Annotated in this window: 93 protein-coding genes, 3 tRNA genes and 2 pseudogenes (1 of these 98 running past the window's edge); 63 read left to right on the forward strand and 35 right to left on the reverse strand. The window is 58.5% G+C overall.

Annotated elements, in window-relative coordinates; all coding sequences use genetic code 11:
- Nucleotides 1–159: 159 nt before the first annotated feature.
- Both RGM3321_RS10845 and RGM3321_RS10850 read right to left on the reverse strand, forming a co-directional pair.
- Nucleotides 160–1428, reverse strand: a complete 1269-nt coding sequence (locus RGM3321_RS10845; RefSeq protein WP_244393134.1) for an integrase arm-type DNA-binding domain-containing protein — start codon at nucleotides 1426–1428, stop codon at nucleotides 160–162.
- 153 nt (nucleotides 1429–1581) lie between these two features.
- Entirely contained in the window at nucleotides 1582–2496 is a 915-nt protein-coding gene (locus RGM3321_RS10850) for a LysR family transcriptional regulator (RefSeq protein ID WP_002553328.1), read from the reverse strand.
- 309 nt (nucleotides 2497–2805) lie between these two features.
- Between RGM3321_RS10850 and RGM3321_RS10855 the strand changes: the two genes are divergently transcribed.
- Nucleotides 2806–3828 carry a zinc-dependent alcohol dehydrogenase family protein gene (locus RGM3321_RS10855; protein WP_244393042.1) on the forward strand — a complete coding sequence of 341 codons (1023 nt, stop codon included), beginning with the start codon at nucleotides 2806–2808 and terminating at the stop codon, nucleotides 3826–3828.
- A 51-nt stretch (nucleotides 3829–3879) separates the two neighbouring features.
- On the opposite strand, the gene RGM3321_RS10860 is transcribed toward RGM3321_RS10855, so the two are convergent.
- A complete protein-coding gene (locus RGM3321_RS10860) occupies nucleotides 3880–11691 on the reverse strand; it encodes a Tc toxin subunit A (protein ID WP_244393043.1) in 7812 nt (2603 codons plus the stop codon).
- A 660-nt stretch (nucleotides 11692–12351) separates the two neighbouring features.
- On the opposite strand from RGM3321_RS10860, the gene RGM3321_RS10865 reads away from it, so the two are divergent.
- The 4 genes from RGM3321_RS10865 to pgm all read left to right on the forward strand — a co-directional run bounded on the left by RGM3321_RS10865 (nucleotide 12352) and on the right by pgm (nucleotide 19548).
- On the forward strand, nucleotides 12352–13854 hold the full coding sequence (locus tag RGM3321_RS10865; RefSeq protein ID WP_244393044.1) for a hypothetical protein: 1503 nt from the start codon (nucleotides 12352–12354) through the stop codon (nucleotides 13852–13854).
- A 92-nt stretch (nucleotides 13855–13946) separates the two neighbouring features.
- A complete protein-coding gene (locus tag RGM3321_RS10870) occupies nucleotides 13947–15353 on the forward strand; it encodes a PLP-dependent aminotransferase family protein (RefSeq protein WP_244393045.1) in 1407 nt (468 codons plus the stop codon).
- Nucleotides 15354–15458: 105 nt separating this feature from the next.
- Nucleotides 15459–17786, forward strand: a complete 2328-nt coding sequence (locus tag RGM3321_RS10875; RefSeq protein WP_244393046.1) for an ATP-dependent DNA helicase — start codon at nucleotides 15459–15461, stop codon at nucleotides 17784–17786.
- A gap of 115 nt (nucleotides 17787–17901) precedes the next feature.
- Nucleotides 17902–19548, forward strand: a complete 1647-nt coding sequence (gene pgm, locus RGM3321_RS10880; protein WP_244393047.1) for a phosphoglucomutase (alpha-D-glucose-1,6-bisphosphate-dependent) — start codon at nucleotides 17902–17904, stop codon at nucleotides 19546–19548.
- A 74-nt stretch (nucleotides 19549–19622) separates the two neighbouring features.
- On the opposite strand, the gene RGM3321_RS10885 is transcribed toward pgm, so the two are convergent.
- Nucleotides 19623–19898, reverse strand: a complete 276-nt coding sequence (locus RGM3321_RS10885; protein ID WP_002553334.1) for a peptidylprolyl isomerase — start codon at nucleotides 19896–19898, stop codon at nucleotides 19623–19625.
- 123 nt (nucleotides 19899–20021) lie between these two features.
- Between RGM3321_RS10885 and RGM3321_RS10890 the strand changes: the two genes are divergently transcribed.
- The gene (locus RGM3321_RS10890; RefSeq protein WP_244393048.1) at nucleotides 20022–21191 is read left to right on the forward strand and encodes a PilT/PilU family type 4a pilus ATPase; all 1170 of its coding nucleotides are present in this window, start codon (nucleotides 20022–20024) and stop codon (nucleotides 21189–21191) included.
- Nucleotides 21192–21241: 50 nt separating this feature from the next.
- On the opposite strand, the gene RGM3321_RS10895 is transcribed toward RGM3321_RS10890, so the two are convergent.
- The 7 genes from RGM3321_RS10895 to RGM3321_RS10925 form a co-directional block, all read right to left on the reverse strand.
- Nucleotides 21242–22819 (reverse strand): ABC transporter ATP-binding protein, encoded by a 1578-nt coding sequence (locus RGM3321_RS10895; protein WP_244393135.1) that lies wholly within the window; start codon nucleotides 22817–22819, stop codon nucleotides 21242–21244.
- A gap of 1 nt (nucleotide 22820) precedes the next feature.
- The gene (locus tag RGM3321_RS10900) at nucleotides 22821–23843 is read right to left on the reverse strand and encodes an ABC transporter permease (RefSeq protein WP_244393136.1); all 1023 of its coding nucleotides are present in this window, start codon (nucleotides 23841–23843) and stop codon (nucleotides 22821–22823) included.
- Nucleotides 23843–24907, reverse strand: a complete 1065-nt coding sequence (locus tag RGM3321_RS10905; protein ID WP_244393049.1) for a microcin C ABC transporter permease YejB — start codon at nucleotides 24905–24907, stop codon at nucleotides 23843–23845. The genes RGM3321_RS10900 and RGM3321_RS10905 overlap by 1 nt, the downstream gene beginning before the upstream one ends.
- Nucleotides 24908–26776, reverse strand: a complete 1869-nt coding sequence (locus RGM3321_RS10910) for an extracellular solute-binding protein (RefSeq protein ID WP_244393050.1) — start codon at nucleotides 26774–26776, stop codon at nucleotides 24908–24910.
- Between the two features lie 212 nt (nucleotides 26777–26988).
- Nucleotides 26989–27270 (reverse strand): peptidylprolyl isomerase, encoded by a 282-nt coding sequence (locus RGM3321_RS10915; protein WP_003417019.1) that lies wholly within the window; start codon nucleotides 27268–27270, stop codon nucleotides 26989–26991.
- Between the two features lie 80 nt (nucleotides 27271–27350).
- On the reverse strand, nucleotides 27351–28433 hold the full coding sequence (locus tag RGM3321_RS10920) for a 3-deoxy-7-phosphoheptulonate synthase (RefSeq protein ID WP_244393051.1): 1083 nt from the start codon (nucleotides 28431–28433) through the stop codon (nucleotides 27351–27353).
- A 704-nt stretch (nucleotides 28434–29137) separates the two neighbouring features.
- Nucleotides 29138–29374 (reverse strand): DNA-binding protein, encoded by a 237-nt coding sequence (locus tag RGM3321_RS10925; protein WP_244393052.1) that lies wholly within the window; start codon nucleotides 29372–29374, stop codon nucleotides 29138–29140.
- 81 nt (nucleotides 29375–29455) lie between these two features.
- On the opposite strand from RGM3321_RS10925, the gene RGM3321_RS10930 reads away from it, so the two are divergent.
- The 5 genes from RGM3321_RS10930 (at nucleotide 29456) to RGM3321_RS10950 (ending at nucleotide 33181) form a co-directional block, all read left to right on the forward strand.
- Nucleotides 29456–29797, forward strand: coding sequence for a transcriptional regulator (locus tag RGM3321_RS10930; protein ID WP_347880970.1), 342 nt, complete (start codon nucleotides 29456–29458; stop codon nucleotides 29795–29797).
- Between the two features lie 178 nt (nucleotides 29798–29975).
- Complete coding sequence (gene uvrY, locus RGM3321_RS10935; RefSeq protein WP_002553344.1) at nucleotides 29976–30620, forward strand: UvrY/SirA/GacA family response regulator transcription factor; 645 nt, start codon at nucleotides 29976–29978, stop codon at nucleotides 30618–30620.
- Between the two features lie 2 nt (nucleotides 30621–30622).
- Nucleotides 30623–32446: an excinuclease ABC subunit UvrC gene (uvrC, locus tag RGM3321_RS10940; RefSeq protein ID WP_244393054.1), complete on the forward strand. Its 1824-nt coding sequence runs from the start codon at nucleotides 30623–30625 to the stop codon at nucleotides 32444–32446.
- A 32-nt stretch (nucleotides 32447–32478) separates the two neighbouring features.
- Nucleotides 32479–33039, forward strand: a complete 561-nt coding sequence (pgsA, locus tag RGM3321_RS10945; protein ID WP_002553346.1) for a CDP-diacylglycerol--glycerol-3-phosphate 3-phosphatidyltransferase — start codon at nucleotides 32479–32481, stop codon at nucleotides 33037–33039.
- A gap of 66 nt (nucleotides 33040–33105) precedes the next feature.
- Nucleotides 33106–33181, forward strand: a tRNA-Gly gene (locus RGM3321_RS10950).
- A gap of 210 nt (nucleotides 33182–33391) precedes the next feature.
- On the opposite strand, the pseudogene RGM3321_RS10955 reads toward RGM3321_RS10950, so the two are convergent.
- A pseudogene (locus tag RGM3321_RS10955) lies at nucleotides 33392–33850 on the reverse strand (LysE family translocator); the annotation flags it as partial.
- A 133-nt stretch (nucleotides 33851–33983) separates the two neighbouring features.
- On the opposite strand from RGM3321_RS10955, the gene RGM3321_RS10960 reads away from it, so the two are divergent.
- Entirely contained in the window at nucleotides 33984–34436 is a 453-nt protein-coding gene (locus RGM3321_RS10960) for an Lrp/AsnC family transcriptional regulator (protein WP_122339680.1), read from the forward strand.
- A gap of 92 nt (nucleotides 34437–34528) precedes the next feature.
- On the opposite strand, the gene RGM3321_RS10965 is transcribed toward RGM3321_RS10960, so the two are convergent.
- The gene (locus RGM3321_RS10965) at nucleotides 34529–35437 is read right to left on the reverse strand and encodes a LysR family transcriptional regulator (protein ID WP_244393055.1); all 909 of its coding nucleotides are present in this window, start codon (nucleotides 35435–35437) and stop codon (nucleotides 34529–34531) included.
- Between the two features lie 86 nt (nucleotides 35438–35523).
- On the opposite strand from RGM3321_RS10965, the gene RGM3321_RS10970 reads away from it, so the two are divergent.
- Nucleotides 35524–36036 (forward strand): hypothetical protein, encoded by a 513-nt coding sequence (locus RGM3321_RS10970; RefSeq protein WP_055008582.1) that lies wholly within the window; start codon nucleotides 35524–35526, stop codon nucleotides 36034–36036.
- Between the two features lie 178 nt (nucleotides 36037–36214).
- Nucleotides 36215–36781: a nucleotidyltransferase family protein gene (locus tag RGM3321_RS10975; RefSeq protein ID WP_244393056.1), complete on the forward strand. Its 567-nt coding sequence runs from the start codon at nucleotides 36215–36217 to the stop codon at nucleotides 36779–36781.
- A 145-nt stretch (nucleotides 36782–36926) separates the two neighbouring features.
- On the opposite strand, the gene RGM3321_RS10980 is transcribed toward RGM3321_RS10975, so the two are convergent.
- The 4 genes from RGM3321_RS10980 to RGM3321_RS28390 form a co-directional block, all read right to left on the reverse strand.
- Nucleotides 36927–37856: a sugar ABC transporter substrate-binding protein gene (locus RGM3321_RS10980; protein ID WP_244393057.1), complete on the reverse strand. Its 930-nt coding sequence runs from the start codon at nucleotides 37854–37856 to the stop codon at nucleotides 36927–36929.
- 92 nt (nucleotides 37857–37948) lie between these two features.
- The gene (locus tag RGM3321_RS10985) at nucleotides 37949–38737 is read right to left on the reverse strand and encodes a TIM barrel protein (RefSeq protein WP_244393058.1); all 789 of its coding nucleotides are present in this window, start codon (nucleotides 38735–38737) and stop codon (nucleotides 37949–37951) included.
- Nucleotides 38734–39756: a Gfo/Idh/MocA family oxidoreductase gene (locus RGM3321_RS10990; RefSeq protein ID WP_244393059.1), complete on the reverse strand. Its 1023-nt coding sequence runs from the start codon at nucleotides 39754–39756 to the stop codon at nucleotides 38734–38736. The genes RGM3321_RS10985 and RGM3321_RS10990 overlap by 4 nt, the downstream gene beginning before the upstream one ends.
- On the reverse strand, nucleotides 39753–39887 hold the full coding sequence (locus RGM3321_RS28390; protein WP_279613977.1) for a hypothetical protein: 135 nt from the start codon (nucleotides 39885–39887) through the stop codon (nucleotides 39753–39755). The genes RGM3321_RS10990 and RGM3321_RS28390 overlap by 4 nt, the downstream gene beginning before the upstream one ends.
- A gap of 63 nt (nucleotides 39888–39950) precedes the next feature.
- On the opposite strand from RGM3321_RS28390, the gene RGM3321_RS10995 reads away from it, so the two are divergent.
- Nucleotides 39951–41945 (forward strand): sigma 54-interacting transcriptional regulator, encoded by a 1995-nt coding sequence (locus tag RGM3321_RS10995; RefSeq protein ID WP_244393060.1) that lies wholly within the window; start codon nucleotides 39951–39953, stop codon nucleotides 41943–41945.
- Between the two features lie 5 nt (nucleotides 41946–41950).
- Here RGM3321_RS10995 and RGM3321_RS11000 read toward each other — a convergent pair.
- A pseudogene (locus RGM3321_RS11000) lies at nucleotides 41951–43077 on the reverse strand (LacI family DNA-binding transcriptional regulator).
- 86 nt (nucleotides 43078–43163) lie between these two features.
- Here RGM3321_RS11000 and RGM3321_RS11005 point away from each other — a divergent pair.
- From RGM3321_RS11005 to RGM3321_RS11055, 11 genes are all read left to right on the forward strand, one after another.
- Nucleotides 43164–44252 carry a fatty acid desaturase family protein gene (locus RGM3321_RS11005; protein ID WP_244393061.1) on the forward strand — a complete coding sequence of 363 codons (1089 nt, stop codon included), beginning with the start codon at nucleotides 43164–43166 and terminating at the stop codon, nucleotides 44250–44252.
- Between the two features lie 35 nt (nucleotides 44253–44287).
- A complete protein-coding gene (locus RGM3321_RS11010; protein ID WP_244393062.1) occupies nucleotides 44288–44608 on the forward strand; it encodes a MocE family 2Fe-2S type ferredoxin in 321 nt (106 codons plus the stop codon).
- An 18-nt stretch (nucleotides 44609–44626) separates the two neighbouring features.
- Entirely contained in the window at nucleotides 44627–45859 is a 1233-nt protein-coding gene (locus tag RGM3321_RS11015; protein WP_244393063.1) for an FAD-dependent oxidoreductase, read from the forward strand.
- A gap of 1 nt (nucleotide 45860) precedes the next feature.
- Entirely contained in the window at nucleotides 45861–46709 is an 849-nt protein-coding gene (locus RGM3321_RS11020) for a sugar phosphate isomerase/epimerase (protein ID WP_244393064.1), read from the forward strand.
- A gap of 472 nt (nucleotides 46710–47181) precedes the next feature.
- Nucleotides 47182–47850, forward strand: coding sequence for a DUF3313 domain-containing protein (locus RGM3321_RS11025; RefSeq protein ID WP_244393065.1), 669 nt, complete (start codon nucleotides 47182–47184; stop codon nucleotides 47848–47850).
- Between the two features lie 564 nt (nucleotides 47851–48414).
- Complete coding sequence (locus RGM3321_RS11030; RefSeq protein ID WP_244393066.1) at nucleotides 48415–50865, forward strand: TonB-dependent receptor; 2451 nt, start codon at nucleotides 48415–48417, stop codon at nucleotides 50863–50865.
- A 41-nt stretch (nucleotides 50866–50906) separates the two neighbouring features.
- Nucleotides 50907–51881, forward strand: a complete 975-nt coding sequence (locus tag RGM3321_RS11035) for an amino acid ABC transporter permease (RefSeq protein WP_244393067.1) — start codon at nucleotides 50907–50909, stop codon at nucleotides 51879–51881.
- Nucleotides 51874–52659: an amino acid ABC transporter ATP-binding protein gene (locus tag RGM3321_RS11040; protein WP_244393068.1), complete on the forward strand. Its 786-nt coding sequence runs from the start codon at nucleotides 51874–51876 to the stop codon at nucleotides 52657–52659. Before RGM3321_RS11035 ends, RGM3321_RS11040 begins: the two co-directional genes overlap by 8 nt.
- A gap of 28 nt (nucleotides 52660–52687) precedes the next feature.
- Entirely contained in the window at nucleotides 52688–53617 is a 930-nt protein-coding gene (locus tag RGM3321_RS11045; protein ID WP_244393069.1) for an ABC transporter substrate-binding protein, read from the forward strand.
- Nucleotides 53618–53639: 22 nt separating this feature from the next.
- Nucleotides 53640–55223, forward strand: a complete 1584-nt coding sequence (locus tag RGM3321_RS11050; RefSeq protein WP_244393070.1) for an FAD-dependent oxidoreductase — start codon at nucleotides 53640–53642, stop codon at nucleotides 55221–55223.
- A gap of 40 nt (nucleotides 55224–55263) precedes the next feature.
- A complete protein-coding gene (locus RGM3321_RS11055; RefSeq protein WP_244393071.1) occupies nucleotides 55264–55698 on the forward strand; it encodes a RidA family protein in 435 nt (144 codons plus the stop codon).
- A gap of 22 nt (nucleotides 55699–55720) precedes the next feature.
- Here RGM3321_RS11055 and RGM3321_RS11060 read toward each other — a convergent pair whose 3' ends face one another.
- From RGM3321_RS11060 to xylA, 4 genes are all read right to left on the reverse strand, one after another.
- Complete coding sequence (locus RGM3321_RS11060) at nucleotides 55721–56857, reverse strand: sugar ABC transporter permease (RefSeq protein ID WP_244393072.1); 1137 nt, start codon at nucleotides 56855–56857, stop codon at nucleotides 55721–55723.
- The gene (gene xylG, locus RGM3321_RS11065; RefSeq protein WP_244393073.1) at nucleotides 56858–58414 is read right to left on the reverse strand and encodes a D-xylose ABC transporter ATP-binding protein; all 1557 of its coding nucleotides are present in this window, start codon (nucleotides 58412–58414) and stop codon (nucleotides 56858–56860) included. It abuts the gene before it with no gap.
- Nucleotides 58415–58507: 93 nt separating this feature from the next.
- A complete protein-coding gene (xylF, locus tag RGM3321_RS11070) occupies nucleotides 58508–59509 on the reverse strand; it encodes a D-xylose ABC transporter substrate-binding protein (RefSeq protein ID WP_244393074.1) in 1002 nt (333 codons plus the stop codon).
- A gap of 139 nt (nucleotides 59510–59648) precedes the next feature.
- Nucleotides 59649–60965 carry a xylose isomerase gene (gene xylA / locus RGM3321_RS11075; RefSeq protein WP_244393075.1) on the reverse strand — a complete coding sequence of 439 codons (1317 nt, stop codon included), beginning with the start codon at nucleotides 60963–60965 and terminating at the stop codon, nucleotides 59649–59651.
- 168 nt (nucleotides 60966–61133) lie between these two features.
- On the opposite strand from xylA, the gene RGM3321_RS11080 reads away from it, so the two are divergent.
- On the forward strand, nucleotides 61134–62333 hold the full coding sequence (locus RGM3321_RS11080; RefSeq protein ID WP_057401213.1) for a XylR family transcriptional regulator: 1200 nt from the start codon (nucleotides 61134–61136) through the stop codon (nucleotides 62331–62333).
- Nucleotides 62334–62337: 4 nt separating this feature from the next.
- On the opposite strand, the gene RGM3321_RS11085 is transcribed toward RGM3321_RS11080, so the two are convergent.
- Nucleotides 62338–63105: a C1 family peptidase gene (locus RGM3321_RS11085; RefSeq protein ID WP_244393076.1), complete on the reverse strand. Its 768-nt coding sequence runs from the start codon at nucleotides 63103–63105 to the stop codon at nucleotides 62338–62340.
- Between the two features lie 401 nt (nucleotides 63106–63506).
- Here RGM3321_RS11085 and RGM3321_RS11090 point away from each other — a divergent pair, with 401 nt between their 5' ends.
- On the forward strand, nucleotides 63507–63959 hold the full coding sequence (locus tag RGM3321_RS11090; protein WP_244393077.1) for a DUF3237 family protein: 453 nt from the start codon (nucleotides 63507–63509) through the stop codon (nucleotides 63957–63959).
- 314 nt (nucleotides 63960–64273) lie between these two features.
- On the opposite strand, the gene RGM3321_RS11095 is transcribed toward RGM3321_RS11090, so the two are convergent.
- A complete protein-coding gene (locus RGM3321_RS11095) occupies nucleotides 64274–64702 on the reverse strand; it encodes a VirK family protein (protein WP_058402348.1) in 429 nt (142 codons plus the stop codon).
- A 209-nt stretch (nucleotides 64703–64911) separates the two neighbouring features.
- Between RGM3321_RS11095 and RGM3321_RS11100 the strand changes: the two genes are divergently transcribed.
- From RGM3321_RS11100 to RGM3321_RS11120, 5 genes are all read left to right on the forward strand, one after another.
- Complete coding sequence (locus tag RGM3321_RS11100) at nucleotides 64912–66540, forward strand: methyl-accepting chemotaxis protein (RefSeq protein ID WP_244393078.1); 1629 nt, start codon at nucleotides 64912–64914, stop codon at nucleotides 66538–66540.
- Between the two features lie 216 nt (nucleotides 66541–66756).
- A complete protein-coding gene (locus tag RGM3321_RS11105; RefSeq protein ID WP_244393079.1) occupies nucleotides 66757–67761 on the forward strand; it encodes a sugar ABC transporter substrate-binding protein in 1005 nt (334 codons plus the stop codon).
- Nucleotides 67762–67776: 15 nt separating this feature from the next.
- Nucleotides 67777–69348, forward strand: a complete 1572-nt coding sequence (locus RGM3321_RS11110) for a sugar ABC transporter ATP-binding protein (protein WP_244393080.1) — start codon at nucleotides 67777–67779, stop codon at nucleotides 69346–69348.
- Nucleotides 69335–70339, forward strand: a complete 1005-nt coding sequence (locus tag RGM3321_RS11115; RefSeq protein WP_244393081.1) for an ABC transporter permease — start codon at nucleotides 69335–69337, stop codon at nucleotides 70337–70339. The genes RGM3321_RS11110 and RGM3321_RS11115 overlap by 14 nt, the downstream gene beginning before the upstream one ends.
- Nucleotides 70336–71322: an ABC transporter permease gene (locus RGM3321_RS11120; protein ID WP_244393082.1), complete on the forward strand. Its 987-nt coding sequence runs from the start codon at nucleotides 70336–70338 to the stop codon at nucleotides 71320–71322. Before RGM3321_RS11115 ends, RGM3321_RS11120 begins: the two co-directional genes overlap by 4 nt.
- A gap of 9 nt (nucleotides 71323–71331) precedes the next feature.
- Here the strand turns inward: RGM3321_RS11120 and RGM3321_RS11125 are convergent, their stop codons facing one another.
- A complete protein-coding gene (locus tag RGM3321_RS11125; RefSeq protein ID WP_244393083.1) occupies nucleotides 71332–72570 on the reverse strand; it encodes an acyl-CoA dehydrogenase family protein in 1239 nt (412 codons plus the stop codon).
- 280 nt (nucleotides 72571–72850) lie between these two features.
- Here RGM3321_RS11125 and RGM3321_RS11130 point away from each other — a divergent pair, with 280 nt between their 5' ends.
- The 9 genes from RGM3321_RS11130 to RGM3321_RS11170 all read left to right on the forward strand — a co-directional run bounded on the left by RGM3321_RS11130 (nucleotide 72851) and on the right by RGM3321_RS11170 (nucleotide 82150).
- Nucleotides 72851–73951: an AMP-binding protein gene (locus RGM3321_RS11130; RefSeq protein ID WP_244393084.1), complete on the forward strand. Its 1101-nt coding sequence runs from the start codon at nucleotides 72851–72853 to the stop codon at nucleotides 73949–73951.
- A 5-nt stretch (nucleotides 73952–73956) separates the two neighbouring features.
- Nucleotides 73957–74751, forward strand: coding sequence for an ABC transporter ATP-binding protein (locus RGM3321_RS11135; RefSeq protein ID WP_244393137.1), 795 nt, complete (start codon nucleotides 73957–73959; stop codon nucleotides 74749–74751).
- 3 nt (nucleotides 74752–74754) lie between these two features.
- Nucleotides 74755–75636 carry a branched-chain amino acid ABC transporter permease gene (locus RGM3321_RS11140; RefSeq protein WP_244393085.1) on the forward strand — a complete coding sequence of 294 codons (882 nt, stop codon included), beginning with the start codon at nucleotides 74755–74757 and terminating at the stop codon, nucleotides 75634–75636.
- A 21-nt stretch (nucleotides 75637–75657) separates the two neighbouring features.
- Nucleotides 75658–76725 carry a branched-chain amino acid ABC transporter permease gene (locus RGM3321_RS11145; protein WP_244393086.1) on the forward strand — a complete coding sequence of 356 codons (1068 nt, stop codon included), beginning with the start codon at nucleotides 75658–75660 and terminating at the stop codon, nucleotides 76723–76725.
- 46 nt (nucleotides 76726–76771) lie between these two features.
- Entirely contained in the window at nucleotides 76772–78103 is a 1332-nt protein-coding gene (locus tag RGM3321_RS11150; RefSeq protein ID WP_244393087.1) for an ABC transporter substrate-binding protein, read from the forward strand.
- 5 nt (nucleotides 78104–78108) lie between these two features.
- Nucleotides 78109–78888, forward strand: coding sequence for an ABC transporter ATP-binding protein (locus tag RGM3321_RS11155; protein WP_244393088.1), 780 nt, complete (start codon nucleotides 78109–78111; stop codon nucleotides 78886–78888).
- Between the two features lie 186 nt (nucleotides 78889–79074).
- Complete coding sequence (locus tag RGM3321_RS11160; RefSeq protein ID WP_244393089.1) at nucleotides 79075–80289, forward strand: SfnB family sulfur acquisition oxidoreductase; 1215 nt, start codon at nucleotides 79075–79077, stop codon at nucleotides 80287–80289.
- 15 nt (nucleotides 80290–80304) lie between these two features.
- Nucleotides 80305–80745: an acyl-CoA dehydrogenase gene (locus tag RGM3321_RS11165; protein WP_244393090.1), complete on the forward strand. Its 441-nt coding sequence runs from the start codon at nucleotides 80305–80307 to the stop codon at nucleotides 80743–80745.
- A 4-nt stretch (nucleotides 80746–80749) separates the two neighbouring features.
- On the forward strand, nucleotides 80750–82150 hold the full coding sequence (locus RGM3321_RS11170) for an LLM class flavin-dependent oxidoreductase (RefSeq protein ID WP_244393091.1): 1401 nt from the start codon (nucleotides 80750–80752) through the stop codon (nucleotides 82148–82150).
- Between the two features lie 207 nt (nucleotides 82151–82357).
- Here the strand turns inward: RGM3321_RS11170 and RGM3321_RS11175 are convergent, their stop codons facing one another.
- Both RGM3321_RS11175 and baeS read right to left on the reverse strand, forming a co-directional pair.
- Nucleotides 82358–83041 carry a response regulator gene (locus RGM3321_RS11175; protein ID WP_244393092.1) on the reverse strand — a complete coding sequence of 228 codons (684 nt, stop codon included), beginning with the start codon at nucleotides 83039–83041 and terminating at the stop codon, nucleotides 82358–82360.
- Nucleotides 83038–84429, reverse strand: coding sequence for a sensor histidine kinase efflux regulator BaeS (baeS, locus tag RGM3321_RS11180; protein WP_244393093.1), 1392 nt, complete (start codon nucleotides 84427–84429; stop codon nucleotides 83038–83040). Before baeS ends, RGM3321_RS11175 begins: the two co-directional genes overlap by 4 nt.
- Nucleotides 84430–84573: 144 nt before the next feature.
- Between baeS and RGM3321_RS11185 the strand changes: the two genes are divergently transcribed.
- From RGM3321_RS11185 to RGM3321_RS11205, 5 genes are all read left to right on the forward strand, one after another.
- Complete coding sequence (locus RGM3321_RS11185) at nucleotides 84574–85776, forward strand: efflux RND transporter periplasmic adaptor subunit (protein ID WP_244393094.1); 1203 nt, start codon at nucleotides 84574–84576, stop codon at nucleotides 85774–85776.
- A gap of 2 nt (nucleotides 85777–85778) precedes the next feature.
- Entirely contained in the window at nucleotides 85779–88925 is a 3147-nt protein-coding gene (locus RGM3321_RS11190) for an efflux RND transporter permease subunit (RefSeq protein WP_244393095.1), read from the forward strand.
- Nucleotides 88925–90334, forward strand: coding sequence for an efflux transporter outer membrane subunit (locus RGM3321_RS11195; protein WP_244393138.1), 1410 nt, complete (start codon nucleotides 88925–88927; stop codon nucleotides 90332–90334). The genes RGM3321_RS11190 and RGM3321_RS11195 overlap by 1 nt, the downstream gene beginning before the upstream one ends.
- 114 nt (nucleotides 90335–90448) lie before the next feature.
- Complete coding sequence (locus RGM3321_RS11200) at nucleotides 90449–92188, forward strand: tannase/feruloyl esterase family alpha/beta hydrolase (protein ID WP_244393096.1); 1740 nt, start codon at nucleotides 90449–90451, stop codon at nucleotides 92186–92188.
- Between the two features lie 198 nt (nucleotides 92189–92386).
- A tRNA-Cys gene (locus tag RGM3321_RS11205) sits at nucleotides 92387–92460 on the forward strand.
- 82 nt (nucleotides 92461–92542) lie between these two features.
- On the opposite strand, the gene RGM3321_RS11210 is transcribed toward RGM3321_RS11205, so the two are convergent.
- A complete protein-coding gene (locus RGM3321_RS11210; protein WP_244393097.1) occupies nucleotides 92543–92926 on the reverse strand; it encodes a YceK/YidQ family lipoprotein in 384 nt (127 codons plus the stop codon).
- A 176-nt stretch (nucleotides 92927–93102) separates the two neighbouring features.
- On the opposite strand from RGM3321_RS11210, the gene RGM3321_RS11215 reads away from it, so the two are divergent.
- The 4 genes from RGM3321_RS11215 (at nucleotide 93103) to RGM3321_RS11230 (ending at nucleotide 96181) form a co-directional block, all read left to right on the forward strand.
- Nucleotides 93103–93741: an isochorismatase family cysteine hydrolase gene (locus RGM3321_RS11215; RefSeq protein WP_244393098.1), complete on the forward strand. Its 639-nt coding sequence runs from the start codon at nucleotides 93103–93105 to the stop codon at nucleotides 93739–93741.
- Between the two features lie 227 nt (nucleotides 93742–93968).
- Entirely contained in the window at nucleotides 93969–94982 is a 1014-nt protein-coding gene (locus RGM3321_RS11220) for a 2-oxoglutarate and iron-dependent oxygenase domain-containing protein (protein ID WP_244393099.1), read from the forward strand.
- 1 nt (nucleotide 94983) lies between these two features.
- The gene (locus RGM3321_RS11225) at nucleotides 94984–95370 is read left to right on the forward strand and encodes a VOC family protein (RefSeq protein WP_244393100.1); all 387 of its coding nucleotides are present in this window, start codon (nucleotides 94984–94986) and stop codon (nucleotides 95368–95370) included.
- A gap of 172 nt (nucleotides 95371–95542) precedes the next feature.
- Nucleotides 95543–96181 carry a lytic polysaccharide monooxygenase auxiliary activity family 9 protein gene (locus RGM3321_RS11230; RefSeq protein WP_244393101.1) on the forward strand — a complete coding sequence of 213 codons (639 nt, stop codon included), beginning with the start codon at nucleotides 95543–95545 and terminating at the stop codon, nucleotides 96179–96181.
- Nucleotides 96182–96392: 211 nt separating this feature from the next.
- Here RGM3321_RS11230 and RGM3321_RS11235 read toward each other — a convergent pair.
- The 6 genes from RGM3321_RS11235 to RGM3321_RS11260 all read right to left on the reverse strand — a co-directional run bounded on the left by RGM3321_RS11235 (nucleotide 96393) and on the right by RGM3321_RS11260 (nucleotide 101525).
- Nucleotides 96393–96478: transfer RNA gene (locus RGM3321_RS11235), tRNA-Leu, on the reverse strand.
- Between the two features lie 166 nt (nucleotides 96479–96644).
- Complete coding sequence (locus RGM3321_RS11240) at nucleotides 96645–97715, reverse strand: DNA topoisomerase IB (protein ID WP_244393102.1); 1071 nt, start codon at nucleotides 97713–97715, stop codon at nucleotides 96645–96647.
- Between the two features lie 88 nt (nucleotides 97716–97803).
- Nucleotides 97804–98892 (reverse strand): molybdenum ABC transporter ATP-binding protein, encoded by a 1089-nt coding sequence (gene modC, locus RGM3321_RS11245; protein WP_244393103.1) that lies wholly within the window; start codon nucleotides 98890–98892, stop codon nucleotides 97804–97806.
- Nucleotides 98893–98895: 3 nt separating this feature from the next.
- A complete protein-coding gene (modB, locus tag RGM3321_RS11250) occupies nucleotides 98896–99576 on the reverse strand; it encodes a molybdate ABC transporter permease subunit (RefSeq protein ID WP_244393104.1) in 681 nt (226 codons plus the stop codon).
- Nucleotides 99577–100344 (reverse strand): molybdate ABC transporter substrate-binding protein, encoded by a 768-nt coding sequence (gene modA, locus RGM3321_RS11255; protein WP_244393105.1) that lies wholly within the window; start codon nucleotides 100342–100344, stop codon nucleotides 99577–99579.
- A 101-nt stretch (nucleotides 100345–100445) separates the two neighbouring features.
- Entirely contained in the window at nucleotides 100446–101525 is a 1080-nt protein-coding gene (locus RGM3321_RS11260; protein WP_244393106.1) for a nitronate monooxygenase family protein, read from the reverse strand.
- A gap of 142 nt (nucleotides 101526–101667) precedes the next feature.
- On the opposite strand from RGM3321_RS11260, the gene RGM3321_RS11265 reads away from it, so the two are divergent.
- Entirely contained in the window at nucleotides 101668–102303 is a 636-nt protein-coding gene (locus RGM3321_RS11265; RefSeq protein WP_057453035.1) for a TetR/AcrR family transcriptional regulator, read from the forward strand.
- Nucleotides 102304–102353: 50 nt separating this feature from the next.
- Nucleotides 102354–103337: an MDR family oxidoreductase gene (locus tag RGM3321_RS11270; protein WP_244393107.1), complete on the forward strand. Its 984-nt coding sequence runs from the start codon at nucleotides 102354–102356 to the stop codon at nucleotides 103335–103337.
- A 4-nt stretch (nucleotides 103338–103341) separates the two neighbouring features.
- Here the strand turns inward: RGM3321_RS11270 and RGM3321_RS11275 are convergent, their stop codons facing one another.
- Complete coding sequence (locus tag RGM3321_RS11275) at nucleotides 103342–103815, reverse strand: antitoxin Xre-like helix-turn-helix domain-containing protein (protein WP_244393108.1); 474 nt, start codon at nucleotides 103813–103815, stop codon at nucleotides 103342–103344.
- Between the two features lie 234 nt (nucleotides 103816–104049).
- Between RGM3321_RS11275 and RGM3321_RS11280 the strand changes: the two genes are divergently transcribed.
- The 10 genes from RGM3321_RS11280 to RGM3321_RS11325 all read left to right on the forward strand — a co-directional run.
- Nucleotides 104050–105015: a tyrosine-type recombinase/integrase gene (locus RGM3321_RS11280; protein WP_244393109.1), complete on the forward strand. Its 966-nt coding sequence runs from the start codon at nucleotides 104050–104052 to the stop codon at nucleotides 105013–105015.
- A gap of 334 nt (nucleotides 105016–105349) precedes the next feature.
- Nucleotides 105350–105742 (forward strand): cupin domain-containing protein, encoded by a 393-nt coding sequence (locus RGM3321_RS11285; protein ID WP_244393110.1) that lies wholly within the window; start codon nucleotides 105350–105352, stop codon nucleotides 105740–105742.
- The gene (locus RGM3321_RS11290) at nucleotides 105735–107234 is read left to right on the forward strand and encodes a methionine--tRNA ligase (protein ID WP_244393111.1); all 1500 of its coding nucleotides are present in this window, start codon (nucleotides 105735–105737) and stop codon (nucleotides 107232–107234) included. Before RGM3321_RS11285 ends, RGM3321_RS11290 begins: the two co-directional genes overlap by 8 nt.
- Nucleotides 107235–107247: 13 nt before the next feature.
- Entirely contained in the window at nucleotides 107248–108387 is a 1140-nt protein-coding gene (locus tag RGM3321_RS11295; RefSeq protein WP_244393112.1) for an FAD-dependent oxidoreductase, read from the forward strand.
- Nucleotides 108384–109361, forward strand: coding sequence for an ABC transporter substrate-binding protein (locus tag RGM3321_RS11300; RefSeq protein ID WP_244393113.1), 978 nt, complete (start codon nucleotides 108384–108386; stop codon nucleotides 109359–109361). The genes RGM3321_RS11295 and RGM3321_RS11300 overlap by 4 nt, the downstream gene beginning before the upstream one ends.
- Before the next feature lie 54 nt (nucleotides 109362–109415).
- Entirely contained in the window at nucleotides 109416–110735 is a 1320-nt protein-coding gene (locus RGM3321_RS11305) for a SidA/IucD/PvdA family monooxygenase (RefSeq protein ID WP_244393114.1), read from the forward strand.
- 5 nt (nucleotides 110736–110740) lie between these two features.
- Nucleotides 110741–112798, forward strand: coding sequence for a 2,3-diaminopropionate biosynthesis protein SbnB (gene sbnB / locus RGM3321_RS11310; RefSeq protein ID WP_244393115.1), 2058 nt, complete (start codon nucleotides 110741–110743; stop codon nucleotides 112796–112798).
- Nucleotides 112798–114546 (forward strand): FAD/NAD(P)-binding domain-containing protein, encoded by a 1749-nt coding sequence (locus RGM3321_RS11315; protein ID WP_244393116.1) that lies wholly within the window; start codon nucleotides 112798–112800, stop codon nucleotides 114544–114546. The genes sbnB and RGM3321_RS11315 overlap by 1 nt, the downstream gene beginning before the upstream one ends.
- A 15-nt stretch (nucleotides 114547–114561) precedes the next feature.
- Nucleotides 114562–115206: a LysE family transporter gene (locus RGM3321_RS11320; protein WP_024638643.1), complete on the forward strand. Its 645-nt coding sequence runs from the start codon at nucleotides 114562–114564 to the stop codon at nucleotides 115204–115206.
- Between the two features lie 24 nt (nucleotides 115207–115230).
- Nucleotides 115231–115343, forward strand: the 5' portion of a protein-coding gene (locus RGM3321_RS11325) for an iron-containing alcohol dehydrogenase (protein ID WP_244393117.1). It continues 1042 nt past the right edge of the window; the window shows 113 of its 1155 coding nt (coding positions 1–113); it begins with the start codon at nucleotides 115231–115233; its stop codon lies beyond the right edge, outside the window.

Consider the following 115343-nt stretch of genomic DNA (forward strand, 5'->3'; position numbering starts at 1 on the left):
AGGCCAGAGAAAAAAGACCGGAACGATGGACGGGAGAAACACGCAACTGGAACCCGATAGGGACGGTGTATCTGAATCCTGAAAGGGAGCTGACTGTGGTGGTAAAGGTCGCGTAGCACGCGGTGGACGCGACAACTACCTTGAGAAACGCCGGTATCGTCAATCTGTGGTTATTTGCGCAGCTTTTTGCCGCAACTGATCTAAATAGTCAGCCCATTGTTGAGCCGCTTCTCGGCGTTGAACCAGCAGTTGTGCGCGCGCGTATACAGCCCCTAGCGCCCCCGGCATCCGGTGGGATAACGACAGTTCGAGCACAATGGGATCGATGCCCAAGTGCTCCTGGGCAATGGTCCTGTAGGAGGCGCGAAAGCCGTGGGCAGTGATGTCGTAATCTGGCCAGATATGCTGAAAGGACTTGAGCATGGAGGTCGGGTTTATGGGACGTCCCGGATAGACCGGCGAGACGAACCCCCAGCCTTTGCCTTCTTCATCCACCACGCGGGTTTTATGTAGCTCGAGTAACAGAACCAAGGCTTGCGCAGGCAACGGCACGATGTGTTTGCTCTTGTCCAGATGCTTCGTCTTGCTCACCGCATAACGCCAATCGGCGCCCATCAAGTCGACATCTTCCCAGCGCATCTGCACCAGTTCGCCTGGACGGACCGGCAACATGACCAACAGGCGCATTGCGTCGGCAACGCTGCCGTTGTTGCAGTCATCCAGACGTAGAAGAAACCTGCCTAGGTCAGCTGGCCTTTCTATCGCCGGGTTGCTGGTGACGACATGGCGGATCTTCAATTCCTCAATGTTGCTGAGCGCTACGTTGCTTTCAACCCAGCCGCGCTCTTCAGCAAACCCCAGGACGGCACGGATAATGGTGCGCACGCGTCGGGCCATGGCCATTGTGCGCTGGCGGCGCAGCTCGGTAATGATCGTGGTGATGTGTTCCAGATTGATCTCGGTGACCGGTTTTTTACCAATGGCAGGCAAGATGTGGTTGTTCAGCGCTCCGCTAAACCCTGAGATGGATTTAGTCACCAGTTCGGCAGACTTAAATGCCAACCATTGCTTGGCCACATACTCGAAGGTGCGCTCTTCGTTGAGCAACTGTGCCTCGATCTTGGCGGTCTTGGCCCTGAGAGGGGCGATGTGGTTAGCCACGTCGCGGCGCGCGCCGCGGGCAATGTCGCGCGCTTCTTTCAAGCCGATTTCGGGGTAAGCGCCGATGGAGAAGCGGTTTTCCTTGCGCTGTAGACGATACTTCAAGCGCCAGAATCTGGAGGGGGATTTGCCGACCTTGCTCGACGCCCTTACCTCTAAGTAGAGGCCAGGGACTTCGCCATCGGCGTGTTTGCCGGGTTCGGTCAGTGAGCGGATCAAGGCATCGCTGAGTTTTCGTTCGAAAACAGCCGCATTATCTGGGGGCATCGGTGGGGGCATCCTTTCTAAGGCACCGAAATTTGCCCCCAATTATGCCCCCATGAGTCGTGGAATTCATTGGATTTAGACAGGCGGCAGTGGACTTAAATTAACGATAAGCACTTGTTATAAAACAGTTTAATGGAATTTAGGGAAATTCCATTACAGGCTATCGGGGTCCCCAAAAAACATCTGAATCCGCGACCTCAACCAACGCTCTCCCGGGTCATTATCCTGCGCGCCGCGCCAGGCCATGTGCAGTTCGAACGTGCGGGTTTCAATCGGCAGGTCTTCAGACCGAACGCCGCCAGCCGCCGTCAGCACTTGAGCCGCATAGTCGGGCACGGTGGCGATGATGTCGGTGCCGGTCAGCAGTGTCGCTAGGCCATTGAACTGTGGTACTGCGAGGACGACGTGGCGTTTGCGGTCGATTTTTTCCAAGTGCTCGTCAATGAACCCGCTCAGGTCGCCGGCGAAGGAGACCAGTGCGTGGGGGCGGGCGCAGAAGTCATCGAGGCTCAAGGGGCCTGGTATCGAGTCGGCCCGCAACAATTGCGGCTTGCTCCTGCGCAATACCTTGCGTTTGGCGTTGGCAGGCAGGTCCTGGGTGTAGCTGACGCCGACCGAGATTTCACCCGAGGCCAGCAATGGCGGCATGAGGATGTAATTGACCCGTCTGACCACCAGCACAATCCCCGGAGCTTCAGAGCGCAGGCGTTTGAGCAGGGTGGGCAGCAAGGCAAACTCGACGTCGTCCGATAAACCGATGCGGAACACCGAGGTGCTGGTGGCCGGGTCGAACTCTGAAGCACGGCTGACCGCTGTCGAGATGGAGTCGAGTGCCGGGGAAAGCAGGCCGAATATTTCTGTGGCGCGGGCGGTGGGCTCCATGCTCCGTCCGGTACGCACGAACAGTGGGTCGTCGAACAAGCCGCGCAGGCGAGAAAGCGCGGCGCTGATGGCTGGCTGGCCCAGAAACAACTTTTCCGCCGCACGCGTAACGCTGCGCTCATGCATCAGGGTTTCGAAAACGATGAGCAGATTGAGGTCGACGCGACGCAGGTCGTTACGATTCATGCGGAATATCTCGGGCCATTTGTCGGTTGGGACGTGAGCAGGGTGCGATAGTACGAGCAAATGCGGATCTGGCGCAGGGAAAATTAATGGCAAGGCCACGGAATGTCCACATGGCTTGCAATGTCTCGTCGACATGCGAACAATGGCGGCCATTACGCATCGTGGCTTCCAGACGCTTTCTGGCTGCGACATGCAGCTCACAGGACACAATCGATGACAGGCATGTCGACTATCAATAGCCACCGATAGTGTTCCCGGCAATGCCCGGATAAAGTTTGTGGCATCAAGGTTTACCAGGCGAGGTTCTAAATGTCCCGCACGATCCGTTTTCACCAGTTTGGCCCGGCCGAGGTGCTCAAGCTCGAAGAGCATCCTGTCGCGTCGCCTGTCACCGGCGAGGTGCAGGTGCGCGTCCAGGCCATCGGTGTCAGCTGGTACGACGTTCTCTGGCGACAAAATCTCGCGTCTACCCAGGCCCGGCTGCCTGCTGGCCTGGGCTATGAGATGGCTGGCGTGGTGACTGCGCTGGGCGATGGGGTCGACGATTTGCAAGTCGGCGACAAGGTCGCCAGCTTTCCGGCAGCCGATGCCAACCAGCACCCGGTCTATGGCGAAACCATCGTATTGCCGCGTCGGGCATTGACTCGCTACCCGGATGTGCTTTCGCCGGTCGAGGCCAGCGTGCATTACACACCGTATCTGGTGGCGTACTTTGCCTATGTTGACCTGGCGCGTATCAAGTTCGGGCAAACCGTGCTGGTCACCGACGCCAGCCACTGTTCCGGTCCTGCGTTCGTGCAGTTGGGCAAGGCGCTGGGTGCCCGGGTGATCGCCGCGACCAAAACCGAAGATGCCCGTGAGTATTTACAGTCTCTGGGTGCCGACAAGGTGGTGGTCACCGAAGAGCAGGACTTGCTGATGGCGATCAACAAATACACTGACAATCGCGGTGTCGATGCAGTTTTCGATGGCCTCGGTGGCCCGCAGATGTCGATCATGGGTGATGTGCTCGCGCCACGCGGCAGCCTGGTGCTGTATGGCCTGCAAGGCGGTAATCATACGCCGTTCCCGGCCTGCGCTGCGTTCCAGAAAAACATTCAGTTCTACGTGCACTGCCTGGGTAATTTCACCGGCAAGCCTGAGCTGGGTATTACTCAGGATGAGGCTGCACTGCAACGCGCCTTGCAGCAGATCAATCAAATGACCGCCGACAAGGTACTTGCGCCGTTGCAGACGCGCAGCTTCCCGTTCGAGCAGGTGGTGCAGGCGCACCGTTACATGGATGTCTGCCCGATTGGCGGGCGGGCGGTGCTGGAAGTCGAATCGGTCTGATATTATTTTTGCTGTAATAAAAAAGCCCTCCGTTCTGGAGGGCTTTTGCATTCAGGAGTTTGGCGTTTCCTGCTCCTTCAATAATTGCTTGATGGATGACGCGAACTGACTGCCACCCTCTGCGGCGGTGTAGACGATGTGCAGTTGAATGTCGGTAACTGCAGCTTTGTTGTCTTTTCCTATGAGTTGTTTCACAACTTCTGCATCTGGAAATTCCAGCGTCCAGTTCGATATCGCGCCTGTCCCTTCAAAAGGCAAATAGCGCCCATCGTCGAACATCAGCTCGCACAGCCAGTCTTCGTTGCCTATGCCCCGGCCATCGTCCGACAGGCTGGAAGACAGCGCGATTTGCTGCTGCGCGCGCAGGTTGGTCTTGAGGTACGGGTTGTACTTGCGTGTTCCGTACAAAAGCCTGGCGGCTTCGATATCCGCTCTGACCAGCGTGGTGCTGCCAGTCTGGGTGAGCACAGCACACATGTTCTGCAAGCCTTCCGGATCACTGGGTTGCAGCTTGAATGACACCGATACATGCTTGAGTTGGCGCAGATAGTGCCCGGGGTAATTACGATCAAAGTCAGCTGCTTTCAAAGAGAACATGAGCGGCTTGGTGCTCAGTTCCTGCAAAGCTTTAAGCCACTTGCTGTCTTCAATGATCTTCATTTGGGATTTGAGCGAAATGGTTTTGCGAATGTTCATCCGCCGTTCGGAACCCTGCAGGTAGGCAGCCTCCATTTCCAGCACATCCAGTTGTAACGACTCTCCGGCCAGCATGCCACGGAAGTCGTCATTCCAGCCGTTGGTACGAATGAACTGCGGACGTTCGTAGTCACCCATTTCGTAGCGCCAGGCACCCTCGAGGGCAAGGCACATTGAAAGTACCGCATCGTAGGCCGGAGCGTAGATGGCAGACATCCGTGCGACCAGCCAGTTGTAGGTAGGAAGGATGGTAAAACCGTTAGTCATGGAAACATAGGCCTCCTGCAATGCGACACGCTGAGCCTTGGCTTCTTCAACGCTGATTTTTGCTGCCTTGATAAGGATGTCCTGCTCGACAATCTGATGCTCAATGGTCTCTTGTTCATATTGAGCCAGATCGATTTCAAGGTTCCATTCCCGCGATCTGCGCTCGTATTCGGCTTCTGTGCTCAACCTGGCTGATAGATCGGCAAGTGACTGGCCCATGATATGAGCGACAGCAATGCTGGCACGTACTGGGGCAGAGTAAGAGTGCCCACCATTTGCAAGACCGAAGATGGTAGGCAGCGCGCCAAGTGCTCCTGCAACGACTTCGGGTACTGAGGCAGCGGATTGGATAGTTGACGAGAGGGTCTTGTACGTCATGGCAGCAGATTCAAGTGTGGTCCGGTCTTCGTTGAACTGACTCAAATAAAAGGAATGTCTTCGTTGTGCCGATTGGGTACTGGTGATCAGTGTCTGCCTGGCTGCCAGTGCAGCGTTCAGTGCTTCTGTCTGGAGCGTGACAGTGAAATCGGCGAGCTTGATCTGTTGCTCTTGCAATTGTACCGCCAGCGCCAGGTTTCCTTGGCGTTCCATAAGCAGTATGGCGTGACGACCCATTTCAATCAGCCTGTTGATAGCCTGCTGTACTTGAAACAGCTGTGCACGAAAGCGATAAGGCGGTATCAGGGCGGTGTCGCTGTTAAAGGTGGTGTGCAACCCGCTGCTTTTGCCTGACGTCTGTGCGAATGAATCCTCAGTTGCATAGAGAGGCAGCGTGGGCATGATTTTGCCGTCAAGTGTCAAGCCGTGACGGAGGTTGAACAGGCGCTGATCGACCGTCTTGCGCAGATCGGTTAGCCGAGCGTTGAGCTGTTTACGGAACGCACCTTCGGTGACGTCTTTGAGTGGCTGTGCCGTCCAGTTGTCCACTCCCGACGTTTGGATAATCGGTCCGATCAATTTGAGTGCTTGTTGATAGCTGAGCCAGGCCTGGGTGAGGCTGTCTCGCGTCAGTTGTCGATAATAGTGATCGCCCTCGCGCTGCCAATGCTCTACCAAAAAAAGGAACACGGCCTGCCGATAATGACGGGACGAGGTGAAGGCCCGTGTCGCCGGGTCGACAGAGTCGTCAAGTTGCGACGTGCCTGTGCTGATGTCGGCAAGCGGACGAGTGCTCCATAGTGCTGGCTGGCCTTGTTCGCCCTGTCCGATACGGTACGGGTCAAAGAGGTGTTCAGTACACCAGCTCAACGCCTCCTGAAACTGTTTCTCCTCGCTGAGGCGCGAGGCAACCAGAAACGGCAGATGCAGGAACAATTCGCGGAAGTAGCGCCCGTTAGCACCATGAAAATCCACAGGTACCGTATTTTCTGTTTTGATGGCAGGCTCCAAAAGCATCTGGGTATCCCATGCCAGCACGCGATCGACCGACTGCGTGGCCCGGCTGACCAGTTGCTTGCCGAACAGAGTGTTGAGCCGGATGGCGCTGAAAGGGAGGTCTTGCATACCAGTGAGTTGCAGGTAAAGGGCTTGTTGCGGGGTGCGGGTGATTTTGCAGTCCCATTGAGTGGACGTTCGCGACGAAACTATTTTGACTTCATGGAGTTGATTTACTTTCCAGTGGTCCACCCCCACCAACGCTACCTGGTAAGTGCCAGGTGAAATTCCATCAAGGTCGGCTTCTATAACAGCGTTTCCATCGGCGACTACATTTTTTTTGGCCAGTTCTGCGAATGTGTTGTCAGCAGCCGCTCTGGTAAGAATTTTTAGCTCTATGGATGCAAAGGCGGCATTATCCTGACGGGCAGACAATGCACTTTCGGGAAGCGGGATTTGCTGCAAGAAGTTAAAAGTAATATGTAAAGCGTTGTTCGGCGATCTCTTTACGTAGGTTAGTAACTTGCTTTGCGTTTCCTTGATAGAGGTGAATACAACCTGGTGCGCTGTGGTGATGAGTTGCCGTTTATTGTTTGGTGATTTGATGGCTGTGAAATATAATTGTATGGTTAGTTCGTCGCTTGCTGGTCGGGTATTAAGTTTTAAGGTTTTCAGGTGTTTAATCAAGTATTCGGGCGTAATTATTGTGCTTTGTTGTATGAAGAACTCGGAGATGGATGAGGCAAGGATTCGGTCTGCTAGGTCAGTTGAACTGTTTGTTAATAGGGTGAGTAATAATTCTAAAAGTCGCTTGCGCTGTTCTGCAGTAGGTGTCGCTATGCCAATAGCGTCAAGTAGGATGGTGATATAATTTTCCAGTCCGTTTGTGTTATTTAGGTCTTGTATGAGGGTGGTGTCGTTTGGTATTGTATATTTTATTGGGTCTAATGTGATCAAGTCTTTTGAGGGGGTGGGATTTTTTACTGCGGTTGAATCTATATTCGCTTGTAAAGCAAAAGCACTTTCAGGGAGCTGAAGATCAAGCGTGGAGATCTGGCTGGACAGAATGTTACCTACATACACGTGCTGAATTCTGCAAGGGTCTTTATACTCTGCATAAAATGCAGGAAGCAGTTTGCTTTCCTTGTCCTCTTCATTTTTGTGCTCTTCGCCTATCGCTTGCTCATCGATCAACAACAAGTCGCGAGCCTGGACAAAAAAATCTTTGCTTTTCGTCCCTAACGTATTTTTCTTTTCCTCTTTTATAGGGTTTTCTTTATCAGCTTTGTCTTCTGTCACTGCGTCATAAAGCAATGCGATTAACCAAGGATCATTCTCCCGCGCGCCGTGCTTGTCAACAATTGCGATCAAGCCTGGTAGGTAGCTGTCATCCTTCAGGTAGGGGTTGTCCTTGTCTGCCAGTCGCTTGCCATTTTCCGTGCCGTCAAGGCACATCAATTGGTTAGCCGGGCTCCATAAACCGTCGATCTGCTTGTAGCAGTAAAGAACAGTGATCTTTCTGAACTTTGTAGGTGTTTGCTTCGTTTCGTCCGCGCTGGGTATCGGCGTGGTCGAACGTTCCACCCATATCACGTAAGGACGGCCGGCAATAATAATCGGGCGAATCACGTCCAGCGTTTGCCCGTCTTTTGTGGATGTCTGGACAATCTGCCCACTGAGAGGCAAGCCGATTTTCTCCCATTCGCTCCAGGCCAACGGGCTGAGTTGCCCCTCGTTATCGCGCTGGCTGATGTCCAGAGAGCGCCAGTAGTACTCAGTCGGTTCGACGTTGGTCTTGCCAATGAAATGGTAGGTATCGCTTACCGGGTCAAAGCCGTCGAGGTAGCCGCTCACTACTTGCAGGTTGCTGACTTGCTCGAACTTGCCGATGTAGTTGGCTACCGCCAGTTGAACCATCTCGTTAGTCAGTTTGCCCTGATTCAGTTCATTTTCCAGCTCCACGAATGGCTGGCTCTTGCCGGGCCGCAAGGCTGGCTGGATGAGGTTTTCCGGGTGGTTGACCTGTTGATGCCAGTTCCGCCAGCGTGTGTACTGATTGCAGTAGCGACGCCATTCATTGTCTGCTTCTGCAACGATATTACGTGCCGATGCGTCATAGCCCGGTTCCAGATGCGCAAAAAACCGGTTCAGGTAGTGCTGCACACTAGCCGTCGCATGCGCTACCCGGCTGGTCATGACCGCACTGGAGACCTGTACGTCAGTCAGCAGCAGGTTGGACAGATCGTCGGCATCGGCAGCAGAGGAAAACCGGTAGTCAGGCGTATTGGGCAAATTGATCAGAAGGTAGCCAACCAGTGCATCTCGCCACGCTTCGTTGAGCTGAATATTGATATCGTGCTGCTCGGTCTCGTCACAACTTGCGAACAACAGTGTGGCCAGTGACTGAACCTGTCCATAGGATGATTTTGCATCCAGTGCAGTCAATGCGATAAGCGACTGGCATGACAGCCCTGTCTTCTGGCAAAGCAACTGTAAGCGCAGGACCTGATCGACATCGGCGACATTGTAAGCTCTCTTCTGAATCGGTTTGGCTTCGGCTACTTTTTTGGGTGCCGGGTCCAGCAGCCCGTTTAAAGGGTCCCCGGTTCTCGTGCGGTCGGTAAAACCGAGAATCTGACCGCTAAATTTTGAGAGTACGCCACTTTTCTTCAGGTACTCGGCTCTTTCCTTGTTTTGCGAATAGACTTCAGTAAACTCATCCGGACTAACGATCAGCGGCCCAGGGTTATCGCTTAAAAATTTTTGAAACGACATGAATATCGGCTTTATCCCTGCATGCACATTGTTGATGTCTAGGGTCCAATAATAGTTTTGTGCAACGTATGAGACTCCTCCACTCCCGTTGACGGTGTCTCTGGAACTCTTGTCCAGGCTGGCGAGGTAGTCAGCAAATGTCTTGCGATCTGGTTTGACGATAAGTTTGGCCGTCTCTGGCGCAGGCTTTGGCTCGGGCAGGTATGTAGTCCCTACGGCACACAGTGTCTCTTCGGCATTCCAGCCAATCAACTTCGCCAGTCGTGTTGCCGCTTCAAATCCGGTTGACTCGTCTTCATCGCTGTTGATGACCTGCAGGTAATCCAGAACATCGGACTCCTGATAACCAGTCTCCTGAGCACGTTTGACCCAATTGCCATAGCATGCAAGCTGATAGCACAGGTCAAGGCTTGATCCGGACTCATCCAGGGCCATTCGCTCAGGGAATTCCAGTAACAGCTCTAGCCCGGCGGGGCTGAGGTTGAAGCGCATGATCAGTTCGGCATGCCGCTTCAGTTCTGACCACATGACGAATGCACTTTTGCTGAAAGTGCTCTGGTTGCCGGTTGCAAGCGCTTGATTGTTTATCTCATTGAGCAAGGTGGAAGTATTGATGTCCAGCCAGCGCAGCAGTAGCAATATGTGTTGTTCACTCAATATTGATCGACCCGGCTGGTTGCTATTGCCTGACAGCGCCGCCCCCAATGACTTGATCACATCTTCCTGAGCCATCAGCGCTCCATTGATCTGTGCGGCAAAGGCTTCACCGGTTTTGAGATAAACGTCTACGTCCAGTGCATCACTCTGCGCCAACATGCCCGTCAGACAGATTGAAACCTGAGCATTGATCGCCGTCTGGCGGTCCTGGCCCTGCAGTACGGGGATCGCCTTGACCCAGCCGTCGGCGTCAATCAGCGGGTTGAAAATCTGCAGCCAGGTGTTCTTGTCATCCTTGAGCGCAACCTGCTGCGCGGCGGCCAGCGCTGCAAGTCTTGCTTCGCCAAGCGATGACTTGTCCAGCCGACCTGCGGATTCCTTGGTTAACTCCAACCAGTCGGCCGGAGCGGGGAGCGTTTTCGCCTCGATATCCGGCGTGGGCGTCAGCAACAAAGCCAGTAGGTCCAGACCGATGTTTTGCTGCCTCGCCCACTGAGTGAGGTTCACCGCAGCCATGATTACGTCGAGGATGTCCGGCTGATCGTCTTTATCAAGAAGCATCGGTGCGCCAGCCAGCTGCTTGAGAAGGTCGTCGTTGCCGGTGAACAGCAGCCACATCAGACCGGCCCCGGCCTGTGGCGATAGCCTCAACAGGCGCGGCAGGTAAACCTGACGGTATAACGCAGAAAACAAGGCCAGTGATCGTTTGGGCAGTTTTGCCGGGGCGCCTTTTGCGGCGGGTTGCTGGAATCGCTGTGTAGTTGCAACGAAATCTCTGGCGGTCTGTTCGTCGATCTTTAGTGCGTAGCACATCTGCGCCAGCGTGATCTGGCCCGCGTCGGTGTCCAGATCGAACTCAGCGTCATCGAATACCAGTCGAGTCTGATCGCTGTCGTTACCGTTGGCAGCCTGCGCACCCAATACGGTATCCAGAACGGGCAATGCCTGACCCACCGAATAGGCCGGCAACGCGCCAAGCATGGCGGCAAACTGCCATGCGCTGAGCTTGAATTCACGATGCAGGTAACGGAACACGCTGATTGCTCGCAGCGTGTTGGCGGTAAAGTGAAAGTCTTTGGTTTGACCTTCTGCCCGTAATGCGGACATGACTAGCGTATCGACATCAGCGAACGGCAGGCCGAGGAAGTGCTGCAAGTGAATGAACTTGTGCAGGCGGTCGAAATGGCTGGCGCTGACGTTGGTCAGTTGCTGGCCTGACGAGCCGTCAGCGGGCACTGTAATGGCGATTGCCGGGCTGCTGGCGTTGTTGATAAACGAGGCACCGCAAACCTGACTGGCCGCAACCTCTGTTTGCGATGCGGTCGGGAGGTGTTGGGAACGTTTTACCGTGGTGCTGAAGCCGGTCTGCCTTCCATCGTCCGTGCTTTTGAGGGCAAGCAGGTCATAAAGTTCTTGTTCGCTCAGCCCGGTCTGGTGGCGAAACAGGGCTGCATCGCTGATCGCCACCAAGGCCTCGGTTGCGCTACCGGCCACGCCGTAGGCAGTCTTGAAAAAATCGGTTTTTGTAGCAGTCTCATTGTCCAGCAGCAGTGTATGCAGTGCTGGATCAAGACCGCTGCCCGAGAGCATGGCCGCACGCAGGTCTTTCTGGCGAAAGTTCTGGTAGCAGAAGTTGGGATAATCATAAGACGCAAGCTTGTGCACATCGAACAGCGTGGTGTTTTTCTGCTCGAGTACCGCCCGGACCTTCTGGAAAGCCAGATGGAATGGCAGTGTTGCATGACTGCCCGATGCGGCGATGGCTTCTGGCAATGGTGTGCTGCCAGCCAGTATTTTCGCGGGATGGGCAAGTATTTCTATTACCAGTTTCAGCGCTGACACTATCTGACAGGTGCTGTCCTCGTCGAGCAGCAGATCGCCCAGTGCAGGGCGCCGCACACCGAGCTTGATAGCCTTGCTGTCGGCCATGATTTCCAGCTTGACGGCTCGTTGATACAGGTCGCTCAGGTAGGCGAGAGGCCCGTCGTTGGAGTCCAGCGCGCCCGAGGAGGAGGTGTGCGCAAGGTTTTCCGGAAACAGACTGGCGTAGGTCGGAGATGAACTTTTTTCGAGTGAAGCGGATGGCAGGGCCATGGTGGTACGTCCTGGTTGGGTCTGAAAACTCCTTGTGCGTCTTTAATGCAGAGCGCATTGATCAAGCTTAGGACAAAGTGGGTCGATGTCGGTGAGTGTCGCTTAGAACCTTTGGCGATGATCGAGACGTTTGAATGCCGGTGGTGTGATGTTTCATCTCGACGATGCCGCGCCGGGCACCGTGCTCTTTATCGCATCATTGGAAATACCGGTTCAATAAGGCTGGGCATAGGTAAGCATGTCGCTGTGGGCGACATGAGTATTAAAGTTTAATCACTCTGTCAGAATACGCACGGTGCCACTGGAGTTTCCTACAGGGCAGAGTAAAAGCATCATTGTATGTCGATACACTCTTGCTCGCCGCGAGCTTCCTGTAGCGCGATCGGGCGTGGAGTATAATTGGAAAAATAATAAGTCCTTGGCTGCTTGAATGAGTGAGGCGTTTAAACGCGTTGTCTAATACGGTCGCCTTATATAAACATTCTGCGTTGTTTTCAAAAGAAAACTGTCTATTGTAATTGTTTTGAAGATATTGATAATGCGTCGGTAATTACCACTCAGGGAATGAGTCATGCTCGACTATAAACTTGGTTGTCAGCTTGATGTTCAATGTTCTGCCTGCACCGTGTCGCGTCTTGAGCGACAGGCAGGTGACACACAATGAGCTCTATCCACGAACAGGCAATGAATTACGTCTATCAGCAAGTATTGCAACGTTTGCTGGGGTATTTCACCCGTGCGGAGCGCACGGCGTTGCAGCTGTTGATTCAGCGATTGATTGTCGCGGCTGGCGGGATCGAGCGGATTTCCGGTTTCAAGGTGCTGGTTGCGTTTGGTGGAGGCAAGGACAGTGCCTACACGCTGGCATTTTTGCGCGCCGCCCAGTTGAGCATTGCCTGTCGATCACCCGGGACGTTCAATTTGCGGGTCGCCAACCGACGCCACGCGGGCATGACACCCGCAGTGATGGATAACATCAACCGCACCTATTCAGCATTGTTTCTGTATGACGACCCACGCGTCGAAATGCTGGTAATCGACAGTCAGTACACTCAGGCCTTTGAGCCGGATTTGCCTTTCTCCAGCGCAGGGCGCGAGCAAAATCGCCTGGACATGCTGCTTGGCGGACACCTGTCCGCAGGTGACGCCCGGACCACGTTTTGCAATACCTGCTATTTGGGGTTGGCAGAATTTCTGGGGCGCGCGTTGAGCTGGGGTAACGGTGTCGATGCTGTGGTCAGCGGCGATTCACGCAGAGAGCAGCGGCAGTACGCGACGTGGATCATGCGCCTGGCCCAGCGTACCGGGCAGTACACCGGGAGTTGGGGCAGCCAGACGCTGACCGGCGTACTCAAGGTCATCGATACGATAGGCCAGGCCTACTACCACGAGCTGTACGGAGACGGCGAAGACAGCCCACGGGCCAATCGATCCATAGCGGTCCCTGAAAAATCCAACGCGCCAGCCTTTATCACCATCGCCGATCTGGTCAGTTGCAAAGCGGATGAGCACTGGAACCTGCTGACCGAATTCCTTGATTTTCGCTTCGATGATCTGTCGTTCGGCTTTAGTGAGTCCGATTGCGCCAATCCTTTGCTGATGGCCCATATGCGGGGCCTGACTGCGCAGTACCTGCAAGAGCGCAATTATGCCGACGGGATAGCCGAATACCTTGAACTGGCAACATCGCTGATGCGCAGAAAGCAGATGCCGACGCGATTGATCGATCAGGCGCTCAGCGCTTATGCCGGGCGGGCGCGAATCGAGACGCGTCGCGAGCTGGCTTCAGGCTTCGCTCAGGAGGGGTTTGGCCTGAACGAGACTCAACTGGTCTGCATGCTGTTCTCGCCATTCGTCAATCAGGGCGATGGTCTGGAATCATTTCTGCGTCGCTGCCATCCCGGCATGCTGGTGGCATTGCCGGATCTGCACAAGGCGCTGTCAGGCTCGACGGCCCCGGATCAAGTGATGCAGTGGTTGGTGGACATCAGTGGTCTGAACCTCAAATCGCTGCAAAACCTCTACGGCAAACAACGGGTGAACTTCGATGACCCGCATTCGATAATCGCCAGAATTCGCGCTGCCGACCCAGACAAACGGCGGATCATGACCGTTGACCCGGCGACCGGTCAGGCAGTGGTCGAGATGCTTTCAGGGCGCTGAACCGGTTTCGGATCATGGCTGCTGTCGGGCAACCGGCATCAGTCATTTCGCGACTTTCTGAAGCCTGGTCTGGCTGAGCGGCGGATACCTGGATGAAAAACAACATGGATTTCGCTTACCAGGCGGTTTACCGCTATCTGGTGCGGCTGGTTGACCAGCAACAAGGCGAACTGGCGCTGAAGATGCCATCACTGCGACAGCTGGCGCAACGATTGAGCGTATCGATATCCACGGTGCAAAGTGCCTATTCGCTACTGGAAAAGGAAGGGCGCGTCTATTCGCTTCCCAAGTCCGGCTATTACTCGGCACCGTGCAGCGGGAACAGGGAAGGGCGAGCATGCCCTGACAGTGATGGCGATCTGCTGCACATACTGTGCGATAACGCCCGTCGCCCGGGCATGTCGCTGTTGGGTTGCGATGAGCCGACTCTTCTGCACACACAGGAAAGTCCGCTGCCGGCAATGGAGCAAGAACTGGTTCGCCGTTATCCGCGCCTGCGGGAGCCAGGTTTTCAACCGTTCGGCGAGCCAGAGCTACGCAACGCGCTGGCAGCCCGCTATACCCGCGACGCTGAACACTGCTGGCACGCTGACAATGTCTATGTCGCCCCGGACCTGCATGGGGCGTTCAAGGCTGTTATCGAAACGCTGGGGCTGCGCGGTGCTGTGGTACTGGTGGAATCGCCTTGCGCCTGGGCGTTGCTGCGCTTGCTGCAATCTTTCGACATCCGCGTTATCGAGCTGCCACTGGACGAGACCGGCAGCCTTGATCCTGCTCGACTCGATAGCCTGTTGCGCGACAATGATATCGGACTTGTCGTGTTGCCTTCGTTGATGAACCCGGTGCGAGGCAGCCTGCGCCCGCCGGGTAACAGCGAGGCCGTTGCGCAAGCGTTAAACCGCCACCAGGTCTGGGTGCTGGAAAATGACAGTCATGCGGGTGTGCAATTTGCTCACGAGCAGGCCCCTCTGCGGCAATGGGTTGACCCACAACGACTGGTGATTATCGGCGCATTTGACAAGAGCCTTGGGCCTGAAGCTCCTTATGGCTACCTGCTGTGCAAAACCCTTGAGCTGCGCTGGCAGCAGTATTTCTGGCTGCGAGCATTCGAACTGCCGCCGATTCGTCAGCGGGCTATTGGCAGGCTGTGCAGCAGTGGGCGTCTGGATAGACAACTGATGGAGTTGCGAGAAACCCTGGCCAGACGCATGCAGTCGATGACACAACAACTGGATGAACAGACGGGCGGAACGTTGCGTTATCAGATTCCCGAGGGCGGCTGTGGCGTCTGGGCCGAGAGCGTACACCCCGTGGACATGCGCCAGGTCTTCGACAGGCTGCTGGCCCAGCGCATCGTCATTACTCCCGGCGAACTGTTTAGCCTGCAAAACCGTTACGGGCAGCATTTGTGGGTCAGTTACGCCATCGACTGGAGCCAGGATCCGGCCGCGCGCCTGGGCGCGCTGGGAGAAGCGTTAACGCAGGCGCGTCTGCCCTAGACACTTACATCGCAGGCCGTCGATCCATTTATGTTTGCCAGACGTGATTCAAGGTTGTTAACTGGACGCCTGTCCAGTATTCACAACCTACGGCTTCCCAGCGCAGTGACCCCGATCGCCCCTGTAAAACCCGACTCCGAGCCAGCCCTCATCAGCGACTCGCCTGCACGTTATGTCGTGGCTGTGCGCGCACTGTGCGAGTTCACCGCCAAGGTCGGCGATCTTGACCTGCGCTTCACACCATCACCAACGGCTCAGGAAGGGATTGCCGGACACCGCACGGTCGCGTCGCGTCGTGGTGCCGACTACCAGGCCGAGCTCTCATTGAGTGGTGACTATCGCGAGCTCACGGTAAGGGGCAGGGCAGACGGGTACGACGCCGGTCGCAATCAGTTGGAAGAAGTGAAGACCTATCGCGGCGAGCTGGATGCGATGCCTGCCAACCACCGTCAATTGCACTGGGCACAGGTGAAGGTCTACGGCTGGCTACTTTGCCAGCGTCTGCAACTGGAGCAAGTGACGCTGGCACTGGTGTATTTCAACATTGTCAGCGAGCAGGAAACCCTGATTCGCGAGTCATTCAGTGCAACGACGCTGCAACAGTTCTTCGAGCAACAGTGCACGATATTCCTCGGCTGGGCGCAGCAGCAAATGGCGCATACGCAGGCGCTGCACAAGATGCTGGGCAGCCTGAAGTTCCCTCACGCGTCCTTTCGTACCGGGCAACGGGTGCTGGCCGAATCAGTGTACAAGGCGGTGAGCACCGGCTGTTGTCTGATGGCTCAGGCACCCACGGGCATCGGCAAGACGGTGGGCACGCTGTTTCCATTGCTCAAGGCGGCTCCTGGTCAGCAGCTCGACAAGATTTTCTTTCTCACCGCCAAGACTCCCGGGCGTCGGTTGGCGCTGGATGCGCTTGAGGTCATCAATCACAGTGCGCCGGAGCTAAAGCTGCGGGTGCTGGAATTGGTGGCGCGGGACAAGGCCTGCGAGCATCTGGACAAGGCTTGCAACGGTGATTCCTGTCCACTGGCCAATGGCTTTTACGATCGTCTGCCAGCGGCGCGCGCCGCTGCACTTGAGTCGCCCTGGCTGAATCAGGCTGGCGTGCGTGAGGCCGCGTTACGGCATCAGGTCTGTCCGTATTACCTCAGCCAGGAACTGGCACGCTGGGCCGATGTGGTGATCGCTGACTACAACTATTACTTCGACCTCAGTGCGCTGTTGTTCGGCCTCGCTCAGCTCAATCAGTGGCGCGTGGCGGTGCTGGTCGACGAAGCGCACAACATGGTCGAGCGGGCCCGGCAGATGTACAGCGCCAGTCTGGATCAGAGCCAGTTGAAAGCCTTGATCCAGACGTCGCCCGAACCCGTGAAAAAAGCCTTGCAGCGCCTGGACCGGCAATGGAATGCGCTGCACAAGGTACAGCCCGCTGCCTATCAGGCGTATTCGGCGGCACCGGAAAAATTCATCGGCAGCCTGAACCAGTGCATCTCCACCATCGGTGATCATTTCAACGAGCACCCGCAGGCAGTGGACGGCGCGTTGCAGGGGTTCTATCTGGAAGCCATCGGCTTTGCGCGCATTGCCGAGCTGTTCGACGAGCATTTCATATTCGACATCATCCGGCGCGAGGCGGGCGGCAAGCGCATTGTGTCGCGCCTCAGCTTGCGCAACGTGGTTCCGGCGCGCTTCATCCGTCCGCGCCTGACCGCCGCGCGCAGCACCGTGCTGTTTTCCGCTACGCTCAACCCGCGGCATTACTATGCGGACCTGCTCGGGCTGCCGGTCAACACAGCGTGGATCGATGTGGAATCACCGTTTAATCACGACCAACTCGACGTGCGGATTGTCAGCCGTATTTCCACCCGTTTCACTCATCGTCAGGCCTCGCTGGCACCGATTGTCGAGCTGATGGCCGAGCAGTTCGAAGCGCGGCCGGGTAACTACCTGGCGTTTTTCAGCAGTTTTGATTACCTGCAACAAGTGGCTGAACTGATGGCACAGACTCATCCGCACATCACCCTCTGGCAGCAGGCACGGGGCATGGGCGAGAGTGAGCGCCATGCTTTTCTCGACCGCTTTACCCTGAGCAGTCGGGGCATCGGTTTTGCCGTACTGGGCGGTGCCTTTGGTGAGGGCATCGACTTGCCGGGCGCACGGTTGATCGGCGCGTTCATCGCCACGCTGGGGTTGCCGCAGCTCAACCCGGTCAACGAGCAGTTCAAGCAGCGCATGGCCGCATTGTTCGGTGCTGGCTACGACTACACCTATCTTTACCCCGGCGTGCAGAAGGTGGTGCAGGCAGCGGGGCGGGTGATCCGTAGCCAGAGTGATCGTGGCGTGGTGATGCTGATCGACGATCGTTTTGCCGAGCACAAGGTCAAGCAGCTGTTTCCGGCGTGGTGGCGGCCTGAAACGTCAACGGCCTAGGGATCGATACTCAAGCAGCGCTGTCGAACTGCCAGTAAACTGCCGCATCGATGACGTTTTTACCTGCAGCAAGTCTTTATTTTTTCTCTGTATTTCATTTCTCCGTGGAGGTTGTATGAGTCTCAGTCCTTTCGCCGGCAAGCTGGCACCTGCGCAGTTACTGGTCGATATTCCGAGACTGGTCACGGCTTACTACACCGGTCAGCCTGATGCATCGGTGCCTACTCAACGCGTTGCGTTTGGCACTTCCGGACACCGTGGCACGTCGTTTGACCTGGGTTTCAACGAGTGGCACGTGCTGGCTATCAGCCAGGCGATCTGCCTGTACCGTAAGGCAAATGGCATCGACGGCCCGTTGTTTCTGGGGGCTGATACCCATGCGTTGTCCACCCCAGCCGCTGCCTCTGCTCTTGAAGTGCTGGCCGCCAACGGCGTTGAAGTGATGATCTCGCAAGGCGACGAATACACGCCAACCCCTGCGGTGTCTCACGCCATCATCTGTTACAACCGTGGCCGTACTTCGGGGCTGGCTGATGGCATCGTCATTACGCCGTCGCACAACCCGCCGCAAAGCGGTGGCTTCAAGTACAACCCGCCCAATGGCGGCCCGGCTGACAGTGATATCACCAAGTGGATCGAGAACAAGGCTAACGAACTGCTGGCCGAGAAAGTCACTGGCGTTTCACGCATCAGCCATGAAAAAGCACTGCGTGCCGACACCACTCACCGCCATGACTACATCAACACTTACGTAGCCGACCTGAAAAACGTCATTGATCTGGACGCTATTCGCGATTCGGGCCTGCGTCTCGGTGTCGACCCGCTGGGCGGGGCCGGAGTGAACTACTGGTCGGCGATTGGCGAGCATTACGGCCTGAATCTGGATGTGGTCAATAAATTTGTTGACCCTACGTTCCGTTTCATGACCGTTGACTGGGACGGCCAGATTCGTATGGACCCGTCTTCCAGCCATGCCATGCAGAGCCTGATCGGTCTCAAGGACCGTTATCAGGTCGCATTTGCCTGTGACCCGGACCACGACCGCCACGGCATCGTGACTCCGAGCGGTGGCCTGATGACGCCTAACAGCTACCTGGCGGTGTCCATCGACTACCTGTTTCAGAACCGTCCTGAGTGGCGCGCCGATGCGGCAGTCGGCAAGACGGTGGTCAGCAGCGGCATGATTGATCGTGTGGCTGCGCGCCTGGGCCGACGCCTGTACGAAGTGCCGGTCGGCTTCAAGTATTTCGCGCAGGGCCTGTTCGAGGGTTCGCTGGGCTTTGGCGGTGAGGAAAGCGCTGGCGCCTCGTTCCTGCGCCGCGATGGTACGGTCTGGACAACTGACAAGGACGGTCTGATTCCGGCCTTGCTGGCTGCGGAAATGACTGCCCGTACCGGTCGTGACCCAAGCGAAACTTACAAGGCCATGACCGACGAACTGGGCGAGCCGTTCTCGACTCGCGTCGACGCCAAGGCCAACCCGCAGCAGAAGGCGCTGCTGAGCAAGCTGTCGCCAGAGCAGGTGACTTCCACCGAACTGGCGGGTGAGCCGATTCAGAAGGTGCTCAGCAACGCACCGGGTAATGATCAGGCGTTCGGTGGCGTGAAAGTCATGACCGAAAACGGCTGGTTTGCGGCACGCCCTTCAGGCACCGAGGACATCTACAAGATCTACGCCGAGAGTTTTGTCAGCGAAGATCACCTCAAGCGCCTGGTAGCAGAAGCTCAAGTGCTGGTGGACGGGGCGATTTCGCCGAAGTAATCACTGCTCTGGTCAACGTCCGAAAAACCTCGAACCTAACCCGGTTCGGGGTTTTTCAGCTTTTGACCTGTGGCTCAGTCGCGATAGAAGACCTGCACCAGGTGATAACCGAATTTGCTTTTGATCGGGCCGTGCACCACGCGTAGCGGCTTCTTGAAGATCACCTGATCGATGGCACCGACCATTTGCCCTGGCCGGACTTCGCCCAGATCGCCGCCACGTTTGCCGGACGGGCAGCTAGAATGCTTTTTAGCCAGCACGTCAAACGCCTCACCCTTGGCAATGCGCAGCTTGAGCTGTTCGGCCTCTTCGGCGGTCTTCACCAGAATATGGCGGGCTTGGGCTTTCATGTCGCAATATCACCTGCTGCAAAAGGCTGCCATTATGCCTGCACTTGCTGATCGACGCCCGCGCGTTACGCGTGCCGTCATGACGGTCGTCGTTCTTTTACTTCATTTTGTACGGTATTGATTATGGATTTTCCGGCGCTGTTGAAGATTCTGGCCAGTCAGGACGGATCGGACCTGTATCTTTCCACCGGAGCGCCTCCGTGCGCCAAGTTCAACGGTGTGCTAAAGCCGCTGGGCAGTGAAACCCTCAAGCCGGGCGAGGTGGCGGTGATTGCCCAGGGGCTGATGGACGAGGAGCAGAAGCTCGAATTCCTGCGCGAACTGGAGATGAACCTCGCCGTTTCGCTGGCGGGCATCGGCCGGTTCCGGATCAACATCTTCATGCAGCGTAATGAGGTGTCCATCGTCGCGCGGAATATCAAACTGGATATTCCGCGTTTCGAGGACCTGTTCCTGCCGCCCGTACTGCTCGACGTAATCATGGAAAAGCACGGGCTGGTATTGTTCGTCGGTGCCACGGGCTCGGGCAAATCGACCTCGTTGGCAGCGCTGATCGATTACCGCAACCGCAACGCCAGCGGCCATATCATCACCATTGAAGACCCGGTGGAATTCATCCATCGGCACAAGAAGTCCATCGTCAACCAGCGTGAAGTGGGGGTCGATACCCGCAGTTTCCGCGCGGCACTGAAGAACACGTTGCGTCAGGCTCCGGATGTGATTCTGATCGGCGAGATTCGTGACCGCGAGACCATGGAGCATGCTCTGGCGTTTGCCGACACCGGCCACTTGGCGATCTCCACCCTGCATGCCAACAACGCCAACCAGGCGCTGGACCGGATCATCAACTTCTTCCCGGAAGAGCGTCGTGCGCAGTTGCTGCATGACCTGGGCAACAACCTCAAGGCGTTCGTGTCCCAGCGATTGGTCAGAACCCCGGACGGCAAACGCCGCGCAGCGGTGGAAGTGATGATGGGCACGCCGACCATTCGCGACCTGATTCAGCGCAACGAACTGACCGAGCTCAAGGGCATCATGGAGAAATCCGGCAGCCTCGGTATGCAGACCTTCGACACGGCGTTGTTCAATCTGGCAGTCGAAGGGGCGATCAGCGAGGAGGAGGCGCTGAAGAATGCTGACTCGCAGAACAACGTACGTCTGCGCCTCAAGCTGCACAGTGAAGGCGGCGCCGGGACTCTGACCACTCCGCCGCCAGCCCCGACCGGCAGCAGCACGGCGAGCATCGCCGAGTGGGGGCTGGTCGATGACGACGCGCCGGGGCCGCAGGCGTAAATCGGTGACGCTCCTGCGCCCTCCGGGCAGAAGCTTCATTATGGGCCAGATCAGTCAGGATGCGCCGCCGCCAGCAATTCCTGTGTGTAGGGGTGCTGCGGTGAGTCGAACACATCGTGGCTGGCGCCGCGCTCGACAACCTTGCCGTCCTTTACCACGATGACATCATGGGCGAGGGCCTTGACCACCGCCAGGTCATGACTGATGAACAGGTACGTCAGGCCGTGCTTTTCCTGAAGCTCGCGCAGCAGTGCGACGATTTGTTTCTGCACGGTGCGGTCCAGCGCCGAGGTAGGCTCGTCGAGCAGAATCAGCGCGGGTTTCAGCACCAGCGCCCGCGCAATGGCGATACGCTGACGTTGACCGCCGGAAAACTCATGGGGGTAGCGATGCCGGCTCTGCGGGTCGATGCCGACTTCTTCCAGTGCCCGAATGACCTCTGCATCGCATTTCGCCGGGTTGTACTGGCTGTGTACCTCCAGTCCTTCACTGATGATCTGCGCCACTGACATGCGCGGGCTGAGGCTGCCGTAAGGGTCCTGAAAGACTACTTGCATCTCTTTACGCCACGGGCGCATCTGTTTCCGACTCAGGCCGTCCAGCGCCTGTCCGCGAAAGCGGATACTGCCGCGTGATTCCAGCAGACGCAGGATCGCCTGGCCAAGAGTCGACTTGCCGGAACCCGACTCACCAACGATACCGAGGGTCTTGCCGCGCTCGATCCTCAGGCTGATGTCATCCACCGCCTTGAGGTACTCCTTGTGCCGCCGCAGAATGCCGCCGGTCAGGGAGAACCAGACTTTCAGGTTGTCGACCTGCAGAACCGTTTCCCGCGTGTCGCGTGGCAGTGGCTCGCCCGCAGGTTCGGCGTCGAGCAGCAGACGGCTGTAAGGATGCTGTGGCGATTTGAACAGCGACTTGCAATCGGACTGCTCGACGATCTCGCCAGCACGCATCACGCAGACGCGCTGCGCCACACTATGAACCAGATTGAGATCATGACTGATCAACAGCAGCGACATGTCCAGGCGCTGCTGCAGCTCCTTGAGCAGCACGAGGATCTTGCGTTGCACGGTGACGTCCAGCGCAGTGGTTGGTTCGTCGGCAATCAGCAGTTCCGGTTCGCACGCCAGCGCCATGGCAATCATCACCCGCTGGCGTTGGCCTCCGGACAGTTCGTGCGGGTAGGCTTTCAGGCGTTTTTCCGGTTGCTGAATACCGACCAGTTCCAGCAGTTCGACAATGCGCTTCTGCGCGTCACGGCCACTGATGCCGCGATGCAGCAGTAACGTCTCGCCTATCTGCCGGGCCACGCTGTGCAGCGGGTTCAGCGAGGTCATCGGTTCCTGGAAAATCATGGCAATGCGGTTGCCACGCAGCTCGCGCAGGGTGCGCTGGTCAGCACCCACCAACTGTTGACTCCGGTAGGTGATGCTGCCAGTGGTCAGCGTGCCGTTGCACGGCAGCAGTTGCAGGATCGAGTGGGCAGTGACTGACTTGCCGGAGCCCGATTCACCCACCAATGCCAGGCATTCACCGCGGCGCACATCCAGGCTTAGGTTGCTGACGACCTTTTGCCCGCTGAACGCAACGCTCAGGTCGCGAATTTCGATCAGGTTTTCCGGCATATCAGGACCTCGGGTCAAAGGCATCACGCAGCGCCTCGCCTATGAATACCAACAGCGTCAGGATCAACGCGAGGGCAAAGAACGCTGTCAGGCCCAGCCAGGGCGCTTGCAGGTTCTGCTTGCCCTGAGCGATCAGCTCGCCCAGTGACGCGCTGCCCGCTGGCATGCCGAAACCCAGGAAATCCAGCGCGGTCAGGGTCGAAATGGCACCGGTAAGGATGAACGGCAGATAGCTCAGCGTCGCAGTCATCGCGTTGGGCAGGATGTGACGCATGATTATCTTCCGGTCCCCCAGGCCCAGTGCACGCGCTGCCTTGACGTACTCCAGGTTGCGCCCACGTAGGAACTCGGCGCGCACGACGTCGACCAGCGTCAGCCAGGAGAACAGCGCCATGATACCCAGCAGCCACCAGAAATCGGGTTCAACGAAGCCTGACAGGATGATCAGCAGGTACAGCACCGGCAAGCCGGACCAGACCTCCAGCAGACGCTGGCCGAACAAGTCTACCCAGCCGCCGTAATAGCCTTGCAACGCGCCAGCGGTGATGCCAATCAGCGCGCTGATGAAGGTCAGGACCAGCGCAAACAGGATCGACACCCGAGCGCCGAAAATGACCCGCGCCAGCACATCGCGCGCCTGATCATCGGTGCCGAGCCAGTTGTTCGCTGAGGGCGGGCTGGGGGCCGGGGTAGTCAATTCATAGTTGGGCGTGTCGTCGCTGAACGGGACTGGCGGAAACAGCATCCAGCCGTCGCCGTTGGTGATCAACTGGCGCACGTAGTCACTGCGGTAATCCGGCTGGAAGGGCAGTTCGCCGCCAAATTGTTGCTCGGTGTAGCGCTTGAACACCGGAAAGTAGAGCGAGTGCTGGTAACTGACCATCAGTGGTTTGTCATTGGCGATCAGCTCGCCACCCAGAGTCAGGCCAAACAGCGCGCAGAACAGCCAAAGCGACCACCAGCCCCGGCGATTGCTGCGAAAGCGCTCCAGGCGGCGACGGGCCAGCGGCGAGAGGCTACGCATCATGCATTCCTCGCGCTGAAGTCTATTCGGGGGTCAACCAGCGTGTAGCAGACATCGCCAATCAGTTTTATCAGCAGGCCGAAAACGGTAAAGATGAACAGCGAGCCGAACACCACTGGATAATCTCGCGAAACGGCCGCTTCATAGCTCATGCGGCCCAGGCCATCCAGCGAGAAGATCACTTCGATCAGCAGCGAACCGGCAAAGAACACGCTGATGAACGCCTGCGGAATACCCGACACGACCAGCAACATGGCATTGCGGAACACATGGCCATAGAGCACGCGCCGCTCGCTCATGCCCTTGGCGCGCGCGGTAGTCACATACTGACGGGTTATTTCGTTGAGAAAGGAATGTTTGGTCAGCAGGGTAAGTGTGGCAAAACCGCCAATCACCAGCGCTGAAACAGGCAGCACCAAATGCCAGAAATAGTCAGAGATCTTGCCGACGGTGGTCAGTTGCTCGAAGTTGTCCGAGACCAGCCCGCGCACCGGAAACCAGTTCAGCGACGTGCCACCGCAGAACACCACCACCAGCAGCATGGCGAACAGGAAGGCTGGCGTGGCGTAACCGATGATGATCGCGGTGCTGCTCCAGATATCGAACTGACTGCCATGTTTGACCGCTTTGCGAATACCCAGCGGGATGGATACCAGGTACGTCAGCAACGTTGCCCAGAGGCCCAATGATATGGAGACCGGCATTTTTTGCAGAATAAGGTCGGTCACCGTAGCACCGCGAAAGAAGCTGTTGCCGAAATCCAGTCGTGCGTAACTCTTCAGCATCAGCCAGAGCCGCTCATGCAAGGGTTTGTCGAAACCATATTGACGTTCGATCTGCTTGATCAAAACCGGGTCCAGTCCTCGAGACGCTCGAGAGTGTCCGGCACCGGCCGACTCGGTCGCACCCGCGCCCACGGTCGCACCGCCAATTCCCTGCAAGCGTGCAATGGCCTGTTCGACAGGGCCGCCCGGCGCGGCCTGCACGATGAAAAAGTTGACCAGCAAAATACACAGCAGGGTAGGGATGATCAGCAGCAGGCGACGAAAAATATAGCCGAGCATTCAGTGCATCTCCGAAACAATGGCTGAAGCACCGCGTTTTTCAGCGAACTGCTCGTTGGTCAATGGCGTCGGGCTGATTTCCCACCATGTTTCGATGGCTTCATTGTTGCTGGCCTGGATTTTCGGAATGCCGAAACGGTTCCACCAGACGGTGGAGGAGCCGGGCGGGTAATAATTGGGAATCCAGTAGTAATTCCATTGCAGTACCCGATCCAGGCAATGTGCATAGTCGGTCATGGTCTGCTTGCTGTCGGCCTTGAGCAGCCCGGAGATCAGGGTATCGACGGCGGGGTCCTGAAGTGCCATGTAATTGCTGGAGCCTGGGTCCATCGCTACTTTCGAGCCAAAGCTGTTGTACAACTCGGCCCCGGGCGAGGTAGAAACCGGGTAGCCGGTGACCATCATGTCGTAATCGCGGGCCATTACCCGGTTGAGGTATTGCGCGGAATCGATGCGACGAATGTCAAAATGAATGCCGATCTGCGCCAGCGTGCGCTTGTAGGGCAGCAGCATCCGCTCGAAACCGTTCTGTGCGTTGAGAAACGTAAAGCTGAAGGGTTCGCCCTGTGCATTAACCAGTTGGTCGCCCTGCGGCGTCCAGCCAGCCTCTTTCATCAGCGCCAGTGCGTGCAGTTGCTTGTCGCGAATGAAGCCTGTGCCATCGGTTTTTGGCGCCTTGAACACGCTGTCGAACACCTGGTCAGGGACCCTGCCACGCAGCGGCTCAAGGATTTTCAGTTCGGCGGGAGTCGGCAGCTCGCTGGCAGCCAGCTCCGAGTTGGAGAAGAAGCTGTCCTGGCGAATGTACATGTTGCGCATCATCTGCCGATTGGTCCATTCAAAGTCCCAGAGCAACGACAGCGCCTGCCGCACGCGGCGGTCCTGGAACATCGGTCGGCTCAGGTTGAATACGAAGCCCTGTGAGCTTTGCACCGCACCCTTGGCCAGTTGGGCCTTCTGCAAGCGACCGTCATTGATTGCCGGGCCGTCATAGCGGATTGCGTAGCCAGTCGCGGAAAACTCGCGATTGTAATCGTAGGCGCCGCCTTTGAGTACGGTGCGTGCTACATCGATGTCGCCGAAGTACTCGATACTGAACCTGTCGAAGTTATACAGGCCTTTGCTGACCGGCAGGTCCTTGCCCCACCAGCCTGGATCGCGTTGAAACGTGATGGTGCGCCCCGGGTCGACATGGCTGATCGTGTAAGGCCCGCTGCCCGGAGGAACTTCAAACCCCGCGCCACTGGCGAAGTCTCGGGATTTCCACCAGTGCTCGGGGAAGACCGGCAGTGAAGCGAGATCGAGGGGCAGGGTGCGACTGTCGCTGTGCTTGAAGTCGAAACGGATCTGCAAAGGGGATTCGACTTCCAGGCCTTTGACCGCCTCAAACTCGGTCCGGTATTGCATGTTGCCTTGGGTCATCAGCAGTTCGTAGGTGTATTTAACGTCGTTGGCGGTAATCGGTGTGCCGTCCGCGAAACGTGCCTTGGGGTTCAGGTAAAAGCGCAAGGAAAGGCCGTCCGCACCACGCTCCATTTTCTCGGCGACAAGGCCGTAGACCGTATAAGGCTCATCCATAGAGCGTATGGCCAGAGGGGCATAGAGCAGACCATTGATCTGCGAAACCCCCATGCCCTTGTCGGTAAACGGCATCAAGTGATCGAACTGGCCTATTTCAATGGCCGAGCGGCGCATGCTGCCGCCTTTGGGCGCGTCCGGGTTCACGTAATCGAAGTGCTTGAAGTCGGCTGGATAGCGTGGAGCTTCGCCGTAAACGGTCAGGGCGTGTTGCGGGGCTGCGGACAGCGATTGGGTTGCGCCAACGAAGGTCAGCGTCAAGGCGAGCAACGATGAAAAAACAAAACGCATGACTCGAATCCTGACTGACGTTCGCAAGCGAATGTCAGGGTTAAAGGCGACTGACTGTAAAAGTATGGCAGCGCTCATGCACCTGCGTCGCGGTATCTTCTACAGACAAATGGTCGCTTCGCCAAGCCGCTGCGAGCAGGCAACGGTATTAACGGCCACCTGCAAAAACGGCCCATCCGAAGATGAGCCGTCTGGTACTCAGCGCAGCAGGATCAGTCCTGGCGGCTGGTCACTTCCAGCAGGTGGTAACCGAACTGAGTCTTTACCGGACCCTGAACGGTGTTCACTGGTGCACTGAACACGACGGTGTCGAATTCCTTGACCATCTGGCCTGGACCGAACGAACCCAGATCACCGCCCTGACGGCTGGATGGGCAGCTGGAATTGGCCTTGGCGATTTCAGCGAAATCAGCGCCGCCTTCAATCTGTGCCTTGAGTTCGTTGCACTTGTCTTCGCTCGAAACAAGGATGTGGCGGGCAGTGGCTTTAGCCATGGGGAACAATCTCCTGTGAAAAAAAGAAATAGCGTACCGGATTCAGTACGGTATTTCCCGACAAAGTTCCTTCGTCATATTTATCTGTAGCGCAGGCGGTCAACCGCGCTACGCAACAGACGTTCGGTGTCTTCCCAGCCAAGGCAGCCGTCGGTGACCGACACGCCGTACTGCAGCGTTTCGCCCAGCGGCTGACAGCCATCGAACAAATGGCTCTCGATCATCATGCCGATCAGTGAAGCGTTACCGGACAGGCGCTGTTCCAGAACATCGTTAAAGACGTGGGGCTGGCGTGACGGGTCCTTGCCACTGTTGGCGTGGCTGCAATCGACCATGATTCGCGATGCAATGCTGTTTTTGGTCAGGCTGGCCTGCACCCGAGCAACACTCTGGCCATCGTAATTGGGGCCGCTGTGGCCGCCGCGCAGCACAATGTGAGTGTCCGGATTGCCTTGGGTCTGGATGATTGCCGGATGACCGTGACCGTCCATGCCGAAGTGACGATGCGGATGCGCCGCTGAACGCATTGCATCGCTGGCCACCGCGACGCCGCCGTCAGTGCCATTCTTGAAGCCGACTGCCATGGGCAGACCGCTGGCCATTTCCCGATGGATCTGCGACTCGGTGGTGCGCGCACCAATCGCGACCCAACTGAGCAGATCATCGAAATAGCCCGCGGCCATGGGTTGCAGTATCTCGGTGGCGATCGGCAGGCCCATGCCCAGCATGTCACGCATCAATTGTCGCGACAGCGCCAGGCCTTCAGCCATATCGTCACTGCCGTCCAGGTGGGGATCGTACGCCAGGCCTTTCCAGCCCCCAGTTGTGCGCGGTTTTTCGACGTAGGCGCGCATGACCAGCAGCATCTGGTCGCTGACTTGCGCCGCAAGGCCTGCCAGCCGCTCGGCATATTCACGAGCAGATTGCGGATCATGGATCGAGCAGGGGCCCACGATAACGAGCAGTCGCGAGTCTTCACCTTCAAGGATGGCGCGTACGGCGCGGCGATGGGCAGCAACCTGTTCGGTCAGCGCTGCATTCAGTGGCAGGCGCATTTTCAGTTCAAGCGTGCCGGGCAGGCGTTTCGAGGCGGGGCTGTTGTCTGCCAGAGCAACTGCATGGCTGGACAGGTCGGACGGTTTTACGGCAACGGACGAATTCATATTCTGGCTTCCTGGGCTGGCGGGGCAGTCCCGCGCAGACCTACTGGGGTGTTCGACAAAGGGCCGTATTGGCCGGGCGTTTGTGGTTGCCACCTGGCAGTGACCGAACGGAGGCGGCAGGCTGTCCCGAACGGAGATGGCTAAATCGCCAGGCGAAATCGATGTCGTTGCGGTAATAAGTGGCGTAGTTCATGTCGTAGTCCTCAATGTGCAGCGTGATATTTATGAAGGGTTGAAAATACCTGGCCCTGAAAAACAAAACCCCCGGTCGGGAAGCCGACCGGGGGTAGAGAATTCTCTGGTTGGCGTCCCCTTGAAGTGGGCGCCGGATGAGTATCAGGCGCGCCAGTGGCTAAACCAATACCCATAATAAGAGTTGAGCTGAACAGGAGCATTCACCGAGGCAACCCGCACAGCCACAGCGCATGCACGGCAGGAAATGCCGACAGCCGCTTGAAGCAGTGATGAAGTGGATTGCAGCATGGTGGGTCTCCGTTGATTGCTCCGAAGCTTACTTCAGGAGCGGCGGCGCATTCAATTGGAAAATTCAATCACCAGGATTATCAATGGCTACGAGCATTGACGTGCTGGTCCAGAGGGCGAGGGATAACTAACCGCTCAACGGCTGATGACAGTTACCTGGCGGCAGGCTATGGTGCGGCCAGGCTTCTACATATTGCGCCTGCAGTCTCCGGCAGGATCAGCTACTCTTCACTCATTACTTCTTCCTGCGGGGTTTGCATGTTCGGGATGGTCCCGATTTTCATGCCCAGCAATACGGCTACCTTATGCGCTTCACCGCGCCTGCCTTTCTTGCGGCCTGCCAGCACCTGGTAAGTTGTCGCCGGATCAATACTGTTTTCCCGAGCGAATTCCTGAACAGACTTTCCCTGTTGTTCGAGCCAGGCCTTGGCTTGTGCGACGGTGCGTATTCCGGGCATAGTTCAAAACCGTTCAAATCTATTCAATTTCCCGGGATTCTAACATTCGTTAGGATAGTTTTAACAGGATCATGGATTCAAATGAGTGGAATCGGTTGTCGGCTGAGAAAAGAACGAGAGCGTCTGAGCATGTCTCAGCGCACCTTCGGTGAAATAGGGGGGGTTGAGGCTAACGCCCAGGGAAAGTATGAAAATGGTGATCGCGCGCCCAAGGCCGATTACCTCGCCGCGGTGGCGGCCAAAGGCGTGGATGTGCTCTATGTGCTGACGGGAGCGCGCACGCCGGTGCCGATTGACAACCTCAGTGTGATCGAAAAAAAGATTCTGGGTAATTACCGGGTGTTGACCAAGGATGATCAGGATGCGATCAGGCGTTTGACGACCACCATCGCTGAGCTTTCCGCTCCTGAAAAGCTTCCTTAGGGTAAGCATTGCGAGGCGGACATGCAGCCTGCTTTTCTGCGGCCTGCGGTTTTTTTCCGTGGTTCTCGAAGCACCCACCGTCAAGTTGTCGAGAGTCTGAGTTCGCAGTGCTAGGTCTGACTCATTGTTTTTGTTATGGTGATTGGCATTCGTTATGACCGTTGCGCGAGGTGTCTGCTTGATTAAGGTGCTAGTTGTCGATGACCATGATCTTGTCCGGACAGGCATCACACGCATGCTGGCCGACATAGACGGTCTGCAGGTTGTCGGGCAGGCCGATTCCGGCGAGGAATCACTGAAGAAGGCGCGCGAGCTCAAGCCTGACGTTGTACTCATGGACGTCAAGATGCCAGGCATCGGCGGTCTGGAGGCGACGCGCAAGATGCTGCGTAGCCACCCTGATATCAAGGTCGTCGCAGTCACTGTCTGTGAAGAAGACCCGTTTCCGACCCGTTTGCTGCAGGCAGGTGCTGCCGGGTACATGACCAAGGGTGCGGGGCTTGCCGAAATGGTCCAGGCTATTCGTCTGGTGTTTGCCGGTCAGCGTTACATCAGCCCGCAGATTGCCCAGCAGCTGGCCTTGAAGTCGTTTCAGCCGCAGGTCAACAATTCGCCGTTCGATCTGCTTTCCGAGCGTGAAATCCAGATCGCCCTGATGATTGTCGGCTGCCAGAAAGTCCAGACCATCTCGGACAAGCTGTGCCTGTCACCGAAAACCGTCAATACCTACCGATACCGTATCTTTGAAAAGCTATCGATCAGCAGTGATGTTGAACTGGCTTTGCTCGCTGTACGTCACGGCATGGTTGATGCCAGCGCCTGAACATGACCCAGACATTCGATTCAAGTGCATTTCTCGCGACCTGTAGCGGTCGCCCCGGCGTTTACCGTATGTTCGACGCCGACGCCACTCTGCTTTACGTCGGCAAGGCCAAGAACCTCAAGAAGCGTCTTGCCAGTTACTTTCGCAAGACCGGGCACGCGCCCAAGACCGGAGCGCTGGTCGCGCGCATTGCCCAGATTGAAACCACGATCACGGGCAATGAAACCGAAGCGTTGTTGCTGGAGCAGACACTCATCAAGGAGTGGCGGCCGCCTTACAACATTCTGCTGCGTGACGATAAGTCCTATCCCTATGTGTTTCTGTCCGATGGTAACTACCCGCGCCTGAGTATTCATCGAGGTGCCAAAAAGGCCAAGGGGCGCTATTTCGGCCCTTACCCGAGCGCAGGTGCGATTCGCGAAAGCCTCAGCCTGCTGCAGAAGACCTTCCAGGTACGGCAATGCGAAGACAGTTATTTCAGGAATCGCAACCGGCCCTGCCTGCAATACCAGATCAAGCGCTGCAAAGGGCCATGCGTCGGTCTGGTCGAGCCTGAGGTGTACGCCGAAGACGTGCGTCACTCGGTCATGTTTCTTGAAGGACGCAGCAACGCCCTGAGCGATGAGCTGAACGCGTCCATGGAGAAGGCCGCGATGGCGCTGGATTTCGAGCGTGCGGCCGAGTTGCGTGATCAGGTGGCATTGTTGCGTCGTGTCCAGGACCAGCAAAGCATGGACGGCGGCACCGGCGATGTCGATGTGGTTGCGGCGTTCGTCAACCCTGGCGGCGCCTGTGTGCACCTGATCAGCGTGCGTGGCGGACGGGTGCTGGGCAGCAAGAATTTTTTCCCGCAGGTGGGCATAGAAGAGGAGGTCGGCGAAGTGATGTCGGCTTTCCTGGCTCAGTATTTTCTCGGTGGCATCGATCGTGAGCTGCCCGGCGAAGTCATCGTCAATGTCATCAACGAAGATTTCCCGGCGCTGGTCGACGCCATCGAAGAACTTCGCGGCGTCGAGATGGTTATCAGTCATCGCGTGCGCGGCACCCGGGCGCGCTGGCAGCAAATGGCCGTCACCAATGCCGAGCAGGCGCTGGCGGCGCGTCTGGCCAACCGTCAGCATGTGGCTTCGCGGTTCGAAGCGCTGGCCAAGGTGCTGGGGCTCGAAGATCCGCCAATGCGCCTCGAATGCTACGACATCAGCCACTCCAGTGGTGAGGCGACCGTAGCGTCCTGTGTGGTATTCGGCCCCGAAGGCCCGATCAAGTCCGATTACCGGCGTTTCAATATCGAAGGCGTAACGGCGGGCGACGACTATGCCGCCATGCATCAGGCCTTGACCCGACGTTACAGCCGCATCAAGGCCGGGGAGGGCAAGCTGCCTGACGTGCTGCTGGTGGACGGCGGCAAGGGCCAGATGTCCATGGCCTGTGATGTGCTCAATGAATTGCAGGTGCCTGATCTGATTCTGCTCGGTGTCGCCAAGGGCACCACGCGCAAGGCGGGCTTTGAAACCCTTTACCTGAACGACGCGGCACATGAATTCACGCTGCCCGGCGATTCTCCGGCGTTGCACCTTATCCAGCAGATTCGCGACGAGGCCCACCGCTTCGCAATCACTGGTCACCGCGCGCGGCGCGGCAAGACCCGGCGCACCTCGACCCTTGAGGGCGTTGCAGGCGTCGGGCCGACCCGGCGTCGTGACCTGCTCAAACATTTCGGCGGATTACAGGAATTGTCCCGTGCCAGCATCGATGAAATCGCAAAAGCACCCGGAATCAGTAAAAAGCTGGCAGAGTCGATTTATGCAAACCTGCACAGCGAGTAGAATGCCCGCTCACCTCGTAGCCAGTTGTGCCGATGAATATCCCTAATCTGATCACCGTACTACGCGTTTTATTGATTCCGATCTTCATTTTGCTGTTCTACATGCCTTATCACTGGAGCTACATGGCCGCCAGTGCAGTCTTTGCGTTCGCTGCGGCGACCGACTGGCTCGACGGGTATCTGGCCCGCCGTCTTGAACAAAGTACGCCATTTGGCGCCTTTCTCGACCCGGTAGCAGACAAACTGATGGTGGCCGTTGCACTGGTGCTGCTGGTTCAGGCGCATGCCAATCTGTGGCTGACGCTGCCCGCAGCGGTGATCATCGGTCGCGAAATCGTCATTTCTGCACTACGCGAATGGATGGCGGAAATCGGCGCGCGTGCGCAGGTTGCCGTTTCCAATATGGGCAAATGGAAAACGGCGGCGCAAATGCTCGCGCTGGTCATTCTGCTGGGCAACCCGCCTGCGATCACGATCTGGGTGATTCTCGGCTACGCATTGCTGCTCGTTGCAGCGGGGCTGACCCTGTGGTCGATGGTGCAATACCTCAGAGCCGCGTGGCCGCACCTCAAGACTACGGCAGAAAAAAAATAAGTTTTTGAATCAAGGGCTTGACGCAGCTTTCTGAAACGCTAGAATAGCGCCCGTCATCAAGACAATGCGGGAATAGCTCAGTTGGTAGAGCACGACCTTGCCAAGGTCGGGGTCGCGAGTTCGAGTCTCGTTTCCCGCTCCAGTATTCAGAAAAAAGCCACTCAGATGAGTGGTTTTTTTTTGCCTGAAATATGTGTCTGTACTCCTGTTGGCAGGCTATTTTGGCAGATTGATACCTCTCACGAAGAACCGTATCCGACCAGCATTGGCCGTTGGAGGATGAACTGAACGGGCAGAATTCGTGGCAGCAACGGGCTACGTTCAAAGGTACGCCACATCCCGCCCAAGGGGATCAGCCTCCCATCTGTTCGATCAGCAGCACCAGCGCGATGATGATCATCGCAGCCCCCGAGAAACGCCTGACCCATTGGGCGGCGTCAGGGCGCGCTCCAAGAATGACTTGCGAACCAAGTCCCACCAGCAGGTAAACCAGGCCGCAACTGACAGTGTGCACGAGTCCGAGTGCAATCATCTGTATCGGCACCGGCCAGGGAGCGGTAGCGTCGGCGAATTGAGGCAAGAGCGCCAGAAACAGCAGGAACACTTTCGGATTCATCCCGCTCACGCATAGCCCTTTGAACGCCCAGTTTTTCCATGAGCCTGGTTCCCGGGTCTCATCGGCATTGGCCGTGGCTGGACGGGTGAGCATGTTAGCGCCCAGCCAAAGCAGATAACCTGCCCCAGCCACCGTAAGGGTTGGCAAGAATACAGGGTGGTTGGCGACCAGCGTGCCAACTCCACCGGCAACAATTGATCAAATGCGCCCATGCATCGTTTTAACTGGAGCGTGGCAATAAATGCCATGAGGAAGAATAGTAAAAAATTGTTAGAACTTACTTTCAAATATATCCTTCAGGACATCTGGAGTTGGGAGAATCGTTTGCATGGACAGGATTGATCGAAAGATTCTTGCGCAGTTGCAAAATGATGGTCGGCTGTCGGTCACCGAATTGGCTGAGCGTGTGGGTCTGAGCCTTTCTCCATGCCATCGGCGAGTCCGGGCATTGGAGGAATCAGGCGTATTATTGGGCTATCGTGCCCAGCTTGATCCCGCAGCCCTCGGCCTGAACTTTTCCGCCATGGTGTTTGCAACGCTTCGCGAGGGCGACCGGCAAGCGGTCGAAGCTTTCGAAACGGCGCTTGTCGAAATACCGCAAGTGGTCGATGCCCAGCGTCTTTTTGGCGAGCCCGACTACCTGTTGCACGTGATCACGCAGGATCTGCCGGCCTTCCAGAGGCTTTACGATGAATGCCTTTCGACGTTACCCAATGTGCAACGGTTGACCTCGACTCTTGTCATGAAACGGGTCGTTCAGGACAGGCCACTTCCCTTGTGATGCAAGGCCGCATGTTAAAGTCCGAAGTGATCGCTGATGGCCGCATCTGCCTGCCATTACGGTCCCACCTCGTCGACGACATTCGTTTGCTTTCAGTCGAGTGCCCGAATGGTTTCAACCATGAGCGAGCGCACCCAGCGGTGCCCTGCATCACTATGCGTTCGTTCATGCCAGACCAGGGTTTTCCTGAAGCCTGGAATTTCAACAGGCGGCTCCAGTGACCGCAGCCCGACTTGGTGTACCGCTAATCGACGCGGGACGACAGCAATAAGGTCGCTGCACATCAGAATCTCAGGGAGTACCAGAAAGCTGGCGACCGACACCGTGACTCGCCGTGATCGCCCAAGTTTTTCCAGTGCCTCGTCCGTAACCCCGTGAAAACCGCCCCCGGCTGGTGAGACCAATACGTGGTCCAAAGCGCAGAATTGATCCAGTGAAAGCTCGCTATTCATGGCATCTGGATGTTCAGAGCGCATGACGCACACGTAGCTTTCATCAAAGAGGGCTATCGCATGCAGTCCTGGGGTGACTGCTTCAGGGGTCACCAACGCGAGATCGATTTCACCCAAGTCCAGCTGATTCTGAAGTTTTTGATGATCGACGGGTTGCACGCTGACCCGAATATTTGGCGCTTGTACCCTTAAAGCGCTCAGAAAGGGTACGGCTGCGGCGCGCAGCGCATAATCGGTCGAAGCAATTCTGATCGTCATGCTCGCTGTCAGCGGATCAAAGTTCTGCGGTTGAAGCATGCCTTCAATATTGGCCAGCAATTGCTTGACCGGCATTGCAAGTTGCTCGGCGCGTAACGTCGGCACAATACCCCGCTGGGCTCGTACGAAAAGTGGATCGTCGAAGCTTTCTCGAAGTCTGTTAAGCATGCCGCTCACAGCAGGCTGGGTGAGCGAGAGGCGATTCGCGGCGCGCGTCACACTACGTTCGTCAAGTAATGCATCCAGTGCTTTGAGCAGGTTGAGATCGAGCGCTCTGATATCAGGATTCATGATGCTCTGAATAAAATAGTACGATTGGTCTTATTTCTAATCTACACCCATCATGGCATCAATTCATCAACCGAGTGCTGTATGTCATGAACGAGATCATTTGGCCCGAAGGCTACCTTCCAGGATTTACCGAGAACTTTGTCTCTAATGAAATCATCATCGCGGGTTTGAGTGCCGCGCAGATCTGGCCGCTGCTCAGCCAGGCGCACAAGTGGCCCTCTTACTACGCCAATTCGGCAAACGTTCAGTTTCATGATCACACCGGGCCCGATCTGCGAGACGGTGCGTATTTCTACTTCGAAACATTCGGTTTCCCGGTCGAGGCCCAATGCAATGAGTACGTGCCTCCAACCCCGACTTCCCCGGGCCGGATGGCATGGCATGGGTGGGCGGGTGAGGGGGACACGCGGCTGGATGTTCACCACGCCTGGCTGATTGAAGATCTTTGCGGCGGACGCGTGCGAATCCTCACGCAGGAAACACAAAAAGGTAAGCCTGCCGAGGATCTGGCCAAGGCGAAACCCAACCCGATGATCAACGGTCATCAGGACTGGCTGGACGGCCTGGTGAGCGCAGCACGCTTATCCTCTCAGGTATAGGACCTGTTTCTGATGGCTGGTAAGAAATGGAGCACGCTGTTTATACGTGTCCATTTACGTACTGATAGCAACGACTGGGCCTAAGCTGGAGTGTAAAAAACGCTGTTCTTGGCAGAGCTTTACAAGGCTGTGGTGTACTGTCGGTCGTCAGGACTGGATTGATTCCAAAAGGATGAAGATGACGTTGACTACCGAGAAGTTGGCCAGGATAGCAATGGCCAATCCATTAAACGCGGAAATCATCTCACGCTTGCCTTCACTCGGCTTGGATCAATGCCCGCTCACTGCTGGCTGCCTGTTCCAGGCCGTCTGGAATCGTCAGTTTCAACTGCCGTCAGCCTGGGGTGTGAAGGATTACGACGTTTTTTACTTCGACAATGATCTGTCCTGGGAAGCCGAGAATGAGGTCATCGGCTCGATTCAGCGTCTTTTCCAGGACCTCGAAGTGAACATTGAGATCAAAAACCAGGCTCGCGTTCACCTGTGGTACAGCCAGCGTTTTGGCGGGGATTATCCCCAGCTTCAGTCGGCTAAAGACGGGGTTGATCGCTACCTGATTGCCGGTACCTGCATTGGTCTGGATGTTGAAACCGGCGAAATTTATGCTCCCAATGGCTTGGACGACATCGGGCAAGGGCTACTTCGTATCAATCCAAAGAATCCCAAGCCAGATCTGTTTGATCAGAAGGCGAAAAGTTATCAAGCGCGCTGGCCTTGGCTAAGGATCGTAGGTCCCCAACGTTGAGTCGGAGCGCTTGGAGTATGCCGATGGAGGGGATTTATTGGGATGAGAACCGATTGTCGTCTACCCCCCCCCCAGGGCTGCAAAAGGTCTAACCGGTTGGCGCGAGCTTTCCTTGGTCATTAAAGTCCCGCGCCGTGCGCTCGACTCACTGTTTATAGTGCTGCTCGAACACGGCAACTTGTGCGGGTGTAATGAGTTGAAAGGGCACCCAGACTTCAGCGTCCACGGGTTCGCCTTTGATCATTTTTATCGCCGATTGCAGCGCTATGGTTGCCTGGGCCTTTGGGTCCTGAAACACCGAGGCTGCGAGCATTCCACGCTTGATTGCCGCCAGCCCGTCTGGCAAACCGTCAATCCCCACAATCGCCACGTCCCCCTTTGCCTTGCCAGCCTGCTGCAGTGCCATGGCTGCGCCGATAGCCATCTCGTCGTTGTTGGCCACGATGGCATCGAAGGACCTGCCCGCCAGCAACCAGTTACTGGTCAGGTCCATGCCTTTATTGCGCTGCCATTCGGCCGATTGCTGTTCGACGATGCTTATTCCGGGATAGTCCTTGAGCACCTGTTTGACTCCTTCGCTGCGGTCGTGCGTGGCGTTTTGTGCCAGGTCGCCCATGATGAGCGCAATAGTGCCTTTGCCTCCCATCTTTTCTGCCAGATAGCGCATCTGCAGTTGCCCTGCCTCAATATCGTTGGAGGCTACTGTCGTAACGCCTTTGGGCAACACGCGCTCATCCGGGTGACGGTTGACGTAGACCAGTGGCATCTTCGCTTCTACTGCGGCGCGGGTCATATTCGCCGTGGCCGCGGTGTCTACCGGCAAGACGATGACTGCATCCACTTTCTGGCTCAGAAAACCCTGGACCTGATTGATCTGGCGGACCACATCGCCTTGAGCGTCTTCGAACTTGAGCTGGACGTTCTCTTTTCTGGCAGCGTCTTCCAGGCCGCTGCGCACATAGGTCATGAAGTTATCGTCAACCCTGGCGATCGTGACGCCAATGCGATAGCTGGCGGTAGCCCATTGGCTGGAGGCCAGTAACAGCGTGGCGATAAGCAGTTTGCAAAGGGGCATGACAGGTTTCCTTTTGTTGTTATGAGTGGACGCTATTCAGATAAGCCGCGCAAATCCAGCGCTTCTCAAGAACGAGTGCGCCAAATGCATTTTCAATCCAGCGTGAATGCCTTTTTGAAGCGTTCGAGCGCCGCTTCACTGTCGCCGCTGGCCCAGCCCTCAAGCCCTACGACGCCGGTGTAGCCCATGTCAAACAGGGCTTTGGCGATCGCCGGGTAATGAATTTCACCCGTACCAGGCTCCTGGCGGCCGGGGACATCCGCGACCTGAATTTCTCCGATGGCGCTGCCGGACCGCTGGATGAGTTCGATCAGGTTTCCTTCACCGATCTGCGCGTGGTACAGGTCCAGGTTCATCTTCAGGTGCGGACTGCCCACGGCTTCTATCAGCGCCAGTGTGTCTTCGGCGCGGGCGAACGGCGTGCCGGGGTGATCCACGTGGGTGTTCAGGTTCTCCAGCAAGAACACCCGGCCAGCTTCCTCGCCAAGGCGGGCGAGTTTTTCCAGCGTTTTGCAGGCGCTCAACCACATACGTCCAGTGACGCAGGCCACAGGCTTGACCGGCAAACCCTTGTCGTCCAGGCCCGTGCCATGCAGGTTCAGGCTCGGGCAATCGAGACGGGCCGCAACCGCCAGTGATTCGCGAGCGCTGTCGAGCAGGTGCCCGATTGCGTCGGTATCGGTCAGGTTGCCATGGGTGTAGCCGGTCATGGAGGTGAAATCAGCACCTGTGGCCGCCAGGGCTCCTATGTCCTTGTTGGTCCAGCCCCATATCTCGGCGCTGAAGCCCAGTGCATGGATACGCCTGACACGCTCTGTAAACGGCAAATCCAGAAACACCATCTCGGCACTGACCGCTAATGTGAACGGTATGAAACTCATGCGCCGACTCCTCGCGACACCATCACCGGCGTGCCTTGTTGGAACGATTCGATGCAGGCGCGGGCGATGGCCAGTGCCGCTCGTGCATCTTCGCCGCTGGCCATGGGTTTCGCCCCGCTACGCAGGCACTCGACAAAATGATTGAGTTCAGCAATGTAGGCATCTCGCAGCAGATCGGTGTCCAGTCGCCGGGTGTCGGTTTGTATGCCGTCGGCCAGATAGCGGATCAGGTCAGAGTCATTGACATTGCCCATGGTCAGCATGCCGGCGCTGCCGAAGACCTCTCCCCGGACATCGTAACCGTAGACTGCTTGAAAACTGGCTTCGGCGGTAGCAATGGCACCGTTGTCGAAACGGATCACCACCACTGCGGTGTCCAGAAATCCAGTGTGCTTGTGGTCCGGGGCAATCAGCGCATCGGCTATGACGAACACGCTGACTGCCTCGGCCCCAGGATTCAGGTAACGCAGGGTATCGAAGTCGTGAATCAGGGTTTCGAGAAAGATCACCCATTGCGGTGAGGCAGACGGGTTGTTCAACGCAGGGTCGCGCGTTATCGAGCGCAGCAGTTGCGGTGTACCTATGCGTCCCTCGACCACGTTCAGATGGGCTGTGCGAAAGCTTCTGGCGAAGCGCCGGTTGAAACCGACCTGCAAGGGCACGCGCGCATCGGCGGCGGCAGCGATGGCGCGGTCGGCTTCTTCCAGCGTAGTCGCCATGGGTTTTTCGCAAAAGATTCCCTTGCCGGCACGGGCCGCGCCGATGACCAGTTCCGCATGGCTGCGCGCGGGAGCTGCAATCAGTACGCCGTCTATGTCGGGATCATCCAGCAATTGCCGAGGGTCGTTGTACACCCGATCTATCCCCAGTTCTGCGGCCAGACGTGAGGCCTGGCCGGGGGTTGGGTCAGCAATGGCCGCAAGGCAGGCACCGGGAATGTGATGGGCGGCCGTCTGAGCGTGGAAACTGCCCATACGGCCTGCGCCGATCAGACCCAGGCGGATGATTTTTTTGCTCATGAATAACCCCTTTTTAATTGTTGTTCGATTATTGCCCAGCCGTCAGGTGCTGGGCACAGGAGTAGAGCAAGGCCTGTGCCATAAAATAAATTATTGATATATAAGGTATTTTTTAAAAATTCATGATCCATGAGTGTTCATTTAAATGACATGTCTATACTGACATGTTGAAAATGTGAACACGGATAACCGTTATGTCCCTGCATTCGATGACCTTCAACGTGCAAGACCTCGACTACCTCGCAGCGCTGGGGACTGCGGCGCTGAACAATGGCCCTGTACCCGAACTGGAACAGGCCTGGCGAGCGCGTCTGGATGGGCTTGTCGAGCGTCCCGCGACGGTCAGGAAGGTCATATGGGATTCGTGGAGCCGCAGCATCGCAGGAGGTGTCGACTCTGCAGACAGCGAATACCGGTTCGTCGACCCTCAGACGCTCGCGGCGACCCTGGCGGCCAATCGGGTGTTGATTGCCGCAGCCGCTCAGGTCATGCATGGCTTGCTCGCCTATAACCCGAGAGGCCATATCAACCTCACCGACGCGGAGGGCACCACTCTGTATTTCTGCGGACTGGATCTGACACCGGTAGGCACCCGCTTGCTGGAAGCGGTGCAGGGCACTAATTGCACAGGGTTGGCGCTGGCTGAGGATTCTCTGATGTATGTGCTGGCTGAAGAAAATTTCGGCACAAGCCTGCGTCAGCGACGGATGCATTGTGCAGCAGCACCCATTCGCAATGCTCAAGGTCAGACCCTGGCGATGCTGACCCTGACCGCTGAGCCTGGCTGGTTCCATTTTCACACCCTGGGCACTGTTCAGGCGGCAGCCGAGGCCGTCTCACGGCAAATGGCGTTACAGACGTTGCTGGAAGAACAGCAAACCGTGCTTGAAGTGCTCAACGAAGGCTTGGTGGTGCTGGACGAACGAGGCTGTATCAAGGCGCTCAATCGCTATGCCCGGCAGCTTTTTCGAGTCGGGCTGGACTTGCTGGGCAGCCCGTTCCAGCGCTTGGGGCACAGCGAATTGAACGAACAGATTCTGACGCGCATTGGCGAGGGGCTGCGGGACCTGGACTGCACGTTCGAACTGCATGATTTCAGCCAGTTGTCCTGTCTGGTTTCGGTATGTCCGTTGGAGCAAGGCGGGCGTGTGGTGTCGTTGCGAGAGAACCGTCGTATTCGGGAAATCACTCGGCGGATTGTCGGCACTCAGGCCCGCTATACGTTCGAGACCATTCAGGGCTGTTCCCGGGCCATTGAAGATGCATTGCACCTGGGGCGGATCGCCAGTCGCAGCGACTCCACCACGTTGATCCTGGGTGAGAGCGGCACTGGCAAGGAGTTGTTCGCCCAGGCAATCCACAATGCCAGTGACCGCAGGGGCGGACCTTTTGTGGCCGTCAATTGCGGCGCGATCCCCAGAGATCTGGTGCAAAGCGAGTTGTTCGGCCATGTCGAGGGCGCATTCACGGGGTCGGCTCGAGGTGGCTCCGCGGGCAAGTTCGAGCTGGCCGATGGCGGCACTATCTTTCTCGATGAGATAGGCGACATGTCATTCGATGCTCAGGTCAGCCTGTTGCGGGTATTGCAGGAGGGGGAGGTGACACGCGTCGGGGCGAAAAACTCGCGGCAGGTGGATGTGCGCATCATTGCAGCCACTCACCGTAATCTGAGTCAGGCGGTGGCCGAGGGTGCCTTCCGCGAAGACCTGTATTACCGGCTCAACGTGCTCAACCTCACCGTGCCTCCGCTGCGTATGCGTCGTGAAGATATTACGCTGCTGGCCCAGCATTTTCTTGATCGTTGTGCCCGGTCATTGCGCAAGCCAGTGCAGGGGGTTTCCGCGCAGGCGCTGGAATTGCTGGCTGCCTATGGCTGGCCGGGCAATGTACGAGAGCTGGAAAACACCATTGAACGTGCGACCAACCTGGCCATGGGCGAGCTAATCCAGCCAGGCGATTTACCCCTTGAAATCAGACAGCGTACCGGCCCCGTTGCAGCCACCCGGTTGCCAGCGCCCTTGGCGGCTCAGGACCTTGGCACCCACGAAATGCACGCGATCATTGCAGCGCTCGAAAACACACGAGGCAACATCCGCCTTGCTGCCCGACAGCTGAACGTCTCCCGGGGCGGGCTGTACAACAAGATGAGTCGGTTTGGTTTGAGCGCCGGGGATTTTCGAGGGCTCTGACCCGGTCAGACGGTGGCATTCTCCGAGGTCACGATGTGTAACGGGACATGTACCCGATGCCTGATCGGATCGAATATGTCCGTGGTCTGCAGCTCGATCAGCAGGTCCATCAGTGCCTCGGCAATCTGACGTGGCTGGGAATCGATTACTGCATCAACCAGCCCCCGCGCGAGTGCAAGGCGCGACAGTTCGGTGGACTCCTGCACGATGCAGCACAGTGGCGGACGCCTGGGCAATTGCGACAGCGCGTTGATGATTCCATCGCCACCGCCGCCCACCACGCACAGCCCGCGCAGCTCGTCATGGCGGGCCAGCAGGTCGAGGCTCGCCTCTTCGGTGATGTCACAGTTGTCGAGGTTGATCAACGGCTCCAGTGGCCGTAAACCCGGTGCATGTTCGGCCAGGTAACTTTGCAGTCCCTCGACCCGTGCCTGATGGCCAAGAAAACGATGGCCACCGAGCAAGATGCCGATACTGCCTTCGCGTGCGCCGCAGGTGCGGGCCAGCAGCCATCCCATGGTGCGTCCGACCTGATAATTGTTCTGGCCAACATAGGGCTCATCGGCCTTCTCATGAATGTCTGAAAGCAGCGCTATCACCGGTACACCGGCCTGACGAATCTGCTCAAGGGCAGCGTTGATCAGCGGGTGGGCGAAGCTGACGACTGCGAGGCCGTCGCATTGCACCGCCAGATGCTCGAGCTGGGTAACGATAGCGCCTGGGCTGCGATCAAAAACATAGTCGAACTGGCAGGTCAGATTGGCGGCGACACGGCGCTGCGCAGCCTCGGCGATAGCGTGAGCGAGGTTGGCGTAGAACGCTTGGGCGGTGCCCAGCAGCAGTATGCCGAATCGGTAGGTGGGGCGTCGCTCCTGAATGCGTTGTCCAATCAGACGCGCTGCGAAGTAACCCACCGCCTCTGCGGCCTTGAGCACTTGCTCCGCAGTGGCGGGGTTGACCGGGGCGCGGGCGTTCAGGACGCGATCGACAGTGGCGACACTCAAGCCCGCCTGCGCGGCAACGGTCGCGATGGTGGGGCGCTTGTTGTTATTCATGGTGAGCCCTTGGTGCGTCTTGATAGAAAACTATCAAGCCCCGCAGATACTGGATGATAGCTTGATAGGGAATGTATTCAAGGCCTTGAGAGGGGGGAGTACGCTCTCTATATTTTCTGACGCAAGGTTCCTGAAAACCCCACACTTGCGGAGAACAATAACAATGCCTCAATACAATACAGCCTGTCAGCGCGACTATCGCCTGACCGGCCCCGAAGCTGCGCGCGCAGCGGAAAAAGGCCTCGTATCTGCCGATTGGTACCAGTCGCCCATCCCTCGCCAACGCATGAAACAACTGATGCAGCGCCGTGACGCTCCTGCATTGCTCGACACTGCTATCTGGCTGCTGGCGCTGCTGGTGACCGGTTTTAGCGGCTACTGGTTCTGGGGCTCCTGGGCCTGTGTGCCGTTTTTTCTGGCCTACGGTGTGCTCTATGCCACGGCATCCAACCCGCGCTGGCATGAGACCGGCCACGGCACCGCCTTCAAAACCCGATGGATGAATGACGGGTTGTATCAGGTGGCCAGCTTTATGTGCATGTTCGAGCCCCATGTGTGGCGCTGGAGCCATGCGCGGCACCACACCGACACTATCGTGGTTGGCCGTGATCCGGAGATCGTCGAGCCACGGCCACCTAGTCTGGTGATGATGCTCTTGAGCCTTTTTCAGATTCCCTTGTTGATCAAAACACTCGGTGGTGTATGTCGGCATGCTGTCGGCCACATGAGCGAGCAGGAAAAGGATTTCATTCCGGTAGCCGAATGGCCCAAGGTGTTTCTTGCCGCGCGTATCTGGATCGTGATTTATGCCGGAGTCGTTGGCGCTGCACTTTATCTGCAGAGCTGGCTGCCCCTGATGTACGTGGGCTTACCTACGCTATACGGCGGCTGGCTGTCTTATCTGTTCGGCCTTACCCAGCACGTAGGACTGGCAGAAGACGTGCTCGACCATCGCAGCAACTGCCGCACCATCTATATGAACCGGGTATTGCGCTTTCTGTACATGAACATGAACTACCACCTTGAACACCATATGTATCCAATGGTGCCCTACCATGCGCTGGCGCAACTGCATGAAGAGATTCGCCACGACTGCCCGCCGCCGTACGCCAATATGAGTGAAGCGTTCAAGGAGATTATTCCAACTCTGCTCAGGCAACGTCGCGACCCGAGCTATTTCATCAAGCGTCCTGTGGCAAATTGTTCAGCACCCGCCACTGCACACCCACAGGCTGAAGCCACACTCGGCTGACACCTTCCGATTGTTCCCGAACGAGAGAGAGCGCCATGAACAATCCATGGATTGATGTATGCGCCGTGGGCGACATACAGGAAGAAGACGTCATTCGCTTCGACCACGGCCCGCACACCTATGCCGTTTACCGTTCCGCCGACAACGAGTTTTTCGCTACGGCGGGCCTGTGCACCCATGAAAGGATTCACCTGGCCGACGGTCTGGTGACGGACCACGTCATCGAATGCCCCAAGCATAACGGTCGCTTCGACTATCGCAACGGCAAAGCCCTCGGGGCACCTGTCTGCGTCAATCTGAAGACCTTTGCCGTCCGCATAGAGGGCGGCCGGGTTTTGCTTGCGGTCAGTGAATGAATGCCAGGAGTACATGCCATGAATGCTCCACTTGTTATCGTTGGCGCGGGCCATGCCGGTGGCCGTGCGGCGCTGACCTTGCGCGAACAGGGTTACGACGGCCGGCTGATACTGATCGGCGACGAGCCGCACCTTCCATATGAGCGGCCGCCGTTGTCCAAGGGCGTGCTGCAGGGGACTGTGGAACTGAGCGGTTGCAGCCTGTGCGAGGAATCCGGACTTGCCGGGCTTGGCATCGAACATCTGGCGTGCAATCCGGTAATGCGTCTGGAGCCACAGCATCATCGTCTGCAGCTGGCTAACGGCGAGCGTTTGCCTTATGACAGATTATTGTTGGCGACCGGAGGCAGGGCGCGTCGCTTGTCACAGATACCCGGGCACCTGAGCAATGTTTTCTACCTGCGCACTCACGATGAGGCGTTGGCGCTGCGTGGTGCTTTGATCCACGGTGCACGGCTGGTGATCATCGGTGCCGGGTTTATCGGCCTTGAAGTTGCAGCAACGGCGGTGGCCCTGGGTTGCCAGGTGACGTTGCTGGAAGCCGGACCTCGATTGGCCGGGCGGGTCCTGCCTGAGGAGGTATCCCGGGACCTTCTGGCGTTGCATCGGCAGCACGGCGTCGATGTGCGGCTGAATGTGGTGCTCGAAGGCGTGCAAGGCAGTCAGCGAGCCGAGTCGGTGCAGTTGGTCGACGGTCAGAGAGTGCCTTGCGACGTGCTGGTGGTCGGAATTGGCATGCAGCCTAACAGTGAGCTTGCAGCAGCGGCCGGCCTCGAAGTTGGGCAGGGGATACGTGTTGACACTATGCTGCGCACCAGCGCCCCGGACATCTTTGCCGCCGGGGATGTGTGTGAGTTTCGGTTATACCCTGACGGGGCCTACCAGCGTCAGGAAACCTGGCATAACGCCGAAGCACAGGGGCGCCACGCCGCGTTGAATCTACTGGGGCACGAGCTTGCATTCGAGGGCGTTCCCGGCTTCTGGTCTGATCAGTATGACCAGAGCGTGCAGACCGTTGGCGTCATTGCACACACCCCGCCTTCAGCCAGCCGCAGCCTGGCGTGCGGTGGGCGACTGCTGTTCTACCTTGATGCGGATCGGCGCCTGCGAGGTGCCTGTGGCCTGGCACTGGGCAATAGTGTTGCCAGGGATATAAAGCTGTGTGAACGATTGATCGCTGCCAACACTCCGCTAAGCCTTGCAGCGCTCAACGATCCCGACTGCTCGCTTAAACAAATGCTGAGGTCATGACATGGCTCGGTTTCTGGTATTTCAGTCGCTGTGGGCCATGCAGGATCATCGCGGCCAATGTGATCTTTCCATCGAAGCGCAGCTGGACAGGATCGCCGCCGCCGGCTTCGACGGGATCACCGACCATTACTCGCAGGCACCCGCTGTCGCCTACCTGCATGCTGCGGCAAAGGCGCGCGGTTTGCAGATTGAAGGGCAGTTGTTTCCGCAGACGGTGGACGATCTTGCCAGAGCGCTCGACATCGCTTGCCGCTACGGTTGCCATCACCTCACCCTGCAGGCGGATGTGCGGCCGCGTAAGCTGGCTCAGGCGATGACTCTGGTCGAGGGCTGGCAGCGTCTCGCCGAGCAGGTGGATTTTCCGATTCTGCTGGAAACCCATCGATACCGCCTCACCAGTGATCTGTTGTTTACCCTCGATCTGCTGGCACAGATGCCTGATCTCAAGCTGTTGGCCGACTTGTCTCATTACGTGGTGGGGCGTGAGTTGCCAGAGTCCGCTGTAGCCGAAGACGACGAGCAGATTCACAATATCCTGCGCCACAGTTGGGGGTTTCACGGCCGCGTAGCCAATGGCGAGCACGTTCAGGTGCCTCTGGGCTTTGCCCGGCATCGACCCTGGCTTGAGCGGTTTTTGGGCTGGTGGCGTTATGGAATCGAGGATTGGCTGGCCCGCCCTCATAAACCGGCAAGCCTGTCTTTCACTTGCGAATTGGGCCCACCCCCTTATGCAATAACAGGACGTGACGGACGCGATATTTCAGATCGCTGGAGCGAAGCACTGTGGCTCAAAGTACTGATTCGCGAGGTCTGGAATGATTGCCTGGAGAAGCATGAACATCGTGCATGACCCGTTCCAGAGCTTGAACATGCGTCCTCACAGCCTTTTACTTCCTTTATTCAGGCCCGTCACTTGTCTGCTGATGAAGCAATGCACACGATTCGCGTCGCTGGCAGTTACCTCACCGCGTATCACTGCCAGAAGCTGACTACCCAAACCCTTCAAAAGTATACCGGTGTGTACATTTTAGGTTGACGAGCAGTCGACATCGGTCTAAAACTACACACGCCGGTACAGTTCTGATTGCTGAATGCACTGCAGACAAATGCACAGAGCTGTTCGGCAGCGCCTTTCAGAGCAGTCTGATGGTGAACCATTGAATGCCGTGCAATGCGGTATGGCCGGGTGTGCATAGCCCGCACCAGGAAAAAGAGAACGCCTCAATACAAACAATGCTGCTCAAGCGCGCTGCCTGTAAGCGTGCCTGATGGATGGTGAACGTTTGAAATGTCAATGACCGGATCGAGTGGGAGAATTCTACATGCGTGACGTTAAGCAGATGAAGTGGGCCGGGCTTTTGTTACTGGGTTTTCTGGTCACGGGGTGTGCCAGTCACGACCCGTCGCCTTATTCAGGCATTGAGTCCTCGCTTGAAATGCGCCCCAACGAGCAGGACAGCACAGGACGCATACCGTTTAAATACACTGCCGCACCCAACTGGAACAAATACGATCAGATCATGCTTGAACCCGTGGTGATTTACTCGGGGACGGATGCTCAGTTTTCAGGTCTGGAGCGCACAGACAGAATAACCCTGGCCAACGATATGACGGTCAAGTTCTCAGAGGCGCTAGGCAGGCACTTTCGATTCACGGCGACGCCCGGGCGTGGGACCTTGAGGATTCGTCTCACACTGACAGGGGCCGAAACCACGGTAGCCGGGCTGTCTACGTTTTCCAGATTCGACATCGGCATGGGCTCCTACAACCTGGTTCAGGCTGCCCGCGACCGTAAGGGTACGTTTACCGGGTCTGTCAGTTACGCCGTCGAGATCTACGATGCGTCCACCTCGCAACTGCTGGAGTCCTATGTCACCCGGCAGTATCCAAAGGTCTATGACATCAGCTCGACCTTCGGACGTCTATCGGCGGCGCAGGCAGGTATCTCAAGAGGGGCGGATGAGCTGGTTGACGTGCTGCTTTCCAGATAGATCATTGTCGGGCTTAAGACCTGTTGACCGGGGCTTCCGGTCAGCAGAACATGCGACGATTAAAAATTATATTTATGAATGATAATAAATATAAAGATCAGAAATAATAATATTAGCTTATGACCAAATAGAATTATATTTTCAAAATTGATTCCGTTATGTTTGGTTTCAACAGCCTACCCCTTACCTCGGATGGTACCAGTCTTGATCGAGATTCTGTGTCTCGTGCCGCCAGCCGCGTAGCATGACAGGGGCCATGTAGCACTGAGCCCCAAAGCAGAATCGTTGGAAGGGAATTCGACGTATGTTGCCTGTTCAAATTTGCCATTGGATTCATCTCTCTCGCTCTGTCGTTGACAGGCGTGTCGCAATACCTCCGCGCTCGACCGTTTTCCACCCCATGCCCTGTCCTCGCCGCTGAGTGCCGGACCCGGTCCGCAGATATCTCTGCGCGTCGGTAATCACTTTTAAAACGTGCAGGCCACGCTGTCCCCCCGACCGCCGGGATGCACGACTTCGCGATCTGGATGGGTGGCTGGCATGACGGCCATTTCTGGAGTGGATATGAAACAAGCCTTACAACGTGTCCGTATCTCGGCTGCTGTGCTGGGCTACTGCCCTTTGACGTTGGCGATAGGGGGCGTGTTGCTGTCAGGGACGATAAAGGCCGAGGAAAAAACAGCCGGGGATGACCCGCGTACCTTGTCCACCGTGGTAGTCACCGGTAATCGTGGTGCGGAGCAACGTACCGTGACCAGCAGCCCGGTGCCGATCGATGTGGTCAGTGCCAAACAATTACAGAGCACTGGCAAGCCCGGCCTGATGGAGGCGTTGAGCGCAGTGATTCCATCGCTGAGCCTGCCGGAAAAGACTGGCTGGGACGCCAGCGGTATCGCCCGTGCGCCCAACCTGCGTGGCCTCAGTGCCGCCGAAGTGCTGGTGCTGGTCAACGGCAAGCGCCGGCATACCAGTGCCACCCTGAACATCAACGGCATCAACACCGGGGCTGCTCCGGCTGACCTGGACTTGATCCCCATAAGTGCCATTGACCATGTTGAAGTGCTGCGTGATGGTGCAGCGGCCCAATACGGCTCCGATGCCATCGCCGGGGTCATCAACGTCATTCTCAAGGCCGACATCAACGGCACGTCGGTGACCAATGCCGGGCTTGGTTATGACGGCAAGAAGCAGACCGTGCAGCAGAGCCTCAACAAGGGTTTCGAGATCGGCGACGGGGGCATAGTGCAACTGGCGCTGGACGCCCGCAGCCAGAACGACGACAACAAGGCCAGCGCCAACGGTTACAGTTATGAGCAGGCCTACGACCTGGCAGGTAAGTCCACGTATGGCGGCTACGGCACGCCGAAGACCAATCTCCTGACCCTGGGTTACAACGCCGAACTGCCGATTCACGACAGCTTCAGTCTGTATTCCTTCACCACGTACTCACGGCGCAAGGCTGAGCAGGGGCAGAATTTTCGCCTGCCGACCATCACCAATACCATCACCACCGGACCTAATGGTTATCCGGCGGGGTACACGCCGACCTGGTACATCGACGAAGACGATTTTCAGGCTGCGTTCGGTGGCAAAGGCACGCTTGGTGAGTGGGCCTGGGATCTGTCCGGCACCTACGGACGCAACGAGGCAGAGCAGGGCACCACGCACAATCAGAACCCGTCACTTGGTGAGGCCACGCCTAACAGCTTCACTTCCGGCACGTGGATATCCACTGAGCTGACCACCAACCTGGACTTCAAGCGCAGCTTCGATATAGGCCTGCAAAAGCCTCTCGATCTGTCCTACGGGTTCGAACACCGGCGCGACACGTATGAGGTGCAGGCCGGTGACTACGAGTCCTATGCCAACGGCGGTTACTGCGTTGCGCCAGGCAACTGTGCATCGTCTGGAGCCCAGGTCACCAATGGCATTTCGCCGGACGAAGAAAGCAGCGCCTCACGCAACAGTGTCGCCAGTTATGTTGACGTGGGTTTCAACCCTGTGCCGGACTGGTATGTCGGCAGCGCATTGCGCTATGAACATTACAATCAAGGTGTGGGCGCAACCCGCAGCGGCAAGCTGACTACACGTTACGACTTCACCCCGCAGTTCGCTGTTCGCGCCACCGTCAGCAATGGCTTTCGTGCGCCATCCCTGGCCAACAGTCTGTTCAGTGCACGTTCGACCACTTACGGCGTGGTGGACGGCGTGTATCAGTCGATCAATTACGGCGTATTGCCAACCGGCTCGGGTGCCGCCAGAGCATTGGGTGCCGAGGACCTCAAGCCGGAGCGCTCCACCAACTTCAGCCTCGGTTTCACCCTGACGCCTACCGATCAGCTGACCCTGACCGCCGACGCCTACGTGATCAATCTGCGTGACCGCATCACCCTGACCGGCACCCTGCTGGGTGATGAAGTCACTCAGGTGCTGCTCAACAATGGTATCGATTCGACGTCGGGCGGCCAGTACTTCATCAACGGTGCCGACACCCGCACCAAGGGTCTGGATCTGGTCAGCAACTACAGCCAGGACCTTGGGCAGTACGGGGCGGTGAAGTGGACGGCGGCGTTCAACTGGAACCAGACAAAGATCCTCAGCTACAAGGAATCCACCTCGATCCTCGGTACTTCCTATGAGCTGATGGACCGCGAGGCCCGCAATCTGATTACCGGCGTACAGCCGCGTACCAAACTGATTCTGGGTGGCGACTGGAGCATCGAGGGCTTCAACCTGAACCTGGTGCTGACCCATTACGGTTCCTACAAAGAGGTCAATTCCTCCGCCAATCGCGATCTGGACCGGGTGTACAGCGCCAAGTGGATCACCGATCTGGACCTCGGCTACAACCTCAGCAAAAACCTCAACGTTGCCATTGGCGCAAAGAACCTGTTCGACATCTATCCAAAAAAACAGGGGGTTCCCAGCAGCACCATGGTCAGCAGTTACGGTACCTATTCGCCCTACGGTTTTACCGGCGGTTACTACTACACCCGACTGACTTACGCCTTTTAAGGCCAGCACCTGAAAACCCCTATTGAGTACGAGGAACAACCATGCCCACTGTCGCCAAACCCTATGACTTCATCGACGAGCCCAGCCGTTACCCGCTGCGCCAGAGCCGGGTCGCACAACCACCGATCAAGGCGTTGCGGGTAGTACCCGCCCGGCATCCCGGTCGCTGGGTGGGGTCGATATTCGCTGTACTGGTGCTGGTAGCCATCGTGCATTCGCTGGCGACCAATCCGCGCTGGGAATGGGGCGTGTTCGGGCAATGGTTCTTTTCGCCGTCAGTGCTGCGCGGCCTGGCTCAGACGTTGCTGCTGACACTGCTCAGCACCGTGTTCAGCATTATTCTCGGCACGGCGCTGGCGCTGGCACGCCTGTCGGGCTCACCGCTGCTGGCGGCGCTGGCCTGGGGCTACATCTGGTTTTTTCGCTCGATGCCGGCGCTGCTGGTGTTGATCATTCTCTATAACTTCGCCTACCTGTACGACCACATCGTACTGGGCGTGCCGTTTACCGATCTGGTCTTCGCCGAATGGTCGACGGTCGACGTGCTCAGTCAATTCACAGTGGCAGTCCTGGGCTTGAGCCTGATGCAGGCGGCTTATACCGCAGAAATCATTCGTGGCGGGCTGATCGGAGTCGACGCTGGCCAGCATGAAGCCGCCGCAGCTCTGGGCTTGCCGGCTTCGCGTCGGGTTTTCCGCATCATCCTGCCCCAGGCATTGCGCTCGATCCTGCCTTCGGGCTTTAACGAAATCATCGGTTTGGTCAAAGGCACTTCCATTGTTTACGTGCTGGCCTTGCCAGAGCTGTTCTACACCGTGCAGGTCATCTACAACCGTACCCAGGCGGTGATTCCGCTGCTGATTGTTGCCACCGTCTGGTACCTGATCATCACCACGCTGTTGACCAGCGCGCAGTACTACGTCGAGCGACACTTTGCTCGCGGTACGGCGCGTGTTTTGCCGCCTACGCCCTTGCAGCGAGTGCGCGGCTGGTTGAAGGAGAAGCATCATGAGTGAAGTCTCTGCACCCGTGCGCGCAGGGCGCATTCAGATTCAAGGCGTGGGCAAACGCTTCGGTAGCCAGCAGGTGCTCAAGGACATTGACCTGAGCATTGAGCCGGGCAAGGTCACGGTGATTCTCGGGCCTTCCGGCTCGGGTAAATCCACGCTGTTGCGCACCATCAACCACCTGGAAAAGATCGATAGCGGTTACATCACCATCGACGGCGACTACGTTGGTTATCGGCGCAAGGGTGATCTGCTCTATGAGCTCAAGGAGCGCGAAATCCTCAAGCGGCGCATCGAGGTCGGCTTCGTATTCCAGAATTTCAACCTGTTCCCGCACCTGACCGCCTGGGAAAACATTGCCGAAGCGCCGTTGGCCCATAAACGCTGGAGCAAGGCCGAGGCACAGGCAAGGGCAGGTGAGTTGCTGGCCAGGGTCGGTCTGGCGGACAAGGTAGACGCTTACCCACGCCAGCTTTCCGGTGGTCAGCAGCAGCGGGTCGCCATTGCCCGGGCGCTGGCGCTGGACCCCAAGGTTTTGCTGTTCGATGAACCCACCTCGGCCCTCGATCCCGAACTGGTCGGTGAGGTGCTGGACGTCATCAAGAGGCTCACTCGTCTGGGTGTCACGCTGGTGGTAGTGACCCACGAGATCGGCTTTGCCCGGGAAGTGGCGGACCATGTGGTGTTTCTCTGTGATGGCCAATTGATTGAGCAAGGGCCGCCGGAACAGGTGTTCCACAACCCGCGACATCCTCGCACCGCTGCCTTCCTAGGCAAGGTGCTGTGAATTTTCCGTTTTCAAGGAGCAATTACTGATGTTAGTGAACACTGCCCGTATGGCCCTGCTGACGATTGCCGTCGGCGTGGCGCAAAGTGCTTTTGCTTCGACTGCGCAATCGATCGACCTTAGGCTCGACCGACAACGCATCCATGTACCGCGCAATGAGGCTGCCATCGCGCAGATCCCAGCGGGCTTCAAATTTGCCCAGCCGGGCAAGTTTACCGTGGCGGTTTCCGGTGTGGCCGGGCCGCCTTTGGCGCTGCTGGCCAATGACGACAAGACCACCATCGGCAGTGAGGCCGATACCGCGCAACTGGTGGCGGACAGCCTGGGTCTGCAATTGAACGTGGTGCAGACCAGTTGGGAGGACTGGCCGCTGGGCGTCAGTTCGGGAAAATACGACGCAGTGATCAGTAACGTCACCGTGACCGAAGCGCGCAAGAAGCGCTTTGATTTCGCCACCTACCGCCAGGATGTCCTGGGCTTCTACGTCAAGGCCAACAGCAAGATCAGCGAGATAAAACAGGCGTCGGACATTGCCGGGCTGAAGGTCATCGTCGGCTCCGGCACCAATCAGGAAAAGGTCCTGCTGGCGTGGAACGAGGTCAACGAAAAGGCTGGTATCAAGCCTGCGCTGTTGCAGTATTTCGATGACCAGGCGGCTGCGCAGCTTGCCATTCAGTCGGGGCGCAGTGATGCGCTGTTCGGACCCAATTCGGTGTATGCCTACTCGGCCGCCATCACCCGAGGTATCAAGCGGGTCGGCACGGTCAACGGTGGTTGGCCACTGCAGGCTGATATCGCCGTGACCACGCGCAAGGACAACGGTTTGGTCAAACCGATTCATACCGCCCTTGAAGGCGCGATTGCCAGCGGGCAGTACGAGCAAGTGTTGCAGCGCTGGGGCCTCGATGTAGAGCGCGTCGACAAGTCGCTGATCAACCCGCCTGGCTTGCCGGATTGAAGCCCTCAAGGGAGCAAATGACATGGGACTGACACGACGTGAAGCGCTTTCCAGCATTGCTGCGGTAGGTGGCGAAAAAGCCGTCAAGGATGCGCTTGCGGTACTGGGGCTGGGGCCTTCATCACACCGACGGCCACAACGTCTGAAACTCGGAAACGGGCTGGGGCAGGGCATTCGCGTACTGGTGCTGGGAGCCGGAATCGCCGGGCTGGTGACTGCGTTGGAATTGACACGAGCAGGGTTCAGCGTGCAACTGCTGGAGGCCCGTGATCGAGTGGGCGGCCGTAACTGGACGTTGCGCAGCGGCGATCAGGTGGACTACAAGGACGGTCGCACGCAGACCGTGGGCTTTGATCACGGGCTGTATTTCAATGCCGGGCCAGCGCGGATTCCCAGCCAGCACCGCACGTTGCTCGACTATTGCAGCGAGCTGGGGGTGCCGCTTGAAGTACTGGTCAACAGTAGCCATGGCGCTCAGGTCCGCCCGGACCTGCAACAGCCCGCATTCACTGTCGGCCAGGCTATCAACGACGCCCGCGGCCACCTCTCGGGGCTACTGGCCACGGCGGTGCAGCGCGATGCTCTGGACGATGTATTGAGTGGCGAAGAGCGTCAGCGCCTGTTGGCTTTTTTGCAGGTGTATGGCGACCTCTCGCAGGAACTGGCTTATGAGGGCAGCCTGCGTTCCGGACATCAGGAATCGCTCTCGCATCCGGGGGCATTGCCGAGCAGTGCGCAGCCGGTGGGGCTGGAGCGCCTGCTGCATCCCGAGCTGTGGGGCGCGCTGCTGCACACTGAGTTTCCCGAGTTCTCGGCGACCATGTTTCAGCCGGTCGGCGGTATGGACCGCATCACCAACGCCTTTTACCAGCGCCTCACTGAACAGGTGCAACTGGGCGCGCAGGTGCGCCAGATTCGTCAACTGGAAGACGGTGTGGCGGTCACCTATCACGACAGACACAGTGGCCGTGAACAGGTAGTACGCGCCGATTACCTGGTCTCGACCCTGCCGTTGCCGTTGCTGGCCAGGCTGGATACCGACTTCAGCAATCCGGTCAAGGCTGCTTTGCTGAGCACCCGTAACGATCAGGCGACCAAGGTGGCGTGGCAATCTCCGCGCTTCTGGGAAACCGATTACCGCACTTATGGCGGTCTTTCGTGGATCGACCACCCGGCGAGGCTGCTGTGGTATCCGAGTAATGACCTCAATACCCGCAATGGCCTGCTTATCGCCGGTTACGTGACCGGGGAGGGTGCCGACGTGTTCGGCGCGAAACCTTTCGAGGCGCAATACGCTGCCTCCAGAGAGGCGGTCGAACTGCTGCATCCCGGTTACTCGCATCACTTGCGTAACCCGTTGGCCGTGTCCTGGGAGCAGATTCCGTACAGCGAAGGCCCGTGGCTGCAACGCGAACATTTCCCGGCCGACGCCAGCGCCTTGTTGGATGAACCTCATGGCCGGGTTTACTTCGCTGGCGACGGGCTGGTGCAGAGCGGCGTGGGTATCTGGCAGGAGTCGGCCGCCAACTCGGCGCGCCATGTGGTCGGGCAACTGGCCGAGCGGGTTATCCAGCAACGACAGACGGCGGCCCTTGCGGCGTCGTGAGCCTTTATTGCAGCATCAACATCCATTGGGGAGAGACACCATGAGCGACAGCATTCAACGCACAAGCGTCGGCGATTTTCCAATATCGCAAACCGTGACTGTGCCTGCCTCGGCCAGCCTGGTGTTCATCAGCGGCACTTTGCCTGACCTTGCCGACCCACACGCTCCGGCAGGTACGCCTGCCGCGTATGGCAACACTGAAGTGCAGAGCGTTTCGGTGTTCAACAAACTGCGCAGGATCCTCCGGCAACAGGATCTTGATTTGGGCGATATCGTGCAGTTACGAGTGTTTCTGGTGGGTGCCGAGGAGACCGGCGGCAAACTTGATTTTGCGGGCCTGCAGGCCGGCTACACGCAGTTTTTCGGCACCCCCGAGCAACCCTTGAAACCTGCGCGCACCGCTTTGCAGGTGGTGGCGCTGCCATTGCCCGGTGCGCTGATCGAGGTCGAAGCCATCGCGGCCAGACCCGCTTGATTCAATGCCGCCAGTTGCTCGACTATCGACGTGCGGCCCGGGTACTGACGTCCACCCACACCGCCAGCACCAGGATGCCGCCCTTGACGATCATCTGCCAGTAACTGTCGACGTCGAGCATGGACATGCCGTTATCGAGACTGGTGATGACCAGCGCACCAAGCAGGGCACCGTAGACCGTGCCCGAGCCGCCGCGCATGGACGTGCCGCCGATGAAGCATGCGGCAATGGCGTCCAGTTCGCCCATGTTGCCGGCCGAGGGCGAGCCTGCGGCCAGGCGTGCGGTATTGACCAGCCCGGCGAAGGCACACATGACGCCCATGATGCCGAAGATCCATAGTTTTACGGCCTGCACGTTGATGCCGGATAACCGAGTGGCTTCCATATTGCTGCCCACCGCATAGACGCGCCGTCCGAAAACCGTCTGGCTGGTGACATAACTGAATACACCGAGCAGGACTAGTAACAGCAATACCGGAACGGGGATTCCGTCGTAGCTGTTGAGCACATAGACAAACCCGCCCAACACAGCGCCGATCAATACCACGCGTAACACATCACGGATCATCGAGTGTGCCGCCAGCCCGTGCAGGGCTCTGTTGCGCCGTTGTTTCCAGGTCAGAAACAACGTCAGCGCCAGCAACAGTACGCCAAGCCCTGTGCCGGCAGAATGCGGTAAATATCCTTGGCCAACGTAGACCAGCGAAGGCGATACCGGGGCGATGGTCGTACCACCGGTGATCCCCAGCAGAATGCCGCGAAAGGCCAACATACCGCCCAGCCCGACAATAAAGGAGGGAATGCGCAGGTAGGCCGTCATGTAGCCGTTGGCCAGGCCAATCATCAGCCCGCATAGCGCAACCACGCTCAGGTTTGCCAGCAGCGGCACGTGGTAGACCACATCGAGAATCGCCGCCAGGCCACCGAGCAGGCCCAACAATGAACCCACCGACAGGTCGATCTCGCCACTTATGATGACCAGCACCATGCCACACGCCAGAATGCCGGTAATGGACATCTGCCGCAGCAGGTTGGAAAGGTTGCGCGGGGTCAGAAACCCGCCGTCGGTTTGCCAACTGAAGAACAGCCAGATAACCGCGATGGCAATCACCAGCGCAAGCATTTTGTAACGGGTGAAGAACTGTTTGACCTGGTTCATCTATGCGGTCTTCCGGGCATTATTGTCAGCGGCATCGGCGTGGCTGAGCGCAGCGGCGAGTACCTGTTCCTGAGTCAGTTCATGGTTGATGAAGTCGCCGCGCAGCTGGCCTTCGCCAATCACCAGCACACGGTCGGAGACTCCCAGCACTTCGGCCAGCTCCGAAGACACCATGATGATCGACACACCTTCGGCCGCCAGCGCGCCCATCAGCTTGTAGATCTCGTACTTGGCACCCACATCGACGCCGCGGGTCGGTTCGTCGAGGATCAGCACGCGCGGTCGGGTCAAGAGCATTTTCGCCAGTACGGCTTTCTGCTGGTTGCCACCGGACAGGCTGGTGATCGGCAGGAACGGGCTGGCGGTCTTGAGGTGCATGCGCGAGATTTCCCGGTCGATGCTGCCCAGCTCGGCTTCGGCGTCGATGCGGGTCATTTTCGAGTAGGTGTCGAGGACCGCGAGGGTGATGTTCTGACCAACGCCCAGGTCCGGAATAATGCCCTGACGTTTGCGGTCTTCGGGAACCATGCACAAGCCCGCGCGGATTGATTTGAGCGGCGTGCGCGTGTCGACAGGTTGGCCGTCCAGCCACACTTCACCGGTATATCGGCCCGGGTAGGCACCGAACAGCGCGGACACCAGTTCGGTGCGACCTGCGCCAACCAGCCCGGCAATGCCGAGAATTTCCCCGCGCTTGAGAGCAAACGAAATGCCGTCGACCCGTTTGCGTCCGGGGTTATCGACGTCGTAACAGGTAATATTTCGCGCCTCGAAAATCACCTCGCCGATCTCGTGGGGTTCGGTGGGGTAAAGGTTGCTCATTTCGCGACCGACCATCTGGGTGATGATCTTCGGAATGTCCATGTCCGACATGGCGGTGGTGGCGATGTGCTTGCCATCGCGGATCACCGAAATGGTGTCGCACACGGCCGCCACTTCATCGAGTTTGTGCGAAATGTACACGCACGCAACGCCCTTGGCTTTCAGGTCACGAATGATGTCCAGCAGCACCTCGATTTCCGAGCGGGTCAGGGCCGAGGACGGCTCGTCGAGGATCAACAGACGAGCTTTCTTATTCAGTGCCTTGGCGATTTCCACCAGTTGCTGATAACCGCCGCCGTACTGGGAAACCGGCAGTGCCACGTTCATGTCTGGCACTTTGAGCTCACGCATCAACACTTCGGCGCGATGGATCATGGCCGGGTAGTTCATGCGCCCACCGGGGAGCGTCAGTTCATGACCCATGAAGATGTTTTCGGCCACCGACAGGTCAGGCACCAGCGTGAGCTCCTGATGAATGATGACGATCCCGGCTGCTTCCGTTTCGCTGATGGACTGCGCCTTGAGCGGCTGGCCGTCCCAAAGGATCTCGCCGTCCCAGGTGCCGTAGGGGTAGACCGCCGACAGCACCTTCATCAGCGTGGACTTGCCCGCGCCGTTTTCGCCGCACAGGCCGACGCACTCACCGGGCCGGACCTTTATGTCAATGCCGTTCAGGGCTTTGACGCCGTCAAAGGTTTTGACGATGCCGTTCATTTGCAACAGGTAGTCGGACATGGCACAGGCTCACACGGGGATTCATGGGCGTGCCTGAGCCTGCGCAACCATACTGCACAGGCTCAGGCTTTCTATCGACTGATTATCGATAGCTCACTGGCCGCCCATCTGCGCCCTGGTGTAGAACCCGTCTTTCTCCAGCAGGTCGATGTTGTCCTTGGTCAACGGTGTCGGGGTCAGCAGGATGGTGTCGACTTTCTTGCTGCCATTGTCGTACTGCGAGGTAAAAGCAGGCTTCTCGTTGCGCACCAATTGCACCGACAGTTTGGCGGCTTCGCTGGCAATCAGTTTCAGCGGTTTGTAGACGGTCATGGTCTGGGTGCCATCAATGACCCGCTTGACCGCCGCCAGGTCTGCATCCTGCCCCGAGATAGGCACTTTGCCGGCGAGTTTCTGTGCGGCCAGCGCCTGAATCGCGCCCCCGGCGGTGGCATCGTTGGACGCGACGATGCCATCGATCTTGTTGTTATTTCGGGTCAGGGCATTTTCAACAATGCTCAGGGCTTCAGTGGGGTTCCATTCCTTCACCCACTGTTGGCCGACGATTTTGATATCGCCCTTGTCGATGGCTGGCTGCAGCACTTTCATCTGACCTTCGCGCAGAATCTTGGCGTTATTGTCAGTGGGGGCGCCGCCCAGCAAAAAGTAGTTGCCCTTGGGCGCTGCTTTCAGCACGCCGCCGGCCTGCATTTCGCCGACCTTTTCGTTATCGAAGGAGATGTAAGCGTCGATGTCGGCGTTGAGGATCAGCCGGTCATAAGACACCACTTTGATTCCGGCCTTCTTGGCTTCGGCAACGGCGTTGGTCAGCACGGTGGCGTTGAATGGCACGATGACAATCACGTCGACGCCGCGAGAGATGAGGTTTTCGATCTGCGAAATCTGTTTCTGCTCGTTGGCATCCGCCGACTGTACGTAGACCTTGGCGTCCAGTTTCTCCGCTGCCGCAACGAAGTAATCACGGTCGCGTGACCAGCGTTCCAGACGCAGGTCATCAATGGAAAAACCGATTTTCGGGTGGGTGGAGTCGGCCATGACCGGCAGGGACAGCAAGGCCAGAGCGCTGGCAAGCAGCGTGCGTTTCAAGGTGTTCATAGGGTGCGTCCTTTTATTGTTGTTCGAAAGACACTTCATGATGTGCAGGGTAATGCCGGTGCAACTGTAGAACGTTGTCGGACGCCGCGGGCACAGATTTGTCGCGAGAATGTCACTGCGGCGTCCGTAATGCCTTGCTTCAGGAGTAGATAAAGCGGTTGACCACACCTTCCAGCAATTCCTGCCGACCGCTGACGGCTTGTGGGTTGAGATCGTTGTCGAATGCATGGTTTGCAAGCGACTCAAGGCTGAATTCACCCGCCAGCAACGACTTTCCGAAAGGCTGCTGCCAGCCTGCGTAGCGCTGGTCCTTGAACTGCTGAAGCTTATCGTTCTCCACCATCGCCACTGCGCGCTTCAGCGCCAGGGCGAGCACATCCATGGCGGCGACGTGGCCGTGAAACAGGTCGACTTCGTCGAGGCTCTGACGACGGACCTTGGAATCGAAATTGTAGCCGCCATTGGTGAAACCACCGGCCTTGAGAATCTCGTAGGTGGCGAGGGTCATCTCCTCGACGCTGTTGGGGAACTGGTCAGTGTCCCAGCCGTTCTGCGGGTCGCCGCGGTTGGCATCGATGCTGCCGAAGATCCCCAGCGAGACTGCTGTGGCGATTTCGTGGTGGAAGCTGTGCCCGGCCAGGGTCGCGTGGTTGGCTTCAATGTTGACCTTGATCTCTTTTTCCAGGCCGTACTGCTGCAGAAAACCGAACACCGTGGCGCTGTCGTAATCGTACTGATGCTTGGTGGGCTCCTGTGGCTTGGGCTCGATCAGCAAATCGCCTTTGAAGCCGATCGTGTGTTTGTGCTCGACCACCATGCGCATGAAGCGGCCCAACTGCTCGCGCTCCTGCTTGAGGTCTGTATTGAGCAGGGTTTCGTAGCCTTCACGACCGCCCCACAGTACGTAGTTGGCCCCTTTGAGTCGCTGGGTGGCGTTCATGGCGCTGAACACCTGAGTCGCGGCGTAGGCAAATACTTCAGGGTCCGGATTGCTGGCGGCCCCTGCGGCAAAGCGCGGGTTGCTGAAACAGTTAGCGGTGCCCCACAGCAGCTTGATGCCGGTTTGCTCCTGATGACGTTCCAGATGATCAATCATCTGCGCGAAGTTGTTGCGATACTCCTTGAGCGAGCTGCCTTCCGGTGCCACGTCGGTGTCATGGAAGCTGTAGTAGTCGATGCCGAGTTTGGAGAAAAACTCGAAAGCTGCTTCAGCCTTGCCGATAGCCAGCTCCAGCGGGTCGCCGGAACCTTGCCATGGACGCTTGAAGGTACCGACACCAAACATGTCGGCGCCCGGCCAGACGAACGTGTGCCAGTAACAGGCCGCCATGCGCAAATGCTCGCGCATGGGTTTGCCGAGAATCAGTTTGTCGGCATCGTAGTGACGAAAGGCAAGGGGCGAGTCGCTGTCAGGGCCTTCATAGCGAACCTTGTCGACGGCGGGGAAGTACGGCATCTGCGTTTTCCTTATTGTTCTTGGCGATGCCTCGATACTAGCAACGGCCTTGGGCCTGCTGATTATGAAAATCGTCAACGCGTAGTGCGATTTTGAGTATTGAGATTCGCGCGTCACGCGCCTAGTCTGTGTCGAACGGCGTCGTGCTGCTCCATCGGCATAAAAATAATGAAAACCGTACCCCCCGTTCACCGCATTGCACTGTTGTTCAACGGCAGCAAGATCTATGACCGCGGCATCATCAGCGGCATTGGCAACTACCTCAGCAGTACTCGGGTGTCCTGGGATCTGTTCCTGGAGGAAGACTTTCTCTGTCGCCTGAAAGGCATCGAGCGTTGGCAGGGTGACGGGATCATTGCCGACTTCGACGACCCGCTGATTGGTGAGGCATTGGCCGGCATCAGGCTGCCGGTGGTGGCGGTAGGCGGTTCCTATCAGGATGAGCGCGCCTACCCGAAGGGCATCCCCTATGTCGCGACCGACAACCACGCCTTGATCAAGGCCGCCTACGAGCATTTGATAGTGGCCGGGCTCACACGCTTTGCCTGCTTCAGTCTGCCTGAGGCTCAGGCCAATCGCTGGGCGCAGGAGCGCGAGCAGGCCTTTCGCCGACTGCTGCAACGCGACGGCCTGCACGCCGAGGTCTATCGCGGACTGGGTACCAGTGCACCGCTCTGGGACAGCGCTGTAGAACAGCAGATCGCCTGGCTGCAAAGCCTGCCCAAGCCGATCGGCATCATCGCGGTGACCGACGCCCGCGCCCGTCAGTTGCTACAGGCCTGCCTGACTGCCGGAATTGCAGTGCCCGAACAAGTGGCGCTGATCGGCATCGACAACGATCCGTTGACCAGAACCCTCACGCGGGTGCCGTTGAGCTCGGTGGTTCAAGGCACCGACACAATGGGCCGAACCGCCGCGCGCCTGCTGCACCAGATGCTGCACGGTATGCCGTCTTCGGGCACCCACATTCTGATACCGCCGGATGCTGTCAACGTACAGGCTTCGAGCCTGCATCAACCGTTGGGGGACCCCTATGTGATGCAGGCGTTGCTGTTCATCCGGCAGTACGCGTGCCAGGGTATCAAGACCGCGCAGGTAGCGGCTTATGTAGGCGTTTCGCGCTCGTCGCTGGAAGCGCACTTTCGCAGGGTGCGGGGCTGCAGCGTGCATGACGAGATCCTGCGTTTCAAACTGGCCGCTGCCGCACACGGGCTGCAAAACACTGACTGCGCAATTGCCGACATCGCCCGCGATTGTGGTTTCCGGTCGGCGCAATACCTGCACACGGTATTTCGCCGGGAATTTGGATGCACGCCGCGAGAGTACCTGCAGGGTGTCAATGCGGCAGTGCAATGCCCCGTTGCCTGACAAGTCAGGCAGCCACGACTCTTATCGTCCAGAAGTCGGTGGACAGATTTTCATCCAGCAGATAGCTGTAGGGCAGGGTGAAGTAGCCTTCCATGCCCCAGCCAGTGCCCCATGAGTTGCGCAAGATGAAATGCTGATGGGCATCGTTGTAACCCACCGCCAACACGCAGTGCCCTCCGAGCATTTTTTCGTGAGGGCCCGGCATCGGGGCATGCCCGGTCTGTGCGACTTTCTTGCTCTCAAAGCTCTCGTAGACGGAAAAACCAATGACAAACGGATAACCTGCCGCCAGGCAGCCTTTCATCTGGTTGAGGTTTTGCGCAACTTTCTGGTAGGACACCGCTTTGTATTTTCTAGCGTCCTTGTAGCAGGCAGCCGGAGGTTTGATAGCGAACTTTTCAATATCATAAGGCCACTCTTTTTCAGGGCAATCACCTTGCTCCGCTACACTTTTAATTCCGTGGCGGATCATCGCGCCGCTGTCCGAATCGACGGTATGCTCAATGACTCGTTCGTTGTAGTAGGTAAACAACCGCGAGGGCTCGAATGCTGGCGTCAGCTTTTGCTTCATGCGATCAAATTGAATCGCTCCGGCAATACCGTTCGCGGTACAACTGCCCAGTTGGCCCTGGTCGTATACGGGCGGGCAATGGTGGCGCAGATCAACCATGTGTGGAAGCGCCGCCAGCGCCGTTGTCGGCGCCGCATAAAGATGATCGCGATGATCAGGCAGATCGCGAATCCATCCATACTGTTTTACGGTATAGGTCATTTCGTATCTCCTTGTAAGACACTGTCAGAAAAGTTGACAACGCTCATGTAAACAGGTTTTTGGCAGGCGCGGATTAAACTTCTTTTAGTCAATAGTGAGCTATGAGTTGGCCAGGCGGGCTCATTTGGCCAGTACTGTTAGTTGAGTAACGGGCCATATTAACCAGTCTGTTAAATGGGCGTGCGGAATAGAATTACCGCCTTTTTTGCGCTTGATACGAGCCAAAGCGCTTTATCGAAAGTGGCAAAACGATACTGCTTTATACAAGCTTATCCTAAGCCCATAAGCGTACCGGGCGGTACATTTAAATTGACAGCATGCGATGTACGGGCTAAAAGATACACCTCGGTACAGTTATGGGCGAAGCGCAAATCGCCACATGCAAGATGAGGGGTAGAGGGATGGAGACGATGCAACTGCATGAAATAATGACTGCTCACCTGCGTATCGATACGCCGCAAGCGCTCTGCAATCCTCAGCGGGGGAAGCGCAGCAGCGGTGAGGTACTGGGAGGCGAATTCAACGGCGATCGATTGCAGGGGCAGGTTCTTCCGGGAGGCAGCCTTTTTCTCGTGCCTCAGGATGACAACCTTGCACGATTCAGCCTGTACTACACCTTGCTGACTGACGACGGAATAAAGATAGATGTCGTCGGAGAAGGGCTCGTGGCCTTCGATGAAGCGGACCGCGCGCCATTCGCCGAATCGCGTTGTCGGTGCACGTGCAGCAAGCAGTTCAGCGTTCCTTCCGGCGCTCATGATTACTTGCAGAGAAACCTGTACGTCGGCAGAGTAAATATAAAAGCCGGGGATGATAGCATGCGTGTCAGTATTTATCAGGTTAACGAGATATGAAGATCCGTCAAAGGAACGGGTGGATGTGAAAGCAAGTCTCACGCGTATAAGCCTTGCCGTTTAAACTTGGTGGGTCAGCGTTATGAAATTTAATTATTTTTGCTGGTTATGTATATGACCAGAGACGGGTCAGCCTGACATTGCGGCTTGCGTGCCGGTTGGGTTCAACCATTCTCACGTTATCAGTCGGGTTTGAAGTACTCGACATGTTGTATATCAACAAGCAGTTCGAGCGTTACTTTCAAGGGCGTGAGGACGGCCTGTCGCCCACGCCGGATATCTGTCTGGTTCATTTGGTTGTGGCGTGACCGTTACTAGCTGGCAAAAAAGCTCAGCCCTTTGCCGATCGCGCATTCATAACTCACCGGATTGCCGACCTGCTGATAGCCGGGAACACTCAGTGTCGTCATGCTGAACACGGCACTGCCATTGGAGCGTATCTGGTAGCGAATGAACTGCTCGATGGGCTTGTTATCGCGATCCAGGGTGAAGTGGCTGTCCGAGAACGCGAGGGTGCCGTCGGGGGTGATGCGGTAGGCATCGATGCGTTTGCCGCCTTTGGTTTTGGACGGCTCTGCACCCGCGACCGAGGACTTGCATTGCCCCAGGTCAATCGCCACAGCGACCGACTCTCCGGTATTCAACGCCTGGATGATAGCGGGGTAGCTGACCAGCGCGTCGCCTGCGTGAGCTGCACCTGGCAGTGCAAGGGCAAGTAATGCGGCGGCGTAATAATGTTTCATGGCAACTCCAGTAAGTCAGTCTGAAGGTTGAGAAGACCTGTCGTCTCGTGATTATCGAGCGTCGCGAAACCTACCATAAGGTTTCCTTGAAGTGGGCCCTGAATAGCAGTGGCACGGCTCTGACTCAAGGTTCTTCATCCTTTTTCCCGATCTGCCGATAGAGATGACGGTGCTAATTTTATTCGTCAGCCACGGGAAGGGGATTGAACATGCTGAGACAGCTGAAAATAGCCGCGCGGACCTCCGCCTGCTTTGCGTTGATGGTCGTGCTTGTCGTAGGGCTTGGCATTTTCAGCCTTCAGCAATTGCATAGCATTCGCGAGCAGTCGCTTGAAATCGAAAATGACTCCCTTCCCGGAATTGCGCTGGGTGACGATATCGCGCTTGCCTTCGAGAAAACCCGCACCACCGTGGCGAAAATGCTGTCCACGCGTGATGTTGCGCAAGTTGCGCAGGCCCACACAGAGTTCCTCGACAAGAAAGCCCGCTTTCAAAAAGCCATCGAGGCCTACAGCCCGGTTATTACCGAGGATGACGAGCGCGCGCTCATCAATGGGCTGACAAGTGCCTATCAGGGGTATACCGAACGCGCCGAGCAGGTTTACAAACTCATCAATGAAAACCAGGCAGAGGCCGCGCGGCAGATGGTCTGGGGCGAGATGAGGGTCATGGCGGAAAGTATCGAAGCATCACTGGGCAAGCTGGAAAAGATCAACGATGACTCTGAAGCCGAGTCCAGTGCCGCCGCCTCGTCGGTTTACGACAATGCTCTTATCGTCACTCAGGTAGTCATGCTGGTGACGGTGCTGCTTACCGTGCTGCTTGCCTGGCGTCTGACGAAAAGTCTGGCAGTACCGATCAGTCAGGCACTTTTGACCTCGGAAACCATTGCCGCGGGGGATCTGCGTCCTACCCGTGTCGACCGTGATGGCGTTGATGAAGCGGCCTTGTTGCTGCAATCGATGGAACGCATGCGTGGCAATCTGAGCCAGACCCTGACCCAGGTCGGCGATGCCGCACACCAGCTTGCCTCGGCCACAGAGCAAATGAGTGCGCTGATGGTCAACAGCAACGCCGACCTTGTGGTGCAGAACAGCGAGATAGAAATGGCCGCGACCGCCGTTACCGAGATGAGCCAGGCGGTCGACGAAGTGGCGCGAAATGCTGTGACCACCTCGGAAGAATCCAGAGCCTCGTCGGTGTCTGCCCGCCAGGGTCAGGACGAACTCAATCAGACCGTCAAATCAATCCTCGAACTGACCCACAATGTCGGCACCGCGTCGGTAGAGGCACAAGCGCTGGCAACCCGCACGCTGGATATCACCAAGGTGCTGGATGTTATTCGCGCAGTCTCCGAGCAAACCAACCTGCTGGCGCTCAATGCTGCCATTGAGGCGGCACGGGCGGGCGATGCCGGGCGGGGTTTTGCCGTGGTTGCGGACGAGGTGCGCGCGCTGGCTCATCGCACCAGTGAGTCCACCCGCGAGATCGAAACCATGATCGGGCACATCCAGCAGGGCACCAAGAGCACGCTGGTGGCGCTTGAAGTCAGTACCGAACAGGCCCAACGCACCAAACAGCAGGCTGAGTCGGCCAACGCCGTGCTGGCCAGTATCGCCAGTTCGGTCATGGTTATCGATGAGCGAAATACGGTGATCGCCAGCGCTTCTGAGGAGCAGGCGCTGGTCGCGCGCGAAGTGGATCGCAACCTGGTTCGAATCCGAGACTTGTCGGCGCAGTCGGCAGTGCGCACCGGTCAGACCGGCAGTGCCAGCCAGTCGCTGGCCGAACTGGCGAGTGATCTGACCACCACCCTGAGGCAGTTCAAGCTTAGCTGAGCAGTCAAGCATGAACGTGCTGTTGCCCGGACAACAGCGAATCGACAATGTGTTCGCCGTCTTGGGCCTGAAGCGTCGGCTATCAGCGTAAACGCAATTTGGCGCAATAGCCTGAAAGCCAGGCTCTGCGCCGTTGCCAGCGCAACCGCAGGGCTTTGGGCATGACCTGTGCACTGCTGATCAGGATTGTTTTCCTGAGCCAGCGGAGCCACCCGAATGCCTGATGCCGTCCCGATTTACCAGCCAACCCGCCTGCATGCATTAGGGCGCGCCCTGGCGCTGACCCTGTTGGCCACCAGCCTTGTCGCGACGGCACATGCCGATGACAGCGATGTACCTTCGCTGGCGGGCAAACGCATCGCTATCAGCATGACCGGCACCAGTCACTACTTCGATATCAAGGCGTTTCAGGCGCAGGTGGATGAGGTCAAGCGCCTGGGCGGCACGCCTATAACGCTTGATGCAGGTCGCAACGACAAGAACCTGGTCAATCAACTGCAGACCGTGGTCACGCAAAAGCCCGACGCGGTGATTCAGACCCTGGGCACCCTTAGCGTTATCGACCCTTGGCTCAAGCGCATCAGCAAGGCGGGGATTCCACTGTTCACCATCGATGCACCTTCGCAATACAGCCTCAACAACACCACCTCGGACAACATTGCCACCGGCAAGGCACTGGCCGGGCAACTGATCAAAGACGCGGGTGGCAAGGGCAACGTGCTGGTGTTCAACGGCTTTTATGGTGTGCCGGTGTGCGCCATTCGTTACGACCAGCTCAAGCTGGCGATCAAGGATCATCCGGAACTGAAAATCATCGAGCCGGAGTTGCGCGACGTCATTCCCAACACGGTTCAGGACGCTTACTCGCAAGTCTCGGCACTGCTTAACAAGTACCCCAAAGGCAGTGTTTCGGCGATCTGGGCGGCCTGGGACATTCCCCAGCTTGGCGCCAGCAAGGCGCTGATCGACGCCGGAAGAACTGAAATCAAGACCTATGGCGTTGACGGCACGCCGGAAGTACTTGAGCTGATGCGCCGTGAGGACTCACCGATTGGTGCCGTGGTTGCGCAGCAGCCAGCGCTGATCGGCAAGACCGCAGTGCAGAACGTCGCTCGCTATCTGGCCGGGCAACGCGACCTGCCCAAAGAGACTCAGGTGCCGACCTTGCTGACCACGGCCGCCAACCTGCCGCAAGTGCAGGAGCTCAGGGGTGATAACTGACGCAGGAGATCGACCATGAGAGCAGCGATTGCAGACGTTACGACGGCGCAGGCGGCCTTGCACTTGAAGGGCATCAGTAAGCGCTTTGGTGCCACTCAGGCACTGGATGGGGTCAACCTGCGGGTCGAGGCCGGAACCATTCATGGGCTGGTTGGCGAAAACGGCGCAGGCAAGTCAACCCTGATCAAGGTGCTCGCCGGTATTCATCGCGCCGATGCGGGCAGCTTGAGCATTCATGGCCAGCAGTTCGACAGCTTTACTCCGCGCCAGATTGAATCCGCGGGCGTGCATTTCATTCATCAGGAGCGCTTGCTGCCGGGCAGCTTCAGCGTCGGTGAGGCACTGTTTTTCGGGCAGGAAATCAAACGCGGTCTGTTTGTCGACCGGGGTGCTCAGGAGCGCGAAGCGGCCCGGTTGCTGGATGATTATTTTGCCATGCGCCTGCCGAGCGGGGCGCTGGTACGCGATCTGGACAGCGCACAACGACAGATATTGCAGATCACTCGCGCACTGTTGGCCAAACCGCGGGTGCTGGTGTTCGACGAGCCGAGTGTGTCACTGGTCAAGCAGGAGGTTGACCGGTTGCTGGCAATTGTCCGGCGTTTGCGCGATGACGGGCTGACCATTGTGTACATCTCTCACTACTTGCAGGAAATCGAGTCGTTATGTGATCAGGTCACCGTGCTGCGCAATGGACGCGACGTGGCGGTGGTTGATCCCGCGCATGTCGGCACCGCGCAGATCGCCCGGCTGATGGTCAATCGTGACGTGGGTGAGCAATATTTCCAGGCGCAGACGCAGCCCGGCCCGCCAGTGCTTCAGTTGAACGGGCTGGGAGCAGGGCGCTTTTACGACGGCATTGACCTGAGCGTACGAAGTGGCGAAGTAGTGGGCCTGACCGGGTTGGTCGGCTCGGGTGCCAAGGAACTGCTCAAGAGCCTGTTCGGGCTGCTCAAGCCGGATCGCGGCGATGTGCTGTTGAATGGTCAGCCGTTGCGCCTGAAATCCCCACGGGATGCGGTGCGCAACGGTATCGCACTGGTCCCCGAAGAGCGCCGCACGCATGGCGTGGCACCAGCGCTTTCGGTGCTGGAGAATATTACCCTGGCCAGCCTCGGGCGCTTCAGCCGCTGGGGGTTGCTCGACGGTGCTGCGCAGGCAAGGGAAAGCCAGCGCCTGATCGGTGAACTGGCGATCAAGACCTCAGGCCATGATGCGGCGGTTCAATTGCTCAGTGGTGGCAACCAGCAAAAGGTCGCCCTGGCCAAGTGGCTGAGTCGGCACTCGACGTTGTACCTGCTGGATGAGCCCAGTGTGGGGGTCGACATTGGTGCCAAGGTGGAAATCTACCGGCTGATTGCCCGGCTTGCCGAAGGCGGCGCAGCAGTGTTGGTGCTGTCGTCGGACCTGCCGGAACTGATCGGCATCACCCAGCGCATTGTGGTGCTGCACAGGGGGCGTATTGCGGGCGAATTCGATTCGTCGAGCACCGACAGTGATCAGTTGCTGGCCTGTGCCACCGGGGCCAGTGAAGGCCGTCATGATGGCAAAAACACCCTTCAGGAGACTCGCCATGTCCTCGCTTGAAACGTCAGTCATTCAGGCCGGCGATCCATCGCAACGCTGGCTGGTGCGGCTGGCACAGCGCGGTTCGTTACTGGTATTTCTGGCGATACTGCTGGGCTTTGCGGTCAGCGCGCCCAACTTTCTCAGCATCGGCAACATCAGCAACGTGTTCGCCCAGTCAGCCGTGCTGGGCATATTGGCGCTGGGCCTGACATGTGTGGTCATCGGCGGGGGCTCTAACGTTGTCAGCGGCGGGCTGGACCTGTCGCTGGCCGCCAATCTCGGTCTATGCGCAGCCGTTTACAGCAGCCTGAACAACGCCGGTTTAGAGGCTTGGCAGGCGATTGGTTTGACGCTTGGCTGTGGTCTGCTGGTTGGCGCGCTCAATGGTCTGGCAGTGGTTTTTTTACGTTTGCCGCCGTTGCTGGCGACGCTTGCGAGCATGAATTTGATTGCAGGTCTGGAGCTCGTGCTGACCCAGAACACCGTGCTGGCTACCGATTCCGCGCTGCTGGACAGTCTGGCTTCCGGCGTCTGGCTGGGCATTCCGGCGCTGGCGTGGGTGTTGCTGAGTGTCGCAGCGCTGTTGTGGCTGCTGATTCAGCACAGCGCGTTTGGCCTGCGCCTGTACGCCATTGGTGAGTACCCGCAAGCGGCAACTGCTGCCGGGCTGAATCTGCAGGGCTATGTGTTCGCCAGCTACCTGATTGCCGGTGGCTGCGCCGCCATTGCGGCGTTCTGTTCTGCCGCATTTTTCAGTGGCAGCACCACCGGTTCCGGCGACATGCTGCTGTCGGTGGTGGCAATTGCCTTTCTCGGCGTGGTGTTCTCGCGGCGTCTGACCGCCAACATTCCCGGCACCTTGCTGGCGACGTTGCTGCTGGGTTTTCTGATCAATGGCTTTCAATTGCTGAACATTTCCAATTTCTGGGTCAATGGCGTTCAAGGCGTGCTGATCCTGCTGGTGGTGGCATTTTCCGGGGCGCTGGGCCGCCGGGAGGGTGAACAATGAATACGCTGACCCTGAACACTTCTTCAACGCTGGTGAAAGTCCTGCCGCGCCTGTTGCCTGCGGTCCTGCCGCTGTTGGTGCTGCTCATCCTGCTGTTTTTCGCCATCAATGCACCGGGGTTTCTGAGCTGGGGCAACCTGTCGAGCCTGGTGCTGAACAATTTTGTGTTGCTGGCCATTGTAGCTGTGGGCATGACCTGGGCAGTTGCTGCTGGTGGCATCGATCTGTCGGTGGGAACGGCGCTGGACTTTGCCAGCCTCGGCTTTGTCGTCACGCTTAATGGCGGCCACGGTCTGGGCGCGGCCATCGCGATGGCGTTGCTGGCAGGCGGCGCGGCGGGCGCGTTCAATGCGACGCTGATCGCCGGGCTGCGTATTTCGCCGTTCCTGGCGACGCTGGGTACATTGTTTATCGGCACCAGCGTGCAGCAGCTGTTATCCGACGGTGGTCAACCGATCTACATCGCTCAGGGCGCGTTGCCGGGCATCAGCGGTGTACTGATTCTGGGCGTGCCGTTGCCACTGGTGGTGGTCGGGGTACTGGCAGGGTTTTACGGACTGGTGCTGGCGCGCGGGCGTCTGGGCCGGGAAATGCTTGCGCTGGGGACGCAGCCGCAGCTGGCGTATTACTCGGGGCTTTCTACCCGGCGCATTGCCGTACAGGTGTTTGTCGCCAGCGCTCTGGCCTGCGCGGTCGCCGGTATCCTGCTCAGCTCCACGGTCAACGCCTATGTGCCGATGTCAGGCAATGCCTACCTGATCAATGCCATTGGTGCGGTGTTCATTGGCACGACGCTGAGTCGTCAGGGGCGTGCCAACATTGTCGGGACGTTATTGGGCGTGCTGTTCATCAATGTCATCGCCAATGGTTTGTTGTTGATCGGCTGGAACTTCTATTGGCAGCAGGTAGCGACCGGGGTGTTGATCTTTCTGGTGCTGGCGTTCAGCTTTGCCAGTCGCCACCTGCTGCGTAACGCGGCGTAACCTTACCCCTCAGGCTTTGCCGGTACCGCTGCCGATCTGCCAGACAAAAGGCGGCTCGGTACCGTTGATGCGCCAGTCACCGACAATGCGCGCCTTGTAGATCAGCGGATTGTGCGATGCCACTGTGCGTGCATTACGCCAATGGCGATCCAGCGCCTTGTTGACGCTGACGCCTGAAGCGCCCAGTGCATTGAACAGTTCGGTGGCAGAGCGCAGCACCAGTTCCGACACAATGACCTGCGCCTTGGCTGTCTCGATTTCCGCGGCTATGTTGGCGTCTTTTTCCTGCTGTGGATTATTGCCGAAGCGTGCCACATAAGCGCGTTGCAAAGGCTCGGCAGAACGCAGGGTGGCCGCCTCGGCGGCGTAGACCTGGGCGGAGATCTGCCCGACCACTTGCTGCACCTGTGAGTCCTGGCTGACGCTGCCCGCGTTGCCGTGGCTGAAGATGCGCTTGCGGTCGCGCACTTCCTGCGCGATGTCGCGTTCCACAGCTCGGCCAATACCTGCCAGCACCGCCAGCAGCACCAACTGATAGAACGCCGTCTGGTACTTGAAACGCTGCTCGAACGGAATGACATGTGTGGCAGGCAGCGGCACATTGTCGTAAACCGAGGTGCCGCTGCCGGTGGTGCGCTGGCCAAACCCGTCCCAGTCGTCACTGTGACGCACGCCTGCGTGCCTGGCATCGACCACCGCAATCACATCGGTTCCAGTGTCGGCGCGCTGGGCGTAGACGTCGATCCAGTCGGCGAAAATGCTGCCGGTGCTGTAAAACTTGGTGCCGTTGAGCACGAAGCCATCGCCCTGAGGGCTGACTTTGGTTATCACATCGCCGATTTTCACTGCACCGACCTCGGTCCAGCCATTGCCGACCAGATCCCCGGCCACGAAGCGTGCAAACCATGTGTCACGGTCGGTGCCGGGTGGTGCATTCAAGCGGTCTTCGACAAAGGCGAAATGCGCTCGCAAGGCTTGCGGAATGTTCGAGTCGGCTTCAGCCAGTTCTATCAGCAGTTGAAAAAGCTGGCTAACCGAAGCACCCGCACCGCCGTATTGGACGGGCACCCGCACAGCGCCGAAACCGGCCTTCTTCAGCCAGGCAATCGGTTCATAGGGCAGGGCGCGGACTTTTTCGCGTTCGACATTGCCAGCGCCGATCTCCCGAAAGATCGGCCGGAACCGGTTGGCCAGGGTTTCGTAATCGGTGCCCAGCGAGAGAGGGTTTGAGCCGGTTGATTGAGTCATGCGGTACTCCTGAACGCGAAGAGATCGGCACATGGGCCGGGTGGGTTCGTGCGGATCTCTGCATGCTTTATGCCTGAATCTAACTGTCTGATTTTTATGGTTTTTATTTTTACTGGTGGATTCATCTGTTGTCCGGGCAACAGCTGCGCAACAGCTTGTCCGCAAACCGCACAGTGATAAAACTCATTCAGGCATTGCAACCTGTTGATATTAATAAGTTTGTTGGAGTGGCACGCTCGCTGCTATGGCTTCATCGATCCTTTATCGACGGAAGCGCAACATGTCCGACTCATTGCCCCAAGCGTTGCTACAGCAGGCTCAAAGCCGGCCTGAGCAGACGGCGTTGCGTTACAAGCAATTCGGTATCTGGCGGACGCGTAGCTGGGGCGAGCTGGCCATTGACGTCAGACGCCTGGCCGCAGCCTTGAAGGGCGTCGGGTTCAGCCCGGCCGACAGGCTGTTCATTATCAGCGAGGCGCGAGCCGAAGCGTTGTTGTTGACGCTGGCGGCGCACTGGCTTGGGGGCAGCGTCAGCCTGCTCGACCCGGCGCTGGATAACCGCGAATGGCTGGCTGGCCAGTCCCTGGAGTTTGCAGTGGCCGACGGGCTGGAAGCGCTTCTCCAGGTGCGCGTGGCCTCACCGGGCATCGTCGTGTTGCTGGACAAGCGCGGCTTGACCAAGGCTGATGACCGCGGGGTAATCGACTATGCCCGATTGCTGAACGGCCCGACAGGCGACGTTGCCGATCCGCGCCAGAGCCGGGCTGCGGCCTTTGTCTTTCCCTCTGTCGACTGGCAGCCGGACCTGCAGTTGAGTCATGCAGTTCTGCTTTCGGACGCAATGCAATTGGCGCAAAGGCATGCGCTGTCCAACCAGGATCAGGCATTGGCCGCCAGAGTGTTTGCCGCCAGCGAGCAGGCACGCTATCTGTTGGCGCCCTGGCTGGTTGCCGGGTTTTGCCTGAATTTTCCCGAGGCCCTTGGCACTCGCGACAACGACCGTCGCGAACTGGGGCCCACTCTGGTGCTGGGCACTCGCGAGTCCTACGCACGTCTGGAACTCTGGGTCAGGGAGCGCTTGCCGCTGCCGGGCAGCATCAGCCACCGGCTTTACCAATGGGCGATGGCTCCTGCTCCGGGTGCCGTGCGGCGCTGGCTGGGTTACGGCTTGATTCGCCGCCCGCTGCTGGACGTGTTGGGCATGAGTCGGCTGGCTAAACCGTTGCTGGCAGGCGATGCGCTGACGCCACAGAGCGAAGCGTTTTTTGCGGCGCTGTGTATCAGACCAATCAGGCTGGGGGCAGCGAGCCAGGCCAATCAGCCGCAAGAACCGACAGAGAATATGCCGCATACGCTCGCGCTGCCGGGTATACCGTCTTGAATGCGCTGGCGGCCGTGGCACTGCTGGAACTTGAAGATATTTCCTTATCTTTCAAGGGGGTTAAAGCCGTTACCTCAATCAGTTTCTCGGTGGCTACAGGCGAGATCTGCGCGTTGATAGGCCCCAATGGTGCAGGCAAAAGTTCGCTTCTCAACGTCATCAATGGTGTGTATCAGGCGCAAAGCGGCTCAATCAGCTATGCCGGTAAAACTCGCCGCCGGATGCGTCCGCATCAGGCGGCCGAGGGTGGCATAGCACGCACTTTTCAGAATATCGCTTTGTTCAAGGGCATGAGTGTGCTGGACAACGTGTTGACCGGGCGCAATCTCAAACGGCGCAGTACCTGGCTTGAGCAGATGCTGCGCATCGGTCGGGCACCTGCCGAAGACGACGAACAACGCCGACATGCCGAGCGTGTCATTGAGTTTCTGCGTATTCACCCGTGGCGCCATGCATTGGTGGGCAAGCTTTCCTATGGCCTGCAGAAACGTGTCGAACTGGCCCGCGCCCTGGCGGCGGAACCACGTCTGCTGTTGCTGGACGAGCCGATGGCCGGAATGAATGCCGAAGAGAAGCACGAGATGAGCCAGTTCATCCGCGATATCAATCGTGAGCTGGGCGTCACTGTGGTTCTGATCGAGCACGACATCGGTGTGGTGATGGGCCTCAGCGACCATGTGGTGGTGCTGGATTACGGTCGCAAGATCGGTGACGGCACACCCGCGCAGGTTCGCGCCAACCCTCAGGTGATTGCTGCATATCTCGGCACGCGTCGTTCGTCTTCGTTCGGGAAACCATAAGCCATGGAATTCTTCTTTGAAGTGCTGATTGGCGGGCTGTTGGCTGGCGTCATGTACTCGCTGGTGGCGATTGGGTTTGTGCTGATCTACAAGGCGTCGGGGGTGTTCAATTTCGCTCAGGGCGCGATGGTGCTGTTCGCGGCGCTGACGTTTGTCAGCCTGCTGGAACGGGGTCTGCCGTTTTTCTGGGCGTTTCTGGCAACGCTTGCGAGCATGGTGGCGCTGGCGCTGTTGATCGAAAGAATGGTTCTGCGCCCACTGGTCAATCGTCCACCGATCATCCTGTTCATGGCCACCCTCGGCCTGTCGTACATGATCGAAGGCCTGGCTCAGGCGCTGTGGGGGGCGCAGGTTCACGGCCTGGAGCTGGGCATCCCGGACGAACCACTGGAAATTCGCGGCATGCTGCTCTCGCAGTTCGATCTGTTCGCAGCAGGTACGGCTGCGCTTCTGGTGATTGCCCTGTCGTTGCTGTTCAACCGCACCCGTATCGGTCTGTCGTTGCGTGCCGTGGCGGACGACCCGCTGGCTTCGCTGGCCGTCGGTATCCGTTTGCCACGCATCTGGGCGGTGGTCTGGGCGGTGGCCGGGTTTGTCGGACTGGTGGCCGGGCTGCTTTGGGGCGCGCGGCTGGGGGTGCAGTTTTCCCTGTCACTGGTGGTGCTTAAAGCGCTGCCGGTGTTGATCATTGGCGGTTTCTCCTCGATCGGCGGCGCGATTGTTGGCGGTCTGATCATCGGCGCAGCCGAGAAGCTGGCCGAGATTTACCTGGGGCCGATCATCGGCAGCGGTATCGAAAACTGGGTGCCGTATGTGCTGGCGCTGTTGTTTCTGCTGGTTCGCCCTGCCGGCCTGTTCGGCGAGCGGGCGATAGAGCGCGTCTGACTTTCATCAAGGATCAATGCCATGCTTTATCGAGAAGCCGGACAACTGGCGAGTAGCTACGCGGATGAACTCCGGGTTTTTCGTCTGCGCCAGGACCGCATCGGGCTGTGGGGCCTGTTGGCATTCGCTTTTATCGCAGTGCCGTTGCTGGGCAACGATTACTGGTTCAGCGCGATCCTGATTCCGTTTCTGGTGCTGTCGCTGGCGGGGCTGGGGCTTAACCTGTTGACCGGTTACGCCGGGCAATTATCGCTGGGCTCGGCTGCGTTCATGGCGGTGGGTGCGTTCGCTGCCTATAACCTGCAACTGCGGGTGCCGGGCATGCCGTTGCTGCTCGGTTTTGCGCTGGGCGGGCTGGTGTCTGCGCTAGTGGCGTTGCTGTTCGGGCTGCCGAGCCTGCGGATCAAAGGCTTTTACCTGCTGGTCTCGACACTCGCCGCACAGTTTGTGGTCGAGTGGGTGTTGACCCGCTTCAGCTGGTTCACCAACGACAATGCCTCGGGCGTGATCACCTCTCCACCACTGATCATCGCCGGGGTGAACTTCAGCTCGCCGCAAGGCCGCTACCTGTTGACGCTCGGGCTGGTAGTGCTGCTGTTCTGGCTGGCGAGAAATCTGCTGCGCGGCGAGCTGGGCCGCAACTGGATGGCCGTACGTGATATGGACACTGCCGCTGCGGTGATTGGCATCCGCCTGTTCAAGGCCAAACTTCTGGCATTCGCCATCAGCGGTTTCTATCTGGGCGTCGCTGGCTCGCTATGGGCGTTCGCTTATCTGGGCACGGTCGAGCCGCATGGTTTTGACCTGAACCGGTCATTCCAGATTCTGTTCATCATCATTATCGGCGGGCTGGGCAGTGTGCAAGGCAACTTTCTTGGCGCGGCGTTCATCGTGCTGTTCCCGATTCTGCTCGGCAACCTCAGCGCCTTGCTGCCGGTCGGCCTGATCGATTCCGGGCAACTGGAAAACATTCAGAAGATGCTTTTCGGCGCCTTGATCATCGCTTTTCTGATCAAGGAACCCGAAGGGCTGGCGCGTCTCTGGCTGCGCTTTCGTCAGCGCGCACGCATCTGGCCGCTGCGCTATTGACTGGTTACTCACCCACAAAACCTCGTGTATCTCAAGGAATGCGCCTATGAAACACCGAAAATCCCTGTTGCGTCTGGCCCTCGGTATGGCCCTGCTGGGGTGTGGCCTGGTCACCACGGCACAGGCTGCCAACGAGCAGTACTTCCCGCTGCAGAGCTACAGGGTTGGCCCTTATGCCGCGGGCGGCACCGGATTTTTCGGTGGTTTCATCGACTACCTGCAATACGTCAATGCCAACGGCGGGGTCAATGGCGTCAAGTTGACCTGGTCGGAGTGCGAAACCGAATACGTGGTGGAAAAGGGCGTCGAGTGCTACGAGCGTCTCAAAGGCGGGCTCAACGGTGCGCCGGCGGCGGCGACCAACCCGCTTTCCGTCGGCATCGCCTACGCTACGCTGGAGCGCTCTACTGCCGACAAGCTACCGCTGATCACCATCAACCACGGACGCACGGATTCAACAGACGGCAGTGTCTTTCCCTATGTGTTTCCGCTGCAGTTGAACCCGTACTCCGAAGTGTCGGCCATCGTCAATTACATCGGTCAGCGTGAAGGCGGTCTGGCGTCGCTCAAGGGCAAGAAAATCGCTGTGCTGTATCACGGCTCGCCGTATGGCAAGGAAACCAACGGTGTGCTGGAAACCCTGGCAAAAAACTACGGCTTCGAACTGACCACCCTGGAAGTGCCGCACCCCGGTAACGAACAGCAATCGCAATGGCTGAACATTCGTCGCCTTAAACCCGAGTGGGTGATTCTGCGTGGTTGGGGCGTGATGAATCCGGTGGCGCTAAAGTCGGCGCAGAAGGTTGGTTTTCCGGTGGACCACATCATTGGCAACATCTGGAGCAATTCGGAGGAAGACGTGATTCCCGCCGGTGCAGCCGCCAAGGGCTTCATTTCAATCACCACGCACCCCTCCGGCACTGACTTCCCGGTACTGCAAGGCATCAAGACGGCGGTGCTCGACAAGGGTCAGGGCAACCTTGCCGACCCAAAACGGTTTGGCACCGTGTATTACAACCTGGGTGTGGTAAACGGCATCCTCAACGTCGAAGCGCTGCGCATTGCGCAGGCCCGATTCGGCAATACGCCATTGACCGGCGAGCAGGTGCGCTGGGGGTTCGAGCATTTGAACCTTGACGACGCACGCTTGCAGGCGCTGGGTGCCAAAGGGCTGGTGCAGCCATTGAAACTGTCCTGCTCCGACCATGAAGGCGGCGGTGCAGTGCGCTTCCAGCAATGGGACGGCCAGCGCTGGAACCTGATCAGCGACTGGATACAGGCTGATCGTGCCTTGCTGCGGCCCATCATCGAGGCGTCGGCAGCGCAGTACGCCAGGGAAAAAGGCATCACCCCGCGCGATTGCAGCAAGGAGCAGTAACCCCGATGAGCCTGACCCCGCATGCTACGCCCGCTGCCGAAACCATTCTGTCGGTGGAACAGATCGAGGTGTTTTACGAGCAATCCATCCTCGCGTTGCGCGGGATCAGTCTGCAGGTTCGGCAGGGCCAGATCGTGGCCTTGCTGGGGGCCAATGGTGCGGGCAAAAGCACCACGCTCAAGGCCATTTCCAGACTGGTGAGTGCCGAGCGGGGCGAGGTGGTCAGTGGCCGAATTCACTACCAAGGCGTGCCAATCACCCGTTCCGATCCTTCGGTACTGGTCAAAAACGGTTTGGCGCAGGTGCTGGAAGGTCGACACTGCTTCACCCACTTGAGCGTCGAGCAGAACCTGCTGGTCGGCGCTTTTGTGTCGCGACCATCACGGACCGAAATCAAGGCCAGGCTGGAGAGGGTCTACAGCTATTTCCCCAGGCTGCGCCTGCTGCGTAAACGGCTGACCGGCTATACCTCGGGCGGCGAGCAGCAGATGGTCGCCATTGGCCGGGCATTGATGTCCCAGCCTCGTTTACTGCTGCTCGATGAGCCTTCCATGGGCCTGGCACCGCAGGTAGTCGAGGAGATTTTCGACACGCTGGCGCGGCTCAATCGTGAGGAGGGGCTGAGCCTGCTGGTAGCCGAGCAGAATATCAATCTGACGCTGGAATACGCGCACTTCGGTTATGTGCTGGAGAACGGCCGGGTGGTCGGCTCAGGGACTGCGCAGCAGCTGGGCGGGAGCGAGGATATCCAGAACTTCTATCTGGGCACAGCGACTCAAGCGTGAATCCCCACTGTTTGCCCAGCAACAGTGTTCGGACATTTTGCTCTGCGGGGCACCGCCGAGAATCTTAAATATAATGCAAGCAATTGTTTTAAAAAGAAAAAATAATTTACGGCACGGGCTGTGCACTGTTCAAGGTCAAGCGTGTTGAGTGTTTTCAACCTGTCGCCAACGAGCAGGAGCCAGCCCATGAGTAACCCACTCTCAATTCCACCTGTAGCACCGCTTAGAGCACATGTCATCGCTTCCGATGCCGAAGCCATCGAAGTCGCCACAGCACTGGCCAGCCGGTTTGCCGAGGAAGCGTCGCTGCGTGATCGCGAACGCCGCCTGCCGGTCGCCGAGCTGGATGAGTTTTCCGCCAGCGGACTGTGGGCCATTACTGTGCCCAAAGCCTATGGCGGTGCAGGCGTTTCCTACGTCACCGTTGCGCAAGTGATCAAAATCATTTCTGCCGCCGATTCTTCGCTCGGGCAGATCCCGCAGAACCATCTGGGCGTGCTCGATATCCTGCTGCAGACCGGCACCGAGGAGCAGAAGCGCCACTACTTCGGCAAGGCGCTGGCCGGTTACCGTTTCGGCAATGCGTTCTCCGAGTCGAAAAGCAAGAACGCCGGAGCCTTCCAGACCCGTATCCGCTTCGATGGCGAGCACGCGGTGCTGGATGGTGAAAAGTTTTACTGCACCGGCGCGCTGTTCGCGCACATCGTGCCAGTGGCCGGGGTCAACGAGCAGAATCAGGCTTTTATCGCGTTCGTCGAGCGCGACAATCCGGGCCTGACGATCATCGACAACTGGGACGGCTTCGGCCAGCGCACCACCGCCAGCGGCGGGGCAGTACTGAACGCCGTCCGTGTGCCGTCGAGCGCGGTGATCCCTGCGCACCGGGCATTCGATGAGCCGACTGCCGACGGGCCGATTTCGCAGATCATTCAGGCGGCGGTGGACACCGGCATCGCGCATGGCGCATTCGAAGAAACCCTCAAGCACGCGCGGCTGGCGCGGCCCTGGATCGACAGCAAGCAGGATTTCGGCTGGCAGGACCCGTTCAGCATCGCCACCATCGGCGACTTGCAGTGGCGCTTGCACGGCACCGACGCGATCCTCGCCAAAGCCGGGCAGGCCATTGACCATGCCTTGGCCGAACCCAGTGAAGCCAGCGTTGCACAGGCCTCGGTGATCGTCGCGCAGGCCAAGGTGCTGTCGGCGCAGATTGCCTTGCTCGCCAGCAGCCAGCTGTTCGAACTGGCTGGTACCCGCTCGGTGCTCGGCAAACTTAATCTGGACCGTTACTGGCGCAACGCGCGGACCCACACGCTGCATGACCCGGCGCGCTGGAAATACCACCTGATCGGCAATCAGGTGCTCAACGGCATTGCACCGCCACGCCACGCCTGGAACTGATCAAGGAGTATGCCCATGACGCATCCCGCTATTACCGCACAACTGGCGGTCGCCACCGAAGACCTTGATAAGGCGCGCCAGGGCCTGCAAGACACCCTCTATTACCTGCGTGAGCACGGTCGGCCGTGGCCGCTCAGTGGTCTGCAGCGCGTAGTCGATGACCCTTATGTGATCAGCAAGGTCGGGGACCTGCAGATTCGTCTGGACGTCGCCGCCGCGCTGCTGGAGCGCGCCGGGCGTCTGGACGCTTCGGCCGAGCAACACCTGATCGCCAGCAGCGAGGCGGTCATTGCCAGCGCCGATGCTTTGCAGGCGGTGGGCAATATTCAGTACGAATTGACCGGCCAACGCCCGTCGTCTCCAGCCCCGACCGGTCGTGAACCGCTGCGCTGGCACTATCAGGTTATCGGCAATCAACGCCTCAACGGCGTGGTGCCGCCGCAGCTTCAGGAGTAAGTGTATGTCTCGTCAGATTCGCCTCAACGCCTTCGACATGAACTGCGTCGGCCATCAGTCGCCTGGCCTCTGGGCTCATCCTCGTGATCGCTCCTGGCAGTACAAGGACCTGGAATACTGGACCGATCTGGCCAGAATTCTTGAGCGCGGCAAGTTCGATGGGTTGTTCATTGCCGACGTGCTGGGCATTTACGACGTTTATCGCGGTAACGGTGAGGCGGCCATTCGCCAGGCCACGCAAGTGCCGGTCAATGATCCGTTGCAGCTTATTCCGCCAATGGCGCTGGTGACCGAGCACCTGGGCTTCGGCCTGACCGCATCGCTGTCGTTCGAACATCCTTACCCGTTTGCCCGTCGCCTGTCGACGCTCGATCATCTGACCAAGGGCCGCGCAGGCTGGAATATTGTCACGTCGTATCTGGAGAGCGGCGCGAAGAACCTGGGGCAGCAAACCCTCACCGAGCATGACGCGCGCTATGACTATGCCGAGGAGTACCTGGAGGTTTGTTACAAACTCTGGGAAGGCAGTTGGGAGGACGGCGCGATTCTGCGTGATCGCGAGCGTCGGGTATTCAGTGACCCCAGCAAGATCCACGAGATTCGCCATGTCGGCAAACACTTCCAGGTGCCGGGTATTCACCTGTGCGAGCCGTCGCCGCAACGCACGCCGGTTCTCTATCAGGCTGGTGCTTCAAGCCGCGGCAAGCAGTTCGCCGCCGAGCACGCCGAATGCGTTTTTGTGGCCGCACCCTCCAAAGTCCTGCTGAAAAAGACCGTGGCCGATATCCGTCGCCGCACCGCCGAGGCTGGTCGCGACCCGTCCAAAGTGCTGATTTTCAATTTGCAGACAGTGATCCTCGGTGAGACGGATGCCAGGGCCAAGGCCAAGTTTGAAGAATACAAAAGCTGGGTCAGTTATGAAGGCGCGATGGCGTTGATTTCCGGCTGGACCGGCATCGACTTCAGTCAGTTCAAGCCTGATGAACCGCTTCGGCATGTGCACACCAACGCCATTCAGTCGGCAGTCGAGACCTTTTCCACTGCTGACCCGAACACGGTGTGGACTCCGAAGGCGCTGGCCGATTGGGTCGGTATCGGCGGTTTCGGTCCGCTGTTTGTCGGCAGCCCGGAAACCGTGGCCGACCTGCTGCAGGAGTGGGTTGAAGAGACCGACGTGGACGGCTTCAACCTGGCCTACGCGCTGACCCATGAAACGTTCATTGATGCGGTCGACCTGCTGGTGCCGGAACTTCAGAAACGCGGCGTCTACAAGACTGAATACGCCAAAGGTACCCTGCGCGAGAAACTGTTCGGCGAAGGACCACGCCTGGAAGCAGGGCACCCGGGCGCTGCCTTTCGCGACCTCGCTTCACTGCATCGCGCTCGCCAAACGGAGAGTGCCTGAAGTGCGATGACTGTCCTTGCGAAGGCGACGCAGCGCAGATCTGTAACGCGGAGCGTCACGACAGGCACTCCCACGCCGGAGCGTGAGGAACGACCATCGCAACTATCGTGCGCCGCTCTGCGCCGCATGCTGTTCTGGACGCTCCGCGTCCGATGTTGAGTGCTCTGAACTGTATGGATGCGTGATGCGCGCTCAGCGCAGCACCGGTCACAGCTCCAGCTTGTAACCCACCCCGTACAGCGACTGGATCGGGTCCTGACCCGGGCAGGCCTGCTCCAGTTTGCGGCGCAGGTTGCGGATGTGGCTGTCCACGGTGCGGTCGGTCACTACGCGGTGATCCGAGTAGAGCCTGTCCAGCAAGTGGTCACGGGAGAAGACCCGGCCCGGTGAGCGGGCAAAGGTGGCCAGCAGACGCAGTTCCACCGGGGTCAGGTCCAGGGTGACCCCGTTGAACGAGGCCTGGTAATGCGCTTCGTCCACCTGCAAACCCTTGGGCGTGTGCGGCTCGCTGGAAGCGCTCCGACGCAGGATGGCTTTGACGCGAGCGACCATCTCCCGTGGGCTGAACGGTTTGCAGATGTAGTCGTCGGCACCGAGGTCCAGGCCCAGCAACCGGTCGATTTCCTCGACGCGTGCGGTGATCATGACAATGGGCACATCGCTGAAGCTGCGCAGTTCCTTGCAGATGTCCATGCCATCGCGGCCAGGCAGCATGATGTCGAGCAGGATCAGTTGTGGCGCGTTCGCTCTGACAGCAGGCACAACGTCTAGCCCGTTACTCAGGCAGTGTGTCGAATAGCCGGCCGCGATCAGGTAGTCGCGCATCAGCGACGCCAGCTTGGGCTCATCTTCGACAATGAGAATCGGTGTTTCAATGCTTATAGCGGTCATGGGCGCAAGTGTCCGGGCAGGCACAGGGTCAGCCAGAGGCCGCCTGTGGGCGAATGGTCGGCGCTCAGGGTGCCGCCGTGGGCGAGGGCGATGCTGTGACAGATCGCCAACCCCAGACCCGCACCGCCGCTGGCGCGGTTACGTGAAGTTTCACCGCGATAGAAACGTTCGAATAGTCTGGGCAATTGCTGCGGGTCGACGCCGGGGCCGGAATCCATCACATCGACGCGCACCTCATCACCCTGCAGGGCAGCACGCACGTGCACCGTGCCACCGGCATCGGTGTAGCGCACCGAGTTTTCCAGCAGGTTGCTGATCAACTGTTGCAGGCGGCCTGGGTCTGCGTGTACCGACAAGGGTTGAGTCGCAAGTTCCAGCTGCAAACTCAATTGACGCGTGGCGCAACGCTCCTCGAACATCTCAGTGATGTTTGTCAGCAGCTCTGCCAGGTCACAGTCGACCTTGCGGTAGGTCAGGGCGCCCACATCCGCCAGGGACAGCTCATACAGATCATCCACCAGCTTGCTGAGCATGCCGACTTCACCCTGTAGCGACTTCATCGATGCCTGATCCAGTGTGCGTACGCCATCCTCGATGGCTTCCAGTTCGCCACGCAAGACCGACAGCGGGGTGCGCAGCTCATGGGACACATCGGCCATGAATTCGCGGCGCATCTTCTCATTGCGTTCCAGGGTGTACGCCAGCTGGTTGAAGTCGCGCGCCAGTTGACCGACCTCGTCGTTCGAGGAAACCGCCACGCGGCTGGCGTATTCACCTGCGGCGAGGCGATGGGTTGCTGCGGCCACACGTTTGACCGGATCTAGCAGGGTGCGCGCGATCCACCAGGCAATCAGCACCGCCAGCAGCAGCGACAGCACACCCATTGCCAGGCTGGCGCGCAACTGGTACTGCTGAAAGCGCTCGCCACCAGCTTCGCTGACACTTTGAAAGGGCGTGACTGCCATCCAGCCAACGACTTTGCCGTCGACTTCCACCGGGCGCATGAACTCATCGTCATGGACCCCCGGAAAGCCCATCACCAGGTTCTTCTGCGCATCCAGCAGCGCGATCCGGAACACCGCGCCGGTCAGGTCGGAGGTGGGCGGCGTTGCCAGCCCGGGGATGGCAAAGTCTTGCGCCGGCTCCGGACGCATCACTTCGAACCAGCGATCCTTGTTGTCACGCATGAACTCCCAACTGCCTTCGTGCGCATAGGCAGCGGCCAGTCGCGGCAGGACCGGCGACATGCGCTGCATGGCCTGTTCGTTGAGGTAACCCAGAAAGCCGCGGGCAAAACTCCAGTTCGCGGTCAGGCCCATGATGAGGATGACTGACAGCACGCTGGCCAGTACCGCGACAAAGAGTTTGGTGGAGATGCTCGATTTCATGAAGGCTCGGGGTTTCCCTGAAGACGGCGTCCATTTAGGCCTTCGCGACGGCAAGTTTCAAGTCGGCGCAGCAATCTTCAATTTTCCTGCACATTTGCCTCGCACTCTGACGTCAGGCTTTCGCCACAACGTCCTGAGGCAATTATGTCGAGCAAGATTTTCGCCAAATACCTGATGACTTTGACCTTTGTCATCTACGCAGCCCTTATCGGTTTTCTGAGCGGTTGTTCAGACGGCAATTCGCCGCCTGCTGCGGAGAAACCGAGCGTGTCGGTGGTCACCGTCAAACCGCGCAGCCAATCGCTGACCACCGAGCTGGCGGGGCGCACCAAAGCGTTCATGGTTGCCGAGATACGGCCTCAGGTCAGTGGCATCGTGCAGCAGCGACTGTTCGTCGAAGGCGCCGAAATCAAGGCTGGTCAGCCGTTGTACCAACTCGACAGCGCGACCTATCAGGCGGCTCTGGCAGAGTCGCAGGCCACGCTCGCCAAGTCCCGTGCCACGCTCAAGTCCGCACAGGCCACCGCCAAACGTGATGTGCAACTGGCCAAGATCGATGCCATCAGCCAGCAGGATAAAGAAGACGCCGAGGCCAGCCTGCTGACTGCTGCCGCCGAGGTGAAAGTGGCGGAGGCCGATGTGCAGACCGCACGCATCAGTCTGGCCTACACACGGATTACCGCGCCTATCAGTGGCCGCATCGAGACCTCGACCGTGACCCCCGGTGCATTGGTGGTGGCCCAGCAGGACACCGCGCTGACCACGGTTCAGCAACTGGACCCGATTTACGTCGATGTCACGCAGTCCACCACCGAGTTGCTGCGTCTAAAGCGCGACCTGGCCAGCGGCAAGCTGCAAACCAACGGCGATGGGGAAGCCAGAATCACCCTCAAGCTGGATGACGGCAGCACTTATAACCACGACGGCCGTCTGCAATTTAGTGGCGTCAGCGTCAATGAAGGCACCGGTACCGTGACGCTGCGTGCCAGCTTTGCCAATCCGGAGCGGTTGTTGCTGCCCGGCATGTACGTGGTGGCTGTGCTGGAGCAAGCGCAGGATCACAACGCGATCCTGATTCCGCAAAAGGCCGTCACCCGCAGTGCCAGTGGCCAGACCACCGTGTTACTGGTGGTCGACGGCAAGATCGAGCAGCGGGTGATCAGTGTCGACCGCACGGTGGGCAACCAGTGGTGGGTGAGCAGCGGGCTCAAGGCCAATGAGCAGGTGGTGGTCGAGGGCGGTCAGAAAACGCCGGTGGGCACCGAGGTTACCGTGCAGAGCGCTGACAACGCCGATTCGCCAGTATCTGGTACTGCGGCCACTGCCGCTACCGTGAAGGAGGGCTGAACATGGCTCGTTTCTTCATTGATCGGCCCATCTTTGCCTGGGTCATTGCCATCTGCATCATGTTCGCCGGCGGATTGTCCATCAGCCAACTGCCGCTTGAGCAATACCCCAATATCGCGCCGCCGACGGTAAAGATCTCCGCTACCTACACTGGCGCATCGGCCAAGACCGTCGAAGACTCGGTCACCCAGGTCATCGAGCAGCAGATGAAGGGTCTGGACCGGCTGACTTATATGTCCGCATCCAGTAGTTCTGCGGGCAGCGCGAGCATCAGTCTGACCTTCGCCGCAGGCACCGACCCGGATGTGGCGCAGATGCAAGTGCAGAACAAACTGCAACAGGCTGAATCGCGCCTGTCGCAAAGCGTGCAAAGTGAAGGTTTGACGGTGACCAAGGGCAGTTCCGATTTTCTGATGCTGGTTGCCCTGGCCTCCGATAACGAAAGTGTCACGGGTACACAGATAGGTGATTACATTTCCAGCACGCTGCTCGATCAGCTCAGCCGTGTGGATGGCGTCGGCGACGTGCAGACCCTGGGTTCGGGGTACGCCATGCGTATCTGGCTTGACCCGGCCAGGCTGGAAAAGTACGCACTGATGCCCTCCGACATCAGCTCGGCATTGGAGGCGCAGAACACCGAAGTTTCGGCAGGCCAGTTGGGCGCCTTGCCTGCTGTGGCCGGGCAGCAACTGAATGCGACCATCAGCGCCCGCAGCAAGCTGCAGACGCCTGAGCAGTTCGAGAACGTGGTCGTCAAATCTTCCAGCGACGGTGCTGTTGTGCTCCTGCGCGATGTGGCGCGGGTGGAACTGGGCAGCGAGAGTTACGACATCAACTCGGCGCTCAATGGCAGGCCAGCGGCGGCAATGGGCATTCAACTGGCGTCAGGCGCAAACGCGCTGAGCGTTGGCGAAGCGATCAAGGCCAAACTCAAGGAACTGGAGCCGTTCTACCCCACGCAGATGCAACTGAAGACAGTGATTGCCTATGACACGACACCGTTCGTGAGCCTGTCGATCAAAGAGGTGGTGAAGTCGCTGGGTGAGGCGATCGTACTGGTGGTGCTGATCATGTTTCTGTTCATGCAGAACCTGCGCGCCACGCTGATTCCGGCGATTACCGTGCCGGTGGTGCTGCTGGGCACGTTCGGCGCGCTGGCGCTGTTCGGCTATTCGATCAACACCCTGACCATGTTCGCGATGGTCCTGGCCATCGGCCTGCTGGTCGACGATGCGATTGTGGTGGTGGAAAACGTCGAGCGGGTGATGGGCGAAGAGCAACTGAGCCCGCTGGAGGCGACCCGCAAATCAATGGATGAAATTACCAGTGCGCTGATCGGCATCGCGTTGGTGCTGAGCGCCGTATTCATCCCGATGGCCTTTTTCAGCGGCTCCACCGGGATCATCTACCGGCAGTTCTCGGTAACCATTGTTTCGGCAATGCTGCTTTCGGTTCTGGTGGCGATGACCCTGACGCCAGCGTTGTGCGCAACGATGCTCAAAGCCTCGGATGCTCAGTTGCATGCACAACGGGGCGGCTTTTTCGGCTGGTTCAACCGCACCTTCGACCGCAGTGCCGACCGTTACCAGCGAGGCGTTAGCGGTGTGGTCAAACATCGTGGACGGGCTCTGCTGGTGTACGTGCTGGTGCTGGTGGCCATGGCGGTGGGTTATGTCAGCCTGCCCACGTCGTTCTTGCCGGATGAGGACCAAGGTACGCTGATGGCGCAGATCCAACTGCCGGTTGGCGCTACTGACAGCCGTACGCAGGCGGTTATGAGGCAGTTCGAGACCTACATGCTCAAGCAGCCGGAGGTCGAGGCGTTGATCAGTATCTCAGGGCTGGGGATGGGCGGTAACAGCCAGAACACCGCCAGGGCGTTCATCAAGCTCAAGGACTGGAGCGAGCGTTCCGGCGAGGGGCAGGGCGCAGCGCAGGTAGCACAGCGGGCAACGCTGGCGCTGGCCAGCATTGGCGACGCCAGTGTGTTTGTCATGCAGCCGCCTGCGGTGCGCGGGCTGGGGCAGAGTTCGGGGTTTGATGTGCAGATCAAGGACCTTGGCGGCGTGGGGCATGAGGCGCTGGTCGCGGCACGCGAGCAGTTTATCGAGATGGCGAGAAAGGACTCGAGCATGCTGGGCGTGCGCAGCAACGGCCTGGACGACACTCCGCAGTTGAAAGTGACCATTGATGACCGCAAGGCCGGAGCGCTGAGCCTTTCCACCAGTGACATCAATTCGACTCTTTCCACTGCGCTGGGCGGCAGCTACATCAATGACTTCCTCAATCAGGGGCGAGTGAAGAAAGTCTACGTGCAGGGCGAGGCTGCTTCGCGTATGCAATCAGCCGATCTGAACCATTGGTTCGTGCGCAACAGCAATGACGAAATGGTCCCGTTCTCATCATTTGCCCGCAGCAGCTGGAGCTACGGCTCGCCCTTGCTGGAACGCTACAACGGCAATTCGTCGCTTGAAGTGGTGGGTGATCCTGCGCCGGGTGTCAGCTCGGGCACGGCAATGGATGCCGTTGAAGCAATCATCAAGCAGCTTCCCGAAGGCATCGGTTACGAATGGACCGGACAGTCCTACCAACTGCGTTTGTCCGGCTCTCAGGCGCCCATGCTCTACGCGGTTTCAGTGCTGTTCGTGTTCCTCTGCCTCGCTGCCTTGTATGAAAGCTGGTCAGTACCGTTTTCGGTCATGCTCGTGGTGCCTCTGGGCGTGGTCGGCGCGGTGCTGGCGACGCGGCTCAGCGGTTTGAGCAATGACGTGTACTTTCAGGTCGGACTGTTGACCACCGTCGGCCTGGCGGCAAAGAACGCGATTCTGATCGTCGAGTTCGCCAAGCACCTTCAGGAACAGGGAAAAGGCCTGCATGAAGCCACCCTTATTGCTGCCCGGCAACGCCTGCGCCCGATTCTTATGACCTCGCTGGCGTTCATGTTCGGTGTACTGCCGTTGGCCCTCAGCACTGGCGCAGGCTCGGCTGGGCGCAATGCAATCGGCACTGGCGTGCTGGGCGGCATGTTCAGCGCTACCGTGCTGGGGATTTTCCTGGTGCCGCTGTTCTTCGTTGAAGTCCGTCGCCGCTTCAGTCGTTCTTCAGGCAATGCTGCGGTTGCCCAAGCCACATCTACAGGTGAAGCATGATGCGTCTTTTCTGGCCTTCGCTGGCTGTCACGGCGCTGCTCGCGGGCTGCGTCAACCTGGCCCCGGACTATCAGCGCCCCGAGGCACCTGTATCGAGCCAATGGCTGCCGACGACGGCGGGCCAACCGGTTGCGTCAGGCAGCGTGCCCACGGATATCGACTGGCAGAACTTTTTCACCGACAAGCGTTTGGTACGCCTGCAAACCCTGGCATTGGTGAATAACCGTGATCTGCGCCTGGCCAGCCTGAATGTCGAGAAAGCCCAGGCTCAATACCGTATCGAGCGTGCCGCGAGCCTGCCGACCATTGATGCCAGCGGCAGCGGCACGCATACACGCACGCCGTCATCGACCTCGATGACTGGCAAATCGTCGATCAGCCACGAGTACAGCGCGCAGCTTGGCTTGAGCAGCTATGAGCTGGATGTGTTCGGGCACATTCAGAACCTTCAGGACGAAGCGCTCGAGGATTACCTGGCCTTGACCGAAACCCGGCGCAGCACGCAGATCAGCCTGATCGCCGAAGTGGCGACCGGCTGGCTCACGCTGGCTGCCGACAACCAGCTTCTGAAGCTGGCTGAAGACACGCTGGCCAGTCAGCAGAAAAGCTACGACCTGACCAGAAACAGTCATTCGCTGGGCGGTTCTTCCGGGCTGGAAGTGGCCCAGGCGCAGACAACGGTCGAATCGGCGAGGGGCGATGTGGCGCAATATAAAAGCCAGATTCTTCAGGACCGTAATGCCCTGCGTCTGCTGGTGGGCAGCGACCTGCCTGAGGAACTGCTGCCCAACGCCGACATGCAGTCGGTGGCGCAATTGGTGCAGGTGCCGGATGGCCTGCCTTCCAGCCTCCTGCAACGTCGCCCGGACGTGCTGAGTGCCGAGCACACACTCAAAGCCGCGAACATTGATATCGGTGCAGCGCGTGCGGCGTTCTTCCCCAGTATCACCCTGACTGCCAGTGCAGGCTCTTCCAGCACCAGCCTTTCCGGCCTGTTCAAATCCGGGACCGGAGCATGGAGCTTTGCGCCGAGCATCAGCGTGCCGATTTTCGATGGCGGTTCCAATCGCGCCACGCTCGACTCGGCCAAGGTCGAAAACCAGATTCAGATCCAGACCTATCAGCAGACGATTCAAACTGCGTTCAAAGAGGTGGCCGATGCGCTTGCGGTGCGCAGCACACTTGACGAGCGGGTTGCCGCACAACAGGCCTATACCGATGCCAGCCGCAGGAGCTACGAACTGGCCGATGCCCTGTATCGCGGCGGGTCGCAGAGTTATCTGGAGGCACTTGAGTCCCAGCGCTCGTTATACAGTGCCGAGCAGGAGCTGATTTCCCTTCGCCTCACCGAGCAGAGCAACCGGGTAACGCTCTACAAGGTTATGGGCGGCGGATGGAATCCGGGGTGACTTTTTCTACCAGCCTTTGAATAATTGCCTGGCTTAAACGTTTTACCCTTACCTGCAGTGCGGTCATTTAGGTGCTCGTACTGTGGTTTTGATCCTTCATGAACAGGAGTTCTCATGAAACCCTCCCAGCCGAAGTACGTCCGCGCTCTGTCGCTGCTGGTCACTTCACTCATCATTCAGACGCCAGCCCAGGCTCGTACGCCGTCCTCTGCAACTGCCGACAACATTGCCCGGCTTGCGGTGGTCAAGCCGATCAGCGCGTGCTCCGCGCTGACCGGCGTGGACCTCAACGATATCGGCGGGCAGGGCAGTCGCGTGCTGACAGCCAGCGAATCGTCCCGGGACGGCGTGGCAGTCTGCGCCGTGGAGGGGCGTTTGGCACCGGAGATCGGTTTCAGACTTGAGCTGCCAACCGCAGCCTGGCAACAGCGTTATTTGCAAGTCGGCTGCGGTGGGCTGTGTGGCAACATCAACTCGACTGTGCGCGCCGCTGACGGCTGCACGCCTTTGAATACCGGTGCGTTCGCAGTGGCGTCCACCGACATGGGGCATCGCGCGGCAGACAACCATTTTGGCGACGACCCGCAGAAACGCGCCGATTTTGCCCATCGCGGGGTTCACCTCACGGCGCTGGCGTCGAAGAAACTGATCATGGCGTTCTATGGCCGCAAAGCCGAATACACCTACTTCAGTGGCTGTTCGGATGGTGGCCGTGAGGCATTGATCGAAGCCCAGCGTTATCCGGAAGATTTCGATGGCATCATTGCCGGGGCTCCGGCACTCAACTTTCAGGTACAAAAAACGCTCTATCACGGCTGGATGGCCCGCTCCAACAGAGGGTCGGATGGCAAGCCGATCCTTCTCGCCTCCCGATTGCCGTTGTTGCACAAGGCCGTACTCGATCAGTGCGATGTGCTGGACGGGCAGATCGACGGCCTTATTGCGGACCCGCGCATCTGCCACTTCGACCCCGCCGTGTTGCAATGCAAAGCTTCTGCCGACAATGCCAACTGCCTGAGCGCAGAGGAGCTGGCCACCGTCAGACACTTCTACGAAGGGCCTAAAGACGCCGTCAGCGGAGCACGGTTGACCCTAGGCGGACCTCAGCCGGGCTCGGAACTGGCCTGGGCGGGCGTGTTCGTGCCAGTGAGCGCCGATCAGACCGTTTACAGCGAGACGGCTGCACGGGAAGCCATTGGCAATGTGGTGTTCGAGAAAAACCCTGGCGCAGATTTCGATCTGAATGCGCTGAACTTCGACAAGAAAACCTTTGATCAACTACGCCCGCTGCATACGCTGTACGACGCTACCAACCCTGATCTGTCGCGATTCGCCAGTCGTGGCGGCAAGCTGATTCTCTGGCACGGCTGGTCCGACCCGAACATCTCGCCGCTCAATACCCTCGCGTACCATGAGGCGGTCGAAGCGCAGATGGGCAAGAGCCGCACCGAGGCATTCTCGCGGCTATACATGTTGCCCGGCGTCTATCACTGTGGCGGCGGGGAAGGGCCAAGCCTGATTGATCTGCTGACGCCGATCATGACCTGGGTCGAGAAAAGCCAGGCACCGGATGCCATCGTCACCCGACAGGCAGGGCCCGAGAAGGCTGGCAACAGGCAGAGACCACTTCGTGAGGCACTGCCTGCGTCCATGGTGAAGGAAAACGTAGGTAATCGAGGGCGTACCCGCATGGTTTTCCCTTACCCGTTCATGGCCGAGTATGACCACAAGGGCTACTCGAAAAACGCAAACAGCTACCAGCGTGCCCAACCATTGACTACGGATAAAACGCCCCAATGGATGGGGTCGGACTTTTTTCGTCCCTATGTTCCTCTTGAGCGACAGACGGAATAACGAGTACGTCTACGCGCAGGGAGAATTATTTTCTCCTCGTTCTTGACATGGCATGCGAAGCAGTACAGAATTGCGTCCATTCCTGAGCGAGGAATTGAAAAAAACCCTTTAGATTCAATGGGTTGAAAGCCAAAGAAATATTGGTTTCCCGCTAAATCAAAATGCGTTTGATGTTTAAGTGAAGCATCTTTCGTTTGAGGCCGAGTAGCAAAATGGTTATGCAGCGGATTGCAAATCCGCCTACGCCGGTTCGATTCCGACCTCGGCCTCCACTATTCAAAGCCCCGCAGATTAACGTCTGCGGGGCTTTTTATTGGGCGCGGGAAAGTGAGGGGTTCCGAAACCAGAACTCGGCTATTTAAAGCGGCTTGCGTTGATGTAGCCGTATTGGTTTTGCTGATAAATCGTGTAGGGCAGGAGCAATGTATCGGCGATGCCTGATACACCCATGTCCAGTAGAACCCACTCAGGTTCACCGCTCTTCTGATAAGGGCTACTCGGTTTTGGCTCGGCGTTCAGTTCACAGAAATCGAGCATAACCCCACCGTAGATTCGCGGAATGGATGAGCAATGTGATTTCCAGTCAGTGAGTTTTTCACCTGCTACGGAATCGGGTCTGAACGTCGTGTTGATCGTTCCACATCCCGTCAAGGCAAGCACTAGCGCCATCGCCAACATGCTATGGGGTTTCAGCTGAAACCTGCCCGACTCTTTTTGCTCTGCGAAGCCTGGGCTCATAACAACGCTCCTTGTATTTGATTGCGTTTAGGACGGCAGCTCAGGCGCGCTAGACACACGCTCTTTACTGGCGTGTGGCCGATGCGCAGTTCTTCCTTAGATGTCCTTGATACATACAGCACGATTATTGCTTGGCAAGGCTATCCAGCCCGTCAGGCTAAATCGAGGTATGTAGCATGAGCAAACCCCTTGTCCGGTGGCCGATCAACCCGCGTAGAACGGCTGTCATCGTCGTAGACATGCAAAAAGTCTTTTGTGAGCCCACTGGGGCGTTGTACGTGAAAAGTACAGCGGATATCGTCCAACCTGTCCGGAATCTGCTGCTAGCCGCACGGGCTGCCCGGATGATGGTGGTTTACCTTCGCCATATCGTACGCGGTGATGGTTCGGACACCGGGCGCATGCGCGACCTGTATCCGAATGTGGACCAGATCCTCGCACAGCATGATCCGGACGTTGAGATCATCGAGGCGCTCGCGCCTCAGTCGGGTGATGTGATTGTCGACAAGCTGTTTTACAGCGGCTTTCATAATACGGACCTGGACACCGTGCTGCGTGCGCGGGATGTCGACACGATCATCGTCTGCGGTACAGTTACCAATGTGTGTTGTGAAACCACGATCAGGGACGGCGTGCACCGTGAGTACAAGGTCATCGCCCTGAGCGACGCCAGTGCTGCGATGGACTACCCCGACGTCGGATTCGGTGCTGTTTCAGCCGAAGAGGTTCAGAGAATATCGCTCACGACGATTGCCTATGAATTCGGTGAGGTCACAACGACCGCAGACGTCATCCGGCGCATTGAAATTGCATAGAAAAACCCGGTCAACTGTGCGCAGTTCTGGCTCGTTTTTCAGTGCCTGCGCATTCAAACCATGCGTTCTGTTTCAGACCGACTGATCTGGCTTGAACGATTGCGACAGCTAACTGTTTGTATGATTTATGAATTCTTCCAGTGGCATGGTTTCTGCCCCTGTCTCGCTGACCTTCACCTTTGCCGGTGAGACTTTTCCGCACTGTGTCAGCAAGAGGAAGCAGCCGTATGACTCTGCAATATGTGCCTATTATCGACCTGGCCCCGTATTTTTCAGGAGAACCTGACGGCAAGGTAGCCGTGGCTCAGGCAGTCAATCAGGCGTGCAAGGACATTGGTTTTCTGGTCATCACCGAACATCAGATTCCCGGAGAGCTTGTAGATCGGGTTTCGCAGTTAACTCGTCAGTTTTTTGATTTACCGCTCGCGGACAAACGCAAAGTGGATCGTCCCAGTCCTGAGATGGTGCGCGGTTACAGCGCTGTTGCCGAGGAGAGCCTGTCGTATTCTCTGGAAGAAAGTGCGCCTGGGGATCTCAAGGAGTCTTTCTCCATCGGGCCGAGCAATGTGCCGGATGAAGATTATTATCACAATGCCCAAGCGGGGCCGCACTTCGCCCCGAATGTCTGGCCTGCCGGGGCGTTGTTACCCGGACTCAAAGCGGCCTACCAGGCTTATTTCGATGCCATGAGCGAACTGGCCCAGTCGTTGATGCGCCTGTTTGCGTTGGCATTGGAGCTGGACGAGTATTTTTTTGATGACAAGATCGACCGACATATCAGCATGTTCCGCAGCCTGAGTTACCCGGACATCAAGACCGAAGTCGAGGTCGGCCAGTTACGCGCCAGTGCGCACACCGACTACGGCAGCCTGACCATCGTGCGCCCCGACAACGCGCTGGGCGGCTTGCAAGTGCGCAATCGGCAGGGCGAATGGGTCGATGTGCCGTATGTCGAGAATGGTTTTGTGGTGAACATTGGCGATCTGATGATGCAGTGGACCAACGACCAATGGATTTCCACCTTGCATCGAGTAGTCAACCCGCCGATGACCAGCGAGCAGGACAACCGTCGGCAGTCGCTGGTGTTTTTCCATCAGCCCAACTACGACACCTTGATCGAGTGTCTGCCAGGTTGCCTGTTGCCTGGCACAACGCCTCGGCATGCGCCGGTTACGTCAGGCGATCATCTGCTGTCCAAGTTCGTCAAGCAGACCACCTTTGGCGGCAGCAAGGTGGCCTGATATGAACTCACTGTCTTACGTCAACGTGCTCGCGCAGGACATCGTCGCCTTGAGCGGTTTCTACTCGAAACTGTTTGGCTTCAGCGAAATCGAGGCAATCAGGTCGCCGATTTTTCGTGGGCTCGATACGGGCAGATCCTGCATCGGTTTCAATGCCCTCGCTGCCTATGAGTTGCTGGGCCTGGATGAGTTCGCGGGCAGTACTGGATGCCGGTTTCTGCTCAATATCGACGTTGACGAACAGTCCGAGGTGGACAGGCTGGTGCCGCTGGCGGTTGCTATGGGAGCGAGGCTGGTCAAGGAACCGTATCTGACCTATTACCATTGGTATCAGGCGGTCTTGCTGGACCCTGAGGGAAACATTTTTCGGATCAACTATATGCTTTGAACGTCGCCGTTCTGGAGCACGGGTGAGGCGTGCGTCGTGACGTGAAGCACGGCCCTATCAGAGTGTGGAGAATAACGTCTACTGTCTGAACTGTTAGGTCGCCTACTGGAGAAAATGCGCTTCAATTCATGAACAGGCCTAGTGTGCCTGCTGAATAATTGAGGATATGGATATGAGCGATCTTGATAGCAATCAGGCCCGGCACGGACGCGTTATCAGTCCCGCAACTCGTGGCTCGCAACTAATTGACCTAGGGCTCCTCGGGGAGTGGCAAGACAATGAACTGGAGGGAGGAAAGAACTTTCCGTTGACTGAGGCAGGAGATTTCCCCGGCTATCCGACCGACACGAAGAGCAACACGCCGCCGGCGGACGGCGTTATTCTAAGTGGAGGCAAGGCTGATGATGCACGCAAGTATGTAAACTACACGGACCAGGAATTCAAAGATCTCAATCCCGGCAAAAAGGTGGCCGGGTGGAAACGTCATGACGTCGCGGCCGGTGCAGACTTCGACGTTGAATGGAAATATGCCGCAGCTCATGTTACACGCGGCTACCTGTGGTTCATCACCAAGGACGGTTGGGATGAAACTACCCGCATCACACGTGATCACCTTGAGCCAGAACCTTTTTACGAGGATTTGTACACTCAGGTGCCGTTCGACCAGCACAAAGACGAGCTACAGGCAAAAACAGCGCTCACCGTTAAATTACCGTCTGGCAAGCAAGGGCATCACATCGTCCTTCTTTTGTGGATCGTCGCCGATACGGGGGCGGCTTTTTACCAGACGTTTGATGTTGATTTCAAATGACGTATTGATTTCAATAGTCGGCTATATTTTTGCGCTCGGTAAAGTTGCGGCTTTTCGTCTTGTCAGTATTCGAATTCGACGTAAATTTTACGTGCAGGTGAGGGGTTAGACCTGCAATAGCTCATCGCAATGAGTGGTGTAAAACTATTTCCAGATACCGGGCGTAAAAAGGGCTTACGCACATAAAGCGCGTAAGCCCTTGATTTATATATGGTGCCCCGAGCCGGGGTCGAACCGGCACGTCCAAAGGACGAGGGATTTTAAGTCCCTTGCGTCTACCAATTTCGCCATCGGGGCGGTAGCGCCAAGAGCAGGGAATATATACACCCGGCCCTCATGAAGCAAGCTTGAAAGCGTCACAAATGGCTCAGGATGACGCTTTTTTGTCTGTCAGAAATGCTTGGCAAATCATGAGGCTACGAATTTTTATTGGAGCAAAGGCTGAATTTCCGTCTCCTGCCGATCAGGCTTTGCGCTCTTTCGCCACTGCCTCGTTAACCACGGCGTCGACTTTGTCAGCCAGTATCCTCAGGTAACTGGCCAGGGCAACTTCTTCCAGGCGCAGGCCTTTACGCTGTCGGGAGCGGGGGAGTTTGGCCAGGTTGCCGAGCAGAAAGCCCTCCAGCACCGCAGGATGGATGTAGCATTTGCGGCAGATGGCCGGGGTGTTGCCCAGTTGTTTCGAGACGGCCTTGACCATATCGACGATGTGTCGTTTAGCGTCGGCTTCCGGTTCCCAGTGCAGCTTTTGCAGGGTGGCCAAAGCCAAAGCGCTGGCTGCCCAGGTCCGGTAATCCTTGGCGGTGAAATCCGAGCCGGTGAGGCTTTGCAGGTAGGCGTTGATATCGGATGACGTCACCGCATGACGCACGCCGTCTTCGTCCAGGTACTGAAACAGGTTCTGCCCCGGCAATTCCATGCAACGCTTGATCACATTGGCCAGACGCCGGTCCTTGACGCTTACCTTGTGCTCGACGCCGCTTTTACCCCGGAATTCAAAGAGGATCTGGCCGCCCTTTACCTCGACATGCTTGTTGCGCAGCGTGGTCAGGCCGTATGACCGGTTTTCCTTGGCGTACTGGCTGTTGCCGATGCGGATCAGCGTCGCATCCAGCAATGAAATGACCGTCGCCATAACCTTTTCCCGGCCCATGCCCGGCTGCGCGAGTTGTGCTTCTATCTGCTTGCGAACCTTGGGCAACGCATGACCGAACTCTATCAGGCGCGAGTATTTATCCTGGTCGCGTATCTCGCGCCAGCGCGGGTGGTAGCGGTATTGTTTGCGGCCGCGTGCGTCACGTCCGGTAGCCTGCAGGTGGCCCATCGGGTCGGCACAGATCCACACATCGGTGTAGGCGGGCGGGACTGCCAACGCGTTGATGCGCTTGATCTCCGACTCGTCCCTGATGCGCTCACCTTCAATGTTGAAGTAGGCGAATTTGCCGCGCAGTACCTTGCGCGTAAGGCCCGGCTGAGTGTCGTCTACATAATGCAGGTCACTGGCGGGCTGGCTGATGGCAGTCGAGTCAGGCATGGCTAATTTCCAAAGGCAGTTAAAAACACTGACCTCGGCCTTTTACCGTGGTGCCGTATATTTGCTGCCTGACCGGTTTTTCAGGGCCTCAGGCCAGTACCGCAACCGCCTTGATCTGCGCCCAAAGCGACTGGCCTCTGTGCAGGTTCAACTGGTCACTTGAGTAACGCGTGATGCGCGCGAGCAAAGGTGTGCCCCCGGCGTCCAGTTTCACCAGCACATGTGCCGAGTTGTCGGCCAGCGCTTCCTCCACCACAGTAACCGGCAAGCGGTTGAGAATGCTGCTTTGATCGTCGGGTTGCAGGTTCAGGCTGACATCCCGGGCCTGAACCTTGACGCGCAGAAGGGTGCCGATCTGCATTTCGGCGTGTGCGACGCGCATGCACAATGTGCTGTCGGGCAGCGTCACACTCAGTAACTGGTAATGACGATCATAGGCACTGACCGTTCCTTCAATGACCACGCCTGCATCGCCGCCCATGGCCAGTGGCAGGTCCAGGCGCGCCAGTGTTTCGCGAATCGGGCCGCTGGCCAGTACGTTGCCTGCTTCAAGCAGCACCAGATGATCTGCCAGCCGCGCCACCTCGTCCTGAGCGTGGCTGACATACAGCATGGGGATGTCCAGCTCCTCATGCAGGCGTTCGAGGTACGGCAGGATTTCACTTTTGCGCCTGGCGTCCAGCGCTGCCAGAGGTTCATCGAGCAGCATCAGGCGCGGGCTGGTCAACAGTGCGCGTGCAATGCCCACGCGCTGACGCTCGCCACCGGACAGCTTGTCAGGGCTGCGCTCCAGCAGATGGTCGATGCCGAGCAGTTCAGCAGCCTGCTGCAATTGAATGCTGCGCTGCTGACGCGGGATGCGTTTCATGCCGAATTCCAGATTGGCCCGCACGGACAGGTGCGGGAACAGGCTGGCTTCCTGAAATACATAGCCGATCGCCCGCTTGTGCGGAGCGAGGAAAATGTCTTTTTCAGTGTCTTGCCAGACTTCATCATGAACACGAACGTAGCCGTGGCTGGCTTTTTCCAGCCCGGCAATGCAGCGCAGGCAGGTGGTCTTGCCCGAGCCTGAAGGCCCGAACAGCGCCGTGATGCCCGACCCCGGCAGGGCCAGGTCGGTACTCACGGTGAAGTCCGGGTAGCTCATCTGCAGGCGAACGTCTATCGGTGAGGCCATGACTCAGCTCCATCCTGCTTTGGATTTACCACTGGAATACAGCGCCAACAGCACCAGAAAGGAGAACACCAGCATCGCTCCGGCCAGCCAGTGCGCTTGCAGGTACTCCATGGACTCGACGTGATCGAAAATCTGCACGGACACCACGCGGGTTTTCTCGGGAATGTTGCCGCCAATCATCAGCACCACGCCGAACTCGCCGACCGTGTGGGCGAATCCCAGAATCGCACCGGTGATAAAACCAGGTTTTGCCAGCGGCAGAGTCACGTGGAAGAACGTGTCCCATGGGCCTGCACGCAAGGTGGCTGCTACCTCCAGAGGGCGAGTGCCGATCGCTGCAAATGCGTTCTGCAACGGCTGCACGACGAAAGGCATCGAGTACAGGACCGAGCCGATCACCAGTCCGGCAAAACTGAAGGTCAGTGTGCCCAGTCCCAGGCTCTGGGTAAGCTGACCCACAGCTCCGTTGGGGCCAAGCAACAGCAGCAGATAAAAGCCGATGACTGTCGGCGGCAAAACCAGGGGCAGGGCGACGACCGCGCCAATCGGCCCCTTGAGCCATGAATCAGTGCGCGCCAGCCACAGCGCGATGGGCGTGCCGATGATCAACAGGATGACGGTGGTCAATGACGCCAGCTTCAGTGTGAGCCAGATCGCCGCGATGTCGGCACTTCCCAGTGGCATTTACAGCTGGTATCCGAAGGACTTGATGATGGCGGCTGCTTTCGGGCCTTTAAGGTACTCGACCAGCGCCTTGGCAGCGGCGTTGTCTTTGCCCTTGTTGAGGATGACGGCATCTTGCTTGATCGGGTCATGCAGGGCGTCCGGCACGATCCAGGCCGAACCGCTGGTCAGTTTGCCGTCCTTGTAGATCTGTGACAGAGCCACGAAGCCAAGTTCCGCATTGCCGGTGGAAACGAACTGGTAGGCCTGGGTAATGCTCTGTCCTTCGACTATTTTGGCTTTGGTTGCGTCGGTCAGGCCCAGTTTGCTTAGCACTTGCGTCGCTGCCAGGCCATAAGGGGCAGTCTTGGGGTTGGCGATGGACAAGTGTTGATACTGATTGGTCTTGAGCACTTCGCCTTTGCTGTCTACATAACCGTCCTTGGCCGACCAAAGCGCCAGGGTGCCCACCGCATACGTGAAGCGCGAGCCCTTGACGGTGTCGCCTTCCTGCTCAAGCTTTGCGGGGGTGGTGTCGTCGGCCGACAGGAACACCTCAAAAGGAGCGCCGTTCTTGATCTGTGTGTAGAACTGGCCGGTAGCGCCAAACGCGGCAACAAGCTTGTGGCCGGTGTCCTTCTCGAAGTCAGTGGCAATCGCCTGGATGGGCGCTGTGAAGTTGGCCGCGACGGCGACCTGCACCTCGTCGGCAAGCGCGTTGGCTGTAGCCGATGCGGCGAAGGCCAGGGCAGAGAACTTGAGAATGGCGCGCAGCGTAGTCGTTCGCATGGAACAGCTCCTTGATGATAAAAACGCACGCCGTCGAAATAAAGGCGTTTCGCTATATAGTTAAATATATAGCGACAGCCTGTTGTTCTGAAAGCACTGTTTTACCGGGGGGAGAGAATTTTCAGCGCGTTTTCAGCCAGTTGCCGAGTCAGTTCGGTCGCGCCCAACTGATGTTTGATACCCACTGCCTGACCTGCCCAGAGATTGGTAAAGTCACTGCTGCCCTGTTTTTCCGCTTGTGCGCGCAACGGCATCAGGGCACCGCCTGCCAGAGGGAACGCAGGGGCGAGTGGGCTGACGGGGCCAGCTTCGCGCATGATCCGGTTGACGATGCCGCGCGCCGGACGCCCGGTGAAGAGGTTGGTCAGCGCAGTCTGGCTGTCCGTTGCAGTGTGCAGCGCCTGGCGATGCAGTGCACTGACGCTGGCTTCAGGGCAGAACAGATACGCCGTACCTACCTGGACCGCCGAAGCGCCCAGAACAACTGCCGCCGCAACTCCGCGGCCGTCTGCAATACCGCCCGCAGCGATGACCGGGATGCGCACGGCGTCCACTATTTGCGGCACCAGCGCCAGAGTGCCGACCTGAGTGTGCAGTTGATCGCTGAGGAATAGACCCCGATGACCACCGGCTTCGTAGCCCATGGCAATTACCGCATCGCAGCCATGCTGCTCCAGCCAGACGGCTTCCTCGACCGTAGTGGCCGATGAAATGATCTTTGCCCCAGTAGCTCTGACCCGCTCCAGCAGTGCTCGCTCGGGAAGGCCGAAGTGGAAGCTCACCACCCCCGGCTTCAGGCGCTCGACCAGCGTACAGGTGTCGCTGTCGAAAGGGGCACGGTTGGAGACGGGCGTCGGCGCATCGAAATCGGCCCCCAACTCTTCGTAATAGGGTTTGAGTGCCTGTTTCCAGCCTTCGGCGCGTTCGGCATCGTAGGCCGGAGCCTGATGGCAGAAGAAGTTCAGGTTCAGCGGCAGATTGCCAGTGTGTTGCCGAAAGGTGGTGACTTCCTGTTCGATTTTCTCAGTGGTCAGCATTGCGCAGGGCAGCGATGCCAGCCCGCCAGCTTTCGCGACAGCAATGGCCATTTGTGATCCGGTGGCTCCGGCCATAGGCGCTTGCAGCACGGGCAGTTCTATAGTTAACAGGTCAATAATGCGGGTGTCCGGCCATTGGCTCATGTGTTTCTCCGGCTTGTATTCGGGCAGTCATGCACAGGGCATTGAGCGCGAGAATAGCGTGAATGGCAAACGGCATTTCCGGCGCAAAACATAGACCGCGCGGCGAGGTTGACATAAAAAACGATCGGTCTAATATTCCTGCATGACTCAATTGCCTGTAAAAACCAGACGCCCAGGGCGGCCACCGAAAGTGGACCGCGACAACCTCGAAACCCGCGAGGCACTATTGCGCCGCGGTCTGGAAGTGCTGACCGAACAAAGCTTCTCGGCTACCGGGCTGGATTACATCCTCAAGGAAATCGGCATTCCCAAAGGCTCGTTCTATCACTATTTCACCAGCAAGGAAGCTTTCGGCCGGGCGGTACTGGATGAATACGCCCGCTACTTTGCACAACGGCTGGACCACTGGCTGCTGGACGAAGCGCTTTCGCCACTGGAGCGACTGGTGGGCTTTGTCCAGAGCGCCAAGAGCGGCATGGCGCGGCATGATTATCGACGCGGTTGCATGGTCGGCAATCTGGGCCAGGAAGTCGGTCTGTTGCCGGAAGGGTTTCGTGACGTACTGGAGCAGACGCTGCTGGACTGGCAGTCGAAGCTGGCGTGCTGCCTCAGGGCCGCACAGGCGCATGGTGAGTTGGCCAGAAGCGCCGATTGCGATGAATTGGCCGCGTTTTTCTGGATCGGCTGGGAAGGGGCAGTGCTTCGCGCCCGACTGGTCAAAAGCGACACACCATTGAACACGTTCATTGCCGGTTACCTTCGTGGTTTGCCGCAATGACTTTTTCTTCAGGGCTATTTAAAGACGATCAGTCTAAATTGGAGGCGCACATGTTCAAGGGCATTTTGATCGACAAGGACGAGGCAGGTTATCGCGTCAATCTGACCGATATTGACGAAGCACAGTTGCCTGCAGGTGACGTGACAATAAACGTGTCGCACAGCACGCTGAACTACAAGGACGCGCTGGCGATCACCGGCCAAAGCCCCATCGTGCGCAGTTTTCCGATGGTGCCGGGTATTGATCTGGCGGGTACGGTGCAAGCCAGCGATACGCCTGAGTACAGGGTGGGCGACAAGGTCCTGCTCAATGGCTGGGGTGTTGGCGAAGGGCACTGGGGTGGTCTGGCACAAAAGGCGCGGCTCAAGAGCGAGTGGCTCATTCCATTGCCGGATGCTTTCACCCCCGCGCAGGCGATGGCCATCGGCACGGCTGGATACACCGCGATGCTCAGTGTCCTGGCATTGGAAAAGCACGGTTTGACGCCTGATCATGGCGATGTGCTGGTGACCGGTGCCAATGGTGGGGTCGGCAGTTTCGCCATCGCTATTCTTGCCAGGCTTGGCTATCGGGTGGTTGCCTCCACAGGGCGCTTTTCGGAAAGTGACTATCTGCATCAACTCGGCGCAGCGCAGATCGTTGACCGGGCGACCCTTTCGCAGCCGGGGCGACCTTTGGTCAAGGAGCAATGGGCGGCGGCAATCGACTCTGTCGGTAGTCATACGCTGGCCAATGTGTGCGCCGGTATTCGTTATCGCGGTGTGGTGGCTGCGTGCGGCCTGGCGCAGGGCATGGAGTTTCCGGGCTCGGTTGCACCGTTCATTCTGCGCGGCGTCACCCTGGCGGGTATCGACAGCGTAACTCGCCCGCGCGCTGACCGGCTGGAAGCCTGGTCCAGGCTCGCGAGCGATCTTGACCTGGCGTTGTTGCCGCTGATCAGTCGTGAAGTCGGCTTGAGCGAGGTGATCGACATCGCGCCGCAATTGATCGCGGGCCAGATCCGTGGCCGGGTTGTGGTGGACACCGGGCGCTGAGCGGTCAAAAAACGCTGGGCTCACCCTTGTCACCTGGCTGCGCATGTTCAAGTGCGTGATGCATCCGGGCAGTGCCTAGCCCGGTTTCGCATAATTGCAACGGGCTGCAACCGCCAAGTGCTGCGTTGGGTGTTACCAGCCAGCGACCGGCGCGCTCGGGTGTTTCAAGCACACGAAGGATGTGACCTGCGATCATTGCGAGGCGATCCAGACGCTCCGAAGCCACGGGGTCCAATGGCTGTTGCTGGCGCCGACGACGTTCTAGCGTTGAAATTGATGCATTGAACAGCGCCTCCATTTGCCGGGGGGCGAGGGCCAGCGCGTCCCGTACTGCGCGGATCCATCCATGCGCAAAGCCTGCCTGAATGTTCGCCAGGCGTTCGGCTTCGCTGCGCTGACTGACCTGATGAGCCAGCAACCAGAAGTGCGCAGCCGCGTCGCGACGGCTATGTGCTTTGCTAGCGAGGGGCGGAATCAAGATACGTGCTTGCCTTGGGAGCCGGAAAAGTCGGCCAAGGCTATCTCAGGCAGTGCGTCGTTCAAGCCGCAGGGTGTTACCGATGATTGCCGGGTGGGCTGAAGCTGCTGAGCTGAACGAGCCGCGCCAGAGGTGTCGCAGCAGGGCCCTCGTGCTAAAGTCGGCTGCCTGAATACGAATGAAGAGCGCCGCAGCTGTTCGCGCGCGTTTGCACCAGAAAAGGCGTCGTTCCACATGCCGCAAGACCCTTATGCCGATCAGGACGCACGTATTGTCAGCCAGCCTTCGCTGCCCGACGTCAACAAGCCGCTGCGTCTCTACCTTGACCGCCTGGCTCCCTCAAGCCGCTTGACCATGACCTACGTTTTGCAGGACGCGGCAGATCGTCTGGGCATGGCTGACGTCGATATTCATGACATTCCCTGGCACACCCTCCAGCCTGGCCACGTGACCGCACTGGTCGCGACGTTGCGTGAAGACGACTACGCGCCCAACACCACCTCGCTGTACGTGAACGCTATTCGCGGTGTGATGAACGAAGCCTGGCGGCACGACCTGATCAGCCACGAACAATTATTGAAGATTCGCTCGATCAAGCCGGTCAGTGGGACGCGTCTGGCCAAGGGCCGTAATATCCGCCGCACGCTGATACGTGAACTGATGCAAGCCTGCGCTGCGGACCCCAGGCCGCAAGGGCGTCGCGACGCCGCGATCATTGCGATTCTGTACGGCTCGGGAATGCGCAAGTCCGAGTCGGTCAACCTGGACCTGTCACAGATAGACTTCGCCGAACGCAGCCTGCGGGTGCTGGGCAAAGGTAACAAGCAGTTGATCAAATATGCCCCCGAGTGGGCATTCCAGGCGCTGAACGACTGGCTGGAACTGCGCCGCTCATGCCTGCAGCCGGGGCAGGGCGATGACCCGTTCCTGTTCAACCGGATTCGCCGCGGCAGTCATATCACCCGCGACAGAATCACCAAGCACGCCATTTACTTCATCGCCAAGCAACGCGGGCGGCAGGTGGGGGTGAACATCATGCCCCATGATTTTCGGCGTTCGTTCATCACTCGTGTGATCGAAGAGTTCGATCTGTCTATTGCCCAGAAACTTGCGCATCACACGAATATTTCGACCACCGCCAGCTACGACATGCGCAGCGAGAACGAGCGCCGCAATGTCGTGGACGGGTTTGATCTTTAAGCAAAAAAAAGCCACCTCGCACAAGCGGGGTGGCTTAAAAGATCTAACCAAAGGAGTGATGAAGCAGAGCAGAGATTCACAGGCCTCGCGACGCGGATTCGCGAGGCCTGGAGATATGTTCGTTCATCGCCGACAACGGTAACACCGCCGCCCTCGATTCAATTATCAGCGTTATTGATACCCGTCATTGCCAAAAAACATATGACCCGCACGTGTTTGCGTGACCAGCCATCTGCAAAATCGATTTCCCGACCCCGAGCTATCCGGCAATTGGATAGCCAACAATTGGCAACAATTTCATGCTTTACCGGACTTGAAACGTACGGGACTGAGCATGGAAAAGTTCGATATACACCGTAAAACCCGCTTCGACTCATTGGTACAGGAGTACGGGCTCGATGGCAGTCGCCTGTTGCCTTGGGAAGGCTACCCGATGCCGTTCGCTGGCGGCTGGTGCGTGGTCCGTCCGGGCACCAGCAGCGAAGCGCATACCCAGATCGATCAGGAAATCTTCATTGCCATCAAGGGCAGCGCCCGTCTGGTGGTAGGCGACAAACAGATGGATTTCGCCGTGGGCGATATCGCTGCGATTCCGAAACATACCAATCATTACGTCATCAATGATTCCGCCGAGGACTTCCACTTCTATGTGGTGTGGTGGGACATGAACTACGTGAACGCCTTCGTGGCTCAGCACAGCGAGACCACGGGGTGCCTCGATGAGTAAGTACATCGTTACCATCACGCCGCCCACCCCGAATGGCGATTTGCACATAGGTCATATCGCCGGGCCGTTTCTGGCCGCAGACGTGTTCACCCGGGTCCAGCGCCAGCGCGGTCACGACTGTGTGCTGGTGTCGTATTCCGACGATTACCAGTCCTACATGCTGCGCAAGGGGCTGGAGCAGGGCGTTGATCCGGTCGAACTGGCCGGGCGTAATTCCGACCGCATCGAAGCCTCGCTGGCGGCGATCAACATCAAGCCCGACAACTGGATGCGCCCGTACAACAACCCATGGTTTGCCGAGGCGGTTGGCGAGGTGTTCAACGCGTTGCGTGACGCGGGTTCGATCGAATTTCTCGATTCCAGCGAGCCGTACTGCCCTGATTGCGATGTGTGGGGCTACGAGGCGTTTGCCCGAGGCAACTGCAATTACTGTGGGGCCGAGTCCGATGCCAGCCAGTGCGAGAACTGCGCCCAGGCCCCTGACGCCGAGTTGATGACCGGTATGCACTGCAAATTGTGCAGGCAGCCGTCGCAATGGAAAAAGGTCCATCGCGCATTTCTGAAGCTGGCTGATTTCAAGCCGCACTTGCGTGATCGCCTGCTGGGCCAGCAATGGCGCAAGCCGCTCGACAACTGGCTGCGCGATACGCTGGAGCACCTTCATGACTGGGGCGTAACCCGTCCAGGCGACGGCGGGCTCGACCTGCAGGCCGACGGCTCGTGCCGGGTCCACACCTGGTTCATGGGGCTGGCGGGCTATATGGCGGCGTTTCGTGAATATGCCGACAGTGTCGGGCGTCCGGAGCTGTTCCGTCAGTACTGGCAGTCGGGGCAGGGCACGCTGGTGCATTTTCTTGGCTTTGACTGCGTGTTCAGCCACGCCATTGTTTACCCGGCGCAACTGTCGGCGCTGCGCGATATCAAGGTGCGCCAGCGCTTCATGCCCAATCAGTTTCTGAAACTGGACGGCCTGAACCTGTCGACCAGCCGCAATCACGCGATCTGGGTCGGCGATCTGGCCCGTGAAGCCTGTGCCGACAGTGCGCGCCTGTATCTGGCAAGCATCGCACCCGAGCAAAGCGAAGGCGATTTTCGTCTGACGCATTTCCGCGCATGGCGGGAGCAGATATTCGGCGAATTTTTTCCCGCGTTGCTGGACGCCGGAAAACATCGCGATGACAGCTGGTGGAGCGGTATCTGTGGGGCGGATGCCGGGCTGTTGGAAGCGTTACGCCTGCAATGGAGCAGGGTTGCAGAGCCTGCGCAGTTCTCTATGAAGGGCATGGCTCAGGTGTTGCTCGACGTCATCGCCATTGCTCGCGCACGCCTGGCCGAAGGTCGGCCCATCAGCCATCTGGCGGCGTTCATCGCAGTGGCTGGCAAGGCGCTGATTCCGGAAATGTCAGCACAGATCATGACCGCATTCGGGCTGCCCGAGGCCCGGGTCAACGCCACGCTCATGAACGGCTCGGCCGCTGAATACTCAATCTGAACGGATGCACCACATGTTCATCGATTACGAGATAGCGGTCATCGGTGCCGGGATTACCGGCGCCAGCATCGCGGCGAAGCTGTGTAGCGCAGGTGTGTCGGTCGCTCTGATCGACAAGGGCGCAGCCGGCAGTCTGGGGGCGAGCGGTTATTCCGGCGGGCTGGTTCGCCTGTATGACAGCGATCCGCTGCTGATGGAGCTTGCGGCGTGGTCCATCGGCTTGATGGAAGACGGAATTTTCGCGACCACTTACGCCTGCGCACTGCGACGTACCGGGGTGATCTACCGGGCCGCCACGGATCAGCTGGATAATCTGTGCCGGGCTATCGAGCAGCACGGTAGCGAGCGCTACCCGATGCGTCTGCTGGCGGGCCATGAACTCGATGGCGGTCGCTATCCGCACTGCCCGGCAGTTGAGCGGGTCAACCTGTTCGAACCTCGTGCCTGCGTCGGCAATGTACGTCAGGCTGTCGCTGGGCTGTGCCACGTGGTTCGTCAGCAAGGCTTGCTGCTGGAGCATCGCGAGATCAAAGCCATCGACTGTCGTGCTGCGGACCTCGTACACATCGACATGGGTGACGCCACCTTGCGTTGTCGGGCCGTAGTGGTGGCTGCGGGTGCCTGGAGCCAGCATCTGGTGCCGCACGCGGGGCTGGAAGCCCGTTCGATCCCCCTTGCCCGGGTGCTGACTGACAGTGACTGGTCAATGCCGGTGATCGATGCGGTTACCCAGAGCTACGCGATACCGCTGACCCGCCATATCGTGCAGACCGGCTGCGGCGCCCGCGATAACAGCCTCTGGCCAGAGCATCTGGCACAGCCTGATGCGCGGCATGCCGAAGACGCCTGCAAGCGCATTGTCAGGCTGTGCGGTTCGGCAACCCACCCACGTGTGTTGGATGTGCTGCCGGGTTTCGACAGTTACAGCGCCGACGGTCGTCCGCTGCTGGGTTTCTGCGCCGAGCACAGCCCGGTTTATCTGGCCGCAGGCATGTCGGGACTGGGGTTCAAGTTTGCTCCTGGTGTTGCCGGTATCGCTTTCGAGCAACTGCGCAGTCATCTGGCGGGAAAGGATCGGCCGAGCCTCGGCTGGTCGGCGTTGTCGCCACGCCGGCAGATGCCCGCTGCCAGTCTGGCTGGGATACAGCCATGAAGCCGCTCGCCTCACTTGTGCCAGGCTTGCGGGTCGGTGTCAGCGCACTGTTCGACCCCCACGACACGCCGCACGCCCGGACCTTCATGAGGGCGCTGGCCGTGGCGCGCAACTGCGTGCCGGGGCTTGCGCGGGTGCAATGGCACTTCCTCGACGACGGAGCCAATGCCGTTCGCGGGGCCGAAGTGGCGCGGCACATGATCGACTGGAAAGCGGATCTGGTCATCGGCCATTTCTCTTCGGACGCCGCCCTCAGCGCCGCTGCGCTGTATCGACAAGCCGGTATCGCGCTGCTGACACCGGCAGCAACGATTGATCGCCTGACGCTTGAGCACCACAACGCATTCCGTTTCTGCCCCTCGGACCGGCAACTGGCGGGTGATCTGGTGAGCTGGCTGGCGAGCCGTCAATGGCGCCGCGTGCATGTTCAGGCTGATGACAGTGCTCACGGTCAGGCCTTGTGCATTGCTATCTGCGAAGCGCTGGTACGCGCTGGATTGCAGCGCGTCGAAGAGCATGAGCACGCCGATGTCGAGGTATTTGCCGGCCGACTCAAGCCCAGTCGCGAACATTGGCAGACGCGACGCCAGGCCGGGAGTAACCGCCCACTGGTGCTGACTGACGACGCTGCCTCGCCGTACCTGGGCTGCGCCGAGGACCAGCGTGGCAAGACGTTCGTCATCGGTTTCGGCACTCCTGACAACCCAGGAAATGGCTGCCATGCCAGCGCGCTGCACCAAACGTTGTTCGCTGCCGAGCCACACACCTACTTTCGCGAAAGCCTGCTGATGCTTTACGTGCTGGCCGAACTGGCCAACGGCGGTCTTTGCGCCGGGCAACTGCTGGACGCGTTGCAGCACACCACCTTCAACACACCTTTGGGCGCAGTCAGCTTTGATCGGGGCGAGCTGCGAGGCGCGATGACCTGCGTCTGGACCCCGGGCCCCACAGGACTGACCCCCGTCACCCGATAGCCGCAAGAAAAACCAAGAACACCGCTTCACACAAACTCTAAGGACAGGAACTTCATGGGTAACTCGACACCACACACGTTGCACTCGAACGCCGTCTGTATCGGCTTTGGTCCAGCCGGCATCGCGCTGGCCTGTGCTTTTGAAGACGCACGGGAGGCCAATGATCCGCTCGGCTTGCTGTCCATCCGCTATCTGGAAGCTGCGCAAGACAGCCAATGGCACCGCGAACTGCTGCTGGCCGGGACTGACATCAACCATCACGTATTTCGTGACCTGGTGACGCCGCGCAACCCGCGCAGCCGCTTTTCCTTCGCGATGTACCTCAAGGAGCAGGGGCGTATGTTCGATTTCGGCCTGCTGGGCCGTCCCGCCAGTCGCCATGAATGGTCGGATTATCTGGCCTGGGTGTCCAGGCAAGTGGACAGCCAGACCTGCTTCAACACGCCGGTCACCGGGATTGACCCGGTGCTGCGTCATGGGCGCCTGCATGAACTACGCGTGTGCACGGCGGATACCTGTTTCACGACGCGCAATGTCGTGCTGTCCAGCGGCAGTGCTCCGCGTATTCCGCCCGCGTTCGAGGCGCTGATCGGCTCGACGCTGTTTCACACGTCGCAGTTTCTGAGCCGCCTGCAAGCCTTCGGCGAGCACCTGCCCAAGCGTTGGCTGGTGCTCGGTTCTGGGCAGAGCGCCAGTGAGTCGGTGCTGGAGCTGGTCAGCCGCGACGCCGGCATCGAGGTGCATTCAGTGCATCGCTCGGCCGGTTTCAAACTCACCCAGCTGGGCCAGTTTCCCAACCGGGTATTCGCTCCGGATCACGTCGACTATTTCCATAGCCTGGACCCCGCCGCGCGGCAGCGTTTTCTCGACTGGAGCCGCTCGACCAATTACGCAGGGATCGACCCGGACGAAAGCCAGAAGCTGTTTTCGCTGATCTACGAAGACTCCATTGCCGGTCGCAAACGCCTGCAGACCTACGCCTACAGCGTGATCAGCGCCATAGAGCCCGTCGCCGAAGGCTACCGGGTCGAGCTGACCGACACCTTCAGCCAGCGCACCCAGGTGGTTGAGGTCGATGCCGTGGTGCTTGGCACCGGGTATCAGCAGTACCTGATACCGCCGTTGCTGAGTGGTTTGCAGCCATGGCTGCAGGCCGATGTCGACGGGGGGCTGCTCATCGATCGGGACTATCGGGTCGCCACCCAAGGCGAGTGCGACGTGAATATCTGGGTCAACGGCCTTTCCGAACGCAGCCACGGAATCAGTGACAGTCAGTCGTTTTCACTGATGGCGTTGCGCGCCGAGCGTATCGCCACGGCCCTTCAGCAGGCCGTAGCACCGGTAGCCGAACCTTTGCTGGCACAGTGGAAGTGAAGCCCATGTACAACTCTCTTTGCGAAATCGTTCACGATCAGGCCTTCCTCAAGGTGACTGGCCTGGGCGCCGATTTTTTCCTGAAAATGGAATCACTCAACCCGGCAGGCTCGATCAAGCTCAAGACTGCCGTGGGGTTGATCAATGACCTTCAGGCGCGGGGGCTGCTGGGCCCGGACACGATTCTGATCGAGTCCTCGTCGGGCAATCTCGGGGTGGCGCTGGCGATGATCTGCGCTGAACGGGGCATCCCGTTTACCTGCGTGGTCGACCCCAACAGCTCCAGCCACAACATCCGCATGATGCGCAGCTACGGCGCCGAGGTCATCCAGGTCGAAATCCCGGACGCCAACGGTGGGTTCCTCGGGACGCGCATCGAGCTGATTCGTGAAAAAGTGGCCAGCGACCCGCGCTATGTCTGGCTCAATCAATACGAGAATGCGGCCAACCCGCGTGCCCATGCGCGAACCACGGCGCGTTCGATCAGCCAGCATTTCGGCCATGTGGATTATGTGTTCGTCGGTGCCGGGACCACTGGCACGTTGATGGGCTGCATTCAGCATTTTCAGCGCCATCATCCGACCACCCGAATCATTGCCGTGGACAGCGTCGGCTCGGTGACCTTCGACACCCCGGCCAGCCGGCGCTTCATTCCTGGACTGGGCACCAGCCAGCGCCCGCCGATCTTCAATGCCGACGGCATTCATGCGCTGGAAATGGTCCCGGAATCACACACCGTCGCCATGTGCCGCATTCTGGCGCGCAGCAAGGGTCTGCTGGTCGGCGGGTCCACCGCGACGGTGATCGCTGCGGTGCATGCCTGGCGCGAGCGTATCGAGCCCGGTTCGGTGGTGGTGGCGTTGTCGCCGGACTGGGGCGAGCGCTACCTCGACACGCTGTACGATGATCACTGGGTCGAACAGCGGTTTGGTCGCGAAGTGCTGAGCATGACCCTGGCAGACCTGTCCTCGCCAGTGGCCGAGACGTGTCCGGAGAGCATGGCAGCGCCTGCGCTTTCCCGGCATTCAAGCTGGACGGTCTGGCTGGCCGCCGAGCGCCTGAAGCGCGCGGCGTTCCATGTGCTCGACGGTGAGGTGGTTGCGCGCCTGCTGGCGGCAGACCCGCTGGCCTGTATCGAAGATGTGCAGGCGGCTTATCTGGATCATGAGGCTGGCCGCACGATCAATCCCGACAGTTACTTTCTGCGTTTTGCGCAGGCACCGGCCAATCGCATCATCGCCTTGCCCGCCAGCCTGTCGGGCGAGCAGCCGGTCAGTGGCATCAAATGGATTTCCAGCTTTCCGGGCAATATCGACACGGGCCTGCAGCGCGCCTCGGCGGTGCTGATCCTCAACGATCCGCTGACCGGCTATGCCTTTGCCTGCCTGGAGGCCTCGCGCATCAGCGCCATGCGCACGGCAGCCTCGGCGGTGCTCGCTGCGCGCTGGATGAGCCGCCAGCAGCGCCATGTCGGGCGAATGTCGTTCATTGGTGCCGGTTTCATTGCCCGCACCATCCTCGACATGTTCGTCAGCGATGGCTGGACGATGGACGCAGTCAGCGTCTTCGATCAGCACCAGGATTCGGCGCTGGCGCTGGTCGGACATGCCAGTCGTCATGGACTGCACAGCGAGCCGAGCGACCTGGCGACGTGCCTGCAAGCCGATGTGGTGGTGTTCGCCACTACTGCGCCGAGCCCTTATGTACTGGAGCCGGTGTTTCAGCCGGGGCAACGGGTGCTGAACATCTCGTTACGCGATCTGGGGCCGGAGGTCATCGCCCAGGCCAACAACATCCTCGATGACGTCGAACACTGCCTCAAGGCTCAGACCGCGCCTGACCTCGCCGTGCAGCAATATCAGCACCGCTCGTTCATTACCGGGACGCTGGCACAGTTGATGACCGGGCAAGTGGAGTTGAGTCCGGACAAGGCTTCGATCTTTTCGCCGTTCGGGCTTGGCGTGCTCGATCTCGCTGTGGGGCAGCGGGTGTATCGCCAGGCGGTGGCCGAGGGCAGCGCTTTGCCGGTGCCGCAGTTCTTCTTTGAATCGGCGCGCTGGTGATGGCCATGCAGACGCATACCGTCGCCATTATCGGCATGGGCTCGCGCGGATTGAGCATTCTGGAGCAGTTGATCGGCATGAGTCGTCACGCCATGCGGCAACCGCTGCGTATCGACGTGTTCGATCCGCAGCCGCCGGGCAGCGGGCTGCACCTTGCGCAGCAGCCGGATTACCTGATGCTCAACACCATGGCCGGTCAGTTGTCGGCGTTTTCCTCGTCTTTCCCGGCGTGTGAACCGCCAGGCCCGAACTTTTTGCAATGGTGCAGCCGTGAGGATGTACGTCTGGACGCGCGCGGCCATATCAGCCTGGATGGGCAGGGCAGAGCGGTGGCATTTGGCGACTTCGTGCCGCGTGCACTGCTCGGGCGCTATTTGCAGGACAGTTACCGTTTTCTGCTGCAACGCTGCCCGGCGCATGTGCAGGTGCGCCACCACGCCGAGCAGGTGCTGGGCTGCCAGCCAAGGTCGCAAACGCCGGGTTTCCGGCTGCGTACAGGCAGTCTGGCAATGGACGTCGACGGCGTGTTCCTCACCAGCGGACATGCGCCCGCAAACCCCGCGCAGCAGGACGTCGGTGATTGCGTGGTCATCGAAGGACTGGGACTGACCGCCATGGACACGCTGGCGCATCTGACTGAGGGGCGCGGCGGGCGCTACGTGCGCGATGGCGGCTTCGCCGGCTGGCGTTACCTGCCGTCCGGACGCGAGCCCAGGGTGTTGATGTATTCCCGTAGCGGATTGCCGTTTCATGCCAGGCCGCAATGGCATGCCTGCCGTCACGCACCGTTGCCGAGGCTGTTTTTCACGGCCGAGGCCATAGCCCGTTTGCGCGAGCAAAAGCAAGGCGGGAGGCTCGACTTTCGCACCGATGTGCTGCCTCTGATCAAGGATGAAATGCGTGCCGTGTTTTATCAGGCCAGGGTCCGCATGGAGGCGCCTGGGCGGTTGGCCTCTGTTCAGCGCCTGCTGCGCGAGTCAATCAGCAGAGCGACAGTGTTTTCCCGTCTGGCAGAGCAGTGGGGTGAATTCGAGCCTGAGCACTGGCTGATCACCCAGCCCTGGTCCGGCGCGCAAGGCACATACGGGCAGTGGTTCGTCGACTGGATCAAACGTGACCTGGCCCTGAGTCGGCTGGGCACCGCGTACAGCCCTATCTGTCAGGCGCTGGAGGTCTGGCGCGATTATCGCGACCTGTTGCGTCTGGTTGCCGATCGCAACGGCATGACCGAATCCTCGACGCTGGATTTCTATGGCACCTGGGCGGGACTGAGTAACCGTCTGGTCGGCGGGCCGCAGAAGGAACGCCATGAAGACCTGCTGGCGTTGATCGAAGCCGGGGTCGTGACGGTCTTGCCGCCGATGAGTGACGTGCAGGAGCCGCACAACTGCGTGTCTGCCCGTGTCGCCCACAGCGGTGTGTCGGGCAGTCGTCATGGGTTGATCAACGATCTGCGCAAGCGCGGGCTGATTCGTGCCGCGCATGCCTGGCCTGCCGATGGCATCGACACCGACGCAGCGGGTCGCGCAATCGGTCGCGACGGTGAGGTGCAGCAGCGGCTCTGGGTTCTCGGGCCCGCCGTGGAAGGCTGCACGTTCTACAACCACTACGTACCGACACCTGATCCGACCTGTCGAGCGCTGATCGAGGCGCGCCGGGCAGTAGAGTCTTGTCTGGATACGCTGACAAACACAACTTCAAGTGGCATCACATTTAAGTTGAATAAAGACATCCAAGCTATTAATTAAAAAGGAATTATTACTATGTACGAAATCACTTTGCTGACCGCCCTCGCTGGCGCGTTCATCGTGTTGATCATCAGCCCTGGTCCGAACTTTCTGGTCATCACCCAACTCTCGTTCAGCCAGTCACGGCAGCAGGGCATCTGTGCCGGGCTGGGCGTTGCCTCGGGCAGCATCCTCTGGGCCTTGCTGGCCGCTACCGGGTTGGGGCTGGTGTTTCAGCAGTTGCCATGGCTGCAACCGACCCTGCAATTGCTCGGCGGTGCCTACCTGACCTGGCTCGGCAGCAAAAGCCTGCGCAGTGCCGGCAGCCAGCCCAAACCCAGGGACATCGCTGCGCTGGGCATTGGCAGTCTGAGCCGTGCCTATCGGTTCGGCCTGCTCACCAACCTGACCAATCCCAAGGCGCTGGCGTTCTACACCAGCGTGTTCACCACCGTGACCACGCCGGGCATGCCGATGTGGGTACGTACTGCGGGGGTATCGATCATCGCGGTGCTGGCGATTGCCTGGTTCGTGCTGCTCGCCACGCTGTTTTCGATCCCCGCGGTACAGACGCGCTATCAGCGCATGAAAAAGGCCATCGACATCGTCACCGGCCTGTTCATGATCGCTTTCGGTCTGCGCCTGCTGATCGGGTTGCTGCCTGCTGGCCTCACTCACTGAACTCCCCTGTAAAGGAATACCTGAATGCACCGCAACGACTGGCACTACCCGACTGCAATCCGTGCAGGCGCAGGACGCGTCAACGAACTGGTCGACGCCTGCCGGAAGACCGGCATAAAACGGCCGTTACTGATTAC

Origin of the sequence: Pseudomonas sp. RGM 3321, from assembly GCF_022836805.1 — a bacterium.
Taxonomy (GTDB): Bacteria; Pseudomonadota; Gammaproteobacteria; order Pseudomonadales; family Pseudomonadaceae; genus Aquipseudomonas.

Excerpts from the sequence above, each read along its gene's own strand:
- RGM3321_RS10980 (WP_244393057.1), bottom strand. The coding sequence starts at position 37,856 with ATGCCCCTTTGCAAACTGCTTATCGCCACGCTGTTACTGGCCTCCAGC.
- RGM3321_RS11265 (WP_057453035.1), top strand. The coding sequence starts at position 101,668 with ATGACTCAATTGCCTGTAAAAACCAGACGCCCAGGGCGGCCACCGAAA.
- RGM3321_RS11040 (WP_244393068.1), top strand. The coding sequence starts at position 51,874 with ATGAGTGAAGTCTCTGCACCCGTGCGCGCAGGGCGCATTCAGATTCAA.
- RGM3321_RS10960 (WP_122339680.1), top strand. The coding sequence starts at position 33,984 with ATGGACAGGATTGATCGAAAGATTCTTGCGCAGTTGCAAAATGATGGT.
- sbnB (WP_244393115.1), top strand. The coding sequence starts at position 110,741 with ATGTACAACTCTCTTTGCGAAATCGTTCACGATCAGGCCTTCCTCAAG.
- RGM3321_RS10905 (WP_244393049.1), bottom strand. The coding sequence starts at position 24,907 with ATGCTCGGCTATATTTTTCGTCGCCTGCTGCTGATCATCCCTACCCTG.
- RGM3321_RS11050 (WP_244393070.1), top strand. The coding sequence starts at position 53,640 with ATGGGACTGACACGACGTGAAGCGCTTTCCAGCATTGCTGCGGTAGGT.
- RGM3321_RS11080 (WP_057401213.1), top strand. The coding sequence starts at position 61,134 with ATGAAAACCGTACCCCCCGTTCACCGCATTGCACTGTTGTTCAACGGC.
- modB (WP_244393104.1), bottom strand. The coding sequence starts at position 99,576 with ATGCCACTGGGAAGTGCCGACATCGCGGCGATCTGGCTCACACTGAAG.
- RGM3321_RS11305 (WP_244393114.1), top strand. The coding sequence starts at position 109,416 with ATGGGTAACTCGACACCACACACGTTGCACTCGAACGCCGTCTGTATC.
- RGM3321_RS11110 (WP_244393080.1), top strand. The coding sequence starts at position 67,777 with ATGAGAGCAGCGATTGCAGACGTTACGACGGCGCAGGCGGCCTTGCAC.
- RGM3321_RS11200 (WP_244393096.1), top strand. The coding sequence starts at position 90,449 with ATGAAACCCTCCCAGCCGAAGTACGTCCGCGCTCTGTCGCTGCTGGTC.
- RGM3321_RS11220 (WP_244393099.1), top strand. The coding sequence starts at position 93,969 with ATGACTCTGCAATATGTGCCTATTATCGACCTGGCCCCGTATTTTTCA.
- RGM3321_RS11270 (WP_244393107.1), top strand. The coding sequence starts at position 102,354 with ATGTTCAAGGGCATTTTGATCGACAAGGACGAGGCAGGTTATCGCGTC.
- RGM3321_RS11165 (WP_244393090.1), top strand. The coding sequence starts at position 80,305 with ATGACGCATCCCGCTATTACCGCACAACTGGCGGTCGCCACCGAAGAC.
- RGM3321_RS11095 (WP_058402348.1), bottom strand. The coding sequence starts at position 64,702 with ATGAAACATTATTACGCCGCCGCATTACTTGCCCTTGCACTGCCAGGT.
- RGM3321_RS11280 (WP_244393109.1), top strand. The coding sequence starts at position 104,050 with ATGCCGCAAGACCCTTATGCCGATCAGGACGCACGTATTGTCAGCCAG.
- RGM3321_RS11045 (WP_244393069.1), top strand. The coding sequence starts at position 52,688 with ATGTTAGTGAACACTGCCCGTATGGCCCTGCTGACGATTGCCGTCGGC.
- modC (WP_244393103.1), bottom strand. The coding sequence starts at position 98,892 with ATGGCCTCACCGATAGACGTTCGCCTGCAGATGAGCTACCCGGACTTC.
- RGM3321_RS11060 (WP_244393072.1), bottom strand. The coding sequence starts at position 56,857 with ATGAACCAGGTCAAACAGTTCTTCACCCGTTACAAAATGCTTGCGCTG.
- RGM3321_RS10965 (WP_244393055.1), bottom strand. The coding sequence starts at position 35,437 with ATGAATCCTGATATCAGAGCGCTCGATCTCAACCTGCTCAAAGCACTG.
- RGM3321_RS10925 (WP_244393052.1), bottom strand. The coding sequence starts at position 29,374 with ATGCCCGGAATACGCACCGTCGCACAAGCCAAGGCCTGGCTCGAACAA.
- RGM3321_RS11015 (WP_244393063.1), top strand. The coding sequence starts at position 44,627 with ATGAATGCTCCACTTGTTATCGTTGGCGCGGGCCATGCCGGTGGCCGT.
- RGM3321_RS11130 (WP_244393084.1), top strand. The coding sequence starts at position 72,851 with ATGTCCGACTCATTGCCCCAAGCGTTGCTACAGCAGGCTCAAAGCCGG.
- RGM3321_RS10890 (WP_244393048.1), top strand. The coding sequence starts at position 20,022 with ATGGATTTTCCGGCGCTGTTGAAGATTCTGGCCAGTCAGGACGGATCG.
- RGM3321_RS11020 (WP_244393064.1), top strand. The coding sequence starts at position 45,861 with ATGGCTCGGTTTCTGGTATTTCAGTCGCTGTGGGCCATGCAGGATCAT.
- modA (WP_244393105.1), bottom strand. The coding sequence starts at position 100,344 with ATGCGAACGACTACGCTGCGCGCCATTCTCAAGTTCTCTGCCCTGGCC.
- RGM3321_RS11090 (WP_244393077.1), top strand. The coding sequence starts at position 63,507 with ATGGAGACGATGCAACTGCATGAAATAATGACTGCTCACCTGCGTATC.
- xylA (WP_244393075.1), bottom strand. The coding sequence starts at position 60,965 with ATGCCGTACTTCCCCGCCGTCGACAAGGTTCGCTATGAAGGCCCTGAC.
- RGM3321_RS11155 (WP_244393088.1), top strand. The coding sequence starts at position 78,109 with ATGAGCCTGACCCCGCATGCTACGCCCGCTGCCGAAACCATTCTGTCG.
- RGM3321_RS11185 (WP_244393094.1), top strand. The coding sequence starts at position 84,574 with ATGTCGAGCAAGATTTTCGCCAAATACCTGATGACTTTGACCTTTGTC.
- uvrC (WP_244393054.1), top strand. The coding sequence starts at position 30,623 with ATGACCCAGACATTCGATTCAAGTGCATTTCTCGCGACCTGTAGCGGT.
- RGM3321_RS11055 (WP_244393071.1), top strand. The coding sequence starts at position 55,264 with ATGAGCGACAGCATTCAACGCACAAGCGTCGGCGATTTTCCAATATCG.
- RGM3321_RS11260 (WP_244393106.1), bottom strand. The coding sequence starts at position 101,525 with ATGAGCCAATGGCCGGACACCCGCATTATTGACCTGTTAACTATAGAA.
- xylG (WP_244393073.1), bottom strand. The coding sequence starts at position 58,414 with ATGTCCGACTACCTGTTGCAAATGAACGGCATCGTCAAAACCTTTGAC.
- RGM3321_RS11195 (WP_244393138.1), top strand. The coding sequence starts at position 88,925 with ATGCGTCTTTTCTGGCCTTCGCTGGCTGTCACGGCGCTGCTCGCGGGC.
- RGM3321_RS11215 (WP_244393098.1), top strand. The coding sequence starts at position 93,103 with ATGAGCAAACCCCTTGTCCGGTGGCCGATCAACCCGCGTAGAACGGCT.
- RGM3321_RS11230 (WP_244393101.1), top strand. The coding sequence starts at position 95,543 with ATGAGCGATCTTGATAGCAATCAGGCCCGGCACGGACGCGTTATCAGT.
- RGM3321_RS11025 (WP_244393065.1), top strand. The coding sequence starts at position 47,182 with ATGCGTGACGTTAAGCAGATGAAGTGGGCCGGGCTTTTGTTACTGGGT.
- RGM3321_RS11210 (WP_244393097.1), bottom strand. The coding sequence starts at position 92,926 with ATGAGCCCAGGCTTCGCAGAGCAAAAAGAGTCGGGCAGGTTTCAGCTG.
- RGM3321_RS11105 (WP_244393079.1), top strand. The coding sequence starts at position 66,757 with ATGCCTGATGCCGTCCCGATTTACCAGCCAACCCGCCTGCATGCATTA.
- RGM3321_RS10860 (WP_244393043.1), bottom strand. The coding sequence starts at position 11,691 with ATGGCCCTGCCATCCGCTTCACTCGAAAAAAGTTCATCTCCGACCTAC.
- RGM3321_RS11240 (WP_244393102.1), bottom strand. The coding sequence starts at position 97,715 with ATGCCTGACTCGACTGCCATCAGCCAGCCCGCCAGTGACCTGCATTAT.
- RGM3321_RS11085 (WP_244393076.1), bottom strand. The coding sequence starts at position 63,105 with ATGACCTATACCGTAAAACAGTATGGATGGATTCGCGATCTGCCTGAT.
- RGM3321_RS10850 (WP_002553328.1), bottom strand. The coding sequence starts at position 2,496 with ATGAATCGTAACGACCTGCGTCGCGTCGACCTCAATCTGCTCATCGTT.
- RGM3321_RS10970 (WP_055008582.1), top strand. The coding sequence starts at position 35,524 with ATGAACGAGATCATTTGGCCCGAAGGCTACCTTCCAGGATTTACCGAG.
- xylF (WP_244393074.1), bottom strand. The coding sequence starts at position 59,509 with ATGAACACCTTGAAACGCACGCTGCTTGCCAGCGCTCTGGCCTTGCTG.
- RGM3321_RS11115 (WP_244393081.1), top strand. The coding sequence starts at position 69,335 with ATGTCCTCGCTTGAAACGTCAGTCATTCAGGCCGGCGATCCATCGCAA.
- RGM3321_RS11320 (WP_024638643.1), top strand. The coding sequence starts at position 114,562 with ATGTACGAAATCACTTTGCTGACCGCCCTCGCTGGCGCGTTCATCGTG.
- RGM3321_RS10870 (WP_244393045.1), top strand. The coding sequence starts at position 13,947 with ATGAAAAACAACATGGATTTCGCTTACCAGGCGGTTTACCGCTATCTG.
- RGM3321_RS11100 (WP_244393078.1), top strand. The coding sequence starts at position 64,912 with ATGCTGAGACAGCTGAAAATAGCCGCGCGGACCTCCGCCTGCTTTGCG.
- RGM3321_RS11005 (WP_244393061.1), top strand. The coding sequence starts at position 43,164 with ATGCCTCAATACAATACAGCCTGTCAGCGCGACTATCGCCTGACCGGC.
- RGM3321_RS10885 (WP_002553334.1), bottom strand. The coding sequence starts at position 19,898 with ATGAAAGCCCAAGCCCGCCATATTCTGGTGAAGACCGCCGAAGAGGCC.
- RGM3321_RS11190 (WP_244393095.1), top strand. The coding sequence starts at position 85,779 with ATGGCTCGTTTCTTCATTGATCGGCCCATCTTTGCCTGGGTCATTGCC.
- pgsA (WP_002553346.1), top strand. The coding sequence starts at position 32,479 with ATGAATATCCCTAATCTGATCACCGTACTACGCGTTTTATTGATTCCG.
- RGM3321_RS11150 (WP_244393087.1), top strand. The coding sequence starts at position 76,772 with ATGAAACACCGAAAATCCCTGTTGCGTCTGGCCCTCGGTATGGCCCTG.
- RGM3321_RS10920 (WP_244393051.1), bottom strand. The coding sequence starts at position 28,433 with ATGAATTCGTCCGTTGCCGTAAAACCGTCCGACCTGTCCAGCCATGCA.
- RGM3321_RS10910 (WP_244393050.1), bottom strand. The coding sequence starts at position 26,776 with ATGCGTTTTGTTTTTTCATCGTTGCTCGCCTTGACGCTGACCTTCGTT.
- RGM3321_RS11170 (WP_244393091.1), top strand. The coding sequence starts at position 80,750 with ATGTCTCGTCAGATTCGCCTCAACGCCTTCGACATGAACTGCGTCGGC.
- RGM3321_RS11030 (WP_244393066.1), top strand. The coding sequence starts at position 48,415 with ATGAAACAAGCCTTACAACGTGTCCGTATCTCGGCTGCTGTGCTGGGC.
- RGM3321_RS11140 (WP_244393085.1), top strand. The coding sequence starts at position 74,755 with ATGGAATTCTTCTTTGAAGTGCTGATTGGCGGGCTGTTGGCTGGCGTC.
- RGM3321_RS28390 (WP_279613977.1), bottom strand. The coding sequence starts at position 39,887 with ATGGATCATGAATTTTTAAAAAATACCTTATATATCAATAATTTATTT.
- RGM3321_RS10855 (WP_244393042.1), top strand. The coding sequence starts at position 2,806 with ATGTCCCGCACGATCCGTTTTCACCAGTTTGGCCCGGCCGAGGTGCTC.
- RGM3321_RS11300 (WP_244393113.1), top strand. The coding sequence starts at position 108,384 with ATGAAGCCGCTCGCCTCACTTGTGCCAGGCTTGCGGGTCGGTGTCAGC.
- RGM3321_RS11295 (WP_244393112.1), top strand. The coding sequence starts at position 107,248 with ATGTTCATCGATTACGAGATAGCGGTCATCGGTGCCGGGATTACCGGC.
- RGM3321_RS11125 (WP_244393083.1), bottom strand. The coding sequence starts at position 72,570 with ATGACTCAATCAACCGGCTCAAACCCTCTCTCGCTGGGCACCGATTAC.
- RGM3321_RS11290 (WP_244393111.1), top strand. The coding sequence starts at position 105,735 with ATGAGTAAGTACATCGTTACCATCACGCCGCCCACCCCGAATGGCGAT.
- pgm (WP_244393047.1), top strand. The coding sequence starts at position 17,902 with ATGAGTCTCAGTCCTTTCGCCGGCAAGCTGGCACCTGCGCAGTTACTG.
- RGM3321_RS10990 (WP_244393059.1), bottom strand. The coding sequence starts at position 39,756 with ATGAGCAAAAAAATCATCCGCCTGGGTCTGATCGGCGCAGGCCGTATG.
- RGM3321_RS10895 (WP_244393135.1), bottom strand. The coding sequence starts at position 22,819 with ATGCCGGAAAACCTGATCGAAATTCGCGACCTGAGCGTTGCGTTCAGC.
- RGM3321_RS11160 (WP_244393089.1), top strand. The coding sequence starts at position 79,075 with ATGAGTAACCCACTCTCAATTCCACCTGTAGCACCGCTTAGAGCACAT.
- RGM3321_RS11225 (WP_244393100.1), top strand. The coding sequence starts at position 94,984 with ATGAACTCACTGTCTTACGTCAACGTGCTCGCGCAGGACATCGTCGCC.
- RGM3321_RS11315 (WP_244393116.1), top strand. The coding sequence starts at position 112,798 with ATGGCCATGCAGACGCATACCGTCGCCATTATCGGCATGGGCTCGCGC.
- RGM3321_RS10985 (WP_244393058.1), bottom strand. The coding sequence starts at position 38,737 with ATGAGTTTCATACCGTTCACATTAGCGGTCAGTGCCGAGATGGTGTTT.
- RGM3321_RS11120 (WP_244393082.1), top strand. The coding sequence starts at position 70,336 with ATGAATACGCTGACCCTGAACACTTCTTCAACGCTGGTGAAAGTCCTG.
- RGM3321_RS11285 (WP_244393110.1), top strand. The coding sequence starts at position 105,350 with ATGGAAAAGTTCGATATACACCGTAAAACCCGCTTCGACTCATTGGTA.
- RGM3321_RS11145 (WP_244393086.1), top strand. The coding sequence starts at position 75,658 with ATGCTTTATCGAGAAGCCGGACAACTGGCGAGTAGCTACGCGGATGAA.
- RGM3321_RS10930 (WP_347880970.1), top strand. The coding sequence starts at position 29,456 with ATGAGTGGAATCGGTTGTCGGCTGAGAAAAGAACGAGAGCGTCTGAGC.
- RGM3321_RS11035 (WP_244393067.1), top strand. The coding sequence starts at position 50,907 with ATGCCCACTGTCGCCAAACCCTATGACTTCATCGACGAGCCCAGCCGT.
- RGM3321_RS10915 (WP_003417019.1), bottom strand. The coding sequence starts at position 27,270 with ATGGCTAAAGCCACTGCCCGCCACATCCTTGTTTCGAGCGAAGACAAG.
- RGM3321_RS11175 (WP_244393092.1), bottom strand. The coding sequence starts at position 83,041 with ATGACCGCTATAAGCATTGAAACACCGATTCTCATTGTCGAAGATGAG.
- RGM3321_RS10975 (WP_244393056.1), top strand. The coding sequence starts at position 36,215 with ATGACGTTGACTACCGAGAAGTTGGCCAGGATAGCAATGGCCAATCCA.
- RGM3321_RS10865 (WP_244393044.1), top strand. The coding sequence starts at position 12,352 with ATGAGCTCTATCCACGAACAGGCAATGAATTACGTCTATCAGCAAGTA.
- RGM3321_RS10900 (WP_244393136.1), bottom strand. The coding sequence starts at position 23,843 with ATGCGTAGCCTCTCGCCGCTGGCCCGTCGCCGCCTGGAGCGCTTTCGC.
- RGM3321_RS10845 (WP_244393134.1), bottom strand. The coding sequence starts at position 1,428 with ATGCCCCCAGATAATGCGGCTGTTTTCGAACGAAAACTCAGCGATGCC.
- RGM3321_RS10995 (WP_244393060.1), top strand. The coding sequence starts at position 39,951 with ATGTCCCTGCATTCGATGACCTTCAACGTGCAAGACCTCGACTACCTC.
- RGM3321_RS11010 (WP_244393062.1), top strand. The coding sequence starts at position 44,288 with ATGAACAATCCATGGATTGATGTATGCGCCGTGGGCGACATACAGGAA.
- baeS (WP_244393093.1), bottom strand. The coding sequence starts at position 84,429 with ATGAAATCGAGCATCTCCACCAAACTCTTTGTCGCGGTACTGGCCAGC.